The sequence below is a fragment of the Mycolicibacterium aurum genome (assembly GCF_900637195.1).
In the GTDB taxonomy this organism is placed as follows: Bacteria; Actinomycetota; Actinomycetes; order Mycobacteriales; family Mycobacteriaceae; genus Mycobacterium; species Mycobacterium aurum.
Genome location: NZ_LR134356.1, coordinates 1,428,617 through 1,543,959, shown reverse-complemented (window position 1 = coordinate 1,543,959; position 115,343 = coordinate 1,428,617). Strand labels below are relative to the sequence as shown.

Below are 115,343 nucleotides of genomic sequence, written 5' to 3'. Positions count from 1 at the left end.
AAGGCTGCGAGTACGTGCTCGGGTGGGCGCTCGGCGGTCACCGCCACAGCCTAAGCGCAGCGGTGGCCAACCCAGCGTTAGTACATGACCATGTCGGGTTCGAGTTGCTTTCCCCAGGCGACGATCCCGCCCTGAACGTGCAGCGCATCGGAGAAACCCGCCTTCTTGACGATGGCCAACACCTCGGCGGACCGCACACCGGTCTTGCAGTAGAAGACCGGAACGCGGTCGGTCTCCAGTTTGGCCAGTGCCTCGCCGGTTTCGAACGCGCCCTTGGGAATCAGCTCCGCACCCTCGATGTGGTTGATGTCCCACTCGACGGGTTCCCGCACGTCGATCAGCGCGTATTTCTTGCCGGAGTCCAGCATGTCGCGGAGTTCGCGCGGGGTCACGGTGGAATCGAGGGCCGCGTTGGCCGCGTCCTCGGACACGACGCCGCAGAACTCCTCGTAGTCGATGAGCTCGGTGATCTTCGGTGTCGCCGGATCCTTGCGAATCTTGATGGTGCGGTAGGTCATGTCGAGGGCGTCGTAGACCATCAGCCGGCCCAGCAGCGGATCGCCGATGCCGGTGAGCAGCTTGATGGCCTCGGTGCCCATCACCGACGCGATCGACGCGCACAGGATGCCCAGCACCCCGCCCTCGGCGCAGGACGGCACCATTCCCGGTGGTGGCGGCTCGGGGTAGAGGTCGCGGTAGTTCAACCCCAGTCCGTCGGGGGCGTCCTCCCAGAACACCGAGACCTGGCCCTCGAAGCGGTAGATCGAGCCCCACACGTACGGTTTGCCCGCCAGCACCGCGGCGTCGTTCACCAGATAACGCGTCGCGAAGTTGTCGGTGCCGTCGAGGATCAGGTCGTACTGCTCGAAGAGCTGGACGGCGTTGTCGGGCTCGAGGCGGACCTCGTGCAGCCGCACGTCGACCAGCGGGTTGATCTCGGCGATCGAGTCCTTGGCGCTCTGGGCCTTCGACCGGCCGATATCGGACTGGCCGTGGATGATCTGGCGTTGCAGGTTGGACTCGTCGACGACATCGAACTCGACGATGCCGATGGTTCCGACGCCGGCGGCGGCGAGGTAGAGCAGTGCGGGCGAACCCAACCCACCAGCCCCGATGACCAGCACGCGGGCGTTCTTCAGCCGTTTCTGACCGTCCAGGCCGAGGTCGGGAATGATGAGGTGGCGGCTGTAGCGCGCGACCTCTTCGCGGGTGAGTTCAGCCGCTGGCTCTACCAGCGGCGGCAACGGTGTCGACACCGAGTTTCTCCTTGGTTGGCTGTGTAACCCATCTCAGCAGGTCTACTGGTCAACAGCAACGAGGCCCCGACCCTTCCCGCCCGCTCTCGCGGCGCGAAGGCGGTGATCAGGCGATCGGATAGGGCCAGGGATTGAAGCGGCACGACAGGCCGTCGGGTGTCACCGTGCCGGGGTCGAACTTCGCGGCGTCGTTGTTGTCGGTCGAGAACGTCTGCTGCATCATGATCGGCGCCAGCTCGCCGTTGGCCGCGCACTGCTCGTGGCGCTGATAGCCGATGGCGTGCCCGACCTCATGGTTGATCACATACTGCCGATAAGAACCGATGTCGCCCTGGAACGGCACCGCGCCACGCACCCAGCGCGCCTCGTTGATGAAGACTCGCGGCTGACCTTCGAAAGCCGGGTTGTAGCAGGACGCTTCGAGTTGGATGTCGTAGCCGCAGCCGTCGCGGATCGTCATCGGCGAGGTCAGCGACACCCGGAAGTCCGGGACGACACCCGCTGCGGCGTCGACGCGGGTGAATGCGAACTCGGGGTTGTGTGTCCAGCTCTTCGGGTTGGTCAGCGTTTCATCGACCATGCGGGCGAACCCGTCATCGCCGCCGAAACTCGTGGTGTCGACGCCGTCCTCGACCTCGACGGTGTACGTGAAGACCTTGGTGGTGCCCTGCCCGATCTGCGGATAGCCACCTGGCACCACATGCCAGGTGCGTGCGCCGGCCTCGGTGAACGGTCCTCCCTGCGGCAGGATTCCGGTCGGCAGGTTGGCATCGAATGCCGTCAGGCCCTTGGGCGGAGCGCCGACGATCGCGGTGCTCGCCACGCCGATCGTCGGTGGACCCTGAACCGGCCCCTCCCCCTCGACTGCCTGGGGCACGCTGGTGCCGGTCACGGTCTGGTAGATGACGACGACGGTCAGCGCCACCAGCAGCGGCAGCGCATAGGCGCGCCAGCCGTATGTGGAGATGAAACGGCCCAGCCAGGTCTGCTTGCGCCAGCGTTTGCGGTCGTCCCGGTTGGAACGGGGCCGGCCCGGCTGCTCGGCCAGCGGGTCACGCTGAGCGCGCAGCGGCTCTCGCCATTCGTCGCGCAGCACCGGTACGCGACCGTCCCCGCGACGCTCCGGGTCGTAGGTCACCGCACCAGAATGGCACAGGTCAACGGACTTGCCGTTCCGGCGCGCCACCGCGCTGGACGTGTCACATCGCCTGTCGGCGCCCGCGTGGCGACGAGGCACCTTGCCTGACGCGTATGGTCGGCGAACGGTAGTACTGTCATTGCCTAGCGCATTCAAGACGCCGGATGGCCGGCTGTAGATCTCGAGGTTCTGATGAGCGAACTCGCCAAGGCGGCGCCACAGCGGCGAGGGGGTCAGCCTGCCAATGGCACCGCACCCCCCGTCACGGCCCGGCGTGGCAACCGCCTTCCGCGCGACGAACGGCGTGGCCAACTGCTGGCCGCGGCCAGTGAGGTTTTCGTCGACCGCGGCTATCACGCCGCAGGCATGGACGAGATCGCCGATCGCGCGGGTGTCAGCAAACCGGTGCTGTATCAACACTTCTCATCGAAGGTTGAGCTCTACCTGGCGGTTCTGCAGCGACACGTCGACAATCTCGTGTCCGGAGTCCGTCAGGCGTTGCGCACCACCACCGACAACCGCCAGCGCGTGCGCGCCGCCGTCCAGGCGTTCTTCGACTTCATCGAGCACGACAGCCAGGGCTACCGGCTGATCTTCGAGAACGACTACGTCACCGAGCCACAGGTCGCTGCCCAGGTGAAAGTCGCCACCGAGTCGTGCACCGACGCGGTGTTCGACCTCATCAGCCACGATTCCGGGCTGGAACCGCACCGGGCCAGGATGATCGCCGTCGGCCTGGTCAGCATCAGCGTCGACTCCGCGCGCTACTGGCTCAACAACGACCGCCCCGTGGCCAAGGACGACGCCGTGGAAGGCACCGTCCAGTTCATCTGGGGTGGCCTGTCCCACGTGCCGCTGACCCGGTCGTAGAACCTCAGCCGGTCTTGGTGACTTCCGAGCCGACCGTGCCGACGCCGAACCCGACCCTGCGCGAGTCGGCAGCGCCGATCTCGACGTAGGCGATACGCGCCGACTGGACGAGGAACCGTCGACCCTTCTCGTCGGTGAGTCCGAGAACGTTGGGCTCGCCACTCAGTGCATCGGTGACCAACTTCTCCACTTCGGCCGGCGTTTGCGCACTGCTGAAGATCAGCTCGCGCGGGCTGTCGGTGACACCGATCTTGACCTCCACGGTGAAAACCCTTCTATTCGAGTGCTCGACCTACTCCAAGGAGGCTAGTGGACGCCGGCGGATCGGGGCGGCGCCGGACCCCTGCGAACACCGACAACGGCGCATTTCCGCGGACAGCGAACGCGGCATAACAGGCCGGCGACCGAACCGAGTCCCGACCGTGATCGCCGTGAGTGCGCGTCAGCCTCATCCGTCACTTCTGTCTCAGTAGCATCGGCCACGGAACCGGACGAGACGACTGGGACAGCTGGGATGAACAGGCCTTACACCGCGCAATCGCCGTACTCTCTGACACCGACCGAGCGCATGCGCACCCCACGGGGCAGCGGACGCTACAGCGGCCGGTATGACCGTCAGGGTGACGATCCTGACCGCTACGGCGACCTGGACACCGACACGCTTGCGCCCTACCCGGACGACGCGTACGACACCCGCTACGGCGACGCCGACTACGAGGATGCCGAGAACTACGACGAGTACGTCGACGAAGCCCGGATCGACCGGCGCTGGATGTGGATCGCCGGTGTGGCGGGTGCGATCCTGTTCGTCGCCGTGATCACCGCGAGCATGATCCTCGGTGGCGGCGACAGCGGCTCGGTGTCGGCGACGGTCGCATCTCCGTTGCCCACCTCCAGCGCGGCGCCCGCTCCCAGCCAGGACGCCGCCGCACCGGCCCAACCGCCGCCGTCGCTGCCGGCCGAGACGGTGACCACGGTGACCCCCACGGCCGAAACGCCCGCCCCCGCCGCGGCCCCGGTCCCCACTCCCCTGCTGCCCGCGCCGCAGGCAGTGCCGCCGCCCGCAGCCGTCGTGCCGGGAACCGTCACCTACCGGATCACCGGTAATCGCAACCTCATCGACCTGGTGACGGTCATCTACACCGACGCCCAGGGCGCATTGCAGACCGACTTGAACGTCGCGCTGCCCTGGACGAAGACGATCGTGCTGAATCCGGGCGTATCGCTGAGCTCGGTCACCGCGACCAGCGTGTCCGGTCAGCTCAACTGCGCGATCCTCGACGCGAACGGTTCGCTGATCGCGGCGCAGAACAACAACTCGATCATCACCAACTGCACGCGATAGCGATCAGGCCAGTCCCAGCTCCTGCATCCGGCTGTTGTGCGTGTTCTGAAGCCGGTCGAAGAAGTCGGTCATCTGCGACAGACCGCCGCCCGCCATCACCAGCTCGACGAGTTCGTCGTGCTCGGCCAGCACGAACTGGGCCTGGGTGATCGCCTCGCCGAGCAGTCGACGCGACCACAGCGCCAGGCGATGCCGCTGGCGGTCACTGCCCGTCACCGCTGCCCGCACCTCGGAGACCACGAACTGGGAGTGCCCCGTCTCGGACAGCACCGACCGCACGACATCGGCGACCTCGGCGGGCATCACGTCGGCGATCTCGAGGTAGAAGTCGGCCGCCATCGCATCGCCGACAAAGGTCTTGACCAGCGCCTCCAGCCAGGTGCTCGGCGTGGTGAGGCGGTGGTAGTTCTCCAACGCCGAGGCGTACTTGGTCATCGACGGGACGATGTCGACACCGCGGCGGGCCAGCGCGTCGCGCAGGACCTCGTAGTGATTCATCTCCGCCGCGGCCATGGCCGCCATGTTGATCCGGCCGCTGAGATTCGGCGCCATCTTGGCCTCTTCGGTGAGGCGGTAGAACGCCGCGACCTCGCCGTACGCCAGCAGTGCGAACAGCTCGTTGATGCCGGGGTGGTCTGCTGACACCAGCGGCGCCACCGACGGGCCCGGCTCGCTTGCAGAAGCGGATGCAGCGGCCGCAGACGGCGTCGAAGTCATGCCCCAACTCTAAACTCCGCCGCCCGCGATGCCGCTTGAGCAGACCTCACCAGCTACCATGGACCTGGTGTCGGCGTGCGTGCCGACGGATCGACCCAGGTCACGCTGGCAAGTATTCGCCGCAGACACCGAAGAAATGTGCGTGCACGCGGCGGCCCGCCCCCTCAGCGCAGGGCCCGGCGAAGTTCTCTTCACAACTCGTGCGCGCGTTGAAACGCCATGAGGATCGACAGTGAAAGGCTTCGTCTACCAAGCATGACTCCCGTAACCCCGCACCCCACTCCCACTTTCGCCGAGCTCGGTGTCCGCGACGAGATCGTCCGCGCACTCGCCGAGGGCGGCATCGAACACGCCTTCGCCATCCAGGAGCTGACCCTGCCGCTGGCTCTGGCCGGCGATGACCTGATCGGCCAGGCCCGCACCGGCATGGGCAAGACGTTCGCCTTCGGCGTGCCGCTGCTGAACCGGATCACCACCGACACCGAACGCCCGCTCACCGGCATCCCGCGCGCGCTGATCGTCGTCCCCACCCGTGAGCTCTGCATCCAGGTGTACGAAGACCTCGTCGGCGCCTCGAAGTACCTGATGGCGGACGAAACCAGGAAGCTGACCGTGACCGCCATCTACGGCGGACGCCCCTACGAGCCCCAGATCGAGGCACTGCAGAAGGGCGTCGACGTCGTCGTCGGCACCCCGGGCCGCCTGCTCGACCTGGCCCAGCAGGGCCACCTGCAGCTCGGCGGGTTGAGCGTGCTGGTCCTCGACGAGGCCGACGAGATGCTGGACCTCGGATTCCTGCCCGACATCGAGCGGATCCTCAAGCAGATCCCCGCCAAGCGCCAGGCCATGCTGTTCTCGGCGACCATGCCGGACCCGATCATCACGCTGGCCCGTACGTTCATGAACCAGCCGACACACATCCGCGCCGAGGGTGTTCAAGGGTCGGCCACCCACGACACCACCGAGCAGTTCGCCTACCGCGCGCACGCGCTCGACAAGGTCGAGATGGTGTCCCGCATCCTGCAGGCCGAGGGCCGCGGAGCGACGATGATCTTCACCCGCACCAAGCGCACCGCCCAGAAGGTCGCCGACGAGCTCGGCGAGCGCGGGTTCAAGGTCGGCGCCGTACACGGCGACCTGGGGCAGGGCGCCCGCGAAAAGGCCCTCAAGTCGTTCCGCACCGGTGAGGTCGACGTGCTGGTGGCCACCGACGTCGCCGCGCGCGGCATCGACATCGACGACATCACCCACGTCATCAACTTCCAGATCCCCGAAGACGAGCAGGCCTATGTGCACCGCATCGGCCGTACCGGCCGCGCGGGCAAGACCGGCATCGCCGTCACCTTGGTCGACTGGGACGAGCTGCCCCGCTGGTCGATGATCGACAAAGCCCTCGGCCTGGATACCCCCGACCCCGCCGAGACGTACTCGAACTCGCCGCACTTCTACGAAGAGATGAAGATCCCGGCCGACGCCGGCGGCACCGTGGGCAAGCCGACGCGGACCACCGACAAGCCCAAGCGGGAGCCGCGCGAATCACGCGAAAGCAGCAGCGAGCGCACCGGTGACAAGCCGGCCCGCAACCGCAACCGGCGTCGTACCCGCGGCGGCCAGGCAGCCGGCGGCCATCCCGAGGCGGTGACCGAGTCGGCCAGTACGGAGCAGTCCGACAACGCCGGCGCCGAGGGAGCCGAGGGCGCCCGCCCCGGACGTCGGCGCCGTCGCCGCCGTCCCAGCAAGACCGCGGCCGCAGGCACCAACTAGTCGGTCCCGCGTGGTCAAACCCGAACGCCGCACTCGGGCGGACCTGGTGGCGGCCGCGTCGATCGCCGGCGTGATCGTCCTCGTCGCTGCCATCGTCTGGTGGACCAGCGACGCCAGGGCCACTGTGAGCCGCCCCGCCGCCGAGCCGGTCCCCAGCCTGGAACCCGCTGCGGCCGTTCCAGATTCACTGAAGCAGCTGTGGACTGCCCGCAGCTCCGCAACCACGCGGCCGCTGGTCGTCTCGGGTGCGGTGGTCACCGGCGACGGCACGGGCATCGAAGGTCGCGACCCGGCGACCGGCACCGCCCTGTGGAGCTACTCGCGCGATCTCGAACTGTGCGGGGTCTGGTGGGTCTACAACTACGCCGTGGCCGTCTACCCCGATGTGCGCGGCTGCGGCCAGGTCAGCACCGTCGACGCCAAGACCGGGCAGCGCGGGCCCGCGCGCACCAGCTACTCCGACCGCCACGTGACACTCTCCGGCGACGGCACCACGGTGCTCTCGGCCGGCGACACCCGGCTGGAGATGTGGCGCTCGGACATGGTGCGAATGCTCAGCTACGGCGCCCTCGACGCGCCCATCAAGCCTGACGTGCCGGCGGCACCGCTGTGCCGCTTCGTCTCCGCCGCGGCGAGCTCCAGTTCGGTGTCGGTGCTGGAGTCCTGCCAGAGTCAGGCCGACCTGCGTCTGACGTTGCTGCGGCCGTCGGATGAGGAAGACACCCCCGAGCTGAAGTACGTGCAGCAGAAGGGGGTTCCCGACGGTGCGGGCGCCCGGGTGGTGGCGGTGACGGACACCTACACGGCGCTGTACGTCCCGACGCCGAAGCCACGGCTCGACGTCATCGACGACACCGGCGTGGTGACCGCCAGCACTGTGGTCGCCACCGCGCCGTCGCCCGAGGCCACCATGTCGAACACCGGTGAGCTGATCACCTGGTGGACCGGTGACGCGCTGATGGTGTTCTCCGCCAACAACCTTCAATATCTGTACACGGTGACCGCCCAGGGCTCCGACGCCCCGGTCGGGCCCGGGATCGTCATGGCCGGCCAGCTTCTGGTCCCGGTCACCAGCGGCTACGACGTGTTCGATCCCGATACCGGTACCGGCGACAAGCACATCCCGCTGCAGCGGCCACCCGTGGAAGGTCCGGTGGTGCCCGCCGTCGCGGGCTCGACCCTGCTCGAGCAGCGCGGCGACGAGCTGGTCGCGCTCGGCTCCTAGACCTCGGGCGTGTAGGTCGCCAGGGCCTTGCCGTTCTTCCAGTGCTTCAGCAGTGCGGCCGCGAATTCCCGGTACGCCATCGCGCCCTTGTTCTTGCGGCCGTGGAGCACCGAGGAACCCGAGGCGCTGGCCTCGGCGAAACGGACGGTCCGCGGGATCGGCGGGGCCAGCACCGGCAGGTTGTAGCGGTCGACGACGTCGAAGAGCACGTCGCGACTGTGGGTGGTCCGGGCGTCGTACAGCGTGGGCAGCGCCCCCAGCATCTTGAGGTCGGGATTCGTGATCGCCTGGATGTCGGAGACGGTGCGCAGGAACTGTCCGACGCCGCGGTGGGCAAGGGTCTCGCACTGCAGGGGCACGATGACCTCACCGGCGGCGGTCAGACCGTTGAGTGTCAGGACCCCCAGCGACGGCGGGCAGTCGATGATCACCACGTCGAATCGATCACTGATCTTGTCGAGGGCGCGCCGCAGCGCATGCTCACGACCGGCGCGCATCAGCAGCATCGCCTCCGCGCCCGCGAGGTCGATGTTGGCGGGCAGCAACGTCATACCCTCCGGGGTCTGCACCAGCGCCGTGTCGGGTTCGACGTCTCCCAGCAGCACCTCGTGTACCGAGACCGGCAGCTTGTCGGGATCGTGTCCGAGCGAAAACGTCAGCGATCCCTGCGGATCCAGATCGACGAGCAACACCGTCTTGCCCTGTTCGACCATCGCCGCGCCCAACGACGCCACCGTCGTCGTCTTGGCTACTCCACCCTTTTGATTGGCGACCGCCAGTATCCGCGTCACGTTACTCATCTTGAACCCCATCCTGGCATTTCTCTGCCCTCCCCTGGTCAACTTCACCCGCAGGCGACCGACCGGTTGCCGCGTACGGCAGAATCAGACGGTGTGGGCCTCTTGCAGCACCGATTGATCCTGCTCCGCCACGGCGAAACCGAGTGGTCGAAATCGGGCAAGCATACGAGCCGCACCGAACTCGAGCTCACCGAGCATGGCCGCGAGCAGGCTGTCGCCGCGGCCGACACGCTCAAGCAGATGGGGCTCGACGACCCCTTCGTGATCAGCAGCCCACGTGTCCGTGCCAGGACCACGGCCGAGCTCGCGGGTCTGGAGGTCGCCGAGATCAGCCCGCTGATCAGCGAGTGGGATTACGGCGATTACGAGGGCACGACCACCGACGAGATCCGTCGAGCGGTGCCCAACTGGCTGGTGTGGACTCACGGTTGCCCGGGAGGTGAGACCTCGGCGCAGGTCTGCGAACGCGCCGACCGCGCCATCGACGAGGCATTGCAGCATCTGGAGTCGCGCGACGTCATCTTCGTCGGGCACGGCCATTTCTCGCGTGCGGTCATGACCCGGTGGATCGAGCAGCCGGTCTACGAGGGGATCCGATTCGCCATGCCTGCCGCCTCCATCGCGGTGTGCGGGTTCGAGCACGGGGTGCGTCAGCTCAGCGGGCTGGCACTGACGGGCAGGCCCAACCCGGCCGTATCGACGTGACACGCGAGCCGACGTTCGTCCTCGCCGGTCCCGACGATGTCGTCGTCGCCGACGGCGTGCATACCGCTTTCCCGCACATCGCTGATGCGCGAGCCGCGCTCGCCTCCCACAGTGCGCCAATCATTTTGGGCGCCTTGCCTTTCGACGTGAACCAACCGGCGGCGCTGATCCGGCCGCAATCGGTGCGGTTCAGCGACGTGCTGCCGCAGTGGCCGTTGCGAGAGCTGGCCCCGGCCCAGATCACCGAGACGACCCCGGACGCCGACGAGCACCGTCGACGCATCGGCTTAGCACTGGCCCGGCTGCGCGACCCGGCCGATGACCTGCACAAGGTGGTGCTGGCCCGCGCGCTGCAACTGTCCGCCGACGGACGCCTGGACGCCAGGACCGTGCTGCACCGGTTGGCCGCCGACGATGCGCAGGCCACGAAGTATCTGGTGGATCTGTCCGCGGCGGGCGACGGCTATTCGGGCACCGTCCTGGTGGGCGCGAGCCCTGAACTGCTGGTCGCGCGCCGCGGATCCCAGGTGATGTGCCGCCCGTTCGCCGGGTCTGCCCCGCGCCTGGCGGACCCCGACGCGGATGCGGCCAGCGGTGCGGCGCTCGCCGCGTCGGAGAAGAACCGCCACGAGCACCAACTCGTCGTCGACGCGCTACGGACCGCACTGGAGCCGCTGTGCACAGATCTGCAGTTCGCGGAACGACCGGAGTTGAGCAAGACTGCCGCCGTGTGGCATCTGGCCACCCCGATCTCGGGCCGACTGCGGGAAAAGTCCACCACTGCACTGGATCTCGCGGTCGCACTGCACCCCACTCCGGCGGTCGGCGGCTCCCCCACCGACCAGGCCGTCGCGCTCATCGGCGAGCTGGAGCGCGACCGCGGCTTCTACGCGGGCACGGTGGGGTGGTGCGATCAGCGCGGCGACGGACGCTGGGTGGTGTCGATCCGATGCGCGCAGCTCTCCGCTGACCGGCGCACCGCCACCGCTCACTCGGGCGGCGGCATCGTCGCCGAATCCGACCCGGACGACGAAGTCGACGAGACCACAACGAAATTCCGCACCATCCTGTCGGCCCTGGGAGTGAAGCAGTGAGTGAGGTCATCCGAAAGGTGCGGCCCGGCGACGAAGCCGAACTGACCGCCATGGTTCACGAGCTCGCGGAGTTCGAGCGCGCCTCCGACGAATGCACGGTGACCGAAACCCAGATGCGGGACGCCCTTTTCGGTGCCGAGCCGACGGTGTTCGGGCACGTCGTCGAGGTTGACGGTGAGGCGGCCGCGGTGGCGCTGTGGTTCCGGAACTTCTCGACGTGGGACGGCGTGGGCGGCATTTATCTGGAAGATCTGTTCGTGCGCCCGCAGTTCCGCAGGCGGGGGCTGGCCCGCAAGCTGTTGGCGACCCTGGCGCAGGAATGCGTGGAGCGCGGCTACACGCGGCTGAGCTGGGCAGTGCTGGACTGGAATGTGAACGCGATCGCCCTCTACGACAGCGTCGGCGGGAAACCACAGAGCGAGTGGATCACCTACCGGGTGTCGGGACCGGGCTTGTCGGAGCTGGCGGCCGAATCCGGTTCCTGAGTGAGCCAGTGCATTCCGGTGGGGCTGAACAGCAACCCGAGCACCGCGATCGCGGTGGCGGCCACCACCACCGCATACTGCAGTTGCCCTGAACTGAAGACGTACCAGGCGACCCCGAGCAGCACCAGGTTCGCGAACACCGCGATGCCGCGACCCCACCGCCGCCCAGTCCACAGGGCCCAGCCTGCAGCCGTCACACCGGAGCCCATGATCGCGAACCACGCTGCGGTGCCGTAACCGCTGATCCCGGTCTCGTGGTGTCCACCCGCTTCACGTACGACCAGCACGACGGCGGTCACCAACGCCAGCACACCTTCGAGCGCGGCGATCGCGCCCGCGGCGCGCACCGTGCGCGGGCTCACTGCGCGAGCCTGCCTGCCAGGTAGCGCACCGCCATCTCGTAGCCCAGCGGGCCGGCTCCCGCGACCACCATGTCCGCGACCGCCGACACGTACGAGTGGTGCCGGAACTCTTCGCGCGCGTGAATGTTGCTCAGGTGCACCTCGGCGACGGGCAGCCCAGCCGAGCGGAGCGCGTCGGCGATGGCGACCGACGTGTGGCTGTAGGCGGCGGGATTGATGACGATGCCTGCGCAGTCGGCGCGCGCCGCCTGGATCGCGTCGACGAGCACGCCCTCGTGATTGCTCTGCACGGCCCGCACCTGCAGGCCTGCGTCGGCGGCCACGTCGGCGACCCGCGACTCGATCTCGGCCAGCGTCGTCACACCGTAGACCTCGGGCTGCCTTGTCCCGAGCAGGTTCAGGTTCGGCCCGTTGAGCAGTAGCAGTCGGCGTTCGGTCACCGTTGTACGGTACCGGCGCGGCGTCCCCCGATGGGGCATGACCTGCGCGATGTCTCGGGTGCCGGCCGGCCCGTTAGGCTCAGGCCCCGTGCGCGCCGTGCTGATCGTTAATCCGAATGCGACCTCGACGACGCCCGCGGGGCGTGATCTGCTGGCGCATGCGCTGGAGAGCCGAGTCCGCCTGACCGTCGTCCACACCGATCATCGCGGACACGCCATCGAGATCGCCCAGCAGGCGACGCGTGACGGGGTCGACGTGCTGATCGTGCACGGCGGCGACGGCACGGTGAACGAGGTGGTCAACGGGATTCTCGGCGAGGGCGGCCCCGGCCATCGCGGACCCGCGGTCGGCGTGGTGCCCGGCGGGTCGGCCAATGTCTTCGCCCGCGCGCTGGGGATCAGCCCCGACCCGACCGAAGCCACGAACCAGCTGGTCGACCTGCTCGGCGACTTTCGCCGCGGCGGTACCTGGCGCCGCATCGGCCTGATGGACTGCGGCGAGCGCTGGGGCGTGTTCACCGCGGGCATGGGCGTCGACGGGGACGTGGTCGCCGCGGTGGAGGCGCAGCGCGAGAAGGGCCGCAAGGTCACGGCGTCGCGCTACATCCGGGTGGCGGTCCGGGAGGTGCTGGCGAGCGCACGCAGGGAGCCCCGGCTGACACTGCACATGCCAGGCCGGGAGCCCATCCCGGGCGTCCACTTCGCCTTCGTCTCCAACTCCAGCCCGTGGACGTATGCCAACTCACGTCCTGTGTGGACCAACCCGGGCACGACATTCGAGACCGGCCTCGGAGTTTTCGCGACCACCAGCATGAACATCTGGGCCAATCTGCGGCTGGTGCGGCAGATGAACTCGCGCAAGCCGCGTCTGGACGCGAAGCATCTGATCCGCGACGACGACCTGGCATGGCTCAAAGTGACCAGCGACACCCCGGTGGCGTGCCAGATCGACGGAGATTACGTCGGGATGCGCGAAATGATGCAGTTCACTGCCGTTGCCGACGCTCTGGCTGTCGTCGCGCCACTGCCGAAAATGGGGAAATAGGGCCTTTGATCTGCGCAAACCCGGGTTCACACGGGGTTCCCAGCGGGGAATTCGGGCGCAGGTGGATTGAGTGTAGTACAACGGAGTAAGGGCCTCGGTAACGGTCCTGGGCAGTGACATTGACCACGTGTTAACGGACTTCTATTGACATCTGTTCAGCCTGTGAAAGCATCTTATGCAACAGCGCAGAAACATTTGGAGCGCTTGCGTTAACAGCCGAAGTTAAGCTCGTGCGCCCTGCTGCGCGCACATGAAAAGGAGTTACACCATGGATTGGCGCCACAAGGCGGTCTGTCGCGACGAAGATCCGGAACTGTTCTTCCCGGTGGGAAACAGCGGCCCGGCTCTCGCGCAGATTGCCGACGCGAAGCTCGTCTGCAACCGCTGCCCGGTGACTGCAGATTGCCTGAGCTGGGCGTTGGAGTCCGGCCAGGATGCCGGCGTCTGGGGTGGCATGAGCGAGGACGAGCGCCGCGCACTCAAGCGTCGTAACGCTCGGACGAAGGCCCGCTCGGGAGTCTGAGACTCACACGATTCACGCAGGAAACGGCCCCGATGAAAGTCGGGGCCGTTTTCTTTGTCTTCTTTGTCGCATAAATTCGGCACAATTCGCCATTTTTCGGTAACCGTCAATTCTTAGCTGACGCGTACCCGCCGACCGATCGGCACGCGCAGGATCACATCGGTACCGCCCGATTCTGCGTTGTGCATCCCCAGCGAACCGTCGAGCTCGGCCGAGACCAACGTCCGAACGATCTGCAGGCCGAGCCGGTCCGACTTCTCCAGGCTGAATCCGTCCGGCAGCCCGCGTCCGTCGTCGTGGACCACCACGTCGAGCCAGCGGGCGGAACGTTGGGCGCGGATGGTCACGCAACCCTGCGGGGCGGTGGTGTCGAAGGCGTGCTCGATGGCGTTCTGCACCAGCTCGGTGACCACCATGATCAGCGCTGTCGCGCGGTCGGCGTCGAGCACCCCGAGATCGCCGTGCCGGTTGATCCGGATCGGTGAGTCCACGGTGGCCACGTCGTTCATGATCGGCAGGATGCGGTCGATGACCTCGTCGAGGTTGACCTCTTCGTCCACCGACATCGACAGCGCATCGTGCACCAGCGCGATCGAGGACACCCGTCGCACCGATTCCATCAGCGCCTCGCGACCCTCGGGATTGTTGGTCCGGCGCGCCTGCAGACGTAGCAGCGCCGCCACGGTCTGCAGGTTGTTCTTCACGCGGTGGTGGATCTCGCGGATGGTCGCGTCCTTGGACAACAGCGCGCGATCCCGGCGCTTCACCTCGGTGACATCGCGGATCAGCACGGCGGCGCCGACGGCCACTCCGTGCACCCCCAGGGGCAACGTGCGCAGCAGAACCGTGGCGCCGCCGGCGTCCACCTCCATCCGCATGCTGGAGCCGCCTGCGAGCGAATCACGGATGTGGTTGGCGAGTTCCTGCGCCTCGAACGGGTCCGAGATCAGCGGACGCGTCACACTGAGCAGATTGTGGCCCTCAAGTTCGGCCGACAATCCCATCCGGTGGTACGCCGAAATCGCGTTGGGGCTGGCGAAGGTGACCACGCCGGACTGGTCCAGCCGGATGAACCCGTCGCCGACGCGTGGACTCGACCGCGACATGGCCAGGTCGCCGACGTTGGGGAACGTGCCCTCGGACAGCATGTTGAGCAGGTCGCCCGCACAGTCGACGTAGGCCGCTTCCAGCGGGCTGGCCTGCCGCGGAGCGAGCGAGGTCTGATGCGTCAGCACCGCGACGACGGCGTTTCCGTGCCGCACCGGCACCGCCTCGACGTTGAGCCCTGGCGAGCCGGGCTCACCCTCGACGGTGGCGCGTCCGATGGTCCCGGAGCAGAACGCGGTCGCGACGATCGGGATGTCTTCGGCTTCGGCGAGTGATCCGACGGCGTCGGCCAGCAGCACCGTCGGCGCGGTGTTGGGCCGTACCTGAGCGACGCAGACCAGCGTCCCGTCGTCGCGCTGCACCCACATCAGGTAGTCGGCGAACGACAGATCTGCGAGCAGCTGCCATTCACCCACGACGGCGTGTAGATGATCGACCGCGGTGCCGGGCAGGACTGTGTGCTCGGCGAGCAGGTCACCGAGGGTGGACATGGCTTACGGCGACGGCAGTGTTGTGGAAGATCAGAGCGTCAGCTGATGACCGCAATGAGGTCGCCGGCCTGGATGACATCACCGACCGACACGCTGACCTTGCTGACGGTCCCGGCGACCTCTGCCAGGACCGGAATCTCCATCTTCATCGATTCGAGCAGCACCAGGGTGTCGCCTTCACCGATCTGATCGCCTTCGTGAACCACGACCTCGAGCACACTGGCCACGATTTCCGCGCGAACATCCTCGGCCATCTTCACCCCACTGACGTCACTACTGCTGGTTAACGCGTCCTATCGAACCACAACGCGGGGTCCCCGGCCCACAGGCTGCGCGGCCCGGGGGAAATTGCCCATCCGGAAGCATGCGAGAATGGACCCAACTCACCCCGTTGATCGGGGCGGTTCTACCCGATACCAGTCGACACAGTGGAGGTACACCATGGCCAAGCGTGGCCGTAAGAAGCGCGACCGCAAGCACTCCAAGGCCAATCACGGCAAGCGACCCAACGCGGGTTCGAAGTCCGTAGGACGCTGATCTTTCGGCTCTACAGAGCCAACCGCCCGGCACTCCAGTGGAGGCCGGGCGGTTTTGTGTTCTGGGTGGGTCAGCCGCGGATGATCGTGGTGCGGCTGATCTGAATACGCAGGCGCTCCCGCAGGCTGTCGGGGGCCCGCTCGCCGCTGCACTTGGTGGCGATCAGATTCTTGATCTTCTCCTCGATGCCGTAGTGCCGAAGGCACGTCGGACATTCCTCGAGGTGTACCCGCAGCTTGTCGCGAGTCTCCACGGTGCACTCGCCGTCGAGCAACGTCCACACTTCTGCGATGACGGCCGCGCACTCCGGATGCTCCGGGTCGATCGGGCCTACCGGTGGGGTCCAGCGCTCGTCGGAACCGGATTCGCCGGTGGCGTCGGTGCCACTCATGAGACGACCTCCTCCGCTGCGTCGACCTTCGCACCCCGGTTGAAGCCGCGCTCACGGGCCACGTCGGCCAACAATTCGCGCAACTGACGTCGGCCGCGGTGCAGCCGCGACATCACAGTGCCAATGGGTGTGTCCATGATCTCGGCGATCTCCTTGTACGGGAAGCCCTCGACGTCGGCGTAGTACACCGCCATCCGGAACTCTTCTGGCAGAGCCTGCAGCGCTTCCTTGATCTCGTTGTCGGGGAGCAGCTCCAGCGCTTCGACCTCGGCCGATCGCAACCCCGTCGAGGTGTGTTCGGCATTGGCCGCCAACTGCCAGTCGGTGATCTCCTCGGTCGGGTACTCGGCCGGCTGGCGCTGCTTCTTGCGGTAGCTGTTGATGTAGGTGTTGGTCAGGATCCGGTAGAGCCACGCCTTGAGGTTGGTGCCCTCGCGGAACGAGCGGAAGCCGGAATAGGCCTTCACCATGGTTTCCTGCAGTAGATCCTCGGCATCGGCGGGATTGCGCGTCATGCGCAGCGCGCCGCCGTAGAGCTGGTCGAGCATCGGAATGGCGTCCCGCTCGAAGCGGGCGGTCAGCTCGGCGTCCGTTTCGGCCGCCCTCGCCTCTGCCTCACGCGTCTCTGCGTCCAGGGTCGCCTCCGCGGCCAACCCACTGGTTTCGGTCATCGTGGGGAACACCGTCCCTTCTGTAGCGGCGCCACCGATCACATCCAGCACCACTACCGGACGTGACGGAGCCTCCATGGCCATCGCTGGCACAATCAATCCCCTCTCGACGATCCTAAAGGCTGACACCGACTACTGGCCCTGACCGGCCCTAGAGCCGACCACAGCTGCTCCCAATAACAGCGGCGACCGGCGTCGTTGTTCCCCGGGAGGCAGACGGCGTGCGAGGCGCCCCCGGGCCTACGCTGAGCCGGTGGCACGTGCAGCAACACCGGCGATCGCTGCCCTGGTGGCCGCGGGGGTGGCGCACGAGGTCGTGCAGTACCGGCACGATCCGCGCAGTGAATCGTTCGGTGAGGAGGCGGTCAACGAACTCGCCTATGCCGGCGATCTGTCGGCCGCGCAGATCTTCAAGACCCTGGTGATCGCGCTGCCCAGGGGCCTCGGTGTCGCGGTGCTGCCGGTGCCGTCGAAGCTGTCTCTCAAGGCTGCTGCCGGCGCCCTCGGCGCCCCGAAAGCCACGATGGCCGATCCCGCCGACGCGCAACGCTCGACGGGGTACGTCCTCGGCGGCATCTCCCCGCTGGGCCAGCGCAGGCCGGTGCCGACCGTCGTCGACGCCTCGGCCCTGCAGTGGGACCGGGTGTTGTGCAGCGCAGGCAAGCGCGGCTGGGACGTCGCGCTGGACCCGGGCGAGCTGATCCGCCTGACCAATGCCGTCACCGCCGATATCTGCGCCACCTAGGCTGGGCCCATGTCGCTCGCGGGAAAAACCATGTTCATCTCCGGTGCCAGCCGCGGTATCGGGCTGGCGATCGCCAAGCGCGCCGCTGCCGACGGTGCCAACATCGCGCTGGTCGCCAAGACCGCGGAACCGCATCCGAAGCTGCCGGGCACGGTCTACACGGCGGCGAAGGAGATCGAGGAGGTCGGCGGTCAAGCGCTGCCGATCGTCGGTGACGTGCGCGACGGTGACTCGGTGGCCGCGGCCGTCGCGAAGGCCGTCGAGCAGTTCGGCGGCATCGACATCTGCGTGAACAACGCCTCGGCCATCAACCTCGGCTCCATCGAAGAAGTGCCGCTCAAGCGGTTCGACCTGATGAACGGCATCCAGGTGCGCGGCACCTACGCGGTGTCGCAGGCCTGCATCCCGCACATGAAGGGCCGGGACAACCCGCACATCCTGACGCTCTCGCCACCGATCCTGCTGGAGTCGAAATGGTTGCGTCCCACCCCGTACATGATGGCGAAGTTCGGGATGACGCTGTGCGCGTTGGGTATTGCCGAGGAGATGCGCGACGCGGGCATCGCGTCGAACACGCTGTGGCCGCGCACCATGGTGGCCACCGCCGCCGTGCAGAACCTCCTCGGCGGCGAGGAGTCGATGGCACGCTCCCGCAAGCCCGAGGTGTATTCCGATGCGGCGTACGCGATTCTGACCAAGCCGTCGAGCTACACCGGTAACACGCTGCTGTGCGAGGACGTGCTGCTGGAGTCCGGGGTCACCGATCTGTCGGTGTACGACTGCGTGCCCGGCTCCGACCTGGGGGTGGACTTCTGGGTGGAGTCCGCCAATCCCCCGGGCTACACCGGCCCCTAGCTCTGGCGCGGCGTGCGGCCGATGCGGCGCCAGCCGCGGCCCGCGGCAGCCCTGATCACGCCGGTGAACACCTTGGTCTTCCGGCGCGAGTAGGGATACCAGTTGATCTCGCGCGACTGCGTCGGCAGCCGCGGCGACGTGATCGCCTGGGAGCGGCAATATTTCAGGATTCCGTCAGGACCGCCGTTGCGGGATCCGATCCCTGAGCTCTTCCATCCCGGCATGGGCAACGAGAAGCTGAAGCCGTTGGCGAGTGCATCGTTGATGTTCACCGCACCTGCTTCCAGGCGGCGCGCGACGCGCTCACCGCGTGCGAGGTCGCCCGTCCACACCGACGCCGACAGGCCGTAGACCGAGTCGTTGGCCAACCGGATCGCCTCGTCCTCGTCGGCGACCTTGACCACCGGCAGCGTGGGACCGAACGTCTCCTCGCTGATGCAGGACATCGACTGCTCGACATCGGCGAGGACGGTCGGCTCGAAGAAGGTGCCCACCCCGGTGGGCCGTCCGCCTGTGGTCACCCGGGCCCCCGCGGCGACCGCGGAGTCGACGTGACGTTGCACGATGTCACGCTGCGCGTGAGTGGCCATCGCGCCCACGTCGAATTCGAACTTGTTGCCGTCCTGGCCCTGCCGCAGCCGGGCGACCTCGTCGGTGAGCTTGGCGACGAACTCGTCATACACCGGCGCCTCCACGTAGACACGCTCGACGGAGACACACACCTGGCCGGCGTTGAACATGCCGCCCCAGGCGATTCCGGCCGCAGCCCGCTCGAGGTCGGCGTCGGCGAGCACGATCGCGGGGTCCTTGCCGCCGAGTTCCAGACTGCAGGGGATCAGGCGTTCGGCGCACGCCACGGCAACCTTGCGGCCGGTGGCAGTCGAGCCGGTGAAGTGCACACAATCAGACTCGGCGATCACCGCGGCACCCGTCTCGGCGTAGCCGGTGGTCAGCGAAAGCACGCGCGGCGCACCGATTTCGGACCATCCGCGGGCGAACTCCACGGCGCTCAACGGCGTCACCTCCGACGGCTTGAGCAGGACCGCCGCGCCGGCTGCGAGCGGCGCGACGCCGTCGAGGGCGACGTTGAGCAGCGGGAAGTTCCACGGGATGATGAGGCCGACCACCGGGTACGGCCGGTAGACGGTGGTCAGGCGCTTCACCTTGCCCAGCGGGCTGTGTGCCGACGGGTGCTGGTCGGCCAGGAAGCGTGCCGCATTGCCCGCCCAGTACTTGAGCAGGTCTGCGCACAGCGGGGCTTCCATGGCGGCTTCGGTTCTCGGCTTGCCGGTTTCGGACTGCAGCACGTCCGTCAGGTGTTCGGCATTGTCGAGGATCCAGTCCTGCATGGTCAGCAGCCAGGCCTTGCGCCCCTCGGCGCCGAGGGCCTCCCATTGCGGCTGGGCGTCGCGCAGGGCCCTCGCCTTCGCGGCGACGGTGTCCGGGTCGTCGACGGGGACGGTGCCGGCGACGGAGCCGTCGGCGGGGTTGCGCACGGTGATCGTGGTAAGGGTAGGCACCGGAGAGGACGCCCGCAGGTCGGTCATCACCGAAGTATCGACCCAGCCGGCCGTCGCGGGCAGGGTGTTGGACTATCTGGTCTTCGTCACTCGGGTGGGACGCCCGAACCGGGTGCGAACCCCGGGCGAGAACAGCCCGCGCAGGCGTGGTCCAGCCACCTCGATGCCTGCGGCGGCGACCAGTTCGTCGTCGAGTTCGTCCACCTGCGCCTCGTGCAGCGGCCACGTCACGTGTTCGTTCGGCAGCCACCACGTATGTCCGGCCTTGCGAGTGTGCGCACCCCACCGCGCGGTCAGCCACACCTCGGCATCGGTCGGTTCGACGCGATCCCCGACCGTCACGGTCACGCGGCTGCGCAGGCCCCTCCGCGGCCAGCGTCGGGCACTGACATAGGTACGGGTGTCGCCCGAGCGCGAGACGCGCATCGCGGCCCACGTGTACGGCACCCCCAGTCCGATGCGGGTCACCGGCACGACGGCCAGCCGCGCAGTCTCCAGCGAACAGAACAGCACTCCGTGCCTGCCGGCGTCGTCGACCGAGTAGAGCCGGACGTTGGTCTCGGCGAAGGACCCGAAGTACGGAAGCGGCAGCGCGGGGCCGATCTTCGTGTGCGCCATGACGAACGGCACCAGGCCGACGTAGGTGCGACCCTCGAAGACGTCCGGCCGGGTCCCCGGCGGGTAGAGGTGCGCGACGGCAGCGGGGTCCACCGGCCAGTGCAGGAACGTCAGGTCGGACCAGAACTGATCGAACAGCACCGGATGCGGCAGCGGCGGGGCGTCCACCGCGAAGCCGGCACCGAGCTCACCGTTCACACTGTCATCGTGGCACGCTGAGGTCATGGCTTCGTCGACTATCTGGTCATCCGGGCGTTACGACGCCGTCGGCGACCGGATCGCCCCCATCGCCGGCCGGGTGGTGGACGCCGCCGACCGGCGGCGCCCGCTGAGCGGTGCCGCCATGATCGATCTGGCCTGCGGCACCGGTAGCGCTGCCTTGGCGGCCACCGGTCGCGGCGCGCGGGTGACGGGGCTGGACATCACCCCGGAGTTGGTGGACATCGCCGCGGGACGGTCCGGTGCCGACGCGGTCGACTGGCGCACCGGGGACGCGGCCGACACCGGGCTGCCCGCGGCTTCGTTCGACGTCGCGGTGTCGAACATGGGCATCATCTTCGTCGACCCCGACCGGCAGGTCACCGAGATCACCCGGCTACTCAAACCTGGTGGCGTCCTTGCCTTCTCAGCCTGGACCCGTAGCGCTGCCAACCCGTTCTTCGATCCGGTGGTCACCGTGCTCGGACCGCCGGCACCGGCCGCCTTCTCCCCCGATCAGTGGGGTGACAGCGCGATCCTCTCCGAGCGACTGGCCCCGGGCTTCGACGACATCGACATCGCGAGCGATCTCCTGCGCTGGGAGTTCGAGTCCATGGCCGCCGCACTGCATTTCCTGCGCGGCGAGTCGCCCATGCACGTCGCGACGTTCCAGCGGGCCGATCCCGAGCAGCGGGAGCGGCTGGCGGCGGAGTTCGAGAAGGCGCTGCGGCCGCACGAGGACGGGTCTGGCCGGGTGGCGTTCACCGCCCCCTACGTCGTGGTCTGCGCCACGCTGCGGACCTGACCGGTCAGTCGGCCTGGTAGAGGATTCCCCGGCCGATCGCTTCACGGACCACGGGCATCGCCGCCGCCGCCAGCGCGTCGGCGTCGACGCCGTGATGGGCGGCCAGGAGGTCGATGAGCGCGCCGAGAGGGACCTCGCCACGGCACCCGGCCAACAGCGCCCGGGACACCTCATCCACGCCGATGACCGCGCCCGGCCCTCCCGGCCTGCGCACGGCGGCGCCGACGACCTCCCATCCCGTGGCACCCGGCAGGGAGTGCTCTTCGAGGAACACCGGTGCCGTCGACAAGCGGGTGCCGAGCAGCCCGTCGTCGCTGGTGTCGTGCAAGTACGCGCGACGCTTGAAGAACGCGTCCACCTCGGGCCCGGTGAGCGCCTCGTCGGCGCCGGTGATCTCTTCGAGGATCTGTTCGGGCGGGCGGCTTTCGCCGCGCCGCGGGGCGCGCAGCGTGATCATGCCCATGCCGACACCGGCGATCCCCTCCGCATCGAACCAGTCCAGCCACTGCCCACCGCGGCGGGCGGCCTCCTCTGGTGGCTCACCCGCATCGGAGGTCCACAGCGACACGTAGCTGATCGGATCGGCGAATTCACGCTGGACCACCCACGCGTGCAGACCGGAGCCGCGGAGCCAACCATGGACACGGTCGCGCCAATCCTCGCCGCGCACAATCCAATTGGCCATGATCTGGGCCGTACCGCCAGGCTCGAGGTGGTCGGCCGCCTGCTCGATCAGGTTCTGGCACAGCGCATCCCCGGCCATCCCGGAGTCGCGGTAGATGTAGTCCAGCGCACCGGCACCCACCACGAAGGGCGGGTTCGACACGATCAGGTCGAAGCGCTCACCGGCGACGGGCTCGAACATGCTGCCGCAGCGTAGATCCCAGGACATATTGTTGAGGCGCGCAGTGGCAGCGGCCAGCGCGAGCGCGCGGGGGTTCGTGTCGGTGGCCACGATCGACTCGCAGTGCGCGTTCAGGTGCAGCGCCTGGATCCCGCAGCCGGTGCCGAGGTCGAGGGCCCGCCCGACCGGTGTCCGGACGACCGCGGCCGCCAACGAGACCGACGCGCCACCGATGCCGAGGACGTGGTCGTGGCGCACAGGTCCGGCGCGCAGCGCGGCGTCCTGGTCGGACACGACGAGGAAGTCGCTGGCACCGTCGCTGTGCGGCCGGATGTCCAGTGCGGCCCGCACCGCGCCGTTCGGGCCGGGTTCGACGACGCCGTTGTCGGTCAGCGCGTCGATTCCGGCAGTGGGCAGTGCCGACTCCACGCGCTCGCGGGGTTCGTCGGCGCCGAGCAGGAACAGCCGCACCAGCACTGCGAGCCGCTGCTGCGCGGGCTCGGCCCGGTCGGTGGCGCGCAGTGCCGACCACCACAATCCCCTGCTGAACGCGGCGCCGGCGTCGGCACCGAGCAGTTCGCCCACCCCGTCGGTGGTGTAGCCGGCAGACCGCAGATCGGCGGCGAGGGCGTCGACGACGGACGCGGACTGCAGCGGAACATCCGTCAAAGCAGCGTGCCTTGTTCGGCCTGCGGCTCGACGGGCTCGATGAGCTCGGGCCCGTTGTTCTTGACGCTGTTGACCAACCGTGACACCTCACGGATCTCGATGCGGTCCAGGTCGCCGTGGCCGCGCAACAGTCCTTCGTCCATGGGCGCGTCGGGGTCCAGCCAGTGGTCCCAGTCGCGTTCGCTGATGGTCAGCGGCATCCGGTCGTGGATGTCGGCCAGCGGACCCGCCGAGTCGGTGGTGATGATCGTGCAGCTGAGCAAGGGCATGGACGACCGAGCGTCGTCGTCCTTGGTTTTAGGCCGCCACGTCGACCACAGCCCCGCCATGAACAGCGGCTCCCCGTCCCCGGCGAACATGTAGAACGGCGTCTTCGCACCCTTCTGTCCCTGCCACTCGTACCAGCCGTCCATCGGCACCAGGCAACGCTTGGCCTTGGCGGAACTGCGGAACGCGGGCGATGAGGTGACCTTCTCCGAGCGGGCGTTGATGAGCAAGGGACCTGAGGTGTCCGGCCCGCCCCCCTCGGTGGTCTTCGCCCACGGCGGGACCAGCCCCCACCGCATCAGCCGGACCCTCCTCGTGGACTCGTCGTCGGGTTCGGTGTGCCGTTTCACCACCGTGGCCACCGTTGTCGTCGGCGCCACGTTGTAGTTGGCCGACGGCACGTTCTTCTCCTCCGACGTTGCCTCGTCGATCGCCTTGATCTTCTCGGCGAGGAGCGCCGGATCGGTCGTCACTGCGAATCGCCCGCACATGTGCTCCATCGTGGCAGAAACTCCCGACAGGCCACATTCGTCGCCGCAACCGGGACAGGGGACAATAGGTGGTTGTGAGCACCTGGCCGGCCCCGTCGACCGCAACCCCAGTCCACGCCACCGTCACGGTGCCCGGGTCGAAGTCACAGACCAACCGGGCACTGGTTCTCGCCGCGCTGGCGGTGTCGCAGGGCACCTCAGTAGTCAGCGGCGCGCTGCGCAGCCGCGACACAGACCTGATGATCGCCGCGCTGCAGACGCTGGGTGTCAGCGTCGAGACGGCAGGCGGCGACGAGACCGAGCTGACGGTCAGCGGCACGCTTGCCCCCAAGGCGGACGCCCGCATCGACTGCGGCCTGGCCGGCACGGTGCTGCGGTTCCTGCCGCCGGTCGCGGCGTTGAGCACCGAAACCGTCACATTCGACGGCGACGAGCAGGCCCGCGCGCGGCCGATCGCCCCGCTGCTCGATGGGTTGCGCGGCCTGGGCGTGCACATCGACGGTGACAGCCTGCCGTTCACGGTGCGTGGCGAGGGCAAGGTCGCGGGCGGCACCGTCGAGATCGATGCGTCCGGCTCGTCGCAGTTCGTGTCGGGTCTGCTGCTGTCCGGCGCCACGTTCACCGACGGACTGACCGTGGTGCACACCGGCGCTGACGGCGCAGCGGTGCCATCCCTACCCCATGTGGCGATGACGGTGTCGATGCTGCGCGACGCCGGCGTGGACGTCGACGACACGGCGGCTGACCGCTGGCGCGTGGCACCCGGCCCCATCGCGGCGCGGCACTGGACCATCGAGCCCGACCTGTCCAACGCGGTGCCGTTCCTCGCCGCAGCAGTGGTCAGCGGCGGCACGGTCCGCATCATGGGTTGGCCGTCTGTGAGCACGCAACCGGCCGAGACCATCCTTTCCATCCTCACCAGCCTGGGATCACAGGTACGCCAAGGTGATACGTATCTCGAAGTGCAGGGCGCGACGAGCTACGACGGTATCGATGTCGATCTGCGCGATGTCGGCGAACTCGCCCCGTCCGTGGCGGCGATGGCCGCGCTGGCCGATCCCGGCTCGGTGTCGCAGTTGCGCGGCATCGCGCATCTGCGCGGCCACGAAACCGATCGGCTGGCCGCCCTGAGCGCGGAGATCAACCGCATCGGCGGGCAGTGCCAGGAGACCGACGACGGCCTCGTCATCACCGCGGGGCAGATGCACGGCGGAACATGGCGGTCCTACGCCGACCACCGGATGGCGACCGCAGGGGCGATCGTCGGCCTGCGGGTGCCCGGCATCGAGGTCGAGGACATCGGCACCACCGCCAAGACGCTGCCCGACTTTCCGCAGATGTGGGCCGACATGCTGGCCGGCCAGACCGACGATCTCCAGGCCGACGCTTGAGCCCACGCGAGTACGACGAGACCGATGTCCGGGTGCGTCCCGGGCGCGGCTCGCGGCCGCGGACCAAGATCCGCCCCGAGCACCTCGACGCTCAGCGGGGCATGGTCGTCACGGTCGACCGCGGCCGGTGGGGCTGCGTGCTGGGCCGCGACCCCGACCGCCCGGTCACCGCGATGCGCGCCCGCGAACTGGGCCGCACCCCGATCGTCGTCGGCGACGACGTCGACATCGTCGGTGACCTGTCCGGCCGGACCGACACCCTGGCACGCATCGTCCGGCGCGGTGAGCGCCGAACGGTGTTGCGCCGCACCGCTGATGACACCGACCCGGCGGAACGCGTCTTCGTCGCCAACGCCGACCAGTTGCTCATCGTCATCGCGCTGGCCGATCCCCCGCCGCGGTCCGGTCTGGTCGAGCGGGCGCTGATCGCGGCATACGCCGGAGGTCTGGTGCCGATCCTGTGCCTGACCAAGACGGACCTGGCCTCGGCGGAGGAGTTCACTGCTCAGTTCAGCGACCTCGACCTGACCATCGTCGTCGCCGGGCGCAACGATCCGCTGGACGAAGTGGAAGCTCTGCTGGCCAACAAGGTCACCGCGATGCTGGGGCACTCCGGGGTGGGGAAATCAACCCTGGTGAATCGCCTTGTCCCCGAGGCGCATCGGCCCACCGGCTCGGTGACCGATGTCGGCAGGGGTAGGCACACCTCCACGCAGTCACTGGCACTGCCGCTGAAGTTCGGTGGCTGGGTGATCGACACGCCCGGTATCCGGTCGTTCGGGCTGGCGCACATCGCGCCCGATGACGTGGTCGCGGCGTTCTCAGACCTCGCAGACGCGATCGAAGACTGTCCCCGGGGATGTGGTCACATGGGCCCTCCCGCGGATCCGGAGTGCGCACTGGACACGCTGTCCGGTGCGGCGCAGAGTCGTGTGCAGGCGGCCCGCCGACTTCTGGGTGCGCTGCGGGAAGCCTGACGACGGCGTCTGACGTTTTGTTCACGGGGTTTGCAGCCAACGCCCGCAGGGCACGCTGTCCGCGATAGAGGAGGAAGAAGTTGACACAAGTACCCGCCATCGAATTGAACGACGGCAGCACCATTCCACAGTTGGGCTTCGGTGTTTTCCAGATCGAACCCGACGAGACCGCCGATGCGGTCAAGACAGCCCTGGACATCGGATACCGCCATATCGACACGGCGGAGATGTATCAGAACGAGAAGGGTGTGGGGCAAGGCGTTCGTGACTCCGGCGTCGACCGCGCGCAGGTGTACGTGACGAGCAAGCTGAACAACGGCTTCCACAAGCCCGATGACGCCCGCCGGGCCTTCGACGACACCCTCACGGCCTTGAACTTCGACTATGTGGATCTTTTCCTGATCCACTGGCCGTTGCCCACGCTCTACGACGGCGACTACGTGTCGACGTGGAAGGTCCTGGAGGAGTTCAAGAAAGACGGCCGCGCCCGCAGCATCGGCGTGTCCAACTTTCAGGTGCCGCACCTGCAGCGGTTGGCCGATGAGACCGGCACGGTGCCTGCGGTGAACCAGATCGAGGTGCATCCGTACTTCAGCAATGACGAGGTGCGCGAGTACGGCCGCCAGCACGGCATCGCGACGGAGGCCTGGTCGCCGATCGCACAGGGCAAGGTGCTCGACGACCCCGTGATCACCCGCATCGCCGAGGCCGCCGGGAAGTCACCGGCACAGGTGGTGCTGCGCTGGCACATCCAGCGTGGCGACATCGTCTTCCCGAAATCGGTGACGCTGCAGCGCATCAAGGACAACTTCGCGCTGTTCGACTTCGAGCTCGGCGACGACGACGTAGCCGCGATCTCCGCCCTCGACAAGGGCGAGGACGGACGCACCGGGCCGAACCCGGACACGTTCGACTACATCCCCGACTGACGCACAGACGCCTGACGCACACTCGCACGGTTCCCGAAGGAACCGTGCGAGTGTGTCTTGTCAGAGTGGAAGCCGGTCAGGCAGCCAGGTCTTCGCGCCGGTCGGCCTTCTTGAGGGCCTTCTGGCTCTGCTTGGCGCGACGACGCGACCGCACCGCGGCGATGGCCGACTTGAGGCCACGCCGTTCGGACGGGTCCAACCCGTCGAACATCCGCTCGCTGCGCGTTTCGGGCGCATCGTCGCGGGTGTCGGTGAGGAAGCGGTCCGGCAGCGACAACTTGGCGATGGTCCGCCACGACTTGCCGTACTGCACAGCGAAATTGCCTGTGGTGTAGGGCAGGTCGTATTTGTCGCAGATCTCCCGGATCCGGAACGAGATCTCGTGATAGCGATTGCTGGGCAGATCCGGAAACAGGTGGTGCTCGATCTGGTAGCACAGGTTGCCGCTCATGAAGCGCAGCAGCGGACCGTTGTCGAAGTTGGCGCTGCCGAGCATCTGACGCAGGTACCACTGGCCCTTGCTCTCACCGACCATGTCGGTCTTGGTGAACTTCTCCGCGCCGTCCGGGAAGTGACCGCAGAAGATCACGGCGTTGGCCCACACGTTGCGGATGACGTTCGCGACCGCGTTGGCCTTCATCGTCGACGTGAACGAGGCGCCCGGGGACAACGCCGTCAGAGCCGGCCACGCCACGTAGTCCTTGGCCACCTGGTGCCCGGCCTTGATGCCGAACTCCTTGACGCGGCCCATCGTGGCCTTGCGGTCGTCGCGGCCCTTGGAGATCTTGCCGAGCTCCAGGTGCTGCAGTCCGACGCCCCACTCGAAGCCGACCGCCAGCAAGGTGTTGAAGAACAGATTGCTGAGGTTGAACGGCTTCCATTTCTGGTCGCGGGTGACGCGGATGACGCCGTAGCCCACGTCGTCGTCCATGCCGAGGATGTTGGTGTACTTGTGGTGCATGAAGTTGTGAGTGAACCGCCAGTGCTTGGACGCGCCGCTCATGTCCCATTCCCACGTCGAGGAATGAATCTCGGGGTCGTTCATCCAGTCCCACTGGCCGTGCATGACGTTGTGGCCGATCTCCATGTTTTCGATGATCTTGGCCACGCCCAGCGTCGCGGTGCCCGCCCACCAGAACTTGCGCTTCGAGCTGCCCGCCAGCAGGAGCCGACCGGCTACCTCCAGCGCGCGCTGCGCGGCAATGGTGCGGCGGATGTAGCGCGCGTCGCGCGCTCCGCGGGAGTCTTCGATGTCCTGGCGGATCGCATCCAGCTCGCGTCCCAGGTTCTCGATGTCCGCTTCGGTCAAATGCGTAAATTCGGGAACGTCAGTGATCGCCATGATTCAGCCTCCTCTCGTCCGTACCTACGCTACCGTAACCTACGACGTCGTAGGTTACTACCCAGTAAAGCTTAAACGTCCAGCACGCAGTCGCCCGACGCTGCCGAGACGCAGGTCTGCACCCTCGTTCCCGGCTCGTGTTCGACGCCGGTCCGAAGGTCGCGCACGTGTCCTTCCACCAAGCCGACCACGCACGACTGACAGATGCCCATCCGGCAGCCGAACGGCATCTGAATGCCCGCCGCCTCGCCCGCGTCCATCAACGGAGTGGCGCCGTCGACCTCGGCCACCTTGCCCGAGCGGGCGAATTTGACTGTGCCGCCGCTGCCGTGCACCGCAGCTCGCGACACGGCGAACCGTTCCAGGTGCAGTCGTTCGCCGAGCTTGGCGGCTGTCCACGTGTGCTCCGCGGCGTCCAGCATCGACTCCGGGCCGCAGGCCCAGGTCTGTCGCTCCCGCCAGTCCGGCACCGTCTCGTCGAGTGAATCGAGGTCCAGCCGGCCCTGAGTCCGGGTGGCCCGCAGCTGCAACCGGTACCCCTCGTGGCGATGCTCCAACTCGGCGAGTTCCGCGGCGAACATCACGTCGGCTTCCGTCGGCGCGGAGTGCACATGGACCACATCGCCGAGTTGCCCGCGCCGGACCAGCGTGCGGAGCATCGACATCACCGGCGTGATACCCGAACCTGCGGTGAGGAACAGCACCTTCGCCGGCGCCGGGTCGGGCATCACGAAGTTTCCTTGCGGCGCAGCCAGTCTGACGATCGTTCCGGGCTCGACGCCGCCGACCAGGTGCGTGGACAGGAACCCCTCCGCCATGGCTTTGACGGTGATGGTGATGGTCCGCGACCCCCTGTTGAGGGACCGGTGCTCGCTGGGAGGACTGGTCAGTGAGTACGACCGCCAGCGCCAGCGCCCCTCGACGAGCAGACCGATGCCGACGTACTGGCCCGCCTGATAGTCGAAGGAGAAGCCCCAGCCGGGCTTGATGACCAGCGTGGCCGAGTCGACGGTCTCGCGCCGCACCTCGAGGACGCGCCCGCGCAGTTCCCGCGCCGACCACAGTGGGTTGGCCAGTTTGAGGTAGTCGTCGGGCAGCAGCGGAGTGGTGATCCGGCCCGCGAGGGTGCGCAGCGCGTGCCAGCCCGGCCGCTCTTTGGCGCCGGCGATGGTCGGCCTGACGGTGTCGGCGACCTTGGCCGTGTTCTTGACGGTGTTCTTGGCCATTGACGGCTCCTGCCCTGGCTTCACCCCTGGAGGGTTACCCATTCCTGACCGCAGCGCTTACCTACGGTACCGTAACTTACGGTACCGTATCCAGCCTCAGAGCAGGTCGAGAAGAAATGGCAGCTCTTGTGGGGCGTACCACGCGAGGTCATGGTCCTGGGCGTCTCCGACCGTGAGTTCCGCGTCCTCGTCGCCCAGATCGGCGGCATCGATCACCTCGACCGCGGCCAGCACCGCGGACTCGGCGGCCGCATTGTCGACGTAAGCGGCGATCACCCGGTCCAGCGCGATGCCGCCTGCCACCCGCACCACGGCGTCATCGAGGTCGGGACGCAGCTTCACCCCGTCGGCTCCGTCGACTCCGTCACCTGCGTCGGCCTCCACCACGACCCGGCGCGGCGGCAGCCCTTCGGTGTCCTCGTTCCCGAGCAGCCGCAGCGACGCCATCGCCGCCTCCCGCAGTGCGACATCGGCGAGTTCGTCCTCGTCGCCCTCGGCGTAGGCCTCCCGCAGCGTGGGCGTCACCGCGAACGCCGTCCCGTTGACGGGACGCAGCGATCCGTCAGCGACCAACCGCTGCAGCATGGCCAGCGTTGCCGGGACGTAGACGCGCACCCCGTGGACAGTAGTCGGTCAGTCGGTGTCACCGATCAACGTCGCGACGTGATCGTCGACATAGGTGGACAGTTCCCGCGGCGGACGCACATAGTCACCGGATAGAACCGGCCGCTTGGGCAGCTTCACTTTCGGGGTGTCGACGTCGTAGTAGTCGATGGTCGACAGTAGGTGCGCGATCATGTTGAGCCGCGCATGCTTCTTGACGTCGGACTCCACGACGAACCAGGGACTCAACGGGGTGTCGGTGTGCACCATCATCTGATCCTTGGCCCGCGAGTAGTCCTCCCACCGGTACACCGATTCGAGGTCCATCGGAGAGAGCTTCCACTGCCGGACCGGATCCTTGAGCCGGGAGCGGAAGCGGCGCAACTGCTCGTCGTCGGACACCGAGAACCAGTACTTGCGCAGGATCACCCCGTCCTCGATCAGCATCTGCTCGAAGATCGGCGTCTGCCGCAGGAACAGCGCGTGTTCGGCCGGGGTGCAGAACCCCATCACCTTCTCCACGCCGGCCCGGTTGTACCAGGACCGGTCGAACAGCACGATCTCCCCTTTGGCAGGAAGGTGCTCGATGTAGCGCTGGTAATACCATTGTCCCCGTTCACGATCCGACGGGGCGGGCAACGCCGCGATCCGGGCGACCCGCGGGCTCAGGTACTGGGTGATCCGTTTGATGGTCCCGCCCTTGCCCGCGGCGTCACGACCTTCGAACACGATCACCACCCGCGCGCCGGTGACCCGGACCCACTCCTGAAGTTTCACCAGTTCCGTTTGCAGACGGAACAGTTCAGCGTCGTAGACGTCCCTGGCGAGCGCGCTCTTCGCCGCTTTCTTCTTGGCCACCCGCCTGTCCTCAGCGCGGCTGCGACGGCGATGCGTGGTGGTCGGCGTCGGGGTCCTTCTCGATCGAGAGGATGAAGTCGTCGCCGTGCTGGGTGACGCCCGAGATGACCGCGCTGTCGACCACCTCGGCGGCATACCGGCGGCGCACCACCTTCGGGTCGCGGCGTAGATCCTTCAGCAGAGACACCGCCAGTGCGACCATCACCAGAAGGAAAGGCAGCGCGGCGATGATCGTGATCGTCTGCAACCCGGTCAACGCGTCCGAGCCGCCCACCAGAAGCATGACCGCGGCCACCGAGCCGGTCGCCGCTCCCCAGAACACGACCGTGCCCCGGCTCGGTTCGATGGTGCCCCGCTGGGACAGCGATCCCATGACGATCGAGGCGGCGTCGGCGCCGGAGACGAAGAAGATCGCCACCAGGATCATCACGACCACGCTGGCGACCGTCGCGATCGGGTACTGGTCGAGCAGCGAAAACAGCTGCGCCTCGACGCCGCCCTCACCGGCGAGGTCGGTGCCGTTCTGCTGGACGTTGATGGCCGCGCCGCCGAACACCGCGAACCACACCAGCGACACGACGCTGGGGACCAGCAGCACTCCGCCGACGAACTGCCGGATGGTGCGCCCGCGCGAGATCCGCGCGATGAACATGCCGACGAACGGCGTCCACGACACCCACCACGCCCAGTAGAAGATCGTCCACGACTGCAGCCACGTGTTGACGTCGGCACCTTCGGCACCCGTTCGTGCCGACATCATGCTGAGGTCGGCGAAGTAGCTGCCCAGTGCGGTCGGGAGCAGGTTCAGGATGAAAACCGTTGGGCCGACGACGAACACGAACAGCGCAAGTGCCAAGGCCAGCACCATGTTGATGTTGGACAACCACTGGATGCCGCGCGCGATCCCGGACACCGCGGACAGCACGAAGGCCGCCGTCAGCACGGCGATGATGATCACCAGGATCGCGTTGCCCGTCTCGCCGATGCCTGCGACGATCTGCAACCCACTGCGGATCTGCAGAGCGCCCAGGCCGAGCGACGCCGCCGAACCGAACAGCGTGGCGAAGATCGCCAGCATGTCGATGACCTTGCCCAGCGGCCCGTGCGCGCGGGCACCGATGAGAGGTTCGAACGCCGCGCTGATCAGCTGCAGCCGGCCCTTCCGGTACACGCCGTACGCGATCGCCAGGCCCACCACGCAGTAGATCGCCCACGGGTGCAGAGTCCAGTGGAACAGCGTCGTGGCCAGCGCGGTCTGCACCGCTTCGGGGTTGCCCTCGGGGCCGGTGCCGGGCGGCGGGGTGGCGAAGTGCGACAGCGGTTCGGCGACGCCGTAGAACATCAGACCGATGCCCATGCCGGCACTGAACATCATGGCCACCCAGGACACGCCGTTGAACTCCGGCTCCTCGCCGTCGCGGCCCAACGGGATGGTGCCGTAGCGGCCGAGTGCCAGGTAGAGCACGAAGACGACGAACCCGGTGCTGGTGAGTGCGAACAGCCAGCCCGTCTTGTCCATCACCCAGGTGAGCGCGGCGCTGGAGGCGCTGGCCAGCGTCTCGGTGCTGCTGAAACCCCAGACCAGGAATGCGATGGCGATGACGGCGGTAACCCCGAACACCACCCAGTCCATGCCACGGGAGCGGCTGATCTTCTCCTCTTCGACCGGGATGTCGAGCACCGGGTGCGGCGGCGGCTCGCCCGCCGAATCTGCCGGTTCGGCGGCGGGGACAGCGGTCACTTTGCGCTCAGAGATGTCAGCCATTGCTGAACATTCGACCTCGGCACCGTCCGCAGGTCAATTCCGGGGGTGCTACAGACCGGTCACCGCGCGGCTTCCACCAGTTCATCGAGGGCCTCCCGCAGCAGGCTGGGCAGCATGTCGACGTCGCTCATCGCGTCACGGTCGGCGTTGATCCCGAAGTAGAGCATCCCGTTGTAGGACGTGACGCCGATCGCCAAAGTCTGGTTGTGCAGCAACGGCGGCACGGCGTAGGTCTCCAGCAATTTGGTGCCTGCGACATACATCTGGTGCTGCGGACCCGGAACGTTGGTGATGAGCAGATTGAACTGGCGGGCCGAGAAGCTGGTGGCCACCCGGATCCCCATGGCGTGCAGGGTGGGCGGAGCGAAACCCGACAGCGTGACGATGGTTCGGGCGTCGACCAGGCTGGAGGCCGTCGGATGGGTTTCGGTGGCATGCGAGATCTGCGACAGCCGGACCACCGGATTGGATTCTCCGACAGGCAGATCCACCAGGAACGGGGCCACCTCGCTGATCGCCTGACCCGGGCTCGACGAGTCGATCTCGGCGTCGGGATAGACCGACATCGGCGCCATCGCGCGCATCGACGTCGTCGTCGTCACCGGCTCGCCGCGCGACAACAGCCAGTTCCGCAGGGCGCCGGTGACCATGGCGAGCACCACGTCGTTGACGTCGCAGTCGTATCGGGCGCGCACGATGCGGAACTCGTCGAGGCTGCCGGTGGCCACCGAGAACCTGCGGTTGCGGGACACGGTCGTGTTCAGGGGGCTGCGCGGAGCCGTGCCGCGGGCGACCGTGCGGGCGACGTCGGCGACACGGCGGCCCAGATCGACGATGTGGGACGTGCTGGACACCGTGTCGGTGACCGCCGCGCGTACCGCGGCAGCCTGCGCGGTCGGGCGCATGATCCACTCGCCGAGCGCACCCACCAGCAGCTGACGGTCGCTGGGTTCGCGGCCGGGGATCCAGATGTCCTCGCCGAATTCCGGTGGCTTCTGGGTCCGGTCGGCGATCACGTGGCCGATCTCCAACGCCGTCATGCCGTTGACGAGAGCCTGATGGGACTTGGTGTAGATGGCGACCCGGTTCTTGGCCAACCCCTCGACCAGGTACATCTCCCACAGGGGCCGTGACTTGTCCAGCGGCCGGGACCCCAGCCGGGCAACGAGGTCGTGCAGTTGGGCATCGCTGCCCGGGGACGGCAACGCCGAACGCCTGATGTGGTAGGTGATGTCGAAGTCGCGGTCGTCTACCCAGACCGGCCTGGCCAGGCCGAGAGTCACCTCACGAACCTTCTGCCGGTACCGCGGGATCTGCGGGAGACGCTGTTCCACGGTGGCCAGCAGCGTCTCGTAGCTGAGCCCGTTGCGCGGCTTGCGCAGGATCTGCAGCGTCCCGACGTACATCGGCGTCGACGAATTCTCCAGCTGGTAGAAGGAGGCATCCGCCGCCGACAACCTGGTCACCATGGGCGGCCCTGCCTCCTTCGAGATCTGTCAGAGAACGTCAGACTGTGCCACGTTATCCGCAGATTCTGGGCGTCCGCAGAACGGGTGCTCTCCGGGGCCCAGAGTGCGTGGGATCATTGTGAGGTCTGTAACTCTCCGGCAGACGCCCGTCGACTGCTGGAGATTTCATGACCGCATCCCCAATTCCGCCGGAACACCTGGCGGCCCCGTCTTGTGGCACATGGGTCACCGCGCCGATCATCGATTACGAACCGGTCCCCCAGCCGTTTCCGCCGTCGCCGTGTCCGATGCCGTCGGGGGCGGCGCTACGCCGCCCCTCGCCGCGCCCGCTGCGCGCGCACCGGGCCCCGGTGCAGGAAGCGCCGCCGCCGCGTTCGGCTGCGGTGTTCGCCGAGACCGCACTGCGCCAGGTGATCGAGGTGATCGACCGGCGCAGGCCCGTCGCGCAACTTCGTCCGCTGATGACGCCGTTCCTCATCGACTGCGTCATCGCCTGTGCCTGCGCCCCGCGCACGGGCAGCGCCACGCTGCGCCGGGTCCGGCTGCGGTCGGTCGACACAGGAGCCGCCGGTGAGGTGACCGCCGCGGAGGTGTTCGCGTCCTTCAGCCGCAGCGGTCGTGTGCACGCCATTGCAGGCCGAATCGAACGGCATCGCGACAGCTGGCGGCTGGTCGCGCTGCAGATCGGTTGAGGTCAGCGGCGCCTGGCGTGCTTGCCGCCGGCCTTGCCCTGGCGGGCGGCCTCGCGACGTTCTTTCCGGGTGCCACCGGTCGATCGCCCTCCGCCGGCACGTTTGACCTCTACCGAGCCGTCCGCGTCCTCGGACGGGCCGGAGTAGGTCAGCGGCGGAGCACTGTCGTCAATCCCCTTGGCGCGCAGCCCGGTTGGAGCCGGTCGCTCCTTGGTGGCGACGGCGCCCGCCTGCTGCGCCGCCGCGGCGGCGAACTCGGCGAGTCCGGACGGGGCGGCCTGCGCGGCGACCGTGGGGCCGGCGGCACGCTCGACCTGGACATTGAACAGGAAGCCGACGCACTCCTCTTTCATGCCCTCGAGCATGGCGATGAACATGTCGTAGCCTTCGCGGGCGTACTCCACCTCGGGGCGCTGCTGGGCCAGACCACGCAGCCCGATGCCCTCCCGCAGATAGTCCATCTCGTAGAGGTGCTCGCGCCACTTGCGGTCCAGCACGTTGAGCAGCACGTTGCGTTCCAGCTGCCGCATGCCGCCCTCACCGGCGATCTCCTCGATCTCGGCTTCCCGCTCGGCGTAGGCACGCTCGGCGTCGGCGGTCAGTGCATCGAGGAGCTCGGAGCGCGTGAGCTCACCAGGCTCGCCGACGGCATCGGAGTCGATCAGATCGTTGTGATCGATGCCGACGGGGTAGAGCGTCCTGAGACCCTCCCACAGCTTCTCCAGATCCCAGTCCTCGGAGTACCCCTCGGCGGTGGCGCCGTCGACGTAGGCGGTGACGACGTCGATGAGCATTTTGTGGGCCTGCTCGGCGAGGTTCTCGCCTTCCAGGATCCGACGACGCTCGCCGTAGATGACCTTGCGCTGCTGGTTCATCACCTCGTCGTATTTCAGAACTTCCTTGCGGATGTCGAAGTTCTGCTGCTCGACCTGGGTCTGGGCGCTCTTGATGGCGCGAGAGACCATCTTGGCTTCGATCGGCACGTCGTCGGGCAGGTTCAGCCGGGTGAGCAGCGTCTCCAGCGTCGCGCCGTTGAACCGGCGCATCAGCTCGTCGGCCAGCGACAGGTAGAACCGCGACTCGCCGGGGTCACCCTGACGACCGGAGCGGCCACGCAGCTGGTTGTCGATGCGTCGCGATTCGTGACGCTCGGTGCCCAGCACGTACAGCCCGCCGGCGGCGATGACGTCCTTGGCCTCGGTGGCGACCTGTTCCTTGATGTGCGGCAGTTCCTCGTGCCAGCCCTGCTCGTACTCCTCGGGCGTCTCGATCGGGTCGAGCCCGCGCTGGCGCAGCCGGCGGTCCAGCAGATATTCGGGGTTACCGCCGAGCACGATGTCGGTGCCGCGGCCGGCCATGTTGGTGGCCACGGTGATCGCGCCGAGCCGGCCGGCCTCGGCGATGATGCCGGCCTCCTGCTCGTGGTACTTGGCGTTGAGCACATTGTGCGGGATGCGGCGCTTCTCGAACTGACGGGACAGGAACTCGGAGCGTTCGACGCTGGTGGTGCCGATGAGGACGGGCTGGCCCTTCTCGTACTTCTCGCTGACGTCGTCGACGACGGCGATGTACTTGGCCTCTTCAGTCTTGTAGATCAGGTCGGACTGGTCGGTCCGGATCATGGGCCGGTTGGTGGGGATGGGCACCACGCCGAGCTTGTAGATCTCGTGGAGCTCGGCGGCCTCGGTCTCGGCGGTACCCGTCATGCCGGCGAGCTTGTTGTACATGCGGAAGTAGTTCTGCAGCGTCACCGTGGCGACCGTCTGGTTCTCCGCCTTGATCTCGACATGCTCTTTGGCCTCGATGGCCTGGTGCAGGCCCTCGTTGTAGCGGCGACCCACGAGCATGCGGCCGGTGAACTCGTCGACGATGAACACTTCGCCGTCGCGGACGATGTAGTGCTTGTCGCGCTCGAACAGTTCTTTGGCCTTGATCGCGTTGTTGAGGTAGCTGATCAGCGGCGAGTTGGCGGCTTCGTAGAGGTTCTCGATGCCCAACTGGTCTTCGACGAACTCGACACCGAGCTCGTTGATGCCCACGACACGCTTCTTGATGTCGACCTCGTAGTGGACGTCGGCCTTCATCATCGGCGCCAGGCGGGCGAACTCGGTGTACCAGTTCGAGCCGCCGTCGGCGGGACCGGAGATGATCAGCGGGGTCCTGGCCTCGTCGATCAGGATGGAGTCGACCTCGTCGACGATGGCGTAGTAATGGCCGCGCTGGACGCAGTCCTCGAGGCGCAGGGCCATGTTGTCGCGCAGGTAGTCGAAGCCGAGCTCCCAGTTGGTGCCGTAGGTGATGTCGGCGTTGTAGGCCGCGCGCCGCTGGTCGGGCGTCAGCGAGCCCAGGATCACGTCGACGTCGAGACCCAGGAAGCGGTGCACGCGGCCCATCTGCTCGGCGTCGCGCTTGGCCAGGTATTCGTTGACCGTCACGATGTGCACGCCCTTGCCGGGCAGTGCGTTGAGGTAGGCGGGAAGCACCGAGGTCAGGGTCTTGCCCTCACCGGTTTTCATCTCGGCGACATTGCCGAAGTGCAGCGCGGCGCCGCCCATGATCTGGACGTCGAAGTGGCGCTGGTTGAGCACCCGCCAGGCCGCTTCCCGGACGACGGCGAACGCCTCCGGCATCAGGTCGTCGAGGTCCTCTTTGCCGCTCTCCAGGCGCCCGCGGAACTCCTCGGTCTTGCCACGCAGTTCGGCATCGGACAGCTTCTCGATGTCGTCGGACAGGGTGTTGACGTAGTCAGCCACCCCCTTGAGGCGCTTGACCATGCGGCCTTCGCCGATACGAAGCAACTTCGACAGCACGCTGTTTACCCTTTTTCTTCGTCTGCTCTTGTCGGATGCGGCATCGCGACAGACGCAGACCATCGTAGGCGACGCGGCGAAATCGCTGGTTAGGCGTCTCGGCCGTGCCGGTTGAAAAGAAGAATCCCCCGGAAGCAGCGGGGGCGGCTCCCGGGGGATTCTCAGCAGCGAGGTCTCAACCGAGCCTTGATCAGGCCGGCTTGATCAGGCCAGCTTGATCAGGCCGTAGTCGTAGGCGTGCCGCCGGTACACCACGCACGGCCGGTCGCTTTCCTTGTCATGGAAGAGGAAGAAATCGTGGCCGACGAGCTCCATCTCGTAGAGCGCATCGTCGACGGTCATCGGGGTGGCGGGGTGCTCCTTGGTGCGCACGATGCGACCGGGCTCATGGTCGTCGACGGCCACCTCGGTGGGGGCCGCGCCGATCTCCGTTCGCGCGAACGCGGCGTCGAGGCGGTCCAGCGCCGTCGCCTCGTGCAGCGATACGGGGGTCTTGTCGCCGTAATGGATCTTGCGGCGGTCCTTGCTCTTGCGCAGCCGGGCTTCGAGTTTGCCGACGGCCGACTCGAACGCGGCGTAGAAGCTGTCGGCGCAGGCTTCCCCTCGGACGACGGGGCCGCGGCCTTTCGCCGTGATCTCGACATGCTGGCAGTTCTTGCGTTGACGCCGGTTCTTCTCGTGATCGAGTTCGACGTCGAAGAGGTAGATGGTGCGGTCGAATCGCTCCAGGCGTGCCAGCTTCTCGGCGACGTAGAGGCGGAAGTGATCGGGCACTTCGACGTTGCGACCTTTGACCACCACCTCGGCGTTGAGCGCGTCGGACACTGCGGTGTCGTCGTCCATCACCATCGTGCTGTCGGAATCCACGGAATTACTTGACATACTTGGCAACTCGATTCTCTTTCGCGTTAGCACGACGATGCGTGCCCGGCTGATAAGAAATCGCGCCGACGGGGCAGTCATGGTCGCGCCACTCGCCGGTGCAAGGTGTCGACTACTCACCTCCTATCGCTGTCGCGATACCGGCTCACTCGCGTCTTGAGCGCCGCCGTGAGATGTTCACGGTTGGTTGGTGCCGACGGTAGTCGCTGTTCACCTGCAGTGCCACTAATTCAGCCGACCTGTTTTCAGTTCTTCATGTCCGTTTGATGTGGCAGTAATAGCCCCTGACGGGTCATGCGTGGGCCAGCGCGAGCACAGCAACGACGTCGACGCCTGCGGTTTGCAGGACGCGGACGGATTCGGTGACGGTGGCGCCGGTGGTCACCACGTCGTCCACGACCACGGCCGGTCCGGCGACTCCCCCGCGCAGCAGGACCCGGCCGGCGACGTTGCGCTGTCGGCCCGCGCTGGACAGCCCGACCGAATCACGGGTGAAGGCTTTGAAGCGCAGGGCGGGCGCGACCGAGACATCCGGACGGGCGGCGGCAGCTCCTTGGGCGATCTGGGTGACGGGGTCACCGCCACGGCGGCGCGCGGCGGAGCGTCGGGTGGGTGCCGGGACGAGGGCCAGCGGAGCGGCCAGGACGCCCCAGATCAGCAGCTTGTCGACGGCGTCACCGAGCGCGCCGGCGAGAGGGTGCCGCAGGTCAGCGCGGCCGTGCTCCTTCAGCGCGACGATCGCCTTGCGGCGCGCGCCGGCGTAGCGGCCGAGGGACAGGACGGGCACGCCCGGGTCGAGTCGCGGGGTCACCAGGTGCGGCTCGTCGTCCTTGACGCTCAGCTCGTTCTGGCAGGTTGCGCACCAGGCGGTGGCGGCGGCACCGCAGCCACCGCACTGCACGGGAAGAATGAGGTCGAGCACGGTCTCAGCGTGCCGTTAGCGACCGACAACCGCGCTCCCCTGCCCCGCCACCTGCCGCGAAATATCATTCCTGGCCGCGATTCGCCCGCCAGTCACAGCCGTGGCTTCACTCTCGCGGGGAACTTCGGGCAAGCCGCAACAAGCGAGCCCCTACTCCGCGACGATCGAGTCCCCTTGCACCCGAATCGCGACGGTTTCCAGCGGCTTGGTCGCCGGGCCGTTGACCACCGCGCCGTCGAGGCTGAACTTGCTGCCGTGGCACGGGCAGTTGATGGTCCCGTCGGCGATCTCGTTGAGCAGGCACCCGGTGTGCGTGCACACCGCGGAGAATCCCTTGAAGTCACCAGCCTCCGGCTGTGTCACCACCACCTCGCCGACGATGACCCCCGACCCGACGGGTACATCGGCCGTGGGCGCGAGCGCCTTGCCCGGCGCCGACGATACCGACGACTCCGCAGACCCTGAGGACCCAGAAGACTCGGAAGACCCAGAAGACCCGGACGACCCCGAATCTGAACCACTCGAACAGGCGGCCACCGCGACGGCCACCAGGCCGACTCCGGCTCCCGCGAGCACTGTCTTTCGTGGAACCTCAATCGACATCGCACTACCCTTCTGTCGGCTCGCTGCCAGAGGGCTGTTCTGGCAACACGTTTGGCGTCAGCCCGGTAACACCGGCACGGCGCCCGCCGCCATCAGCGGACGCACCTCGACCCATCCCGGGTTCTCGGCCGCCGAGCCGGACAGCTGGAGCACACCGCGGCCGTCGGCGACGTACACCGTCGACGGGTTGGCGGCCACCGTCTGCACGGGCATCAGCAGGTTGCGGCTGGGTCCGTCGGAGTTCACCCCGTCGAGGTTGACGTAGGACACCGGATGCTGCGGGTCGGTGCGGGTGACGACGATGTCGTCGCCGGTGCGCCACGACAGTGACACCACCGTCTCTCCCAGCCCGTAGCCCAGCCGGCGCGGATAGGTCAGCGCGTATCCGCCGCCGGGCGTCTGCTCGACCCCGGCCAGGATGATCTTGCCGTCGATCACCATCGCCGCCCTGGTGCCGTCGCGCGACAGCTGGAGGTCGGCGATGCCACCGGGGAAGCGGGTCAGCACCGCGGTGGCGTCGACGGGGATGCGGGCCGGCAGGCCGGAGGCGTCCTGGATCACGCGGACGACGTTGTTGCCGTCGACGACCACCCAGATGGCTTCGTCCAGTGACCAACTGGGTCTGCTCAGGCTGCGGCCGTCCATCGCCTGGGACGCCTCGCCGCCCAACGGGCCCACCCACAGCGACGACGCCATGTCGGGCGCCCCGGGGCGCAGCGTGACGATCGAGGCGACCTCCTGGCCGGTGCGCGACAGCGACGCCGCGGTCTGCCCCGGCATCCGCCCGAACGGACCCGCGACCTTCGGTGCTCGCTGACCGTCGAGCCGCACCAGCGACCCGCCGACGAGTGCGTGAAGTCCCGCCGCCGCACCGTCGGCGGCACCGGGGTCGGTCGCGGCGACAGCGCCGGTGTCCCACCCATCGGCGAACCGATCATCGAGCGCGGCGCCGTCGGCGTTGATGACGTACGGGCCGTTGATCCCGGATCGCGACAGCGTCCAGATGAGTTGCGCCGCAAGCAGCTGCCGGCTGTGCGGGTCGGTCGTCGACAGGTTCTCCAGGTCGATCCGGGCGCCGCCGTAACCCCGACCGATGCCGGTCTTGCCGCCGTCGGCACGCGTCACCGGGCCGCGCAGGCGCAGCGGCGGGCCCAGCAGGTTGCGCACCGTGTTCTCCATTTCGGGGCGCGGGCCGGCGATCAGCTTGCTCACCAGTTCGGTGGCCAGCTGGTCCGGCTCGGACACCGCGAGGTAGCGCGGGTCGGGTACCACGGTCTTGCCGGTGGGATCCGCGAAATAGAGGGTGTGCCGCTTGTAGGTGGACTGAAACTGCTGCCAGTCCAGGAAGACTCCATTGGGCAGGCTGTCGATGCGCCATCCACCCGGGGTCTTGATCAACTCGATCGGCCCGGGATCGGGCAACGCGCCCGCCCCCGTCTCGAAGACACCCATATCCGACAGTGAGCCCAGGATGTCGGCGCGCATGGTCACCGAAACCCGTTCGGTCGAGCGGGTTTCGACGAACACCACGTTGTCGATCAGCAGGGCGCTGCCCGCGTCGTCCCACGTGCTGGACGCGGACTCGGTGAGGAACTGACGCGCGGCCAGGTGGCGGTTTGCGGGATCGGCTGTGGCCTTGAGGAATTCCCGCAGGAGGACGTCGGGGTCCATGCCTGCGGTGGGCTTGGGCAGGCTCGGTGGCGCGGGCCGGTCGACGGTGCCGATCGCCTGCGGCGACGACGAGCTGGGCACCCCGGCGCATCCAGCCAGCATCAGCACGAGCACCGACAGCAGCGCGGCCAGCGGGCGCGTCACACGCTCTCCCCGGCCGGTTCGCGGTCCCGGACCTGCCGACGCTGGGACGGGCCGCCCGAGATGTCGATCGGTTTGACGGGCAGCGGGCTCGAGGTCACCTTGTGGCCACGCACCAGCGGCAGCGTCAGCCGGAAGCAGGCGCCCTTGCCGGGCTCGCCCCACGCCTCGAGGCGGCCCTGGTGCAGCCGCGCGTCTTCGATGCTGATCGCGAGTCCGAGACCGGTGCCGCCGGAGCGGCGCACCCGGGACGGGTCGGCGCGCCAGAAACGGCTGAACACCAGCTTCTCCTCGCCGGGACGCAGGCCCACCCCGTAGTCGCGGACGGTGACGGCGACGGTGTCGACGTCGGCGGCCATCCGGATCTGGACCGGCTTGCGTTCGGCGTGGTCGATGGCGTTGGCGATGAGGTTGCGCAGGATCCGTTCGGCGCGGCGCGGGTCGACCTCGGCGATGATCTCCTCGGCAGGCAGGTCGACGTCCATCTCGACGCCGGCATCCTCGGTGAGGTGTCCGACGTTGTCGAGCGCCTTCTGCACGATGGACCGCAGATCCACCGCCTCGACGGCCAGTTCGGCGACGCCGGCATCGTGGCGCGAGATCTCGAGCAGATCGTTGAGCAGCGATTCGAACCGGTCCAGTTCGTTGACCATCAGTTCGGTCGAGCGCCGCAGGGCCGGTTCCAGGTCCTCGGCGTGATCGTGGATCAGATCGGCGGCCATCCGCACAGTGGTCAGCGGGGTCCGCAGCTCGTGGCTGACGTCGGAGGTGAAGCGGCGCTGCAGGTTTCCAAATTCCTCCAGCTGGGTGATCTGGCGCTGCAGGCTTTCGGCCATGTCGTTGAACGACACCGCCAGCCGCGCCATGTCGTCCTCGCCGCGGACCGGCATGCGTTCACTGAGGTGTCCCTCGGCGAACCGTTCGGCGATCCGCGACGCCGAGCGGACCGGCAACACGATCTGGCGGGCCACCAGCAGCGCGATCGCGGCGAGCAGACCCAGCAGCACCACGCCTCCGGTGGCCATGGTGCCCCGGACCAACGCGATCGTGGAGTCCTCGTTGTTCAACGGGAAGATCAGGTACAGCTCAAGGCTGGTCACCGATGACGTCGACGACGTGGTCGGGCTGCCGACGATCAGCGCCGGGCCGGAGAAGCTCTCGGTGTGCACCGTGGCGTACTGGTAGCTGACCTGCCCGGCCTTGACGAAGTCGCGCAGCGCGGCGGGCACCTGGTCGATCGGTCCCGCCGCGGTGGCCGCGCGGGGTCCGTCGCCGGGGACGACGAGCACCGCGTCGAACGTCCCCGCCAGGCCCGCGCCGGCGTCGGCCTTGCGGTCGATCAGGGTGTTGCGGGCCAGTTGCAGGCTGCTGTCCAGCGACCGGGTCTCTTCGCCGCCGACGATGCCGCTGACGGTGGTGCGGGCGCGCTCGATCTCCTCGGTGGCGGCGCCCACCTTCACTTCGAGAATGCGGTCGGTGATTTGGCTGGTCAGCACGAACCCGAGAACCAGGATGACCACCAGCGACAGACCCAGTGTCAACGTGACCACGCGCAGCTGCAGAGAGCGTCGCCACGCCAGACTCAACGCCCGACCCAGCACACCCAATCCCCGGACCAGCGGCGCTGACCGGCGGTGGATGCGCCGCCTCGAGCCGAAGATCACGGAGGTCCGGCCTTGTATCCCACTCCTCGAACGGTCAGCACCACCTGCGGATTCTCCGGGTCCTTCTCAACCTTGGCCCGCAGACGCTGGACATGGACGTTCACCAAACGGGTGTCGGCGGGATGGCGGTAACCCCACACCTGTTCGAGCAGCACATCACGAGTAAACACCTGGCGCGGTTTGCGTGCCAGCGCCACCAGCAGGTCGAACTCCAGCGGTGTCAGCGAAATCTGCTCGCCCTGCCGGGTGACTTTATGGGCGGGGACGTCGATGTCGACGTCGGCGATGGACAGCAGTTCGGCGGGCTCGTCCTCGTTGCGCCGCAGCCGGGCGCGCACGCGGGCCACCAGCTCCTTGGGCTTGAACGGCTTCATCACGTAGTCGTCGGCGCCCGACTCCAGGCCGAGCACCACGTCCACGGTGTCGGTCTTGGCGGTGAGCATGACGATCGGCACGCCGGAGTCCGCCCGCAGTACGCGGCATACGTCGATGCCGTTCATGCCGGGCAGCATCAGGTCCAGCAGCACCAGGTCGGGCCGCAGCTCACGCACCGCGGTCAGCGCCTGGGTGCCGTCACCGATGACTGCGGTGTCGAAACCCTCGCCCCGCAGCACGATGGTCAGCATCTCGGCGAGCGAAGGGTCGTCGTCGACTACCAGGATCCTTTGCCTCATGGTGTCCATGGTGTCACCAGATAGCGATAAAACTCCGCTACCACGCTGGGCGATTTGCAGTCTTTAGCAGAGTTGGCCCCGCTTTGCCTCATCGGGGCGGCCATCTGCGCCCGCCGAGCGCGCTGTCGTCGACGCCGATGGGCCCCGATCGAGGCGAGCTCTCCGTCGGACTTCTGCAGCACTCGCTGAGGAACGCTGCAGCACTCGCGCCTGCGACCGCGTCGGCACGAACGCCTCCGGCAGAACTCCAGATCGATTTAGAGCGCTGCCGGCCCTTGGCCGGCGCACTCTTGTCTAGCAGGCGGGCTGAAGAAGGTCGCGCTGTTCTGAAATGGATTGCAACACTTCATATCCGATCTGGCGCACGCTGGCGATGACGGGGCTTGCGCACAGCGGCGTCGACGGGCCGTCTGCGGTCTCGGACATCACCCAGCCCAGCGACGCGCTGCCTGTGAGCGCTCGGCGGGCGGCCTGCGCCTCGCGATCGTCGACGTCGCCCAGCGCGAGGATCAACTGCTGTCGCGAAAACTGCGCTCCGTCGGTGTCCCGGATCACCGGGTTCGTCCACCAGTGCTCGAACGGGATCCGTGAGCCGCTGTAGATCTGCTCGCCGGCGCGGGTGCGGATCGGGGCGGGCGGATACATGGCCAGTTTGGGCACGTAGGTCTCGGCGCCGTGATGCCGGCCGCGGATCTTCATCAGGGTCAGGCCGGCTGTCGGGCAGGCGACCTTCGGGTTGGGCACACCGGCGGTGTCGACCCAGGTGAGCGCGTCGGGCAGAGCGAGGCGCTCGATCACCGCGGTGGCCGGATCCGTGTGATGGACCAGCGCGCCGATATGGCAGGCCAGCGTTCTCGCTTCGGCGTGCCTGCCTTGATCGAACCGCTCGTTCGCCGCCCTGACGCGGAGGAGCACCTCGTCCAGCGTCGTCGTGGCGGCCATCTGCTTACGCGTCGGAACCAGCATCAATTCCCCCTTGAAGTGACCTGCCGCCGTGGCGACTACCCCAAGGCGGAGCGTAATCGCTTCCGCGGGAGTTCGCGCTGTTTACGCGATGGTCAAGACTGCCCCAGTCGGCCCGCGAGTTCGGCCGGATCGACGTCGGGTGGCACGACCGCCCACGGCCCGCCCCACTGCGCCGCGGCGAGCGCCGCGTAGACGGCACTGGTGCGGCGCTGCAGGCCGTCGTCGCGCTCGTAGGCGTCCCGGGCGCGGTCGACCTCCTCAGCCGCCCGGTTCACTGCGCGCTGGGCCGCCAGTTCCGTCGGAACATCAAGTAGCACCTGCCAATTCGGGACCGGCAGGCCGAGCCGCCCGTACTCGAGGTCGCGCACCCAGGCGACGACGTCGCCGTCGACTCCCTGATGCAGACGTGCCGCGCTGTAGGCGGCGTTGGACGCGACGTAGCGGTCGAGGATGACCACGGAGTGGGCCGCCGTCAGGTGCTCGATCTCCTCGCGCGCACCGGCCCGGTCCATCGCGAACAACATCGCCATCGCGTACACCGATTCGGCGAGATCGCCGTGCTTGCCGTGCAGCGCTTCGGCGGCGACGTCCGCGGGAATCGACACCCCGTAGCGGGGGAATGCCAGTGTCGCGACGGAGCGACCGTCGGCCTCGAACGCGGCGCGCAGCCCCTCGGTCAGCGTCCGTTTCCCCGCGCCGTCCACTCCCTCGATCACGATGAGCACCGGGTGAGCCTAATCCAGCGCCACCGTGCCTAGCGCAGGCAAACATTGACTGCCACGAACCGACCCTCCATAGTTCTACAAGTGCGGGGCGGGGATGGAATCGGCAAAGGCGCGAATTTCGCTGTGGCAGCGGGGATCGGCGCGGCGGTGTTCGTGGGACTGGGGTGCGGGGTCGCGTCGGCCGACGACACCGGCAGCTCGTCGTCGGCGTCGGAGGCTCCGGCATCGCGCGACGACGGGGTGAAGACGCGGGGTTCCGAGAGCGACTCGCGGACTGCAGCGGACGTCGCCTCGGAGGACGTCGCCGCCGATGACCCCACCGGCGCCGACGACGATCCGGAGGAGGACGGCAACGGGGCCGACGTCACCGAGGACGACGGGGCCGACGGGGCCGACGCCGCAGTGACGGTCGACATCGAGATCGACATCGACGAGGACCCGGACAACGACCGAGATCCGGTCGACGACGACGATCCGGTGCCCGCCGCGGTCGGGCACCTGCTGACGACGACGGCCGCGTCGCGTCGCGACCTCGACCCGGTCGCTCCGGCACCAACGCCCGCCCCGGCGAGTCAGACCCTCGTCATGCCGGCGAACTCGCTCAGCTACACCGACGAGCCGACGCTCGTCGACCAGATCGTCGTCGCGGGCCTGCGGGTCCTGCGCAGCGTCTCCAGCGTCGTCGGCATCGACCTCTACGGCCAGATCGGCCGGTTCCTGGAGAGGGCCAGGCCGCCATGGTTCGTGAGGTCCGGGCTTGACGTGCGGCGCACCGAGTACGAGGTCGCGGGCGGCACGTGGGACGTGTGGGAGTTCCATCCGCCGAACCCGACGGGAAAGACGGTCATCGCCGTGCACGGCGGCGGCTTCATCCTGCGACCGTTGGTGACGCATTGGCTGGACTACGCCAATATGGCCCGCGACACCGGTGCGACGGTGATCGTGCCGATGTACCCGCGGGCGAGCACCCAGGCCGGCACGGCGCTCCAGGTCGTACCCGCGATGGCGCACTTCATCTCCGACCAGATCACCGCACGCGGCGCCGCGAACGTCAGCCTCTACGCCGACTCGGCAGGATCCACGCTGATACTGGCCGCGGTGCGCGAGCTCATCCTGGCCGGCACGCCGGTCCCGGCCGGCATGGTGCTGCTGTCTGTCCCCCCGGACGACGCAGCCGGCAGTCACTGGAACGACGGTGTCGAGCTCACCGATCCGATCGTGAGCCCGCTGTTCCTCTCCGACGAGGTCCTCGCCGCGCTCCCGCCGACCACAATCTACGTCGGCGAACTGGAGCCGGTGCTGCCGAACATCATTGCGCTGCAGGACAAGTGGTCCGCTGCTGGCGGTGTGGTGTCCACCGTCATCGGGCGAGGACAGTTTCACGACTGGGCGCTCGGCGGTCTGCCGTTCACCTCGGCGGGTCCGAAGGTGCGCCCGGACATCTACCGCCAACTCGGCCTCAACGACGTCGCCGCCGGGCCCAGGACCATCGTCACCGGGCCCCCGTCGTACAGCGACCAGCTGGTCGTCGGGATCCTGCGGACCCTGCGCTGGCTCAACGAGACCACCGGCATCAAGCTGCTGACCGGCCTCGCCGGGGCGTCCATCATCACCGACCCGCCGGCGCCGCTGATGCGCGGACTGGACGTCACCGAAGGTCAGTACAACGGCTGGAAGATCTGGGAGATCGCCTCCCCCAAGCCGTCGGGTGAGGTCGTCGTCGCGCTTCACGGCGGCGGCTTCGAATCCGAGGCCAACATCCTGCACTGGTCGGACTATGCGCAGATGGCCCGCGACACCGGCGCCACCGTCCTGGTACCCATCTACCCGCTCGCCCCGCCGAAGAGCACCGGCACCGCGACGACGCTGGTGCCACCGATGGCCGACTACCTGGCCGCGCTGATCGCCACCCACGGCGTCGACAACGTCAGCCTGTACGGAGATTCCTCAGGCGGCTCGTACGCCGTGCTGGTGGTGCGGGAATTGGTGCAGCGCTGCAGGATTGACGTGCAGTGCGTGGTGTCGCAAGCGCGGCCGTCACGGATGGTGCTCGTCTCCCCCGCTTTGCACCTGACGCTGCGCAGCCCGGCGATCGACGCCATCGACGACCCGATTCTGCCCCGGCACGCGGCGGGTGAGGGTCCACGGTTCAACGGCGAGCTCGACATGGACGACCCACGCGTGAACCCGTACTCGGCGGCCGACCTCACCGGCCTGCCCCCGACCACGGTGTACATCGGCACGTCGGAAAAGCTCTATCCCGGCGCACTGGCGTTCCGCGACAAGCTGTTGTCTCAAGATCCGGCGGCCGACCTCACGGTAGTCATCGGTGACGGGCAGATGCACGGGTGGGCGTTGGGCGGCATCGTGGTCAACTCCCAGGCGCCGATCTGGCGATCGAACGTGTACCGCCAACTCGGCCTACTGCCCACGGATTCGGCGCGGTACGTGACGCTGCAGGTGGCCTAGCGCGCCAGATCGGGCGTCATCCCGAGCCGGCGATGCTGGACTGCAGCACGACCGTGTCGCGCGGCGGGTCCAGGAACACCCGCGTGCTCCTGCGTACGGCGCCGAACCGCATGTTCAGTTCCACGCCGGTCAGGAACGGCCCGGGCGGCAAATCGGATTCGAGCATCTTCTGCACCGCGGGCTGGTGCCCGAGGTCTTCGGCATTGCCCTTCGCCACAAGCTCTTTCATGGTCTCGGGCGTCACCTGCGCGACGGCGTCGATCCACTCCAGCCGAAGCCTGGACGACTCGTCGCTGGAATTGTTCCAGATGATCCATGACGCGGACACCGGGGTGCCGAGCGCCGGGAACGTCCGGGCCAGCTCCTCGGTGTCGTGGCGCACCTCGGGCGCCGGCCGAGACGAGGTGACCACCTCCGGCTCCTCGGACGGCTGGCCCTGACATGACGTCAGGGCCAGCGCGAGTCCGAGCGTCGCCGCTCTCCAGCGTCTCGACACGTCAGTAGCGGTAGTGCTCCGGCTTGTACGGGCCGTCGACGTCGACGCCGATGTACTCGGCCTGCTCCTTGGTGAGCTTGGTCAGCGATCCGCCGAGGGCTTCGACGTGGATCTTGGCGACCTTCTCGTCGAGGTGCTTGGCCAGGCGGTAGACCTCGTTGTCGTACTCGTCGTTCTTGGTCCACAGCTCGATCTGCGCGATGACCTGGTTGGAGAAGCTGTTGCTCATCACGAACGACGGGTGCCCGGTCGCGTTGCCCAGGTTCAGCAGACGACCCTCGCTCAGCACGATGATCGAGTGGCCGTCGGGGAAGATGAACTCGTCGACCTGCGGCTTGATGTTGATCCGCCGAATGTCCTTGTCGCGCTCCAGGCGGGCCATCTCGATCTCGTCATCGAAGTGACCGATGTTGCCCAGGATCGCCTGGTGCTTCATCGACCGCATGTGGTCGAGGGTGATGATGCCCTGGTTGCCGGTGGCGGTGATGACGATGTCGGCCCAGCCGATGGCCTCTTCGACGGTCTTGACCTCGAAGCCGTCCATCAGCGCCTGCAGGGCGTTGATCGGGTCGATCTCGGTGACCGCGACGCGGGCGCCCTGCGCCTTGAGCGCCTCGGCGCAGCCCTTGCCGACGTCGCCGTAGCCACAGACGAGCGCGGCCTTGCCGCCGATCAGCACGTCGGTGCCGCGGTTGATGCCGTCGATCAGCGAGTGGCGGGTGCCGTACTTGTTGTCGAACTTGCTCTTGGTGACCGAGTCGTTGACGTTGATCGCGGGGAACGACAGCTCACCGGCGGCGGCGAACTGGTACAGGCGCAGCACGCCGGTGGTGGTCTCCTCGGTGACGCCCTTGACCGACTCGGCGATCTTCGTCCACTTGTCCTTGTCGGTTTCGAAGCGCTCGCGGATCAGGCTGAGGAACACCTTGTACTCGTCGGAGTGGTCGTCCTCGGCCGGCGGAACCACGCCGGCCTTCTCGAACTGCGCACCGCGCAGCACCAGCATGGTGGCGTCACCACCGTCGTCGAGGATCATGTTGGCGGGCTCGCCCGGCCACGTCAGCATCTGCTCGGCGGCCCACCAGTACTCCTCCAGCGTCTCGCCCTTCCACGCGAACACCGGGGTGCCCTTGGGCTCCTCCGGGGTGCCGTTGGGGCCGACGACGACGGCCGCGGCCGCGTGGTCCTGGGTGGAGAAGATGTTGCACGATGCCCAGCGCACCTCGGCGCCGAGCGAGACCAGGGTCTCGATCAGTACGGCGGTCTGGATGGTCATGTGCAGCGAGCCGGAGATACGCGCGCCCTTGAGCGGGGCGACATCGGCGTATTCGCGGCGGAGCGCCATCAGGCCGGGCATCTCGTGCTCGGCGAGGCGAATCTCCTTGCGCCCGAATTCGGCCAGCGACAGGTCAGCGACCTTGTAGTCGATGCCGTTGCGGACGTCAGCGGTCAATTGTGTTGCTGTCATGTAGAGCCCCTTGTCACGTGTCAGTCGCCGCGTGGCGGACTGTAGTTGCCGGTGAGTGCGCGGGCCGGGCGGCGGCGAATACATCTCGGCCGCGCACGGACTTCCGCGCCGACTCCCCCAGCCTGCGGGCTCGCGGGACAGGCGCGTATCGCGCTCTGCCGGCCAGAGGGTCCTGCACCACCGTAGCGAATGAGGATGTGACGTCACCATCCGGGCTGTTTGACGGCCGATTCGCCGGGGGTAAACCGCCACGCCAATTCGGGGAACAGGTGGTGTGCGGTGGCATCGGAGTCGACGGGCCTGACGAGGCGATCTCTGGTGGCCCTGGCGGCTCTGAACTTCTTCCTCGCCGACGCCAGGGACGGCCTCGGTCCCTTCCTGGACGCGTTCCTGGCGACCCGGGGGTGGTCGTCGATGGCGCTGGGTGCGATCGCGACGGTCGGCGGGCTCATCGGGCTGGTCGCGACGCCGATGTTCGGCGCCCTGGTGGACGGCACCCGCTACAAGCGGGCCCTGGTGGCCATACCGGTCGTCGTGGTCACGGCGGTCGCGCTGCTGACGCTGGCCGCGCCCACCCCGACGATCGTGTGGGTCGGTCAGATCGGCACCGCGGTGGTGGGCGCCGTCATCGGTCCCGCGCTGATGGGTCTCACGCTCGGGCTGGTCGGCCAGAAGCTGTTCAGCGGGCAGGTCTCCCGTAACGAGGTCTGGAACCACGCGGGCAACGTGGTGTCACTGGCCGCGGTGTTCATCACCGTGTCGCTGTACGGCGAGCAGGCGATCGTGTGGCTGATGCTGCTGACCGCCGTCGCCGCGGTGATCGCCGCCGGCTGTATCAACCCGAAGGGCATCGATCACCAGACTGCCCGTGGACTGTCCGAATCCGACACCGACGACACCGACGCGCCGTCGGGCTTGAAGGTGCTGATCTCCACGCCTGGCCTGGTGCTGCTGTCGGTCCTGCTGCTGATGTTCCACTTCGGCAATGCGCCGATGAGCAGGCTGGTGGCCCAGCAGTTCGCCATCGAGTTGGGCACACCGTTCCGCACGACGGCGATCATCACCGGCGTGGCACAGGTGACGATGGTCGCCGTCGCGCTGGCGACGCCGTATCTCATCGGCCGCTTCGGCCTGGCCGCGGTGATGCTGACGGCGTTGTGCGCGCTGCCAATTCGCGGCCTGATCGCCGGCACCCAGACCGGCTTCTGGTCGATCTTCCCGGTGCAGATGCTCGACGGCGTCGGCGCGGGTCTGATCGGGATCGTCACGCCGGTCGCCGTCGAACGCCTGCTGGCCGGGACAGGCCGGTTCAACGTGGGTTTCGCGGCGGTCATGACCATGCAGGGCATCCGCGCATCGCTGAGCAACGTGGTGGCGGGCACCATCGTGAGCGAATACGGCTACGCGGCCTCACATCTGGTCAGCGGCGCGATCGCAGTCGTCGCCGTCGCGATCTTCCTGCGGTGGCGCAGCGACATCGTGGTGCGCCGACATCGTGGTGCGCCGACCTCAGAGTCCGCGCGACGGCGACCTCGCTAGCTCGTCTCGATGACGCCGTAGCGTGCGGCGAACGGCTCCATCAGCCGGGCCAGATCCCGCGCCACATCGTGGTTGGCCTCCGGCGGCATCGAGATGTAGCTCATCGCCAGCCGGACGATCGCCCTGGCCAGCACACCGGCGTCCTCCTGGCTGCAGCGCACCCAGCTGCTCATGAACGACCCGGTGAGCCGATCCGAGCAGTGGGTGATGATCGGCGCGCTGTCGGTGGTGATGAGCTGCAGCAGGTCGGGCTTGGACGTTCCGGTCAGCAGTGAGATCACCAGCGGGTCGGCGGCGGACTCGGCGAAGAAGTCGCGGAAGCCCTGCAGGAACGCGGCGTAGACGTCGCCGATGTTGCCGTTGATCGCGTCGTTGATCTGGTCGACCAGATTGTCGGCCAGCCGCATCGCGTAGCCCTGTGCCAGGCCCTGCCGCGATCCGAACTCGTTGTAGATCGTCTGGCGGCTGATGCCCGCGGCCTTGGCGACGTCGGACAGCGTGATCTGGGCCCAGTCCCGGGTCAGCAGCAACTCGCGCATCCCGTCGAGGATGGAGTCGCGCAGCAGCACCCGCGACGCTTCGGCGTAGGTGATGCGCTTGTCGTGGGGCCCGGTCACACGCGCGACAATAACTGTTCTCGGCGTGAAGGTGCCGGTGGCGACGCTCACGGCCCCGCCTCATCTCCGCGAGCGTTGGGGGCACCACCCGCTTGCGGAGGAGTGTCTGCAGCCGACACGCCGCCGGTTTCGGGAACGTCACGCACGCTCGTGGCGGATGACTGTGCGCTCACGGCCGTGCGACCTCGACCATCTCGAAGTCCGTCTTGGCCGCTCCGCAGTCCGGGCAGCTCCAGTCCTCGGGGATGTCGTCCCAGCGGGTGCCGGGCGCGATGCCATCCTCGGGCCAGCCCTTGGCCTCGTCGTACTCGAAGCCGCACTGCACGCAGACGAACAGTTTGAAATCCTCGTCGCCACTCATTGCCTTACTCCAATCTCGTCGAAATCGACCTTCTCGCGTACCGCGCAGTCGGGGCAGCACCAGTCGTCGGGGACGTCACTCCAGGTGGTTCCGGCCGGAAACCCTTCGCGGGGTTCACCTTTGGCCTCGTCGTACACATAGTCGCAGCCGGGGCACCGGTAGGCGGTCATGCCTGGCCCGCCTCGGCTCCGTACTTGGCCAGCACCCTGTCACGCACCCGCGGGTGGATGTTGACGCGGGACATGTCGCCGCCGTAGTGGGCGAGCACCCGGTGGTCCATCACCTTGCGCCACAGGGGCGGGAAGTACGTGAGGCTGATCATCGACGCGTACCCGCTGGGCAGATTCGGGGCGCCCTCCATGCTGCGCAGCGTCTGGTAGCGCCGGGTCGGGTTCGCGTGGTGGTCGCTGTGCCGCTGCAGGTGGTAGAGGAACAGGTTGGTGACGATGTGGTCGGAGTTCCAGCTGTGCGACGGGGCGCAGCGCTCATAGCGGCCGCTGTCGAGTTTCTGCCGCATCAGGCCGTAATGCTCGAGGTAGTTGACCGTCTCCAGCAGCGTGAAGCCGAACACTGCCGAGATGACGATGTAGGGGATCAGCGCCCAGCCGAACACCGCGATCAGCGCGCCGTAGAGCACCACCGACATCGCCCACGCATTGAGCACGTCGTTGGACCAGTGCCACTTGCTCTTGCCGGCACGCTCCAGCCGGTTGGCCTCCAGCTCCCACGACGACTTCAGACTGCCGAACACGCTGCGCGGCAAGAACTCCCAGAACGTCTCACCGAATCGGGCCGACGCCGGGTCTTCCGGGGTGGCGACGCGGACGTGATGGCCGCGGTTGTGCTCGATGTAGAAATGGCCGTAGAGGGTCTGCGCCAGCGTGATCTTGGCCAGCCACCGCTCCAGCGAGTCCTTCTTGTGTCCCATCTCGTGGGCGGTGTTGATGCCCACGCCACCCAGCATGCCGACAGACAGCGCCAGACCGATCTTGGCCGGCCACGCCAGGCCGCCGTCGAACCCAAGCCAACTCAGATCCGACGCCGTGAACAGGTAGGCGCCGAAGATAACGCTGGCGTACTGGAACGGGATGTAGATGTAGGTGCAGTAGCGGTAGTACTTGTCGTTCTCCAGCCGCTCCATCACCTCGTCGGGCGGGTTCTGGCCGTCGGGCCCGAACTTGAGATCAAGGGCGGGCAGCAGGATGTAGAGCAGGATGGGGCCGATCCAGAGCGGCACCTGGGCGGCGCCGTGCCAGCCCCATTGGTTGAACGCCCACACCAGGGGCATCACGACGAACAGCGCCGTGGGGGCGATCAGGCCCATCAGCCACAGGTAGCGCTTCCTGTCGCGCCACTGCTCGATGTCGGCCTGCGACATTTCCGGAATTTCTCGCGTAGTCACTCGTGTGCCTCCTTGCTGTGAGTGCGGTCACCCGTTGCAGTTGACTATAGAACGCATTTTGTCGCCTGTCTAGACAGCAACTATTGTTTTGTAAAGCTCCCTTGCTCCGCGAGCGCGCGTGTCTGCCCGCCCTCCTGCGGTGTGTCGCGTGCGTCTACGTGCGCTCGTCGGCGCCGAAAGCGCGCAGCGTGCACGAACCCGACGCGCGGCGCGCGGTCAGCCGTCGGGCGTCATCGATCGACAAGACCGGCATCGAAAAGACCGGCACAGCAGAAGGCGCGCGCTCGTCAGCGACGAGCGCGCGCCCCGTGCCAGCTTTGCGCGGCGTGTCGCCGTACAGACACGCGCGCTCGCGGAGAAAAGGAGGAGGCCCTACTTGGCGCGCTGGGCCAGCAGCGAGTGCCTGCGGCCGTAGACGAAGTAGACGACGACGCCGAGCGCCATCCAGAGCCCGAACCGGATCCAGGTCAGCCCGGTCAGGTTCAGCATCAGCCAGACACACGCGATGATCGCGAGGATCGGCAGCACGGGGACAAACGGCGTGCGGAAGCCTCGCTTGAGGTCGGGACGGTTGCGCCGCAGCACGATCACACCCGCCGACACCAGGACGAACGCGAACAGCGTGCCGATGTTGACCATCTCTTCGAGCTTGTCGATCGGGAACACGGTGGCGGTGATCGCGACGACGACGCCGACGATCAGCGTGATGCGCACCGGGGTGCCCCGTCCGCCGGTCTTGGCCAGCTGCGTCGGCAGCAGCCCATCCCGCGACATCGCGAATAACACCCGCGTCTGCCCCAGCACCAGCACGATCACGACGGTGGTCAACCCGGCCAGCGCGCCGATGGAGATCACCTTCGCCGCCCAGTCGACCCCGTTCAGCGAGAACGCCGTCGCCAGGTTCTGCGTCTCGGCGTCCCGCAATTCCTTGTAGCTGACCATCCCAGTCAACACCACGGCCACCGCGACGTAGAGCACGGTGACGATGCCGAGCGACGCCAGGATGCCGCGCGGCACGTCCCGCTGCGGGTTCTTGGTCTCCTCAGCGGTGGTGGCGACGATGTCGAAGCCGATGAACGCGAAGAACACGATCGACGCGCCGGCCAGCAGTCCGTACCACCCGTAGCTGCTGCCCTCGGCGCCGGTGAGCAGTGAGAACAGCGACTGTTCCGCACCCGATCCGCCCTCACCGGGTTCCGGGGCCGGCACGAACGGCGAGAAGTTCTCGGTCTTGATGTAGAACGCGCCGACGGTGATCACCAGCAACACCACCGCCACCTTGAGCGCGGTGATGGCCAGGCTGACACCCGCCGAGAGTTTGGTCCCGAGGGCCAAGATCAGGGTGACGAACGCGATGATGATCAGCGCGCCCCAATCCACTTGCACCCCAGAGATTTCCGTTGTCCCGCCGGCAAACCCGAACACGGTGCCGAGGTAGCTGGACCAGCCCTTGGCCACCACGGCCGCCGCGACAGCGAACTCCAGGATCAGGTCCCACCCGATGATCCATGCGACGAACTCCCCGAACGTCGCATAGGAGAACGTGTAGGCACTGCCCGCCACCGGCACGGTGGAGGCGAATTCCGCGTAGCACAGCGCGGCGAGCCCGCACGCGATCGCGGCGAGGACGAATGAGATCGAGATGGCGGGCCCGGTGATGTTGGCGGCGGTGGACGCGGTGATGGTGAAGATGCCGGCACCGATCACCACCGACACCCCGAACACGGTCAGGTCCCACCAGTTCAGGTCCTTGCGCAGCCGAGTGTCCGGCTCGTCGGTGTCGGCGATCGACTGCTCCACCGACTTCACCCGCCGCGAATTGGCTGTCTGCGTGCCGGGCTCTTGAGCCATCAACCGTCCTCGTTTCGTCATCGTTTCAGCGGAATCTACCCACTACCGTGGACTCCAATGGGTCAAAAAATGACACCGCCCGAAAATCACGCGATCGTGATCGGCGGCAGCCTCGGGGGTCTGTGTGCCGCCCGGGTGTTGTCGAACTTCTACGAGCAGGTCACCGTCTACGAGCGCGACGAACTGCCCGACGGGCCGGCCAATCGCGCCGCGGTTCCTCAGGGCCGCCACGTGCATCTGCTGATGGCCCGCGGCGCGCAGGAGTTCGACGGGCTGTTCCCCGGCCTGCTCGACGAGATGGTCGCGTCCGGCGTGCCGATTCTGGAGAACCGCCCCGACTGCATCCACTTCGGCGCCGCGGGGCACGTGCTCGGCACCCAGCACCGCCTGCAGGACGAGTTCACCGCCTACGTGCCCAGCAGGCCGCACCTGGAGTGGCAGATCCGGCGCAGGGTCCTCGACATCGAGAACGTGACGCTGCTGCACGAGGACGTCGACGAACCGGTCTACGACGGGTCCCGGGTCACCGGTGTCCGGACCAGCGACGGCTCGACGGTCGACGCCGACCTCGTCGTCGACGCGACGGGACGCGGAACCCGGCTCCCAGTGTGGTTGGCGCAGTGGGGATTCGACCGTCCACGCGAGGACACCGTGGACGTCGGCATCGGGTACGCCACCCACCAGGTGCGGATTCCCGACGGACTGATCGACGAAAAGGTGGTGGTGGCGGGCGCGTCGCGGAGCCAACCGTGCGGCCTCGGCATGCTCTTCTACGAGGACGGCAACTGGGGGGTGACCACGTTCGGGACCGCGAAGGTGCCGCCGCCGGCCGATTTCGACGAGATGTGCGCGCTGGCGGACGAGATTCTGCCGGCACACGTCAGCGGCGCTCTGCGCCGTGGTACGCCGCTGGGTTCCATTGCGCTGCACAAGTATCCGGCCAGCCGGTGGCGCCGCTACGACCAGCTGGAGCGTTTCCCCCACGGCATCGTGCCGTTCGGCGACGCCGTCGTCAGCTTCAACCCGACGTACGGCCAGGGGATGACCATGACGTCGATTCAAGCCGGTCACCTCAGGCGTGCCCTGCTGGCTCCGCGCGAAGAGCTGGCCCGCACGCTCAATCGCGCCACCGCCAAGACCACCTATCCGGTGTGGACCATGAACGCGGTCGGCGACCTGACGCTGCACGGCGCCACCGGGCCCGCGCCCAGGTGGTACAAGCCCGTCGGCGCGCTGTTCGATCAGTTCCTGGGCGCCGCCGAGACCGATCCTGTTCTGGCGGAATGGTTTCTGCGTCGGTTCAGCCTGCTCGACAGCCTGTGGATGGTGCCGTCCGCCCAGCTGGTCGGCCGCACCGTGCGGCACAACATGAAGCTGTGGCTGGCCGAGAGACGGAACTAGATCCCGACGGTCACCCGGAACAGGCGCGTCGACTCCTGCGCGACCAGCCTGATCGGACCGTCGTCGGCGGCCACCCATGCTGCCGCACCGCGTTCCAGCACCACCGAGCCCGCCTTGGCGTGCACCGTCGCCGAGCCCTGGGTGCACAGCAGAACCTGCGGCCCGTCGTGACGGGTGGGTGCGTCGATCTCGTGGCCCAGCTGCTCACCGTCGATGTTGAGCACGGTCACCGCGAACTCCGGCGCGGGCGTCGGGTAGACGGTTTCCGCTCCGTCCCTGAGGGTTTCGGGAACGACGAGGACGTCCTCCGCCGGAGTGAAGTCGAGCACCCGCAGCAGCTCAGGCACGTCGACGTGCTTGGGGGTCAAGCCGCCGCGAAGCACGTTGTCGGAGTTGGCCATCACCTCCACGCCCACGCCGTGCAGGTACGAGTGCAGATTGCCGGCGGGCAGGTACAGCGCCTCCCCCGGCGCCAGCGACAGCCGGTTGAGCAACAGGGACGCCAGCACGCCGGCATCGCCGGGGTAACGCTCGCCGAGCTCGAGCACGGTGCGGGCCTCGCGGACGAATTCCTTGTGCCCCGAACGCACGTAGTTGATCGCGCCGTCGAGAACGGCGGGCACCAGCGAGTCGAGATCGGGCTGGGGGCAGGTGATCCAGGTGGTGAAGAGCGCCCGCAGCCCGTCCCCGTCGTGCTGGCCCGCGAGCAGATTGATGTACGGATCGAGCTCGGCGACTCCGAGTGCGCGCATCAGCTCGACGGTGCGGGCCGCCGGCCGGAAGCCGGCCAGCGCCTCGAATCTGCTGAGCGCCACGATGATTTCGGGTTTGTGACTGCGGTCGCGGTAGTTGCGGTTGGGCGCCGTGATCGGGATACCCATCCGCTCCTCGCGCGCGAAACCCTCGGTGGCCTGCTCGGTGCTCGGGTGGGCCTGCAGTGACAGCGGTTCGTCAGCGGCCAGTACCTTCACCAGGAAGGGCAGGGTGTCGCCGAATCGGCCGCGCACCGTGGCCCCGAGTTCCCCCTCGGGGTCGGCGCGGAGCGCGTCGAGCAGCGACCGTTCGCCGTCCTCGGTCTGCAGCCAGGCCGGGTCGCCCGGGTGGGCGCCGAACCACAGCTCAGCTTCGGGATGCGGGGTGGGGCTCGGCGCCCCGATGAAATCGGCAATCGCGGTTCTCGAACCCCACGCATAGGTCCGCACCGCGCCTTTGAGCAGATGCACTTCGCTTCAACCTCGAACCAGCCGCTGGTAGACCGCCGCCATTTCCAGACGGACGGCCAGCAGCGCCAATTGTTGTTCGGGACGTACGGATCCAGGCGTCGATGCTGAGCCCAGTTCGCCATCCCCCCCAGTCGCCAGGACGTCGGGGACGTCGTTGGCGTTGACGACGTGAACGTCGTCGAATCCTCGTAGCCGTGACGATACCTCTGGCCGGTCGGCGTCGGACGTCAACACGATGGTGCGCGTCCGTCGAGCCAACGGTCCGTCGATCTCTTCGTCGTGGAAGATCGACGCTTCCCGCTGCACGCTGCGGCCCCACCCCGACGCGATGGCCACCAGCGCGTCGGCCAGCCCGACCGCCGCCACGCTCTGGTGGGCGACCCGCAGCATCACCGCGCAGGCGTGCCTGGCCAGCACGATGGTGGCGGCGCTGTCGCCGGCGAACACCACCTCCCGGTCGAGCATGCGCTCGGCCAGGCTCTTGGCGGGATTGGTGAAAAGGTCACGGCCGGCACTGTTTCGGAGCGCCTCGGCGTCCAGCTCGTCGGCCAGTGCGGCCAGTTCGACGGAGTATCCGGGGGCGATGGCCTGCAGTGCGGCCATCCCGGCGGCCAGGTAGCGCACCAGGGTGAACTCGTCGGGGACGTGCAGACGCGGCGGCAGCACCACCGATCGGCCCGCGGTGGCGTCGCGCAGCGGACCTTCGTGCGGTGCCACCACGATGACGCGCGCTCCCCGGCGCACTGCCATGGCCGCGGCCGACACCAGCGTCGGATCACCGGCGTCGTCGCCGGCGATGATCACGACGTCGAGCGCGCCGATCCACGGCGGCGCCGCGGTGGCGACGACGATGGGCGCTCCGACCGAGCTGCCGAGCTGGGTGGCCAGCATCGTGCCCGCGTTCTCGGCGTTGCCGGGGCCCGCGATCCACACGACGGTGCGTGGCGGCGAGTCCGACCGGACCGGATCGAGGTCACCTTCGTCGAACGCAGAGGCGGTGGCGCGCACCTGCGCACCGGCCATCGACGCTGCGCGCAGCAAACCGAGACGGTCGGCGGCAAGCAGGCCGTCCGCATCGTCGAGGTCGACGTCGGCCGCCGACAGCGGGCTGGGATTCACGGCGGTCCCTCGGCGCCCGAGGTGATGTAGCCCCCGATCTCGTCGACGAGGTTCTTGACCTCGTCGGCGGTGCGGGCTTCGACGTTGAGCCGTAGCAAAGGTTCGGTGTTCGACATCCTGATGTTGAACCAGGCGCCTTCTCCGAGGTCGACCGTCACCCCGTCGAGGTGGTCGATGGCCTGCACGCGCGACCCGAACGCCTGCAGCACCGCGTCGACGATCGCGGGTGCATTGCTGACGGTGTAGTTGATCTCACCGGACGCTTCGTAGCGCTGGTAGTCGGCCATCATGTCCGACAGCGGACGGTCCTGTTCGCCGAGCGCGGCCAGGACGTGCAGGGCGGCGAGCATGCCGGAGTCGGCGCCCCAGAAGTCGCGGAAGTAGTAGTGCGCCGAGTGTTCGCCGCCGAAGATCGCGCCGGTCTCGGCCATCAGGCCCTTGATGTAGGAGTGTCCGACGCGCGAACGCAGCGGTGTGCCGCCGCGCTCGGTGACGAGTTCGGGTACGGCCCGCGAGGTGATCAGGTTGTGGATGATCGTGGCGCCGATCTCGCGGCCGAGTTCACGCGCAGCGACCAGCGCGGTGACCGCCGACGGCGAGACCGCTTGCCCGCGTTCGTCGACGACGAAGCAGCGGTCGGCGTCGCCGTCGAAGGCCAGCCCGATGTCGGCGCCGGTTTCCAGGACGTAGGCCTGCAGGTCGACGAGGTTGGCCGGATCCAGCGGGTTGGCCTCGTGGTTGGGAAAGTTGCCGTCGAGCTCGAAGAACAGGGGCAACAATGTCATCGACGGGATCAGCCCGAGGACCGCGGGGGTGGTGTGGCCGGCCATGCCGTTGCCGGCGTCCACCGCGACGCGCAGCGGTCGCAGCTCGCTGACGTCGACCAGCGAGTAGAGGAACTGTCCGTAGTCGACGAGCACGTCGCGGTCGGAGATGGAGCCGCGTGGGCCGTCGTAGGCGGGGACGCCCGCGATCACCTCGTCGCTGATGGTGGTCAGCCCGGTGTCCTTGCCGACGGGCTTCGCTCCGGCGCGGCACAACTTGATGCCGTTGTAGGCCGCCGGGTTGTGACTGGCGGTGAACATCGCCCCCGGACAGTCGAGCAGCCCCGACGCGAAGTACAGCTGATCGGTGGACGCGAGGCCGATCCGCACCACGTCGAGACCCTGGGCGGTGACGCCGTCGGCGAAGGCGTTGGCCAACGCCGGCGAACTGTCGCGCATGTCGTGGCCGATGACCACCTGCGTCGCGCCGTCGCGGACCAGCCGCGCGAATGCCGCGCCCACCTCGCAGACGAAGGTCTCGTCGATTTCCTCACCGACCAGTCCACGTACGTCATAGGCCTTGATGACGCGATGTACCGCCTCGGCGGGACGTGACATGGAGCTCCTTGGACGATGAGACTGTTGGTGATCAGCCTAGCCGTCGGGGACGGTCCGTACCGCGAGTCACCCCGACCGTCATCGCACCGAAACAGCGCCTCAGCAGGAACTGCTGCGTAGAGGCACTGGCGTCCGTCGAGGTGGTCAGTCGGCGGGGTCGGGCAGCACGCGCAGGTGCCCGCGACGGCGGCCGTTGGTCTCGGGGCGCCGCGCCGGCGGCGCCATCAACGCGCCACCGTGCGCTCCGGTGACCGGGTCGGAGAACCCCGTGGTGAAGCCTGCAGTGACACCGGAGGGCGCGGCGTTCTCGCGGCCTTCTCGAACCGCGTCGGCCAACGCCACCAAGTCATCGTCGTCGGGATGCGATGGCAGCGGTCCGGCATGCCGGACCAGCTCCCATCCGCGCGGGGCCGTGATCCGGCCTGCGTGCATGACGCACAGATCCCACGAGTGGGGTTCGGACACGGTGGCCAGCGGGCCAACGACAGCCGTCGAATCTGAGTAGACAAAGGTGAGCGTCGCGACCGCGTAGTGCGGGCACCCTGGCCGGCAGCAGCGACGGGGAACATTCACACGGCGAGGTTATCGTGCACAAACGTCCGCGACGCGGCGGACACGCGCAGTGGCGGGCCCCCCGAAGCCCAACCGTTACGATCTTTTTCGTGAACAGGCGCCACCACCGGGGGTCGCGGCGCGGCCGGGAGATGCGTGGACCGCTGCTCCCGCCCTCGGTTCCGGGATGGCGCAGCCGCGGCGAGCGCTTCGATATGGCGGTGTTGGAGGCCTACGAGCCGATCGAGCGGCGCTGGCATGAGAGGGTCGCGACGCTGGATGTCGCGGTCGACGAGATACCACGCATCGCCCCGAAGGATCCGGAGAGTGTGCAGTGGCCCCCGGAGGTGGTCGCCGACGGCCCGATCGCGTTGGCGCGGCTGATCCCTGCCGGGGTGGATGTCCGCGGCAATTCCACCCGCGCGCGGATTGTGTTGTTTCGCAAGCCGATCGAGCGTCGAGCCAAAGACACCGACGAGCTGACCGAACTCTTACACGAATTGCTGGTGGCTCAGGTGGCCACCTATCTGGGTGTGGAACCGTCAGTCATCGACCCGACCCTGGACGACGACTGACTTCGTTTACTGGAGGAGTCGTTTGAGAGTGCGCTGAGCGTCTGTGCGCGGAGCGTCAGATGATTCCGCGCTTGAGGCGCCGGCGCTCACGCTCGGACAGTCCGCCCCAGATGCCGAAGCGCTCGTCGTTGGCCAGCGCGTATTCGAGGCACATGTCCTTGACCTCGCAGCCCTGGCAGATTCGCTTCGCCTCGCGGGTGGAGCCGCCCTTTTCCGGAAAGAATGCTTCCGGATCGGTCTGAGCGCACAATGCGCGCTCCTGCCACTGGTCTTCTTCGGAAAGGCCGGAATCGTCGCCAAAAGAATCAATTTGCTCGGGCACCAAACTCAATTGAGGACGCCCGTTTGCTCCGCTCGGAATCGGTCCGGTCTGGATGTGCGGCGCACTCCCCACCGAACCGAGGAGCCTGTTGTCGAACCGAATCGAGTCGCCGAAATCGGCCTGTTCAAATGCCATGTTCCCCTCCTCCACAGGTCTCGTAGATCCGTATAAGCCAGCCGCACTCTGGTCGTGTGGCCATCCCAATTCGAACAAGTGATCGAATCTTGGTCTGCGACACCAAAACCGCCGAAGAACCGCGAAATGACACTGGTGTGATTACACACGCGTTAGCTGCATCGGTCAAGCGCAAGAACAGAAATTCATACCATTCCGTGACTTGGATTCGGCGCGTCGCGCTTTGGCGTGTCTCTCACGTTCCCGCTCGCCGCCCGACCACGTTCCCGCCCGCCACCCGACCGCGTTCCCGCCCGCCACCCAGACCGGCCGTCCCCTGACGCATCCACACGGCCTAGTCTCGGTCGTTGTGAAGGTCACGGTTCTTGTCGGCGGCGTCGGTGGTGCGCGATTCCTGCTCGGCGTCCAACACCTGTTGGGCTTGGGGCAGTTCAAAACTCACGATACCGGTGAGAATGAAGTGCATGAAGTGACTGCTGTTGTCAACGTGGGCGACGACGCGTGGATGTTCGGTGTGCGCATCTGCCCCGATCTCGATACGTGCATGTACACCCTCGGCGGCGGCATCGATCCCGACCGCGGGTGGGGCCATCGCAACGAAACCTGGCATGCCAAGGAAGAACTCGCCGCCTACGGCGTACAGCCCGACTGGTTCGGCCTGGGCGACCGCGATCTGGCCACCCACCTGGTGCGCAGCCAGATGCTGCGGGCCGGTTATCCGCTGTCGGACGTCACAGAGGCGCTGTGCAAGCGGTGGTCCCCCGGCGCGAGGCTGCTGCCGGCCAGCGACGACCGCAGCGAAACCCACGTCGTCATCATCGATCCGGACGACGGCGAGAAGCGCGCCGTCCACTTCCAGGAGTGGTGGGTGCGCCATCGAGCCCAGGTCCCCACGGAGAGCTTCGCGTTCGTCGGCACCGACAAAGCCACGGCCGCACCCGGTGTCGTCGACGCGATCGAAGGCGCCGACGTCGTCTTGATCGCGCCGTCCAACCCGGTGGTCAGCGTCGGGGCGATCCTCGGAATCGGCGGCATCCGCGGCGCGCTGCGCGCCACGAAGGCGCCGGTGATCGGCTACTCCCCCATCATCGCCGGAAAGCCGTTGCGCGGCATGGCCGACGCCTGCCTCACGGTGATCGGTGTGCCCAGCACCTCGGACGCGGTGGGCAACCACTACGGCGCGCGCTCGGCCACCGGCATCCTCGACGGCTGGTTGGTGCACGAGGGTGACCATGCCGACATCGACGGTGTCACGGTGCGGGCGGTGCCGCTGCTGATGACCGACCCCGCGACCACCGCCGAGATGGTGCGCGCCGGTTTGGAGTTGGCCGGGGTGGCACCGTGAACGACCACGGCACGTCGGCTCGGGTCGAGATCCTGCCGGTGCCCGGGTTGCCAGAGTTCCGGCCGGGTGATGACCTGGCCGCAGCGATCGCCGACGCTGCGCCGTGGCTGCGCGACCACGATGTGCTCGTCGTCACGTCGAAGGTGCTGTCGAAGACCGAGGGACGGATGGTCGCGGCTCCCTCGGATCCCGATGAGCGGGATGCGTTGCGACGCAAGTTGATCGATGGTGAAGCAGTGCGGGTGTTGGCCCGAAAGGGTCGCACCCTGATCACCGAGAACGCTCTCGGCCTGGTGCAGGCCGCCGCCGGCGTGGACGGCTCCAATGTCGACTCCCATGAATTGGCGCTGCTGCCGGTCGACCCCGACGGCAGCGCCGCCGCTCTGGTTGCGGCTCTGCGGGAGCGCCTCGGTGTGACGGTCGGCGTTGTCGTCACCGACACGATGGGACGGGCGTGGCGGACCGGGCAGACCGACGTCGCGATCGGCGCGGCCGGGTTGTCGGTGCTGCACGCGTATGCGGGAGAACACGACCAACACGGCAATGAGTTGATCGTCACCGAGATTGCTGTGGCCGACGAGATCGCCGCCGCCGCCGATCTGGTGAAGGGCAAGCTGACCGCGGTTCCGGTGGCCGTGGTACGCGGGCTCCAGGTACATGACGACGGATCGTCGGCGCGCAATCTGGTGCGCGCCGGCGAGGAGGACCTGTTCTGGCTCGGCACCGAGGAGGCGTTGGCGCTGGGACGCTCGCAGGCGCAGTTGCTGCGGCGATCGGTGCGCTCCTTCAGCGACGATCCCGTCGCCGGCGAGCTGATCGAGGCGGCGGTTGGTGAGGCCCTCACCGCGCCGGCGCCACACCACACGCGCCCGGTGCGCTTCGTGTGGGTGCAGGACTCTGCGTTGCGGGTGGGCCTGCTCGACAAGATGAAAGACCGGTGGCGGGCCGACCTCAGCGCCGACGGACGCGACCCCGATTCGGTCGAGCGCCGTGTCGGCCGCGGGCAGATCCTCTACGACGCACCGGAGCTGATCATCCCGTTCATGGTTCCCGACGGGGCGCATACCTATCCCGACGAGCAGCGGACCGCCGCAGAGCACACGATGTTCACAGTGGCGGCCGGCGCCGCGGTGCAGGGATTGCTGGTGGCGCTGGCGGTGCGCGGGGTGGGCAGCTGTTGGATCGGGTCGACGATCTTCGCCCCCGACCTGGTGCGCGCCGAACTGGACCTGCCGCCCGACTGGGAGCCGTTGGGCGCCATCGCGATCGGCTACGCCGCCGAGCCGTCGGGTCCCCGCGACCCGGTGCCCACCGACGACCTGCTGGTGACGCGTTGAGCTTGCACCAGGCGACGGTGGATGTGCTCACCGCCTGGGCTCCCGCCGACCCCGCGCAGGATTCGATGCGTTACGCGTTGCTGTCATTCCTGGCGGCGCGTGAGGATGGTTGTCTGCGCTCGTGCGTGCCAGGCCACATCACGGGTTCGGCGTTGGTGCTCGACCACAGCGGGCGGAATGCACTGCTGACGTTGCATCCTCGGTTCGGGCGCTGGTTGCAGCTGGGCGGGCACTGCGAGCCTGACGACGACAGCGTGGTCGCGGCGGCCCTGCGGGAAGCGACCGAAGAGTCGGGCATCGACGGCCTCACCATCGCGCCGGAACCCGCGGCGCTGCATGTGCATCCGGTGACGTGTTCACTCGGCGTGCCGACGCGCCACCTCGATGTGCAGTTTGTGGTGCGCGCTCCCGAGGGTGCCGAGATCGAGCGCAGTGACGAGTCGCTGGATCTGCGGTGGTGGCCGCTGGACGAGCTGCCGCGAGACGTCGACTTCGGCCTCGCCCAATTGGCGGCCGCCGCCGCTGGTCTCTAACGCCGCGAGCGTGCACTCCCGGTAGTCACGACGCGAGATCAGCGACAGAGGAAGCACTTTCGCGGAGCACCCACGCTCGCTTCACCCGCGCGATGATCTCGCGTGGATCGTCTTCGTTGATGACCTTGATGTGAAGCCAGTCGCGCGCCCGCACCAGTCTCAGCCGTTGCTCGTCCCAGATGTACTGGGCCCTGTCCGTTTGATGGTGCGCGCCGTCGTACTCGACAGCGATCCTCACGTCTTCCCATCCCATATCGAGGTAGGCGAAGGGAATCCCGCGGTCGTTCAAGACAGGGATCTGGGTTCTCGGTCGCGGCAACCCGTTCTTGACGAGCCACAGCCGCAGCCAAGTCTCGCGAGGTGACTGCGCCCCGCCATCCATCAACTCCACTGCGGCACGCAATGTCTTCATGCCGCGAGCGCCGCGATAACGGTCCATGAGTGGGCGTACTCGATCAGCCGTCAGGCCAGTGGCGTTCGCGAGGGCATCGAGGTGGGCCACAGCGCGATCGAGCGGCAGGTACCTGCCGAGATCGAAGGCTGTGCGGGGCACCGACGCGACCAGCACACTGCCGATCTTGATGACCTCATCGTCGCCGATGCGATCGTTGCGGGCGATGATGCCGACAGGCGGCCGCTTGCAGTCGTACGCCAATTCGATGGGCACCTTCTCGCTGATCCACCTCGCCCCGTGAAGCGCCGCCGCGGCCCGCCCGGTGATGATCGCGCGTCGGCCCGACCAGAGCCAGGCTGCGACAGCGCTATCGATCGGCGACAGCTCGAAATCACGCGGCACATACACATTCGGATACACGCGCCGGTACCCGTATCGCAGTTGACCGGGTGTCAGGTGTCCGGCGGCGATGGCCTCAGTGCCGAGGATCACGGTGCCCATACGCAGAGCTTGCGGCGGCCTGCCGACAAACCGACCGCCGCTGCATCGGGTTATCCACAGTCGGCGCGTCGCGAGGGTGCACGTACGGTAGCTCGACCGCGTCGGCAGCTACGGTGACTGCACTTTCGCGGGGAAAAGCCACCGCGGCCCAAGCCGCTAGATGTCGGTGGAGAACCGAATCCCGCCGTCGGGGATCGTGATGCCGGGCCACACCCGCGCGCCACGCAGCAGCTCGCAGCGGGCCCCGATGTCGGCGCCGTCGCCGATCACGCCGTCGCGGATCAGCGCCCGCGGGCCGATGTGCGCGCCGAAGCCGATGATCGACCGCTCGATCACCGCGCCCGCACCGATTTTCACGCCGTCGAAGATCACGGCGCCGTCCAGCCGAGCCCCGCCGGCGACCTCCGCGCCACGCCCCACCACGGTGCCGCCGATCAGCAGGGCGCCGGGGGCGACGGACGCGCCGTCGTGCACCAGCTTCTCGCCACGCTGATGGGTCAGGGCCGGCGACGGCGCGATGCCACGCACCAGATCCGCCGAGCCGCGCACGAAGTCCTCGGGCGTGCCCATGTCGCGCCAGTACGACGCGTCGACGTAGCCGCACACCCGCCGCCCGTCGGCCAGTAGGCCCGGGAACACCTCGCGTTCCACCGACAGTGCACGGCCGGTGGGGATCTCGTCGATCACCGACCGCTTGAAGACGTAGCAGCCTGCGTTGATCTGGTCGGTCGGCGGATCCTGCGTCTTCTCCAGGAAGGCCGTCACGACACCGTCGGAATCTGTTGGGACGCAACCGAAGGCGCGAGGATCACCGACGCGCACCAGATGCAGCGTCACATCGGCGTCGCGCGACTCGTGCGAATCCAGCAGGGCGCCAAGATCGCAACCGGACAGCACGTCACCGTTGAACACCACTGCCGTGTCGAACCGCAGCTTCGACTTCACGTTTGCGATGCCGCCGCCGGTGCCCAGCGGCTCGTCCTCCACGACGTAGTCGATCTGCAGCCCGAGCTTGGAGCCGTCACCGAACTCCGACTCGAACACGCCCGCCTTGTACGACGTGCCCATGACCACGTGCTCGATACCCGCGTCGGCGATCCGCGACAGCAGGTGGGTCAGGAAGGGCAGGCCCGCGGTGGGCAGCATCGGCTTGGGCGCCGACAGCGTCAGCGGTCGCAGCCGCGTGCCCATGCCTCCGACCAGAACGACCGCATCGACCTTGGCTGGATTCACCATCAGCGGAGTCCTTTCGCCTGTTTACGCCGCGCCCGCACCGAACCGCGCACGACCAGACGTGACCGTGCCCCCAATGCCCCCCGGAAGGCCCACCGTAACGGCGCCTGCCACACCTTGGGGTATCTATCAGCGAGAAAAGTGTAGGTGCTGGTGTGGTGGGCCGCCAGGTTGCGCGCGGGATCGCGGCCGGTCGAGTGGCCCTTGGCGTGCAACACCTCCGCCGACGGCACATAGACGTTCTGCCAGCCGGCCTTGCCCAGCCGATCGCCCAGGTCGACGTCCTCCATGTACATGAAGTAGCGCTCGTCGAAGCCGGCGATCTCCGTCCAGGCCGCGCTGCGCAGCAACAGGCAGGATCCGGACAGCCACCCGACCGCGCGTTCGCTCGGGTCTTCGCGTTCCTGGCGGTACATCGCAGTCCACGGGTTCGACTTCCACACCGGCCCGACGACGGCGTGCATACCGCCGCGGATGATCGACGGGAGGTGCCGCGCCGACGGATACACGGTGCCGTCGGGATCGTGGATCAGCGGGCCGAGCGACCCGGCCCGTGGCCACCGCTCCGCCGCTTCCAACAGAAGGTCGATGCTGCCGGGCCCCCATTGCACGTCCGGGTTGGCGACCACGAACAGCTCGGAAGAGGTCAGCCCGTACTCGCTGACCGCGCGGTTGACGGCACTGCCGTAGCCGAGGTTGCCGCCGGTACGTAACAGCCGCACGTTCGGATAGCGCTCCACGGCCTCTTCGGGCGCGCCGTCGGTGGACCCGTTGTCGGCCATGATGACGGTGACCGGGCGGTCGGTGGCGTGTCCCAGCGTGGCGAGAAACCGGTCCAGGTGTGGACCCGGCGAGTACGTCACCGTCACGACAAACAGTTCGTCGCTCACTCAGGCATCACCACGGCGAACAGAGTAACTACCCGCCCGCTGTGGCGAGCGCCTCAGCCAGCGCGTCCCGCCACGGACGTAACGGGGTCAACCCAGCTGCAGCGGACATCGCCGACGACAACACCGAGTACGACGGTCGCGGCGCCGGACGTGGATGGCGGTCGGATCCGACGGGCCGCACCCGGTCGGGGTCTGCGCCGAGTTCGGTGAAGATGCCCTGCGCCTGCTCGAATCGGCTGGCCCCGCCGCTGTTGGCGGCGTGCAACACCGGTTCGCTGATCCCGCCGTCGGCGATCTGCAGCAGTGCACCGCACAGGTCCCCGACGTAGGTCGGCGTGCCGATCTGGTCGGCCACCACGTCCACCGTCTCAGAACCGGCGGCGGCGCGCCGGATCCCCGCCGCGAAGTCGGACCCGTCCGCCCCTTCGTAAATCCATGCGGTCCGCACGATGTGCGCGTCGGGCATCGCGGACAGCACCGCGAATTCGCCGGCGAGCTTGGTGCGCCCGTACACCGACAGCGGCCCGGTGGTGTCGTCGATGTCATAGGGCCGCGGCTCCCCGTCGAAGATGCCGCTGAAGACGTAGTCGGTGGACAGATGGATCAGCGATGCCCCGGCGCGGGCGCAGGCGTGCGCGACGTTCTCGGCGCCTCCGACGTTGACAGCGTGGGCGCGGTCGGGTTCGGCTTCGGCGGCGTCGACCTGGGTGAACGCGGCGCAGTTGACGACGACGTCGTCGGCAGTGATGTAGCGCTCGGCCGCTGCCGCGTCGGTGATATCCCACTCCGATGACGTCAGTGCCACCACCTCGCGGCCAGTCTTTCGGGCCTGACCAGCCAACACGCGCCCGACCAGGCCCCCCGCCCCGGTTATCACCATTCGGCTCGTCACATCACGAGTTTGGCACGCCGATCGCGGCTCCTCGGATTGCGGCCTGCTCGCCAGTAGCCTGGGCCAATGCCTGCTCCTCATATGGTCCGTGCCATTTCTGTGGCCATGGCGCTGGCCATCGTCATCGGGACCGGGGTTGCGTGGGGCAAGATCCGCTCGTTCGAATCCGGCATCAACCACATCAATCCGATCGCCCTGGGTGAGGGTGGTGAGGACGGCGCGATCGACATTCTGCTGGTGGGCGCTGACAGTCGCACCGACGCGCACGGCAACCCGCTGACCGATGAGGAACGCGCAATGTTGCGCGCCGGCGACGAGGTATCCACCAACACCGACACGATCATCTTGATCCGCATCCCGAACAACGGGCAGTCGGCGACGGCCATCTCGATCCCCCGCGACTCCTATGTGGAGGCGCCCGGCATCGGGAAGATGAAGATCAACGGCGTGTACGGCTCGGTGCACCTGGAGAAGCTGAAGGAACTGGTCGAACAGCAGGGTGTGGACCCGGCCATCGCCGAACCGGAGGCTCAGGCGGCCGGTCGCGAAGAACTGATCAAGACCGTCGCCAACCTGACCGACGTCACGGTCGACCACTACGCCGAGATCGGCCTGCTCGGCTTCGCGTTGATCACCGACGCGCTGGGCGGGGTCAACGTGTGCCTCAATGCCCCTGTGTACGAGCCGCTTTCCGGGGCCGACTTCCCCGCGGGTTGGCAGAAGCTCAACGGCACACAGGCTCTGAGTTTCGTACGCCAGCGCCACGACCTGCCGCGTGGCGACTTGGACCGGGTGGTCCGTCAGCAGGCGGTGATGGCCTCGATGGCGCATGAAGTGATCTCCAGCAAGACGCTGTCCAGCCCGGCCACGCTCAACCGGCTCGAGGCCGCGGTGCAGCGGTCGGTGGTGCTCTCCGACGGTTGGGACATCATGGATTTCGTGGATCAGCTGCAGAAGCTGGCCGCGGGCAACGTCGCATTCGCCACCATCCCGATCGTCGAGGAGGCGGGCTGGAGCGACGATGGGATGCAGAGCGTGGTGCGCGTCGACCCGACCGAGGTCAAGGACTGGGTGACCAGCCTGCTGCACGATCAGGACGAGGGTAAGACCGAAGAGCTGACCTACAGCAACGACAAGACCACGGTCGAGGTGGTCAACGACACCGACATCAACGGCCTGGCCGCCGCGGTCGCACATGTGTTATCCAGCAAGGGTTTCGGCGAGGGTAACGTCGGCAACAACGAGGGCACCAAGGTCACCAACAGTCAGGTGCAGGCCGCCAAGGTCGACGACCTGGGCGCACAGGCGGTGGCGCTGGAGCTCGGCGGGCTGCCGGTGGTCGAGGACACCTCGATTCCGGAGGGCTCGGTGCGGGTGGTGCTGTCGTCGGATTACACCGGTCCCGGAGCGGGGCTCGACGGCACCGATGTGACGCTGATGGGCGCGGACCCGAGCACCTCGAGTGACGTGTCCGGGGACGGCGACATGATTCCGCCGCCGTCGCCGATCATCACGGCGGGCTCCAACGATCCTCAGTGCGTCAACTGACGTGACCAACCTCAGCTCGGCCATCCTCGATCCGCTGATGGCCTCCAACCCGGCGGGTCCGCGCATCACCTACTACGACGACGCCACCGGTGAGCGCATCGAGTTGTCGACGGCGACGCTGGCCAACTGGGCGGCCAAGACCGGCAATCTGTTGCGCGACGAGCTGGGCGCCACCCCTGGCAGCCGGGTCGCGGTGCTGCTGCCCGCGCACTGGCAGACCGCGGCGGTGTTGTTCGGGATCTGGTGGATCGGGGCCGAAGCGGTTTACGACGGGGACGCGGCCATCGCGCTGTGCACGGCCGACCGAATCGACTCGGCGGACATGGCCGTCGGGATGGGCGAGATCGCGGTGCTGTCGCTGGATCCCTTCGGTAAGCCCGTGCCCGATCTGGCCGTGGGGCTTACGGACTATGCGACGGCGGTGCGGGTGCACGGTGATCAGATCGTGCCGGAACGCGCGCCCGGGCCGGCGCTGGACGGCCGCTCGCCGGATGACGTACTCGCCGCGGCGCAGGCGTCGGCGGCCGCGCAGGGCATCACGGGTACCGACCGCGTGCTGTCGACGGCGCGCTGGGATACCGCCGACGACGTCATCGACCGTCTGCTCGCGTCATACGTGGTCGGCGCGTCTCTGGTACAGGTGGCAAACTCCGATCCGGGTGCGGCGAAGCGACGCAGCGAGGCGGAGAAAATCACCCGTTCGACACCATGACCATTCCGTAATTGCGGGTAGCTGAATAGCCTCGTGCGCCTCATGGGCCACACACGTTGTCACACCTGTAACACGAGCCCGTCGCATCGCAATATGCCGAGCATCGTCCGTTTCAGCGAACTTCTGAACACCGACGCGTGGACACAGCCACGTTTCCATACGTTGACGAAAATTTAACTTTGACCTTATTGTTTAAATCGCCAGACCACTCCTCGACTGACGCGAATGACAATTTTTGCTTCACGCGATGGATGTCTGGCAAAGCAGCGCCCTTGGCAACCCAGGCACCGAGGGCCTGTCGTTAGGGGCCGTCGATGGTGTCGTCCGTCATTGCAGCAGCGGTCGTCCTCGCGCTTGCGATCTGGCATCTGCTCAACAGCCGCCACCCGGGGTGGGATGCCTGTAGCGAAGGCAGGTCCTACCTCCTGAGCGGCTATTCAGTTGTCGCAAGCTCCATGTACTGGCTGTTCACCCCACCACGAGATGCGTGGGAGTGGATATTTGCAGCCGGTTGGCTGGTGGCGGGGATTGTGGCCTTTGTTCTCGGCTTCAATGCCCTCAACCGGGCAGCCGGAGCGCGCGTCGCCACTCGGAAGTCAGTGGAGGCCAACCCCGCTTCCGAGAAACCTCGACAGACCTCAGGCATTTAGACCGCTCATCGCGGACCCTGGCACAGACCGGGCGGCCACTGCTCTCGTCATGTCCCTACACCGCCCGCCTATCTCGGAATGCCGACGGGTGGACGGCTCTCCCTCGAACGGACAGCACCACGCTGGGACCTTTGGGCGTCACAGCAAATGCACAATAGCGCAGTGGGGCGCTTATCTTCCGGGGCCTGATCGCGCTGCGGTTATCGCTTTTCCGTAGTGCACCTAAGCTCGCTGACGTGCACCGCAGCCTCGCCGGGCGGGCCAGCGGCCGCAACGCCGATTACCAGATTCATTCGCTAACTGGATATTTGCCACTTCCACCGCGCAACATTGGATTGACGCCTCACCAACCTGAGGCCGTCCCGCGGACATGCAGTTGTTATCAGGTTCTTTAGGTTAAATCTTGACGACATCGCTCAAAAATACTGGCAGTAGGTGCCAGGGCTGATCTACTAACGGCTGTGAAAATAAGTAACTGGGCAGCAACTGCCCTCGCGACCCCCGCTATCGCCACGGGTGTGTGCATGTGGAGTGCCGCCACGGCACAAGCGGCGCCTGATGACACCACCGCCAGCGTGAGCGCTGGCTCGACCAGTGACCGTGAGACCTCCAAGACTGCGGGCCCATCAAGTACGCGCAGCGAAGTTGCTTCCGAGTCGAAGGCCACGACGAGGGACGATGACGACGACGCAGCTGACAGTGACGCCGAGTCCGAGGATGCCAAAGGCGTCAAGAGCCGCACCCACGCCGACGATGATGTGGATCGCGACGAGTCCGACACCGATGTGGAGGTCGACGACTCAGACTCCGGCCCCAACGTCGACGCCGAGGCCGAGGCCGAGGCCGAGGCCGACGCAGAAGACGCCGACCCGGCAGACCCCGCCGCGGCACCTGCGAGCACCCATGCCAAGTACACCCAGAGTCTCGTCACCCTCGACGCAACCGTCGATGACGATGACGACGACGATGTCGCTCCCTCAATCGACACTGTCAGCCTGGCACTGGAGCAGATCACCGACGCCCGTGACGACCTCAAGGAAGCCACGTGGGACAGCGGCAACTTCCTGGCCGGCCTGGCTGCGATGCTTCCCCAGATGTGGCTGGGCGGTGCCCACACGTCCCTTGAGCGGTGGCAGTTGAATCATGCTCTGCTGCAGGAGCAATACGCGGCCACAGTCGACAACGCGTTCGCGCACTGGGTCGCCGGACAGCGGATCGAAGCCAGCATCCAACGGACGATTCGGGTTCAGGACCAGCTGGAGGCAGCCGAGAAGTTCCTCAAGGTGGTCGGGCTGTTCGGCCCGCGCGAGGAAATGGCCGCTATCGCCTCGCTGGTCGACCGGGCGTCGGAAAACGGGCTGGTCTATCAGATCTTGGACGTCTACATGGAGAACGCCAGCGGCATTCCCAGGATCAACCCGATCATTCAGATGTCCATCAACGGCGGCGAAGTTGTCAACGTTCTGCTGGACACCGGCTCGTACGGGCTGGTCATCAACCCGCAGGTGATCGGATTGGAGCAACTCGGCCCGGTCATCGCCCGCGATTGGGCCTGCTTCGCCGACTGTTCGGTTCCGTATTTCTACGATGTCTACAACATCCCGGTCACGGTCAATGACGACGTCACGAGCGCACCGTCACCTATCAAGGTCGTGACCTTGAACACCTGGTATGCGCTGTCGCAGACCAACAGTGACTACCAGGGCATCCTCGGCATCGGCCCCAACTCCGGGAGACCGAGTGCCGCCGGCAGGTCCAATCCGCTCGCGTTCCTGCCGGGGCTTCTCGGCCAGGGGGTACTGATGGATCCGCGGCGCAACCGCGCGATCTTGGGGCCAAATCCCTACGCCGCGCGCGTCACACTTGACGGAGCCCCGAGCAACCCGTTGAGGGTCAAGATCGGCGACTATGACGAGCAGCTCCTCGACACGTGGGTTGACTCCGGGGGCATCGAAGGGTCCATCCCGGCGTCACTGGTGGACGGTGCCACAAGTCTGCCCAACGGCACGCTGATTACGGTGTCGACCCCCGACGGAGTGGAGCTGTTCTCCTACCGCACGTCGGGCAAAGACACGCCGGCCATCGACCCAGAGGCCACGGACGCGATCCTGGGGTTCACCCCGTTCGCGGTGACACCTATCTACACCGATTTCACCAATGGCGGAAGGCTCGTCTTCAACTACAAATAAGAGACCAGTAGGCGCGGCGCCGAGCCCCCCTCGGCGCTGCGCCTACCCCAATCCTGTGGGCGTCGGGCATTACCGCCGCGGAATCACCTCAGTTCAACTGGCGGCCGGTGTCGGGGTCAGCGGTTGGTCTTAATCGCTCTGACTTGCGCATTTTCGCAATGCGGATAGAGTGCGGCCCGCAAAGCGCCACTACTCTCTAGAACGTGGTAAACGAGTTTGCCGCTGAACGCTGGGTTACCAGCAGGCCTCTCCTGCGGTAATTCTTAGACAGTACAAATGTCAAGACAAATGCTGTCACTATTGCTGTTTGAAGCCGTTTCTACCGATGATTTTCCGATCTGATTGCACTCAGATAGAGGATTCAACAAAAATTACGGTTGCGTCATCTCGCGAGAATGAATTCATGATCTACTGTGGCGCATGAAATTGAGTAGCTGGACAGCGGCCGCCCTGGCCACCCCCGCAATCGCCACAGGCGTCTGCCTGTGGACCGCTTCCACTGCCCAGGCAGCGCCGGACGACACGGGCAGCAGCTCCGCCTCTGCGTCGAGCGACAGCGCCGCGTCGACCTCCTCATCAGACGACACATCGACCGATTCCAAGCAGCGATCCGGGCGCGATACCAAGAGGGACGACGACAAGGGCGACAAGGCCGACACCGACGTCAAGGGCGGCAAGACCGACGACGCCGATGCAGACGACGCTGATGACGACAGCGACGAGAAGAGCGCCAGCGGTGCGCACTTCGTCCCTCCCAGCACCCGAGAGACCAGCTCCGAAAGCCTGGTCACCATTGATACCGCCGCCCTGGTCGAGGACGACGACGAACCCGTCGCTGACGACGACCCCGACGTTCCCGTCGACGACGACGATGATCCGGCAGACCCGGACGATGACGATGACGACACCGACACCGTCCAACTGGCGATCGACCAGCTGGACCAGGCCCGCGAGGACCTGTACGCCGCCACCTGGGGTGACGGCAACTTCCTGGCAGGCCTGGCCGCGATCCTCCCGCAGATGATGCTCGGCGGCGCCCAGACGAACCTGGAACGGTGGATGGACAACCACGCGCGGCTGCAGCAGGAGTTCGTCGAAACGCTCAACAACCCGTTCGCCAACGCCATCATTCGGATGCGGATCGAGAACAGCATCAATCGGACCATGCGGGCACAAGACCAGATGGATCTCGCCGAGAAACTCGTCCCTGTCGTCGGGTGGTTCGGGCCGAGCACGGCTGCGGCACAGATCGCTGCGCTGATCGATGAGGCCAGCGACAACGGTCTCGTCTACGAGATCCTCGACATGGACCTGCAATACCGAGCGGACGGCTATCGCGTCCGCACCGAGACGGTTGTCTACATTTCGATCAACGGCGGCGACCCCGTCCCGGTGCTCCTCGACAGCGGCTCCCTCGGACTCGTGATCGATCCTCAGTACGTGGGCACAGAGAACATCGGAAGCCCGACGGGACCGCGTGGCGAAGCCAGCTACGGCGACGGCTCGGTCGTGACGTACTACCACCCCTACGGCACGACGGTCACGGTCGGTGACGACATCACGTCGGGCGAAACCACGGTTCTGATCGTCGATTTGGAGTCGACATACAGCTTCGAAGAGACGAACGGCGGCTATCGCGGCGTCCTCGGGGTCGGCCCGAATGCGGGCGGGCCGGGAGCGGTGAATCCCTTCGCGGCGCTGCCCGGTCTGCTGGGCCGGGGCGTGCTGATCGACGAGCGTCGTCGCCGGGTCATTCTGGGCCCGAACCCGTACGCAGCCCGCGTGGAACTTGACGGAGCGCCGTCGACGCCGCTGCTCGTCAAGGTCGGAGACTACGACCCCAAGTACGTGAACGGGTTCGTCGACACCGGAGGGATCTTCGGCTCGATCCCGGACTACGTCGTCGACGGTGCGCCGAACGTGCCGGTGGGCACTCTCATCTCGGTCTACACCGAGGATGGCGAGACGTTGCTGTACTCGTACCGCACCACGTCGAGGAACAGTCCCGACGTCCTCGACACCGAGGCGGACGACAGGTTCAACACCGGGTACATGCCGTTCAGCCAGACGACGGTCTACTTCGACTACAGCGGCGACGGGAAGACCGTCTTCAACTACCGGTAACCCTTGTAGGTGCGGGCACGGCGCTGACCTCGGCGACGTGCCCGCGCCTCACCGTCCAGAACTCAACCTCGACATCCTGCGCGCCGCCGTCTCGGGCACCGAGTGGCGGCGCGCAGATGTTGTCGATGAGACTGGATCGACGCCGCTGGTCGGCTCCCCCGCGTTTGCAGATCTCAACGTTGGTCGACGTCGACACGGACCGAACTGAGTTCAGCCGCCAACGGGAATTGCCGTCAGGGGTTGGTCTTGTTCGACGGCCCATAACACGTCGACGCAGAACTTCGCACCGATCGGGATTTCCGCAGGGTCAGAGTAGTGCTGCCAATATGCGCGGTCACCCAGCAAGCCGATCGTTCCGAGCTTTGCCTTCTTCTCAGCTCCCGGCACCCGAATAGTCACCGTTCCGTCCGCGGCGTCCAACTCGAATCGGTACGTGCGGTTCAACTCCAGAGGAGGGCTGAAACTGCCCTTGACGACGACACGGGGATCGGCGTTGTCTCGACGCGTCGATACCACCCATCCTGCTGGAGTCACAGTGAAGTTCACGTAGTTGCTTTCCAGGTTCTCGTCCGCCGATATCCCCATGATCAGCGTCTCGTCGCCGCCTTCGCCGATGCGGGTCCAGCGTCCCTCGACACCCACTCGACGAACGGTGTCGCGGAAGGTGCGGACCGCATAGACGCCGCTGTCGTCGGAAGAGACGTAGTGGCCATTTCGAAGAAAAGCACCCGTCTCTGCTGGAAGAACGGAACCGTCTTCGCGGGCTTCCCGCATGCTCCACCCCTCGCCCAGTCCCCGTGTGGTGTCCGGACGCCCGAAGTCATCGACGAAGGATGCGCCTGGCGGTAGTGGTGGCGGTGGTGGAGCAGCGGGCGGCGGGGTGGTGTAGCGAGATTCATACGGCGGCGGTTCTCGAGTGCACCCGGCGAGCGCGATCAAAAGCGCTGCAGCAGCAACGAATCGAGTCCACCTCATGAGGGCAACGCGCGGCCGGACCGAGCCAGTGCTCTGTCCGGATGTCCTCGTTTCACAGTTCGCCCCCTCAGCTCCGAGACTAGAGGAGACCACCTGTTCGCAGCGTCCGTTCCAGCGGAATGTCCTGCGGCAAACGCCATTGCGCGTAGCCCGTGCGCGACAGCTGTCCCCACCCGTCCACGCAGGCAGCCGGACGCACGGCGTTGCCGACGGAGCCGCCGCGCTGGGATACCGCACCACAGTGCGTACGACTTGCTCGCAAAGTCAGTTGCCGCTTCCGTTTGTTATCTGCGCATTCGCCTAATTTGACCACCGCTTGCCCCCATACCCCCATGAGGGCGGAACCAAGTTGCGCCGGCGAGTGGCGCTGGGCCATCTGTTGATCCTGGCGAGATCGAACGAAAGCGGCCGCGGGATGCGCTGGAAATGCTGTACTGACGTGCGTGAAAATTAGTTGCTGGGCAGCAACGGCCCTTGCCGCCCCCGCTATCGTCACGGGCGTATGCATCGCGAGCGCCGCCACGGCACACGCAGCGCCTGACGAGACCGCCGCCAGCGCCGGGGTCGACTCGGCAAAGAGTCGCGACACCGCGGAGTCGACCAACTCGTCATCGCCCCAAGCCGACGACACGACGTCCGAGTCAGCACAGTCCGACGCCGACGCCGATGTCTCCGATATCGACGCCGAAAGCGCTGTCTCCAACGCCGATGACGATGAGCCCGTTCCCGACGTCGATGAGTCTGACGCGGACGAAGATGTCGACGACACCGACGACGCAGCACCCACCACGGTTCCAGCAAGCGCCCGCGCCAACAGCGCCCAGGATCTCGTCACGGTCGAGACCCAAGCCGTCGACGATTCCGAGGGCACCGACACCGTCGACCTTGCGCTGGAGCAGATCACCGAAGCGCGGACAGATCTGAACGAGGCCACCTGGGACAGCGGCAATATTCTGGCCGGATTGGCCGCCATCCTCCCCCAGATGTGGTTGGGCGGCGCCCACACATCGCTGGAGCGTTGGCAGGACAATTACGCGCTGCTGCAACAGCAATTCGCGGCCACGGTCGACAACCCGTTCGCCCACTGGATCGCCGGGCAGCGCATCGAGGCCAGCATCATGCGCACCGTTCGCGTCCAGGATCAGCTTGAGGCCGCCGAGAAGTGGCTCGGCCTGGTCGGACTGTTCGGCCCGCGGGAATCCATGGCCGAGATCGCCAAACTGATCGATGAGGCCTCCGACAACGGACTCGTCTACCAGATCCTCGACCTCGACATGCAGGAGGTCGACGGTGTGCGCAGGGTCAACCCGGTGTTCAAGCTGTCGGTCAACGGCGGGAAGTTCGTCAACGTCCTTCTCGACACCGGGTCGTTGGGGTTGGTGATCAACCCCCAGGTGATCGGCCTCGAGAACCTCGGCAAACCGGTCGCGCACGGCTCCAGCTGCTACGGCAACTGTTCGTTGAAGTACGAGTACGACACGTACAACATCCCCATCGCTGTGGACGACGACGTCGTCACCGCGCCCACCGGAATCAACGTCGTCACGCTGGACACCTGGTACGCCCTGTCCACGACCAACGGCGATTACCAGGGCATCCTCGGCATCGGAGCGAAAGCCGGTGGGGGCCCGAGCAATCCGTTGTTGGCGCTTCCGGGCCTGCTCGGCATGGGGGCACTCATCGAGGAACGGCGCGGACGGGCGATCCTCGGCCCCAACCCGTACGCGGCACGCGTCACCCTCGACGGCGCACCGAGCAACAACCTGACGGTGAAGGTCGGAGACAACGACGCCAAGGTCCTCCAGACATGGATCGACTCGGGCGGGATCTTCGGTTGGGTTCCGAGGTCCCTGACGAACGGCGCGGACAGTGTGCCCGCGGGAACCAAGATCTCCGTCTACACCGAGGACGGTGAAACCCTCCTCTTCGACTACACGACCACCCGAACCAACACTCCGAGTGTCGTCGAGGACGCGGCGGTCCCGGTTCTGATGGGATTCCCGGCATTCGCGGCCGCGTCGATCTACGTCGCCTTCATCGGCGAGGGACAGACGATCTTCAACTACGCGTGATCGGCCAACCCTGACCACGCCGACGTTCAGGGCCGTCGACGCCTCGCCTCGGGTTACTACGGGCGACGGCGCTACCCTCGGCACGTGTCCGCACCTCACCGTCCCCGCCTGAACATCGACATCCTGCGCGGCGCCATCTCGGGCACCGAGTGGCGACGCGTCGACGTGGTCGACGAGACCGGCTCGACCAACGCCGACCTGATCGCGCGTGCGGCCGCCGGTGAGGACATCGCCGGCGCCGTGCTTCTCGCCGAACATCAGAGCGCGGGCCGGGGCCGTCACGGCCGCGCCTGGTCGGCGCCGCCGCGTTCGCAGATCTCGATGTCGGTGGGCGTCGACACGCACGGGGTACCGCCTGCGGCGTGGGGGTGGCTGCCACTGTTGACGGGTCTGGCCGTTGCGCACACCGTTGGGGAGACCTACGGCGTGGACGCTGGAGTGAAGTGGCCCAACGATGTTCTGGTCGGGGCCGGCAAGCTGGCGGGAATCCTGGCCGAAGTGTCCGCCCCGGTGATCGTCGTGGGGCTCGGTCTGAACGTGAGCCTGACCGCCGACGAACTGCCCGACCCGAAAGCGGTGTCGTTGAGCATGCTGGGCTACGAGGCTGATCGCACCGTCTTGGCGTGCTCGCTGCTGCAGGAGCTCAGCTCTCGACTGCGGGACTGGCGCGCCACCGGCGGCGCTGATGCTGCGCTGGCCGCTGACTATCGCAGCGTCAGCGCGACCATCGGCACCCGGGTCCGGGCCATCCTGCCCAACGACACCGAAATCGTCGGCGTGGCAACAGATATTGACGATGCCGGGCGGCTGTTGATCGACACTGACGGGACGACGGTGACGGTGTCCGCCGGCGACATCACGCACCTGAGGCCGGCCGACTGAGTCTCCGCGAGCGTGCCCTCACGGTAGTTGACACGCGTGTCGCACTACCGCAGAGGCACTCTCGCGAAGGCTCCGCGAGCGCAGGCCCTACTTCAGCAGGGCCCGGCTCATCACGACGCGCTGAATCTGGTTGGTGCCCTCGTAGATCTGGGTGATCTTGGCATCACGCATCATGCGCTCCACGGGGAAGTCGATGGTGTACCCGGCGCCGCCGAACAGCTGCACAGCATCGGTGGTGACCTCCATAGCGACATCGGAAGCCAGACACTTCGACGCCGCGGAGATGAAGCCGAGGTTGCCTTCACCACGCTCGGCGCGGGCCGCTGCGGTGTAGACCATCAGCCGTGCGGCTTCGACCTTCATCGCCATGTCGGCGAGCATGAACTGCACCGCCTGGAATTCGCTGATCGACTTGCCGAACTGCTTGCGGTCCTTGGTGTATTCGATCGCCGCGTCCAGGGCGCCCTGCGCGATGCCGACGGCCTGAGCGCCGATGGTCGGGCGGGTGTGGTCCAGCGTCGCGAGTGCGGTCTTGAAGCCGGTGCCGGGATCGCCGATCATCCGGTCGCCGGGGATGCGGCAGTTCTCGAAGTACAACTCGGTGGTGGGCGAGCCCTTGATGCCGAGCTTGCGCTCCTTGGGCCCGACAGTGAAGCCCTCGTCATCGATGTGGACCATGAACGCCGAGATACCGTTGGCGCCCTTGTCGGGGTCGGTGACCGCCATGACCGTGTACCAGCTGGACTTGCCGCCGTTCGTGATCCAGGCCTTGGCGCCGTTGAGGATGTAGTCGTCACCGTCTGCCTTGGCACGCGTCTTCATGCCGGCGGCATCGCTGCCGGCCTCGCGCTCCGACAACGCGTAGGACGCCATCGCCTCACCCGAGGCGATCGACGGCAGCACCTTCTTCTTCAGCTCATCGGAGCCGCGCAGGATCAGGCCCATGGTGCCGAGCTTGTTGACCGCCGGGATCAAGGACGCCGACGCGTCGACGCGAGCGACTTCCTCGATGACGATGCAGGCCGCGACGGAGTCCGCACCCTGGCCACCGAATTCCTCCGGTACGTGCACCGCATTGAAGCCCGACGCATTCAGTGCATCGAGGGCCTCCTGCGGGAAGCGCGAATTCTCGTCGACGTCCGCGGCGTGCGGAGCGATCTCCTTCTCCGACAGCGCTCGGATCGCTGCCCGCAGCTCCTGGTGCTCTTCGGGTAACTGAAACAGATCGAACGACGGATTCCCGGCCCAACTAGCCATCTTCATCTCCTTGCTACTCGTCGGTAACTTTAGCGCGCTCGCGGCGGGACGCGAATTTCGGGGCTGCACCATCTCAGTGAAAATTCAGCAGCGGTAGTGGTCTGTCCTCAGGCTCTATGCCTAGTTTCGACTGTATGCACACGTACATCGTCGGCGACGCCTTCCGCAGAACGGCATCTTGCGACTGCGGCTGGACGGGCCCTAAGCGCTGGTCGCGCGGCTCCGCCGAAGTCGATGCGGCGATCCACGAGGTGCAGGCGAACCACCTTCAGCCGGAGATTCCGGTGACGACCCCGCAGCCTGTCCTCGCTCTCTTCGCCTCCTGACGTCGGGCATTTCCCGAGGGAAGCACTTTTGTGTGGGAGACATCACACCGGCAAATTCGAGCCTTACGTGAGCGTCAATCCCGTGCTCGGACAACACCCGCGAGAACTTAGCTAGGCAAACACGCAGCCGTCCATTTTTCGCTCTGCGACCACGCATTGGCGGCCTCGGACCGAGCACGTCTCAACCCCCACGCGGACTCGCCGCGCGCACCCCGGACCTAAGACGCCCTGGGCAGATGCGCATCCAGTCGAATACCTCGCCGGACACCGCACTTCAGCGCGATGACGCTCGCCTGCTACGTCGCCGATGATCTACGGCGGCGGTGGCGCCGATCCGAAAAAGAAACGCCCGTTCGCAATTTCAGCACTCGCCAAGATAGGCCATCATTTCTGGGAAATCACCGCTGAATTCCTGGAGTAATTCACAGAAAAATCCCTCTGAACTGCGGTTATACCACCATAATAATGCCGCGCTATTTCATGTGGACAATTTCACGATGGGCCGCTTTCTGAAACCATTTCGAGGCGATCTCTCGTTTGATCGCGCATGACTGATACAACATTTCACACCCCTCCCCAATCGCCGACGGTGCGCTTTCCGGCGGCTCCGCACATTGCCGGAACCGCGGTGGCGTTCACGCCACACCGGTACACCCAGGACGACGTGACGCGCGAGCTCAGCGCATTCACCGACCCCGCGTTCACACGCTTCGCCCAGACCAGCGGCGTGGAACACCGCAACCTGGCGCTCCCGCTGAACCGCTACCCCCTCAGCGGGTTCACCGAAGCCAACACTGCATACCTCGAGGTGGCCGCGGATCTCGGCGAGCAGGCGGTGCGTTCGGCGCTGGCCGCAGCACATCTCGATGCAGACCACATCGACGCGATCATCACCGTGTCGAGCACTGGGGTCGCAGTACCCACCCTGGACGCTCGGATGGCCACCCGGCTGGGACTGCGACGCGACGTCAAGCGCATCCCGCTCTTCGGTCTCGGATGTGTCGCCGGCGCGGCGGGCCTGGCCCGAGTCAACGACTACCTTCGCGGTTTCCCCGACCATGTGGCCGTGCTGCTCTCGGTTGAGCTGTGCTCGTTGACGTTGCAGCGAGACGACACCTCGATCCCCGCCCTCATCGGCCTGTGCCTGTTCGGCGACGGCGCCGCAGCCGTCGTTGCCGCTGGGGCACAACGCAGTCCGTCGACACCGCACCAGGGACCACGCGTCGTCGCCACCCACAGCACGCTGTTCCCCGACACCGTGGACGTCATGGGCTGGAACGTCGGCTCGACCGGCTTCCAACTGGTGATGTCGAAGGAGGTCCCGTTCATGGCACAGAACCATCTGGCCGCTGAGGTGGACACCTTCCTCGCCGACCATGGACTCACCAGACAGGACATTTCCACGTGGGTCTGTCACCCGGGTGGGCCCAAAGTGCTCGAAGCCATCGACTCCGCGGTCGGACTACCCGAAGGCGCGCTCAGGCACAGCTGGGACTCGATGCGCGAACACGGCAACATCTCGTCGGCGTCGGTGCTCGACGTTCTGGCGCGGACGGCGGCGCAGCCTCCTGCGCCGGGCTCGTTCGGCGTGATGTTGGCAATGGGGCCGGGTTTCAGCTTCGAGCTACTGCTGCTGAGCTGGTAGGCGAGACGATGGTGTACTACGTCTTCATTCTGCTCATCGGCGTCGAGCGGCTGGTGGAACTGGTCGTGTCACGACGCAACGCACGATGGTCGTTCGACCACGGCGGGCGCGAGTTCGGCCGCGGGCACTATCCCGCCATGGTGAGTATGCATGTGCTGCTTCTGGTTTCGTGCGTCGTGGAGGTGGCGACCATGCACCGGCCCTTCATCCCGTGGCTCGGCTGGCCGATGGTGGCGCTGGTGGCGGCGAGCACCGCCGTGCGTTGGTGGTGTGTGGCGACGCTGGGCAAGCACTGGAACCCGCGCCTCATCGTGATTCCCGATGCGCCGCTGGTTCAAGGCGGACCCTACCGGTGGCTGCACCACCCCAACTACACGGCAGTCGCCGTCGAGGTGGCGGCGCTGCCTCTGGTCCACTCGGCGTGGTTGACCGCAATCGTGTTCAGCGTGGCCAACGCCGTGGTGCTAGGCGTCCGCATCCGCAGTGAGAACGCGGCGCTGGGCTACGCCTGAGGCGCCGTGTCATCCGATCGGATGCTTTTTGGGCGGCGCGCGAGAAGTTTCCAGCGCAAATTGACGCTCATGATGATGTAATCGCTGCGGTCTCACAGCAACAGGTGCGAGACACAGATCAACGTGGCGAGACCATCTTGACGTGGCGCAACACTCAAGAACGTGACGCTGGGAAATGTTTTGGCAATGCGCGAGGGCGGGGGCAGCGTGGATCACGGACGGTACGTAGGCAGAGTTGGTGCCCTGGCGGTGGCGCTGGGAATCGGCATCGCACTCGGATCATCGCCGGGCACGGCGTGGGCCGAGCCCGACGCATCGTCCTCGTCCAGTGCCGACAGCGAAACGTCGTCATCTGTCGACGCCGGCACCGTCAAGACGCGTTCAGGCCGCGGGACCTCCGACAGTGCTGAGAGCCAGACGACCTCCGCATCGTCTGACGACGACGATGAAATCGCCGCATCTCAGGAGGCCTCACCCTCGCCGTCCAGTCGCCACAAGAAGGCTGACGACGTCGAAGACCTGCCGACGGAGGTGCAGTCCGAGGTTGACGAGCCCGAGGAGATGGCAGCACCCGAGCAGGATGCATCTGAGATCACTGTCGACACCGAACCTGCGGCCACACCGGTCACTACGGCCGAGCCCGCCGCGGACGTCGCCGTGACCACGGACGCCGCGCCGAAGGTGACCCAGCGCGTGTTGACCACTGCCGTCGACACCTCCCCGGCCGCGCCTCCGCAGCACCCCGGCGACGCAACACTGCTGTGGTCGCTGCTAGGCGCGGCGCGTCGTCCCGTCGACTCGGAGCAATCGTCCTTCGTAGCAGCAGTACCCAACACCGCACCGACGTTGACATCCACTTACGCCGGCAAGCCAAGCTCTTCGACGTCGAGGATCACCGGGCGCGTCCGCGTCACCGACAGCGACGGCGACAAGCTGACCTTCACCGTGTTAGCCCCGGAGAAGGGCGCCGCCACCGTGGATTCGCGTGGCAACTTCACCTACACCCCGACGGTGGCATTCCGTCATTCCATCGCAGGCATCCCGAACACCGTCTTCTTCGACAGGGTCACGATCATCGCCAGCGACGGCAACGGCGGCTCCGTCACGGCCTACTTCGACCTGCCCGTCCGACCGTTGAATGCCCGCCCCTCCGCGAAAGCCACCATAGGCAAAGCCAATCCGGCCACCGGCGCCGTGACCGGGAAGATCACCGCCAGCGATCGTGACGGCGACGTCGTCACCTACTCCACGCCGGCTACCACCGCACGCGGCAGCGTCGTCGTCGGCTCCGACGGCAGCTTCGTCTACACGCCCACCCCGGAGGCGCGCGCTGCGGCGACCAGTCTGTCCAAGCGCAGCGACCGCTTCACTGTCACCGTCAACGACGGGCACGGTGGCATCGCCACCATCACCGTAAGCGTGAAGATCGCCCCACCAGGCTCCAATAAGGCGCCGGTAGCGCGCACGCCGGGATTCGTCCTCAACGGCTTCAGAGACAGCGACGGATTGGTCGAAGGCTACGTCGAGGTCAGTGACCCCGAGGGCTTTGCGCTCACGTACGGCATCGGCGCCGGCGTCAACCCCGGTGTAGGGTCGCTGGCCGTCGACGCCACCACAGGCCGGTTCGTGTTCGTACCGACGCAGAGCGCACGGGAAGCCGCACACGGGACCTCCGGCGAGGACACCGTGCGTTTCACCGTGACGGCAAGCGACGGATCAGCCTCTGCCACAGTCGAAGTCACTGTTCCCATCAGCCCCAAAGCGCCCGCCGCAACCAACACGCTGGAATCCGGCCAGTGGCTCGAGGTGGGCAAGTATCTGCAGTCGAACAACGGACGCTTCCGCCTCTACATGCAGGGTGACGGCAACCTGGTGCTGTATGACGAAGCGCAGAACCACAAGGCGCTATGGGCTTCCGGCACCAACGGCAAGCCCGGTGCGCGCGCCGCGATGCAGGGCGACGGCAACCTCGTGGTGTACAGCGGCAGCACCGGGGTGTGGAGCACGAAGACCAACGGCTGGAACAGCGCCCGAGTGGTCATTCAGGACGACGGCAACATGGTTGTCTACGCCGGCTCGACCGCGGTGTGGGACCGGCACGCCGGGGTGCTGCGCAATCCCCCGACCAGCGGCGGAAACTTCGCGCAGAAGGTCGCGTCGTTCGTGTCCAACACGTACGGCAAGACGGTGGCCAACGCCGCGGGAACTTTCGCAGGCGAATGTGTTTCGCTTGTCAGCCAATTCCTGCTGCAGGTGCACGGAATCACGTCCGGCGCGTGGGGCAACGCGGTCGATTACCGTTCCGGCGGAAGTGGCGGCGCGCAGCTGGCCGCGCGCGGATTCGTGTGGCGCAACGACCAAAGTTTCCAGAACGGCGACATCCTCGTCTGGGGAGCCGGGACGTACACGTCGGGCTACGGCCACATCGGAATCTGGTACAACGGAAAGTCGTTCGATCAGAACAGCGGCTGGCACCGCGACGTAGGAGTGCGCCAGTCCGGTTACTCGCAGTTCTGGTCGCAGGGTTATCTGGGCTACTGGCGCAAACCCTGATCAGCCGTCCAAGTACGTGGAATCGCTAGGTGTCGAACGACGTCGCCTCTTCCTCAAGATCAGCGACGATCAACCGGTGCAACGTGGCCTGCGCGTCGGCCACTCCGTGCAGCTGCACCAAGGAGGTGGCGGCCAGTTCGGCAACGTCGGCCAAGACCGCCATCGCGATATCGACACCCTCGTCGCGGATCTCGGCCAGCGCCGAGCCGGGCGCCTCTGACTCGTCAACCAGCTCCAGCAGCAACTTCACCACGAGCCGGCGGACGGCAGCTGATTGGGCATCAATACCTGGCATGACATTCAGAGTAACGAGGAATCTGGTTCGCTACTCCCCCAGCAGCTTCTGACGCAGCGCCTCGTCCTTCTGCAGCACCATCTGCTCCAGGGAGTCCTGGAACGCCGCCATCCGGTCGCGCAAGGACGGGTCCGACGCGCCCAGAATCCGCACGGCCAGCAGGCCGGCGTTGCGGGCGCCGCCGATCGACACCGTCGCCACCGGCACCCCGGCAGGCATCTGCACGATCGACAACAACGAGTCGAGGCCGTCCAGACGCGCCAACGGCACCGGCACCCCGATGACGGGCAGCGGCGTCGCCGACGCGACCATGCCCGGCAGATGCGCCGCTCCGCCGGCACCGGCGATGATCACGTCGATGCCGCGGCCCGCGGCGTCCTGGGCGTAGGTGAGCATGCGGGCCGGGGTGCGGTGCGCGGAGACCACGCCCACCTCGAACGGGACGTCGAACTCGGCCAAGGCTTCTGCGGCTTCTGACATCACCGGCCAGTCGCTGTCACTGCCCATGATGAGGCCTACCCGAGGAGCGCTCATGCGTGTTCGTCCCATCCGTCGGTCCACTGCGCGTGCGACAACCAGTGTGCCGCCCGCTCGGCGCGCTCCCGCAGGGACGCCACCGACTCGGCGCCGCCGACGATGTTGACGTGGCCGATCTTGCGGCCGGCGCGCTCCTCCTTGCCGTAGAGGTGCACCTTGGCATCGGGCATGCGCGCACAGAGGTGGTGCACACGTTCATCCATCGACATCGCGGGCGTCTCCGGTGCACCCAGCACATTGCCCATCACCGTCGGCGCCAACGCCGAGGTGTCGCCCAGCGGGTAGTCCAGCACCGCCCGTAGATGCTGTTCGAACTGGCTGGTGCGGGCGCCGTCCATGGTCCAGTGGCCCGAGTTGTGGGGCCGCATCGCGAGCTCGTTGACCAGCAGCGTGCCGTCGACGGTTTCGAACAGCTCGACCGCGAGCACCCCGACGACGCCGAGCTCTGAGGCGATCCGCAGCGCCAATTGCGAAGCAGCGGAACCGAGTTCGTCGGACAGGTCTTGGGCGGGGGCGATCACGGTGACGCAGATGCCGTCGCGCTGCACGGTTTCCACCACCGGCCAGGCGGCGCCCTGCCCGAATGGTGAACGGGCCACCAGCGCAGCCAATTCGCGGCGCATCGCGACGCGCTCCTCGATCATGACGGCCACCCCGTCGGCGAGGTAGCGCTCGACCACGGTGCGCGCCTCGTCGGCGTCGGCGGCCATGACGACGCCGCGGCCGTCGTAGCCGCCGCGAACGGTCTTGATCACGACGGGCCCGCCGATGTCGCGGGCGAACGCCTCCGCGTCCTCAGCCGATGACACTGCCGCGAACCGCGGCACCGGGGCGCCCAGCGCCGACAGCCGCCGGCGCATGACGAGCTTGTCCTGCGCATGCACCAGGGCTTCGGGTGGCGGCGAGACGCTGACACCGTCGGCCACCAGGGCGTCCAGATGCTCGGTCGGGACGTGCTCGTGGTCGAACGTCACCGCGGTCGCACCGGCGGCGGCGCGGCGCAGCGCGTCGAGGTCGGTGTGGGAGCCGAGGACGACGTCGGGCGTCACCTGGGCGGCTGATTCATCGCTGCGCAGCGCCAGCACACGTAGCGTCTGGCCCAGCGCGATCGCGGCTTGAGCTGTCATCCGGGCAAGTTGTCCGCCGCCGATCATTGCTACGACCGGCGGCGTGGCAGGGCTTCTCGACACGCCACATATCGTGTCATGCCGTCCACCACGTCGTTGACCTGCGGTAACCGAGCGATGGGGCAACTGAGCGGTTGGTTCCGTAAACTGGCTCCTTGTGTCCTTTGCCGATGAGACGATCCGCCGCCTTCCGGGGCCGATCCGTCCCTATGCCGAACGGCACCATGAGCTGATCAAATTTGCCATCGTGGGTGCCACGACGTTCGTCATCGACTTCGCGGTGTTCTTCACGCTGAAGCTGACGATCCTGGAGCCCAAGCCGGTGACTGCGAAGATCATCGCGGGCATCGTGGCCGTCATCGCCTCCTACATCCTCAATCGGGAATGGAGCTTCCGCGACCGCGGTGGGCGTGAGCGTCATCACGAGGCCTTGCTGTTCTTCGGGGTCAGCGGGGTGGGCGTGCTGCTGAGCATGGCCCCGCTGTGGGTGTCGAGCTATGTGCTGATGCTCCGGGTCCCGATGGTCACGTTGATGACCGAGAACATCGCCGACTTCATCTCGGCGTACATCATCGGCAACCTGCTGCAGATGGCGTTCCGGTTCTGGGCGTTCCGCCGCTTCGTCTTTCCCGACGAGTTCGCTCGCAATCCGGAGAAGGCGCTGGAGTCCACGCTCACCGGCGGCGGTATCGCCGAGGCGCTGGAAGACGAGTACGAGCTGCGGCACCCTCAGACCTCCGCAGACGCTGCGGACGACAACGTGACCCCGATGCGGCAGAGCCGCCGGCGCGCGCAGCGTCGCGTCGATCCGGACGAGCCTCGGGTGTCGAAGACCTCCTGACTGCCCCGGAGGCTAGGTTCCGCTCTCGGCCACGCTGACGCAGAAGTGCGCGAGCACCTGCAGCGAGTCGAGCACCGTCTCCAGATCGGCATGTCCGGTGTCCGAATACACTTCGACCAGGTAGCTCCGAGCCGCACCTTTGACGCCGGCGAGGCCGACAGCACGGTGCCCCAGGCGCACCAGAACCGTGTTCTCGGCGGAGTCGGAGTCCGGGAGGTCCAGTGAGGCGATGTGGGCCGAACCGGTGGCCATCGCGTGCGCGGTCAGCGGAAACTCGACGAGCTCGTGCGGGCCGGTGACGACGTCGGCCTTGACCACGCACAGCCCTGAATCCAGGTCGTGGATGTGGTCCGCGCCGCGGTGGATGTTCAGCACGGTGTCGCCGAGGTCGCGGTAGGACACCGCCCAGCCGGATCCGTCGATCTGTGCGCAGATCTCGGTGGCGGCGATCTCCAGCGCGGTGAGCACCGGCAGCGGGCGGTGCTGATTGACGATGGTGGCCACCCGCGAGATCAGCGTGTCGGCGGCGCCGTCGTCGTCTCGTCGGCGTCTGATCGCCGGCACCGGCGCGAGGCGGGCATCAGAGGTGAAGCGGCCGCGGCCCTGAGATTTGGCGCGGATCAGCGCGGCGTCGGCGGCCGCAACCAGCTCCGCCCCCGAGCGGATGGTGGGACCTGCTTCGGCGGCGCCCCAGGTGATCGACACCCCGGCCTCGTGGACGACCGCGGCCTCCCGGTTGATGCAGCGCGCGAGGTCTTCGGCGGCCGCCAAGTCGCCGGCCTCCAGGAACACGCAGAATTCGTCGCCCCCGAGACGGGCTGCGATGACGTCGTCGCTGTCACCCGCGCAGCGGCGGAACGCGTCAGCCACCGCGATCAACAGCGCGTCGCCCGCCGGGTGGCCGTCGCGATCGTTGACCTCTTTGAAGCCGTCCAGGTCACCCAGCAGCAGCACGGGAGTGCAAGAGTCCCAGTCCGTTTCGGTGAACCGCTCTTGCAGGGCACGCCGGTTCGGCAGCTCGGTCAGGGGGTCCAAGTGGGCGTCGCGCCACACCGAGGTGAAAAGTTCCCCGCGGCCCAGCGCCACGGAGGTGTACGCAGCGATAGCCTGCAGCATCTGGACGTCGTCGAAACCGAAGCGCCGACCGTCGGTGCCGGTTGCCCACAGCTCGCCCCACATGTCGTTGTTAAACATGATGGGCACGGCGATGTCGCTTTCCTTGCCGAGCCCGCGCAGGTAATCAGCGGCGGCGGGGTCGCAGTCAGGGTCGTCGACGGCGTGGACGTACGGCTGTCCGTGTTGGAGCAACCCGGTCAACAGCGGGTCGGAAGCCACCGGGTAGGTCTCGGAATCAGGCCACCTCTGATCGCCGGGCTGAGTCTCACCGACGTTGACGAGGGTGCGCAGGATGTCGGCGTCACGCTCCCACCGGCTGATCGCCAGCGAGGACGCGCCGAGGGCGGCGAGTGTCTGCTCGGCCACCACTTCGAGGAGCTCGTCGAAGTAGTTGGCGGTGAGCACCGCGTTGGAGATCTGCAGCAGGGTGCGCAGCACGGTCTGGTCCTGAGGGACGACGACATCGCCGATGTCGACCGTCGGCATGTCCTCGCGGCGGCGACGCCTCATGAACCACTCGGGCAAATGCACCTCCCCCGTTGCGGCATAGCAGGTTAACCAAAGTTACTACTGGGGGCTGTGCGCTGCCGTCACCGTGGTCGCGACATAGGTTGGGCGGGTGCCTGGTCAATGTCGCCCCCTGGTCGCCTCAGGTGGCGCACCCTCAGCAGCGCCCTTGCAGTTCGGCCTTCACCCATCCCCCGTACTGGTACAGGAAGATGTACTGCCACTTGACCATTGAGAACGGATACTCGCGCGGGACATCGCGCATGATGACACTGCGCCCCGGCGTCACGAAGCACTGGTCGAAGATCCGCCGGGCTCGCGGCAGGTGGTAGCGCCAACTGACCACGATGATGGTGTGCCAACCGCGAGCCTCGGCGAGTTCGCGTGCCATCAAGGCCTCGCCGCGGGTGGTCGACGGCACTGGCGCCCGGCAGATCACGTCGATGTCGCTGCGGGGCCGACACGCTGTTGCCATCACCTTGTCTTGTGAGTGGTACGGATTCGAGAGCAGCACGGTCTTCGCGAAACCTTGCTCGGCGAGTCCCAGCCCGTAGGCCTCGCGGCCGTCGTGCTCACCGCCGAGGACCACGATGGCGTCGGCCTTCGCCAATGGGTCCGCCTTCGCACGCGCGAACAACAAGGTGCCACTCACACCGTTGACAAGGAGGGCAGACAAGACGACCAGAGCCATCACGACGGGAACGAGAACGCGACGGCGAGTCATCGGAACCCGCCATCCCCCATCATCCGATCGACGTTAGGGCAATGAGTCGGCGTGCGCCGCTTCAGCTCGGCGACTCTTCGGAGCCCAGCGTGTCGAACACCTCGTGGTAGAGCAGCGAGTGGACGTGTTCCACCCTCGGGATGTCCTGGAACTCCAGCGGATCCTGCGACGCCGATTCGATGATGAGCGTGCCGGTGCGGAACATTCGGTCAACCAAGCCGTGCCGGAACTCCACGCTGTTGATCCGCGCCAGTGGAATGTCGATGCCCGAGCGGGTCAGCAGGCCGTGCCGGTACATCACCCGACGGTCGGTGATGACGAAGTGGGTGGTCCACCAGTTCAGGAACGGCCACACCGTCAGCCAACCGACCAGGATCAGCCAGATGGCTGCGATGACGGCGAACACGATGTGCTTGGCGGTCTGCTCCCAGTTCAGCGTGTTCACGTAGGCGGCGACGAACGCGGCGGCTGCCGAGGCGATGATCAGCACCAGCGCCGGGACGGTCAGCCTGCCCCAGTGTGGATGGCGGTGCAGGACCACGTGTTCGTCCCTGGCCAGGACATTCTCCGGGTAGCCCACGGCAGCACTGTACTGGGCTTTCGCGGAGTCGTCTCGTGGTTCAACGCCTTACGCGGGATCGCCCTAGTTCTTGAGCAGGCCCGCTTCGTGATAGCCGAGTTCGGTGTTGACTCGCCACGGGTCGATGTTCTCCCCGAAGTACTGGGCGACGCTGTGCATCGCGCTCAACATGGCATGGTCCTGGTTGTCGTACCGGTGCATGCCGTTGCGCCCGATCGGGTGCATCGTGGGGTGGTTCTGCTTGAGGTAGTCGCGGATTCGGGCGACGTTCCTTTCCCGGCCGGGATCGTAGATCGGGTAGGCAAACTGTGAGCGAACGATCATGACGTGTTCCAGTGCGGAGTCGTCGACGCCGAGTGTGCGCAGGTCCTGCTCGACGATGGCGCCCAGACTTTCTTCGCTGGCGATCCACATGTCGTCGTTGGGCAGGGTGAAGTATTCGAGGCCGAGGTGGGTGCCGCCCCAATCCTGCGGGGCGAGCGCACTCGACCACCGGCCATAGTTCTGGATCCGCCCGACGCGGAACTCTCGGCCCGGGGTGTACACCCAGTTGAACGGGATGTCGTAGTGCTTCTCCAACGCTACGGCGACGGTGATCACCGAGCGGTGCCGCAACGTGTCGGCGATGGCCCGAATGTATTTGGGCGGTTCGGGTTCCAGGCTGTTGATCAGCAACCGCAGCGGCATGCTGGAGAACACGGCGTCGCCGGCCACGGTGTCGCCGTTCTGCAGCTCGACCGTCCAGTGCCGGCCGTCGGGACGGATTGCGACGACGGTCGAGTTGAGGGTGGGGGTGACGCCGGCGCCGGTCAGCGCGGCCGACGCCGCTTCCCAGAGCTGGCCGGGACCCAGCCGGGGATAACGGAAGACGTCCCGGTCGGCCAGACGGACGTCGGCGCGGCGCCAATCGATCGGCTTGATCCGCTGGTTGGCCCAGTCGCTGGTCAGATGGTTGGGGTCGGCCAGCCACGTCTTGCGGACGTAGCCGTCGAAGAACAGGTCGTACCAGTGGCGTCCGAACTCGTCGATGCCCCACTCGCGAAATGTGTCGGTCCTGTCGAAGAGCCGCATGCTGCGCCGGAAGCGGGACCACGCCAGGCTGCCGGCACCGCGCATCCCGCTGCGCAGGCCCATCCGTTTCACCAGATCACGCCCTGCCAGGGGGTAGGGCACATACCTACCCGCGACGAGCATCGCCGAGCGCCGGGGAACCGAGATCCATTCCTCGGGCGGCAGCAGCGAGTTCCAGAGGTCCAGAATCTGTTCGTTTCTGGTGAAGAACCGGTGGCCGCCGGGGTCGACCCGCCAGTCGCCGTCCCGTGGGGTGCGCGCGAGACCACCGACGTGGGAGGTCGCCTCGTAGAGTCTCGGGGTCACTCCGCGCTTCGTCAGTTCGAGGGCGGCGGTGAGACCGGCGGGGCCGGCGCCGATGATCAGCGGGTTCCTGGTCGCGTTCATGGTGGCGCCTACCGACCGCGCCGCTGCGGGAAGCGCCGGTAATCGTCGATGAGCTGCTCGATGTGGTGCGGCGTCAGCTCGTTGAGCGGTGTGTCCAGGAAGATCAGCTGGGCGTACTGGCTCTGCAGAGGCAGGAAGCCGCTCAGCAGGGGTTCGGGGGTGGTCCGGATGACGAGGTCCACGTCGCCGATGTCGAAGGCCTCGGTGATGTCGCAGCCTTCGCGCTGCGCGCGTTGACAGGCCCCGCGCAGCTCGTCGCCGGCGTCGTAGGCCGACAGAATGTTGATCCGGAAGCCGCCGGTGGGCGTCGCCGTTTCGATGTCCTGAGCCGCGGACAGGTAGGTCTGCGGCAATGCTTGCCGATCGCCGTGCAGCCGGACGCTGCACAGGTCAAGGTCAAAATGGGACGGGATCAGGGTGGTGAAGAAATAGGTCGAGGCGGCGTAGACAGCGTCAAGCTCTTCGTGGGTGCGTCCCAGGTTGGCTCGGCTGAGGTTGTAGACCGATACCGTCTGCACGTCGTTGCGCTGTAGCACCTGCAGGATCTCGATGACCTTGTCGGCGCCACGGCGGTACGCGTCGGCCAGGGTGGCGCCGTTGGCGTCGGCCCAACGCCGCAACCCGTCAGGGATCAGTCCTACGTGAGATGGCTTCAACCCGCACTGAACCCCCCGCCTGTCGCCTCGCCCCGCAGCAAATGTAGTGCACGGAAGCGTTCCCCACGGGTCAATAAGGCAAACACCTGGAAATCCAGCATTTCTTCTTACACCGGTGGGATTTGCGTATATTCACCCCGCTAACCCGGATGCCATCCGACCGTGCGGTTGCAGCGAGACCATCGGGCATAGCTCTGCCTCAGAGTCACCAAACGCCTTAAGCGTGCGGGATGAGGTCCGAGCCAGATAGCGGGATCACCGCACCGACGAGCCTGCGCAGATCTGCGGGAATTGCCGAATCAAGAGCACGACCGAGTCACTGCGCTCCCCAAAGCCGATCATCGGGCAGACTCAACGCCGTAAATGTCCACCCGGCTCCGACAGGAGCTGACCATGACGGCTGAGGAGTTACGCTGCACATCTTATTCGTTTGTACTGGGAACATATGCCGGTCGCCGACGGCTGAGCGCCTCGCAGCGGCGTACGCCGCGGAAATGGGACTAGCTGACTTCCGCTCGTCCAGCGCCGGCACCAGAGCAGTTATCGATCATCCCATGCATGCGGACGCCGCCATCGTTCTTGAACAGCTCGGCGGAGACTCATCAGGTTTCGCGGCAAGGCAATTGACGCCAAAAGTCGCGTCGGATGCCGACCTGATTCTCACGATGACGGCGGCGCATCGTGATCGGGTTCTGGAAATGTGCCCGCAGAAACTCAATAAGACGTTCACACTCGGCGAAGCGTCACGGCTTGCCTCAGATTTCAACGCGGAAAGCATTGCCGATCTCGCGGTCTTGCGGCCGAGGCTCGACGCGAAACAGCGTGAAGAGGTACTCGACCCGATTGGTCAGAGTTTTGATGTATTCGAGTCCGTGGGTCGTCGCGTTGCAGAACTACTTCCGCCGATCATCAAACTCGCCAATTCGACGTAATCAGAGATCCCTTGCGAGCGCCGGCGTCGCAGCGGCCTCAATGGCGAAATCAGTAGGCGCCACTTCGCGCGAACACGACTCGTGGCGTCTTGGCCATAATCCGCACGTCCCACATAAGGGACCAAGACCGGACATAGACCGAGTCGAGATGTTGCAGATCAGCGTAGGAGAGGTCACTACGTCCGCACACCTGCCAGAGACCAGTGATACCAGGCTTGGCATCTAGGCGTGCAAGCCCGGCGGCGCCATCGATACGATCTGCCTCTTCCGTCGGAAGGGGCCGCGGACCGACCAACGACATCTCGCCTCGCACCACATTGATCAGCTGCGGCAACTCGTCGAGACTGGTCTTCCGGATGAATGCCCCGACACGGGTGACCCGTGGATCGTTCTCCATCTTGAACAGTGGACCGTCTGACTCGTTGAGTTGTGCGACGGTGTTGCGCTTCTGCCACGCGTCGGCCGTCATCGAACGGAACTTGAAGATCCGGAATGGCACGCCGCCCTGCCCGCCCCGTTCTTGGCGGAAGAAGACCGGACCACGGGTGTCCAGCTTGATCGCCAGCGCGATCGCGAGCAGGACCGGAGATGCCGCCACCAACGCGCAGGTGGCCAGTGTTACGTCCATTACGCGCTTCATGATTCGCGCACTGGGCCCCAACGAGGCAGTTGGCAGGTGCATCAGCGTGAGGCCGTGCAACTCCTCGGCTTCACTTCGCCAGTTATGCAGCTCGAAGTAGCGCGGGATCTCCGATATGGGCACCCGCCCCTGCAGCTGACGTAGCGCCTCCAACACGATGGCGTCGCTCGTGTTGGGGAACCCGACGATGACGCGGTCGATCTTGTAGGCGGCGCAGACGGCGGGCAGGTCGCTGAGATTGCCGAGCACAGGAGAGCTGGTGCCCGGTGCGACGTCGTCGTCGACGTGTCCGACTACGAATGTGTCAGGGCATCGTTGCAGCCTCGACGTCAGCCGATCCGAGATCGGGCCTGTCCCGATAACCAGGATGCGGCTGACCGTAGGGTCCATCGTCCGGGCTATCAGGCGGCGACCGAGGGGAACGAGCAGGATTGCAGGCAGCGTCATTGCGACAGCGGCTGTCAACGTCATTCCACGCCCATCGCGGAGGACGAACGCGTCGATGAAGAGGGCCAGCAGAGCGCCGGTGGGCACGCACCGCGCGATCACTCCGGGGCGCCACCACTCGCTGGGCCTCAGGCGCGCGGCGGGCCGCCGGTAGAGCCCATGAAGATGCAGTGCCATGGCCATCGCTGCGATCGCGACGACAATATCGACTGAGGCGTTGACAAAGTCGATGTAGTTGGCGCGGGCGGGGCTGACCAGATTTAGCGCCACCGCGCCGAGCACCGCCGAGACGGCCAGAGTCGCGATGTCGGCAAACTGAAGATAGTAGCGGTGCCGCAAACCGAGTTTCATCGCCTGGTGGGTGTCGTTCGGCCTCTGGTCCAACGCCGCCTCACTGGCCGGCCCGTCGCCGGTTGGTGCCGATCTCGTCGACGTTGCCTCTACAGTCATGATCTCCCCCTAAAAGTACTTCTGCGTCCCCTACCAGCCGAAACCCGTAAGCCGGAGACCCGATCCGGCAAAGCTAGCTTCTGGCAGGATATTGCGTCCGTCGACGACGAGGTCGCCACGCATCACCCTACGCAATCCGGCAGGGTCCAGCAGCCTGAATTCAGGCCACTCTGTAGTCAAGACGACGGCATCAACCCTGTTCGCCGCTTCATAGGCGTCATTGGCCATGCGCACCGAAGCATATTCGTCCGGCAACGTTTTGACCACTGGATCGTAGGCGGAGACGATTGCTCCCGCGGCAATCAGCCGCTTGGCAATGTCCAAGGCTGGGGCGTCGCGAAGATCATCGGTCCCGGGTTTGAAGGTCAAGCCAAGCAGCGCGATGCGGCGACCTTTAAGCATGTGCAACTCGCGCTGCAGCTTGCGCACAACACTCGTGCGTTGCCCGTTGTTGATCGCAACTGTCGCCTGGAGCATAGAAGGCGTGTAGCCATACTCCTGTCCCGAAGAAATGAGGGCAGCCACGTCTTTGCCAAAGCATGATCCACCCCATCCCACACCGGGATTCAGGAATGCACTGCCCACGCGGTGATCAGCGCCGATCGCGGGGATGACTTCGCGGACGTCGGCGCCGAACACCTCGCACAACTGAGCGATCTCGTTAGCGAAGCTGATCTTGGTCGCCAAGAAGGCGTTCGCGGCGTACTTAATCATTTCGGCCGATGCGAGTTCGGTCGTGATCAACGACGGGCTGATGTCACGCCGGCCACCCTCAAAGGATTGATCAAGGACGGGTTGGTAGAGCTCGGCGACGCGGCTGACATCTGACGCGGGACCGCCGAGCACGATCCGATCCGGGTAGAGGAAGTCGTCGAGGGCGCAGCCTTCCCGCAGGAACTCTGGATTGGACACTACGTGAAAGGACAACTGCCGGTTACCTTCAAGCGCATCCTCGAGGATGGTGCGAGTCCAGTTACCCGAACCAACCGGCACGGTTGACTTGTTGACGATCACTGCGCCCGCACGCAGGTAGGGCGCAAGCGACTGGATCGCACTTTCGAGCTGTGCCAGGTCCGGCGATCCGTCCGGACCGGGCGGCGTGCCTACGCAGAGAAACACGAAGTCGGCGTCGGACAGGGCCTCAGCCGGCTGATCCGTGAAACGCAAACGCCCGGTGGCCAGCGACGCTTCGAGCATTTCCGGCAGACCTGGCTCATGGAACGGTGCCTGACCTTTATTCAATTGACCGGCGCGCGAGGAATCGCTGTCCAGGCCACACACCGTATGCCCCAGGTACGCCAAGCACGTCGAAGTGACGGCACCCACGTAACCGGTGCCGATCACAGCCACCTTGTGCCGGGGCTGCGAGTGGGCCGGCTGAAGCGGCGTCGGAGCGGAGACATGCGGAGTTCCGCTGGCGAGGTCGCGGAACCACGCGATCGTCTTCAAGAGCCCGTCCCGCGGCGCAACTTGCGGTTCCCATCCAAGCTCGGCGCGAGCCAGGGTGATGTCCGGCTGGCGCTGCGACGGATCGTCCTGAGGGCGGGCAATGAACTCGACAGGCGACTCGCTGCCGGCCAGCTCGCGGATGAACTCTGCCAATTCCAAGATCGTCAGTTCATGCGGATTGCCGATGTTGACCGGTCCGGCGAGGTCGGAGAACAGCAAGTTCAACGCACCCTCGACGAGATCGTCCACATAGCACACCGACCGCGTATGGGTGCCGTCGCCGTGGACGGTGATGGGTTCGCCTGCCAGGGCTTGGGTAATGAAGTTCGGGATTGCACGCCCGTCGTTGGGGCGCATCCGAGGGCCGTAGGTGTTGAAGATCCGCATGATCGCGGTGTTGACCCCATGCGCCTTGCGGTACGACACCGTGAGCGCCTCGGCGAATCGCTTGGCCTCGTCGTAGCAAGCACGCGGCCCGACGGGGTTGACGTTGCCCCAGTATGTCTCGGGTTGAGGGTGCACCAGAGGGTCGCCGTAGGTCTCTGATGTCGATGCGAGGAGGTAGCGAGCGCCTTTTTCCTTTGCTAAGCCCAAGGTATGAAGCGTTCCGAGCGAGCCAGCTTTCATTGTCTGAATCGGAAGTTCGGCGTAATCGACAGGCGAGGCTGGCGACGCGAAATGCAGCACATAATCAACCGGCCCAGGGACGGAAATGAAGTTGCTGACGTCGGCCTTCACCAAACGGAAACCGTCATGCACCTGCAAATGCGCAACGTTGTCGGGCGTTCCCGTTACAAAGTTGTCGACGCACACCACGTCGATGTCACGCTCCAGAAGACGCTCAGCAAGATGCGATCCAACGAACCCAGCACCGCCGGTCAGTACCGCCCGCTGTCGCATAAGCCCCCTTAGTCGACCGCACCGCATAACCTTGCCGTGCCGGGCGGTCGCCCTGACACCCGGCACCCCGCTAGAGAGCTACGGTTCGCAATAACTTCCAATTGATCTGAAGGCTATCATTGGGGTATCGAGGCAACAACCGGAACGGGGCGGCTCACCCGCTGCGTTTGCAACGTCGCAGTAAACCGTCGAGTGCCTGCCCGCTCGCATTTAAACCGAAAGCAGAAACTGCGGCTGCGATATTGGGCCGCTTCGCTTCGCTGACGACCGAGTTTCTGAGGCTTCGCGTCTAAACAGTTAACCCGCCGCACAGACATGTACCGCCTACACCAACCCACAACGTAAAGCACACCGCACCATCGGAGATCTGCGACCGCGAACTGTGAACGAGTGCCTCCAAAGTTCCTCAGGTTCTGCGCGCTCATCCCACCTAACTGCACTGACCACAGTAGTTAGGTAAGGCAGGCTTGGCATCGTGAAACGATGAAGACCGCCCAGCGGAGCGCGCGCTGCCTAGGAACGCTAACCAAACTCTATTACTGAACAACCGCAATGCCGCTCCGTTGGGAAACCGGCCGTCTGCGCTTGGCCCGGTGCATCTTCGAAGACAGTTGATCGCTGCGACGAGCCGCCGAGCGGTTGCAGATCGCGGTGACCACCGCCGCGTGGTGCACCCGGCGCTACCGCCAGGAAGGGCCGGCTGCATGGTCGACCGCAGCTCACGGCCACACCACGGCTCCAGCAGGCCTCGGCCAAGACCGAACGCAGGATCATCAAAGTCCGCGTGCGGCGCCGCTGGCGCTCGCCTATCTGCTGAGTCTGAATGCGCTCGACGGTGCACCGGGTCCTCGGCTAGTACAAGCTCGCCCAGACTGCGGCGGCTAAACCGCCTCACCGGCTGCGTTATCCGCAGGATGGAATCGGCAGCCCCCGGCAATCTGGTGCATGTCGATGTAAAGAAGCTAAGCAAGATCCCCGACGAGCGCAGAGACACCGCCGCCGCTTTCTGGAAACGCGCCAACTTCTGGCTCCTCCAGTGCCGTTTTGCTCTTCGAAATATGTTGACCGGCAAAGGCTCCGACTAAAAGTCACATACGTCTCGCGACGCGCTCGGGGACACCAAACATCGCAGAACCCTACTGTGCGGGCCGCAGACCAACGGCAAGGTGGAGCGATTTCACTACACACTCGCCGATGGGTGGGCCTACGCACGGCTCTAACACCAGCGACGCCGAACGCTGCGCCGAGTTCTCCGGCTGGGTGCATCACTACGATCACGGCCCGCGGCCACAACTCAATTAAAGGTCAACCAGGCCAGCCGCACACCTAACCTCTCAGGTCAGTACACCTGATCTAAAGGGAAAGGCATGGGGCAGGGTGAGGCCGCAAGGGAGCGACCCCGACGGCGCCTCGTTGCTTCCTCGTCGAGCCTGTGTTTGCGTGTTCCCGGTCTTGGTGATCGCCGCCTGTGCCCGCGAGGAACCCGATGGGCGCTCCGAAGGCACCAACCCGACGAAGGGTCCAATCGTGTTGCCAGTAAATCGATTACAATCACCGACTCTACTTAATGCATGTCGCGCGGAGTCCGCCTGACACGCATGAGCGTACGAAACACACAGCACTCTTCGCCATTAGATCATCCCTTGTGACGTCGCAGATGGCAGACGTCAGATCGGCCGATCCAAAGCTCTTAGAGATACCGATCAGGCTGATCGAGATCGTTGGGCACGTACCTGAACCCGAGCCATAGCAGCAAGGCAGCCAAAAAGGACGAAACTTAGTATAGTGATCCGCCATAACCAGCAGACGAAGAAGCAGTTCCTATCAACAAGAGGATCCTAGATCGAATGGCAGCGAGGGCAAGAGGGTTTGTTAAGTCATCGCCGATGCTGACCGCGCATGTGAAGCGAGCCGTTAAGTCTTCGCCAGCGCTTATCCGCATAGCTGTCCCCTTGTTCCGCATCAAATCTATTGCTCTGGCCCATATCCCCGTAACCGGCACTTTCCCCCGCTTTCCAGAACGGTCCCGAATTGACGTAATCGAGTTCAGCTCACTCTCCGATTTCGAAGCCTGGCGGGTCGCCAACGACGAACTAATAATCAGTTGGAAAGCCGAGGACGAGGCAGCCGCGCCACCTGATCGTTTCGCCTTCGAAGTCGATGGCCACTGCGCACTCTGCAATGAATCCGTCGACTTTGTCGCCACCACTGAATATATCGATACGGATTCTTCCGGAAGGCCGCAACCGAAGTGGCGCGAGCATTTGATCTGCCCGAACTGCAACATGCGTAATCGCGTGCGCGCCGCTTTGCACTTCGCGATTCAGGAGTGTGGCATGACACCTGATAAACGAATTTACTTAACCGAACAATTCGGGAATACCTATCGGTGGCTGCGCGGTCGCTTCAACCATGTGACAGGCAGCGAGTTTTTATCTCCAGGCAAGGCGTCAGGTGCACAACATTTGGGCATCAACCACCAAGACCTCCACGCACTGTCGTATCCGACTGCCAGCTTCGATTACGTGCTGAGTTTCGACGTGTTAGAGCATGTGCCAGATTATCTGGCCGCCTTCTCAGAAATTGCCCGAGTGTTAGCACCGAGCGGGAAGCTGGTAATGACGGTGCCATTTATAACGAGCCAATACGATACCGTCGTCCGCGCATCGATGAACTCACGCGGTCAAATTGAGCATTTTCTGCCAATCGAGGTCCACGGTAATCCCACCGACCCCATCAACGGCGCACTTTGCTACCGCAACTTCGGCTGGGACGTGCTAGACCGCCTGACTGATTGTGGGTTCGTGGAGGCCCGAGTGCACGTCTACCACAACCGCGACTTGGGCTATCTCGGTGGCACACAGACACTAATCTCAGCGACCAAGGCCGGTCAATGAAATGTGCACTACGACAAACAACTTTGCAGCGCCACGATTCAGGATCACCACAAAGTCGAGATGCGGAATTGATAGTCCGACTACGGCCCGCTAATGGCGGTTCAGGCAGCCCAAAGCAGGAAGGCGCTCAAGGACCCAAAACCAGTAGGACACAAGCCACTATGCTTATTGGCATCTGCCGCTAAGGTGGCTGAGTGAGAGTTTTAGGCGTCATTCCCGCGCGTATGGCCTCCTCCAGATTCCCTGGGAAGCCTCTAGCCGATATTGCCGGACGGCCGATGGTGTGGTGGGTATATCAGCAGGCCCTGAAAGCGAATTTCCTCAGCGATGTGGTGATTGCCACTGACGACCGCCGCATCCTAGAGGTATGTACTCGGCTCGACATGAAGGCCGTAATGACTTCGCCCGAGCATCGGACAAGTACCGAGCGGGTGCTTGAAGTCGCACGTTCAGACTCGGCCGACCTGTACGTCTGCATCAACGGAGACGAACCTCTTATATCCCCCCTCTGTATAGACGCGGTCATTCCCAACAAAGTTTCGACGGAGGTCGAGGTTCTCAACATAATGGCCCCTATAAGATCTACCGCAGAGCTCATTGACCCGACGAATATCAAAGTGGTCGTTGACACCAATGGCAATGCCATGTACTTTTCGCGCAGTGTAATCCCGCACCACAAAACGGGCACACTCGAGAACTCGCTCTCCGAGTTCACGTACTTTAAACATGTGGGCGTGCTTGCCTACACGCGCGGGGCGCTCGAATTATTTGCCGCCGAGCCGCGTCGCAGTGCCGAAGAAGTTGAGGACATCAACGAACTGCGATTCCTAGAAGCCGGAGTCGCCATTCGGATGGTCCCCTTCGAAAGTGGGGGTTCGATATCGGTCGATGTACCTGCCGATCTTGAATTCGCAAGAACGGTGCTGGAGCGAAAACTTCGGAACCAGCTATGAGCCTTAAAGCGGCGCTCGCTCGCGCTCCTCGGGTGTCAGTGCATCAACAGTTGCGGAATGGGCCGGATTCGACCCTAGGCGCAGCATTGTAAGGACCCATCCCCCGGTTTTCTCTTAGCAAGAGCAAAAACCGGAGAGACCAGCTGCGCTCCACAGGAACGTTGAAGCGGGATTGGCGACCATGCCGTCGCAGAAATCGCCTATCAGCGGGATACTGCGTACTTGTGATGCTCGCTCGCTGTAACCCGCTTCACCGATGAGCCGACGATGGTCTGTGCGCGTCGGACGTCTTGTACATAATCTTTGAACGCTGAGGTGGTGAGGTCGACCGCCACAGCATCGAAATGGGCCCATTCGGTGTTTCCGAGTTTGACGTGCTTCTCAACCATGCGCGCACCAGCCGCTACCGCGAGTACAGATGCCAACGAACCGAAGTCGTGGCTTGAGTAGCCCGGGATGATGTGCGGATACTTCTCGGCGAGGAGGCTGTAGTGTCGTACCACGCCGATGTTGCAGTCGTGCCCCGGCGTCGGATATGCCGAGTTGGCGTGCATCAAGTAGAGCGTCTGCTGGTCGCTGAACGTCTCCAGCACCCAGCGCTCGAATGCCTGATTGGTCATTCCTGTGGAGAGCACCAGCGGACCCTGGTAGGAGCGTGCGACCAGACTGAGATAATCCGTATGTTCCGAGATAGTGCTGGGCAGCTTCACCATCGGCATGTCAAACTGAGACATGAACCGGAACGACGGCTCATCAAGTACCGACGCATACCAGCTGATTCCGAGTTCTGCGGTCAGTCCCCCGATAAATCGGAAGTCGTCCTCATCGAGTTCGAGCGCGCGTCGATAGTCGCCGAAAGTCGAGCCGAACGGCGAAACGTAGGGTGCGGCCAACTGCTCCGGGGAATAGAAGGTGTCAACGTCGCGCTTCTGGACCTTGACGTAATCTGCACCGGCAGCGTGCGCTTCCCGAATTAACCGCTCCAGCCGTTCCCGGTCGCCGAAGTGATTGGTGGTCACCTCGGCGATGACAAGGACTTCCTGCTCGTCCCGCTCTACGGTCGAGGGACGCACAACAGGCGCCGGCGCGAACCGTGCGTTTAGGCCGGACACTGAGAGCGCAGAGAAATCGTGCTCACCGACGTGAACGACCTCTAGTACAGAGCCCTTGAGCATATAGAGCGCGTTGCGAAGGAAATGCTGCTGGATTGATACGTTCGCGGCGCGGTCTCGGTCGAGCCCCGGCTCGAAGCCAGCGCTCGCGCCCTTGGAGAAACCCAGTTCTGGGCTGAAGTCGAAGCCGAGCAGGTACACGGTCTGCTTCCGCTCTCGCTGCTCCCCGACGATCCGTGCGATCTCCAGAGCACTGAGCAGCATGACCTCCTCGATCACGAAGTCGCGGGCGTCCAGCACGCGGCTCATCATCAGGTCGGCCTCGTCGTTAGTCAGCGGCTGGTACGGAGCGTGGAACACCTCGCCGTGTGCGGGATCGAAGTCGAGTGGTGTCACGTAGATTTTTGAACGGTATCCGGCTTCCGCAATACCGTCCTTAGCCCACTCCTCATGGAAGATCGCGACATCGGCAGGCATGAAGCGCTCGGCGTCATTCAGCGCAACAACGAAATTTCCGCGCAAGGATTCGCGATCAATCGAATCAACAGATGGACCCTTACCCAGGATCAGCACGACGTCCGTGTCGTATGTCGACGCGATATCGCCGACCCGCCTCGAGAAGCTCTCCAGCGTAGGGCCGTCCATCAAGCGTCACCTCACATCCATACTCAGTCGCCAGTGCGACACCGGCCAACAGATCCCAAGAATAGGCACCGACCGGGTTCACGAACCGCGCGTAGGCGCCCCGAATCACGTTCACCATGTTGTAGACAGCGCAGCCCATGATCCGAGCCTCCCCCGCCTTCGACAGCTGCGCTGCGAGCTCGTCGTTGATCGACGACGAGAACCCCACGATCCGCGATCGTACCCGCTCAATCTGGTCGCCGCTCAGGATGCGCATACCCAGCTCAGGCAACAGAAGCAGACTCGCCGAATGTTTGTGGTCGTGCCAGAGACTTAGCGAGACGCCCCATTCCTTGAAGCCGGAGCAGAAGTTCTCGGTACCGTCAATCGGATCCAGCACCGCGAGCCAGCCGCTGCCGGGCGCAAATCCCGGACGGTAGCTCTCCTCCCCGACGAACGACAAATCGGGAAGACGCTCCCGCAACAGCGACTCGATCTCACCTTCCAAGAACACGTCAGCCGCCGTAACCGGGCTATCGTCTGCCTTCCAGGTGATTTCGTACCGCAGGGACTGAACTGTCGGGAGCACCCGGCTGACGTGCGTCACCACTTCTTCAAGAACGTCACGCGTAAAGTCGGCACTGGATTCTGGAAGTTTCATCTCAACCTCACTTCGCGGACCTCTCGGACGTGGGTACGGCCGGCGGGACCTCGTTTTCAATACCTGATCTTCCGAGGCCGGAGCCTCCAAACTTGATGAAACGCTTAACGTAACCCGCGGGCCGGCCGGGGCGCCGCCGGAAGCCGACGGACATCTCGCAGTGTATGCGAGCGCGCGCGAAGTCCCGTCGGCCATGGTTGCAACCGGATTGCCAAGGCCAGGGCGACTTTTCGTAAAACCTCCCTTTGGATCTGAAAGCGCTACACACGGCGCGGGGAGACTTTGGAGCGGATACGTTGAGACTCGTGTACTAGATCCGCGACCGCGTCGGTGCGGTCCGCCCAGACAGCTCGCGCGTACTCTCGTCCCACGCACCTCAGAGGCAACCTGCGCGGCCACGACCTGCCACACGCGCGGACCCGCCATATGCTTTGCTACAAGGCGGAAGTGTGTGGCTAGAAGTCCTGCGACTGCCGGCAGTGGATTCGATGTGAAGCTAGATCATCGATCTGGACTGACACGAACGACTCAGGAGAGAGATGGACGCCAAACCCGCGGCGCAGGTTCGACCAAAGAAACGCTGGCCTGCTTCGCTCTGGCTGTTCATCGGAGCTCTGGGACTTCTGCAACTCAGTCAGATCCTCCAGTTCCCTCCGGGCTCGGATGTCAGCCCCTTCACCATTCAAACTGTGGGCCTTTGGCCGAATACGCTTGCTGGGATAACGGTAATTACGTGGGCTTTTATAATTCTAACCGCTGTATCACTACCGGGGGCCATTTCTAGAACAAATGATTCCGTGGAAGGTGGGCTTGCGATCTGGTTCGCTTTAGTCACGTTATCCCTAATTTCATTACTCACCACAAGCTCTGCGAACAACTTAGTCGACGGTGTCGGCGCACTTGCCATTCCTGTCATCGCTTACATGTTCCTGGTGGCAAGGATTCGCGACGCCGGGTCCGATATCGGCACCAAAATTATCTTCTGGGTCAATATCTTCACGGTCGGTCAGGTCGGGGTTGCATACTTCATAACTGGGAGCTTCGGACCCAACAGGTACTATCGCGAACTCGACCAAGAATTTTTTGGCCTTTTTTATCACCCCTTTGCCTTCGCCGGGATCCTTGGGATCTGCACGGTTGTCGCTTTCCGACATGTCCTCGGCCGACGTCAGATCGCTCTCAATGCAACCCTGGTAGCGCTTAATGTGGGCTTCATTGTATTAAGTGATGTCAGAACTTACATTCTTGCCACTGCCGTCGGACTAGCGATATCGGTGCTGGTTCTCACCATTCGGCGGCGCCACCTAGCCTTGGCTTTGGCAATTCCGTCACTAGTGATTGCGGCAGCGGTGATCGGAGCGGGCGATTTGATCTTAAGCGGCGAACGCGTCACCGGAGCTTTCGACTCTGGCCGTTTTGCTCGCTGGCAGCTAGACCTGGAGACTGTGTGGGAGGAAGCAGGCATCGTTCAACTCTATTTCGGCGGCGGTCCACAGTATATTCTCGAATTAAATCAATCGCTGTTCGGGAGTAACATCAATTCACTCAATCTTGCTATCGATCTGCTGGTCGATTTCGGTATAGTTGGTTCGATATTATATATTTTTATTTGGATCTTGATCATTAGGGACGCCGCTCGGTTTGGTGACGCGCAGGTCGTCTGGCCGCTTGTAGGCTTCGTCGTAGTTGCCACGATGATCTCAAATATCATCGCTTTTCCTGCCGTCGCTGTACTATTCGCCGTGGCGCTTACGTCATGTTGTCAGTCGAGTTCAAGGGAGTCAAATGCGCATTCTGGCGCTTCATCTACCGCAGTTCCACGAGGTTCCGGAGAACAACGAATGGTGGGGCGAGGGATTCACTGAATGGACGAATGTTCGGCGGGCCGTGCCCCTTTATCCCGGCCATGAGCAACCGTTGCATCCATTGGATGACAACTATTACGACCTGACAGATCCGGAGGCGCTTATCTGGCAGGCAAACATTGCGAACCAGTACGGGGTCGGAGGGTTTGTGTTCTTCCACTATTGGTTCTCCGGGAAGCTCCTGCTAGAGCGTCCTGTCGAGCTCTGGCGCAATACGCCAGACGCCGACCTCGGGTACTGCCTCTGCTGGGCGAACCACGACTGGACTCGCACCTGGGACGGCAAGGGAAACCAGATGCTTCAGGCGCAGACCTACGGCGGACGTGACGACTGGGACCGCCACCTTGACTACCTACTACCCTTTTTCGAAGATCCCCGGTACATCCAGCAGGACGGCAAGCCGGTTCTCTTCCTCTATAACGCCAGCGATGTCCCCGACGTCAATTCGATGGTCAGGCACTGGCAGGACCGTCTCGTCGAGGCCGGATTCGCCGGGATTCACATCGTGGAGTACGTCAGCTCGAAAAACCCTAGACCTCATTGCTCGCTGTCTGCCGCAGTATACGAGGACGAGCCGCTGTACTCACTGCGATTTGAGATACCTCTGCGCGCTAAGGCAAAACGATTTGTAGTAAAGCGACTTCTCAAGCCCGATTACCAGGACTACAACGACGTGTGGCGCCGTATGCTGCGAAAGCGGCGTCGATACGACGGTCGCGAAATCATTCAGGGCGCGTTTGTGGGCTGGGACAACTCTCCGAGGCGGGGCGCAAAGGGGCCGGTAATCGTCCGCGGGAGCTCCCCGGTCAGCTTCGAGAAGCACTTGCGCGCCTTAGTCGCATCCGGTCGACCTGACGCTTCCCAAAACTTCCTTGTAGTCAATTCCTGGAACGAGTGGGGTGAGGGTGCAATTCTCGAACCTTCGAAGGAGAAGGGATTTGGCTACCTCGAAGCCGTCCGGCGGGTTCTTGGCGCTGTTCATGATCCAGCTTGAGGAAAACCATGGCGAGGGAGCTCTTCGGGCAATGATTCGGTCTCGCCCGCCGCAATCAGCATGAGGCGGGCGGCGGTTGCCTACACCGCGCTGGGAATGCTGCAACGCGGGCTTGCTCTGTTGCTATTGCCGTTCCTTGCCCGAGCGATGTCTGTCGAGCAATTCGGCACCGCGTCGCTGCTACTGGTCGGCAATCTCTTGCTCGTTGTGGTGTTTGGCGCAGGCACCGACCAGGCGGTGTTGCATGCAACAGCGAGGGAGTCGGAGGACCCCAGCCGACGCGGAGTCCTGCGGGCAGCACGGATCTGGCTGCTCTGTGTCGTCCCGTCTGGCGCCCTGGTTCTCGCTGCTTTGGTCTGGTTCACCAACCCATCGTTTCTCGGGGTGGATGGCAGGCTATGGGCTATCGAAGTAGCGGCCGCCGGCCTGGGGGCGTTCGCAATCGCCTACGCCGCGCCTAGGCTTCGGGTGCAACGGCGCATTCAAGCGTACGCGGTCCTTACCGGCGTTACCGTTGTCGCCACTGTCGGGTCACGAATTTTGCTGGTAGTCGGACTTCATCTCGGACCGACCGGCTGGGCGCTCTCCGACCTCATAACGGCATGCGTAACCATCTTTACCGCCGCCGCGATATTAGGCCGCCGTGACCTTACCGAAGCGAGAGCAACGGTCAGATCGCTGGCACGCTTTGCGCTTCCACTGCTCCCCAGCGCGCTGTCACTATGGGCGATGACGTCATTGAACCGGCCTCTTGCAGCGCTGGTGCTGTCGCTAGAGGCTGTCGGCCTTCTGTCTGCCGCCGCAAGTGCAGCTGGCGCCGCAATATTGCTTTGCGTTGAGCTGAACCGCGCCTTGCAGCCGGAATACGCTCGTGAGGGTTTCCCAGCGCCGATGCCGAACAGCGCCGCCGCAATGCGGATACAACTTTGGGCCGGAGTCGTAGCCGCAGTGCTCACCTGTCTACTCACCCCGTTGTTCGTACAGGTCGTGTTACCTGCTCCCTTTGCATCGATCATGCCGACGCTGGCCATACTCAGCCTTTCAACAGTTGCCTGGACATTATGGGCGATCGCGAACAACATCACCATCCTTACTGCCCGCAATACGCGGTGGAGTTGGCTCGGAACATTCTCCGGCGCAGCCGTTCTCGCCGCTGGCACGCTTCCGCTTGGTTCAGCGCTTGGTATCGAAGGCGTCGCGATCGCCAGCGTGGCCGCCTATGGCACCATGGCCGCAGTTGCTCTAGTTACCTTGCGCGCGCTGCGTCTGGATGTTTCGCTACCCAAGGGCGGATTGAATATCACCTGGGCCGTGCCGGCCGGCTTAGCCCTGAGTCTTGCCGTGCTCCCGCTCGTGTTTCGGGCACACTTTCCACTCTGGATCGCAGCTACGGGAGCAGCAGTTCTCATCTGCATTTTCCAGGGCCTGCAATTGCGCCACGACCGGGCGGACCCGGAAGGCAGTCGAATCGCTTGTCCCAACTCGAAGCCGTAGGGATGGCAAGATTGTCTACGGGCCCCCTATGGTGTCCCGCCCTCGAATGTAGCGGGATCTGGTGCGACCCGAGTCGCATGTCCCGACTCCGAACTGTTCGCGGCACTGTTGTCGGGTACGATCTGCACGCAGCTACATCGTTGGCGATGCAACAGCCGTCGTGTGGTCAACTTGCGGACACGATAGTCTCGGGAGTGATGGGGTGACGTTGTCCGGCGTCGGAACTCGGCCCCATATAGGTGGATTCGCGCTGTGCACGCGCCACCTCGGATGCAGAGCAAGTGGCGTGCATGTCAGGACCGGGGGTTAGTTTTGAGCAACAATCCGCATCGGCTCACCTGGTGCCTGCTCCCAATGCTCAACTACTTGCTGTCGATCGAGCCGCTAAACCCCAGCAGCCTCATTCGCAAACTCGAGGCCGGAGCCAAGTGGGCGCCGCTGCCGTATAAGACACCCACATTGGTCCGAGTTGACGATGGCATCGCGATATGGACCCAAACCAATGATGAGCGAGCGATTCATCCGGTGATAGAGGGTTCCAGGCTGAGCCCGTTGCCCTTTGGGAGATCGTTCCACGTACCGTCGCTGAGCCTCGTGCACTCGGATGGCGTTCGGAGCGCGCGAGACGAGCTGCAGTCCCTAATAGCTTCGCCGACCGGCGCTCCATCACTGGATGACACCACCAAAGCGGTACTGTTCGGATGGATCAATCGAATGACACCAGGGGTCCTCGACTTGATCAGACGGTACGAGGATCTGGACTGGTCTTCGATCCGCTACGTGTTGACGGCCAGCCACGCTTCGTACATGGTGCGACCCCTTTTGCTTGTGGCCGAATCGCACGATGTTCCAATCATTTCCATTCCGCATGCACCGCACAGCAATTGGGATCTCGACCTTCCGGTCGCCTACCCCGCACTTCGCGGCCCCGCCGAAGCTGCCGAGTTCGTTCAGCGCTTCGCATTGAACCGCGACGACCTCACGGTCATTGGCAATCCCAGTTCCGATGTGCTGAGGAACCCAACACCCCGAATCACCTCCGATGCCCCAGGCGTCGTCGCACTCTCGATGCTGCCTACGGAGGTCATCGCGGCATCGCTGCGACTCCTTTCGGACGCGGGGCTGTCAGATGTTTGCGTAGCTCCGCATCCCAGAACCAATTTGCGGACCCTGCAACGATATTTGCCCGCAGGTTGGAGAGTCCACGAGGGCGGTAGAACGCTCGAGCTGTTGAAGACCGGGCCGCGTTTTGTCATCCAGTTCTCCAGCGGCGTCGCGTGGGAGTCTACCGCGCTGGGGCTGCCAACCGCCGAATTCGTGACCTCCATGAGCGCACGGTCTGGGCAATTTTCATTCCTGGAAGATCACTCTATCTACCCCCGGATCAGGTCTGTTGACGATGCTCGGGCCTTTCTCGACTCTGTGACGCGCAACGAGGTCGACCGCGAAAAGCTAAGAGCGCACGCGCTTCGCTGGTGTCCGGTGGACGGTGCCGATGCCGTTGCCAAGACCCGCAACCTACTCACGCTCGCCACCCGCGGTAAGCGACCCAAGCGAGTGCTAGATGGATGGGCCGGGGAAGGTCCGTCCTGGACTGTCTCCGGCTTCCCACCAACTGGCTGACCGGGTGGCGTCGACCCGTCCGATGCTCAGCCAGCGTCTACCCGGTTTATCAAATGTCTTCTGCGAAGGCGGTTCTCGGTCACTGGCACGCAAAGTGCCGCACTAGGCTTGGCGCCGCCGCTGCGAAACCGGTGGCAATGAGGATTTTCGCGGTCCCAGCGCTCTCTATGAAACGCTGAGGTGAACCTCAATCTTGATCCGACCGCTTGCCAGCTATAGTTTCCAGCTGCCCCAGAGGCCTTCCAGATTGGCGGCCGGGAACCGCCATCCTCAGCAGACTTCTCATCATCCTCGACCGCACCCGTCCGATCTGGAGCATCACATTTGACGTGATAGCAGTCAGATCGAGCGCGGCAGGGAGTCACTTGAGGACGCCCAGGTCACTTCATCCCTCGATCCGCATTGACTCTTGCTGTGCCCAGTAGAAGCTTTGCATAGCAAGCTTCTTCTTTTGTTTCGGGCTGAAAAGGTGTTCCTTCAATCCCAGCTTGTAGCCCAAAAATTTCGCCAGCGAACGCAACGCTGCAAGCGGCATCGCTGAAGGGTCGTGACGGGCCAAGTATCGCATCTCCGATTGAACGAACCGAACGCCCTCGCCCTCCGCCTCGCCGAACTCGTCGAGCAACCAGCGGTCACGCCGATGCCATACTCCACAGTCAAAATATCGGCGAAAATCGTCCGTCAGCGAATATGGATGACTATGAATAACGCACGCATCCGCCGAGTACGCGAGATCTTTACCGGCGAGAAGCATTTTGCCGGCAATGAATTGGTCCTCCGCGAAGTAAGAATCCTTTGGGAAGCCGCCGACGGCACTCAACGCGTCGGCCCGGTACGCGGCGAAGCTGTTAGAGCAAAAGGTTGCCTTCACGCCGAGTCGTGCTCGATCGCGGTAGCCTCGCACCTCGCTATTTGGCGGGTAGTTATACAGACGAGCATGGCGTTCAACGCCTTTCGCATCGGGACGGGGCAGTTGCCTACCGTAAGCCATGCCTACGTCGGGATTCTCGAAAGCAGCCAGGATCCGAGCGATTGCGTCAGGCGTCGCCGGAATAGCATCATGCGTGAGCAAGACGTAGAACTTGGCCTTCGGTCGCAATTCAGTCCCGTAGCGTCGTGTACCGCCGTGGTTGTACGGACGGCCACCGAGGCCAACGACTTCCGCCCCAAATTCGCGGAATTGCTCTATGGTTCCGTCGCGTGATCCGCTGTCAACCACCAGCACAGATCGGGGCTGGATTGATTCCTGCTCCTTGAGCGCTCGTATCACGCTTTCAAGATGTCGTCCCGCATTCAGCGTCGGAATGATGACGGCCACCTCGTCAGGGTCGCCACTCCACCCCGGGTTCATCGACTCGACCGCGCGGCAATAAGCAGACGACTTGAACCGTCGAAGATAAGCATCTCATCCTGTCCTAATTGCGAAACGCGGAGGCTGATACAAGATTGAACCGTGTAGTAAACGTGCAGCAGTAGCCGATTCTTCACAGTCTAATCGAAACGAAAACGTCGTCAGCAAGATTCCGTCAACGCTGATTCGATATATGCTTTCAGCCTCGCATCGACATTACCTGCGACAAATCCTACCGCTTCTATCTTCTTCAACTCAAGGGCGCTGTTGCACGGGCGCGGGGCTATCGGCCCCGCGGCATTCGCGTAGTATTTCGACGTAGTCACCGGGGTAACTCGGTCTGAATCATGACCGGAAAAGCGAAAGACCCGCTTCGCGATGTCTGCCCAGGACATGACCGGACCCGACCCAGTGACATTGTAGGTCCCATAAGGCGCGCCCGAATCCAACAGGTGTCGGACTGCGCCGGCGATGTCTACGGTGAAAGTCAATCGGCCACGCTGATCGTCGACCACCCCTGGGTCCACGCCGCGTTCGGCAAGCGACACCATCGTTCGGACGAAATTGTGGCCCGCACCGATAACCCAAGACGTGCGCACGACATAATGTCTGGGTACTGTAGTGACTATCTGATCGCCCGCTGCCTTCGTCTGGCCGTAAACACCAAGCGGAGCCATCGGATCATCCTCCCGATACGGCCGATCACTGGTGCCGTCAAAGACATAATCGCTCGATATGTGAATTAAGGTGATCCCGTTCTGTGCTGCGACCTTTGCTAGGTCGCTGACGCCCTTGACGTTAGCCGCCCAAGCCGCCATTCGCCCCTCAGAAGTCTCGGCCCTGTCCACGGCCGTGTAGGCAGCAGCGTTGATAACCGCATCGTATTCGCGCCAGCGGCGGGCAGAACAGAGATCGGTCACGCCCAGCGTGATATCTGATCTGGTAGCGAAATCGACATGCGATACGAATCGGTAGGTCTCACGCAGCGCCTGCCCCAACTGGCCATCTGCGCCGAGCACCAAGATCTTCCGTGGCCGCACCGGCACAACGTCTTCCAAAGGCGGATGAGCGCGGTCCTTATCAGACAGCTCAGCATTCACCAAAGGTATAGGCCATTGGATCCCGACCTTTTCGTCGCCGAGATTCAACGCCGCGTACTCGCCGGCGGCGGTCCAATGGTCATTCACTAGATAGCTATAGACCGTACCCGGCTCTAATGTCTGAAAGCCATTACCAACACCACGCGGAACAAAGACAGCACGAGATGGATCGATCTCCGCGGTGAATACGGCACCAAATGTTGCCCCCTCTCGCAGATCGACCCAGGCTCCAAAAATTCT

General features: G+C 65.7%; 106 protein-coding genes and 2 pseudogenes (2 of these 108 running past the window's edge). 44 read left to right on the top strand and 64 right to left on the bottom strand.

The window, feature by feature from the left end:
- From EL337_RS07460 to EL337_RS07450, 3 genes are all read right to left on the bottom strand, one after another.
- Window positions 1–41 carry the 5' portion of a TIGR02569 family protein gene (locus EL337_RS07460; RefSeq protein ID WP_048630872.1) on the bottom strand. The gene continues 814 nt to the left of window position 1, outside the view, so 41 of the gene's 855 nt are visible here — the first part of the coding sequence; its start codon is at window positions 39–41; its stop codon lies beyond the left edge, outside the window.
- Window positions 42–77: 36 nt separating this feature from the next.
- On the bottom strand, window positions 78–1,256 hold the full coding sequence (gene moeZ, locus EL337_RS07455) for an adenylyltransferase/sulfurtransferase MoeZ (RefSeq protein WP_048630378.1): 1,179 nt from the start codon (window positions 1,254–1,256) through the stop codon (window positions 78–80).
- Window positions 1,257–1,362: 106 nt separating this feature from the next.
- The gene (locus EL337_RS07450) at window positions 1,363–2,394 is read right to left on the bottom strand and encodes a DUF3152 domain-containing protein (RefSeq protein WP_048630377.1); all 1,032 of its coding nucleotides are present in this window, start codon (window positions 2,392–2,394) and stop codon (window positions 1,363–1,365) included.
- A 192-nt stretch (window positions 2,395–2,586) separates the two neighbouring features.
- On the opposite strand from EL337_RS07450, the gene EL337_RS07445 reads away from it, so the two are divergent.
- Entirely contained in the window at window positions 2,587–3,264 is a 678-nt protein-coding gene (locus tag EL337_RS07445) for an HTH-type transcriptional activator FasR (RefSeq protein ID WP_048630376.1), read from the top strand.
- 4 nt (window positions 3,265–3,268) lie between these two features.
- Here EL337_RS07445 and EL337_RS07440 read toward each other — a convergent pair whose 3' ends face one another.
- Window positions 3,269–3,526 (bottom strand): DUF3107 domain-containing protein, encoded by a 258-nt coding sequence (locus EL337_RS07440; RefSeq protein ID WP_048630375.1) that lies wholly within the window; start codon window positions 3,524–3,526, stop codon window positions 3,269–3,271.
- 252 nt (window positions 3,527–3,778) lie between these two features.
- Here EL337_RS07440 and EL337_RS07435 point away from each other — a divergent pair, with 252 nt between their 5' ends.
- Complete coding sequence (locus EL337_RS07435; RefSeq protein WP_048630374.1) at window positions 3,779–4,609, top strand: hypothetical protein; 831 nt, start codon at window positions 3,779–3,781, stop codon at window positions 4,607–4,609.
- 3 nt (window positions 4,610–4,612) lie between these two features.
- Here the strand turns inward: EL337_RS07435 and EL337_RS07430 are convergent, their stop codons facing one another.
- Window positions 4,613–5,326: a ferritin-like fold-containing protein gene (locus tag EL337_RS07430; RefSeq protein ID WP_048630373.1), complete on the bottom strand. Its 714-nt coding sequence runs from the start codon at window positions 5,324–5,326 to the stop codon at window positions 4,613–4,615.
- Window positions 5,327–5,581: 255 nt separating this feature from the next.
- On the opposite strand from EL337_RS07430, the gene EL337_RS07425 reads away from it, so the two are divergent.
- Both EL337_RS07425 and EL337_RS07420 read left to right on the top strand, forming a co-directional pair.
- On the top strand, window positions 5,582–7,090 hold the full coding sequence (locus EL337_RS07425) for a DEAD/DEAH box helicase (protein WP_048630372.1): 1,509 nt from the start codon (window positions 5,582–5,584) through the stop codon (window positions 7,088–7,090).
- Window positions 7,091–7,100: 10 nt separating this feature from the next.
- Window positions 7,101–8,315 carry an Rv3212 family protein gene (locus tag EL337_RS07420; protein WP_048630371.1) on the top strand — a complete coding sequence of 405 codons (1,215 nt, stop codon included), beginning with the start codon at window positions 7,101–7,103 and terminating at the stop codon, window positions 8,313–8,315.
- Here EL337_RS07420 and EL337_RS07415 read toward each other — a convergent pair.
- Window positions 8,312–9,115: a ParA family protein gene (locus tag EL337_RS07415; RefSeq protein ID WP_197724197.1), complete on the bottom strand. Its 804-nt coding sequence runs from the start codon at window positions 9,113–9,115 to the stop codon at window positions 8,312–8,314. The genes EL337_RS07420 and EL337_RS07415 overlap by 4 nt on opposite strands.
- A 93-nt stretch (window positions 9,116–9,208) precedes the next feature.
- Between EL337_RS07415 and EL337_RS07410 the strand changes: the two genes are divergently transcribed.
- The 3 genes from EL337_RS07410 to EL337_RS07400 are packed head-to-tail and all read left to right on the top strand — an operon-like array spanning window position 9,209 to window position 11,399.
- Window positions 9,209–9,820 (top strand): acid phosphatase, encoded by a 612-nt coding sequence (locus EL337_RS07410; RefSeq protein WP_048630370.1) that lies wholly within the window; start codon window positions 9,209–9,211, stop codon window positions 9,818–9,820.
- Window positions 9,817–10,914: an isochorismate synthase gene (locus EL337_RS07405; protein WP_048630369.1), complete on the top strand. Its 1,098-nt coding sequence runs from the start codon at window positions 9,817–9,819 to the stop codon at window positions 10,912–10,914. Before EL337_RS07410 ends, EL337_RS07405 begins: the two co-directional genes overlap by 4 nt.
- A complete protein-coding gene (locus EL337_RS07400) occupies window positions 10,911–11,399 on the top strand; it encodes a GNAT family N-acetyltransferase (protein WP_048630368.1) in 489 nt (162 codons plus the stop codon). The genes EL337_RS07405 and EL337_RS07400 overlap by 4 nt, the downstream gene beginning before the upstream one ends.
- Here the strand turns inward: EL337_RS07400 and EL337_RS07395 are convergent.
- Both EL337_RS07395 and aroQ read right to left on the bottom strand, forming a co-directional pair.
- Window positions 11,345–11,761, bottom strand: coding sequence for a hypothetical protein (locus tag EL337_RS07395; RefSeq protein WP_048630367.1), 417 nt, complete (start codon window positions 11,759–11,761; stop codon window positions 11,345–11,347). The two genes, EL337_RS07400 and EL337_RS07395, sit on opposite strands and share 55 nt — an antisense overlap.
- Window positions 11,758–12,201: a type II 3-dehydroquinate dehydratase gene (aroQ, locus tag EL337_RS07390; protein WP_048630366.1), complete on the bottom strand. Its 444-nt coding sequence runs from the start codon at window positions 12,199–12,201 to the stop codon at window positions 11,758–11,760. The genes EL337_RS07395 and aroQ overlap by 4 nt, the downstream gene beginning before the upstream one ends.
- A gap of 88 nt (window positions 12,202–12,289) precedes the next feature.
- Here aroQ and EL337_RS07385 point away from each other — a divergent pair, with 88 nt between their 5' ends.
- Together EL337_RS07385 and EL337_RS07380 are read left to right on the top strand one after the other, a co-directional pair.
- The gene (locus EL337_RS07385; protein WP_048630365.1) at window positions 12,290–13,246 is read left to right on the top strand and encodes a diacylglycerol/lipid kinase family protein; all 957 of its coding nucleotides are present in this window, start codon (window positions 12,290–12,292) and stop codon (window positions 13,244–13,246) included.
- Window positions 13,247–13,514: 268 nt separating this feature from the next.
- The gene (locus EL337_RS07380; RefSeq protein ID WP_048630364.1) at window positions 13,515–13,769 is read left to right on the top strand and encodes a WhiB family transcriptional regulator; all 255 of its coding nucleotides are present in this window, start codon (window positions 13,515–13,517) and stop codon (window positions 13,767–13,769) included.
- 113 nt (window positions 13,770–13,882) lie between these two features.
- On the opposite strand, the gene EL337_RS07375 is transcribed toward EL337_RS07380, so the two are convergent.
- Both EL337_RS07375 and EL337_RS07370 read right to left on the bottom strand, forming a co-directional pair.
- Window positions 13,883–15,367, bottom strand: coding sequence for a two-component system sensor histidine kinase PdtaS (locus tag EL337_RS07375; RefSeq protein ID WP_048630363.1), 1,485 nt, complete (start codon window positions 15,365–15,367; stop codon window positions 13,883–13,885).
- A gap of 38 nt (window positions 15,368–15,405) precedes the next feature.
- Entirely contained in the window at window positions 15,406–15,621 is a 216-nt protein-coding gene (locus tag EL337_RS07370) for a biotin/lipoyl-binding carrier protein (protein ID WP_006245864.1), read from the bottom strand.
- A gap of 187 nt (window positions 15,622–15,808) precedes the next feature.
- Between EL337_RS07370 and EL337_RS29265 the strand changes: the two genes are divergently transcribed.
- Complete coding sequence (locus tag EL337_RS29265; RefSeq protein ID WP_006245863.1) at window positions 15,809–15,904, top strand: 50S ribosomal protein bL37; 96 nt, start codon at window positions 15,809–15,811, stop codon at window positions 15,902–15,904.
- Between the two features lie 70 nt (window positions 15,905–15,974).
- Here the strand turns inward: EL337_RS29265 and rsrA are convergent, their stop codons facing one another.
- Together rsrA and EL337_RS07355 are read right to left on the bottom strand one after the other, a co-directional pair.
- Window positions 15,975–16,295: a mycothiol system anti-sigma-R factor gene (gene rsrA / locus EL337_RS07360; RefSeq protein ID WP_048630362.1), complete on the bottom strand. Its 321-nt coding sequence runs from the start codon at window positions 16,293–16,295 to the stop codon at window positions 15,975–15,977.
- Window positions 16,292–17,050: a sigma-70 family RNA polymerase sigma factor gene (locus EL337_RS07355; protein WP_048630361.1), complete on the bottom strand. Its 759-nt coding sequence runs from the start codon at window positions 17,048–17,050 to the stop codon at window positions 16,292–16,294. The genes rsrA and EL337_RS07355 overlap by 4 nt, the downstream gene beginning before the upstream one ends.
- Before the next feature lie 169 nt (window positions 17,051–17,219).
- On the opposite strand from EL337_RS07355, the gene EL337_RS07350 reads away from it, so the two are divergent.
- Both EL337_RS07350 and EL337_RS07345 read left to right on the top strand, forming a co-directional pair.
- Window positions 17,220–17,711, top strand: coding sequence for an aminoacyl-tRNA deacylase (locus EL337_RS07350; RefSeq protein WP_048630360.1), 492 nt, complete (start codon window positions 17,220–17,222; stop codon window positions 17,709–17,711).
- Between the two features lie 9 nt (window positions 17,712–17,720).
- Window positions 17,721–18,566 carry an SDR family oxidoreductase gene (locus EL337_RS07345; protein WP_048630359.1) on the top strand — a complete coding sequence of 282 codons (846 nt, stop codon included), beginning with the start codon at window positions 17,721–17,723 and terminating at the stop codon, window positions 18,564–18,566.
- Here the strand turns inward: EL337_RS07345 and EL337_RS07340 are convergent.
- Together EL337_RS07340 and EL337_RS07335 are read right to left on the bottom strand one after the other, a co-directional pair.
- Entirely contained in the window at window positions 18,563–20,113 is a 1,551-nt protein-coding gene (locus EL337_RS07340) for an aldehyde dehydrogenase family protein (RefSeq protein WP_048630358.1), read from the bottom strand. The two genes, EL337_RS07345 and EL337_RS07340, sit on opposite strands and share 4 nt — an antisense overlap.
- Window positions 20,114–20,158: 45 nt before the next feature.
- Window positions 20,159–20,902: a YqjF family protein gene (locus tag EL337_RS07335; protein ID WP_370737113.1), complete on the bottom strand. Its 744-nt coding sequence runs from the start codon at window positions 20,900–20,902 to the stop codon at window positions 20,159–20,161.
- Window positions 20,903–20,927: 25 nt separating this feature from the next.
- Here EL337_RS07335 and EL337_RS07330 point away from each other — a divergent pair, with 25 nt between their 5' ends.
- Complete coding sequence (locus EL337_RS07330; RefSeq protein ID WP_048630357.1) at window positions 20,928–21,707, top strand: class I SAM-dependent methyltransferase; 780 nt, start codon at window positions 20,928–20,930, stop codon at window positions 21,705–21,707.
- Window positions 21,708–21,711: 4 nt separating this feature from the next.
- Here EL337_RS07330 and EL337_RS07325 read toward each other — a convergent pair whose 3' ends face one another.
- Both EL337_RS07325 and EL337_RS07320 read right to left on the bottom strand, forming a co-directional pair.
- Window positions 21,712–23,220, bottom strand: coding sequence for a DUF7782 domain-containing protein (locus EL337_RS07325; RefSeq protein WP_048630356.1), 1,509 nt, complete (start codon window positions 23,218–23,220; stop codon window positions 21,712–21,714).
- Entirely contained in the window at window positions 23,217–23,978 is a 762-nt protein-coding gene (locus tag EL337_RS07320) for an SOS response-associated peptidase (protein WP_197724196.1), read from the bottom strand. Before EL337_RS07320 ends, EL337_RS07325 begins: the two co-directional genes overlap by 4 nt.
- A 68-nt stretch (window positions 23,979–24,046) precedes the next feature.
- On the opposite strand from EL337_RS07320, the gene aroA reads away from it, so the two are divergent.
- From aroA to EL337_RS07305, 3 genes are all read left to right on the top strand, one after another.
- Entirely contained in the window at window positions 24,047–25,369 is a 1,323-nt protein-coding gene (gene aroA / locus EL337_RS07315; protein WP_048630354.1) for a 3-phosphoshikimate 1-carboxyvinyltransferase, read from the top strand.
- Window positions 25,366–26,346 (top strand): ribosome small subunit-dependent GTPase A, encoded by a 981-nt coding sequence (gene rsgA, locus EL337_RS07310; RefSeq protein ID WP_048630353.1) that lies wholly within the window; start codon window positions 25,366–25,368, stop codon window positions 26,344–26,346. Before aroA ends, rsgA begins: the two co-directional genes overlap by 4 nt.
- A gap of 80 nt (window positions 26,347–26,426) precedes the next feature.
- Window positions 26,427–27,275 (top strand): aldo/keto reductase, encoded by an 849-nt coding sequence (locus EL337_RS07305; protein ID WP_048630352.1) that lies wholly within the window; start codon window positions 26,427–26,429, stop codon window positions 27,273–27,275.
- 76 nt (window positions 27,276–27,351) lie between these two features.
- On the opposite strand, the gene EL337_RS07300 is transcribed toward EL337_RS07305, so the two are convergent.
- From EL337_RS07300 to EL337_RS07275, 6 genes are all read right to left on the bottom strand, one after another.
- The gene (locus EL337_RS07300) at window positions 27,352–28,617 is read right to left on the bottom strand and encodes a fatty acid desaturase family protein (RefSeq protein ID WP_048630351.1); all 1,266 of its coding nucleotides are present in this window, start codon (window positions 28,615–28,617) and stop codon (window positions 27,352–27,354) included.
- Between the two features lie 71 nt (window positions 28,618–28,688).
- The gene (locus EL337_RS07295; protein ID WP_048630350.1) at window positions 28,689–29,843 is read right to left on the bottom strand and encodes a ferredoxin reductase; all 1,155 of its coding nucleotides are present in this window, start codon (window positions 29,841–29,843) and stop codon (window positions 28,689–28,691) included.
- Window positions 29,844–29,939: 96 nt separating this feature from the next.
- Complete coding sequence (locus EL337_RS07290; RefSeq protein ID WP_048630869.1) at window positions 29,940–30,428, bottom strand: DUF6912 family protein; 489 nt, start codon at window positions 30,426–30,428, stop codon at window positions 29,940–29,942.
- A 48-nt stretch (window positions 30,429–30,476) separates the two neighbouring features.
- Window positions 30,477–31,304, bottom strand: coding sequence for a polyphosphate kinase 2 (gene ppk2 / locus EL337_RS07285; RefSeq protein WP_048630349.1), 828 nt, complete (start codon window positions 31,302–31,304; stop codon window positions 30,477–30,479).
- 10 nt (window positions 31,305–31,314) lie between these two features.
- Entirely contained in the window at window positions 31,315–33,069 is a 1,755-nt protein-coding gene (locus EL337_RS07280; protein WP_048630348.1) for a BCCT family transporter, read from the bottom strand.
- A 59-nt stretch (window positions 33,070–33,128) separates the two neighbouring features.
- The gene (locus EL337_RS07275; RefSeq protein WP_048630347.1) at window positions 33,129–34,538 is read right to left on the bottom strand and encodes a WS/DGAT/MGAT family O-acyltransferase; all 1,410 of its coding nucleotides are present in this window, start codon (window positions 34,536–34,538) and stop codon (window positions 33,129–33,131) included.
- Between the two features lie 167 nt (window positions 34,539–34,705).
- On the opposite strand from EL337_RS07275, the gene EL337_RS07270 reads away from it, so the two are divergent.
- Entirely contained in the window at window positions 34,706–35,230 is a 525-nt protein-coding gene (locus EL337_RS07270; RefSeq protein ID WP_048630346.1) for an Rv3235 family protein, read from the top strand.
- 2 nt (window positions 35,231–35,232) lie between these two features.
- Here the strand turns inward: EL337_RS07270 and secA are convergent, their stop codons facing one another.
- The 9 genes from secA to EL337_RS07225 form a co-directional block, all read right to left on the bottom strand.
- On the bottom strand, window positions 35,233–38,040 hold the full coding sequence (gene secA / locus EL337_RS07265) for a preprotein translocase subunit SecA (protein ID WP_048630345.1): 2,808 nt from the start codon (window positions 38,038–38,040) through the stop codon (window positions 35,233–35,235).
- A 204-nt stretch (window positions 38,041–38,244) separates the two neighbouring features.
- A complete protein-coding gene (hpf, locus tag EL337_RS07260; RefSeq protein WP_048630344.1) occupies window positions 38,245–38,922 on the bottom strand; it encodes a ribosome hibernation-promoting factor, HPF/YfiA family in 678 nt (225 codons plus the stop codon).
- Window positions 38,923–39,214: 292 nt separating this feature from the next.
- Window positions 39,215–39,844, bottom strand: a complete 630-nt coding sequence (locus EL337_RS07255) for a ComF family protein (RefSeq protein WP_048630343.1) — start codon at window positions 39,842–39,844, stop codon at window positions 39,215–39,217.
- A gap of 150 nt (window positions 39,845–39,994) precedes the next feature.
- Window positions 39,995–40,447, bottom strand: coding sequence for a QcrA and Rieske domain-containing protein (locus EL337_RS07250; protein WP_048630342.1), 453 nt, complete (start codon window positions 40,445–40,447; stop codon window positions 39,995–39,997).
- Window positions 40,448–40,504: 57 nt separating this feature from the next.
- Window positions 40,505–42,220, bottom strand: a complete 1,716-nt coding sequence (gene lpqB, locus EL337_RS07245) for an MtrAB system accessory lipoprotein LpqB (protein WP_232786716.1) — start codon at window positions 42,218–42,220, stop codon at window positions 40,505–40,507.
- Window positions 42,221–42,258: 38 nt separating this feature from the next.
- Window positions 42,259–43,923 (bottom strand): MtrAB system histidine kinase MtrB, encoded by a 1,665-nt coding sequence (mtrB, locus tag EL337_RS07240; RefSeq protein WP_048630340.1) that lies wholly within the window; start codon window positions 43,921–43,923, stop codon window positions 42,259–42,261.
- Window positions 43,920–44,606 carry a two-component system response regulator MtrA gene (mtrA, locus tag EL337_RS07235; protein ID WP_024448556.1) on the bottom strand — a complete coding sequence of 229 codons (687 nt, stop codon included), beginning with the start codon at window positions 44,604–44,606 and terminating at the stop codon, window positions 43,920–43,922. The genes mtrB and mtrA overlap by 4 nt, the downstream gene beginning before the upstream one ends.
- Window positions 44,607–44,891: 285 nt before the next feature.
- Window positions 44,892–45,563: a hypothetical protein gene (locus EL337_RS07230; RefSeq protein ID WP_048630339.1), complete on the bottom strand. Its 672-nt coding sequence runs from the start codon at window positions 45,561–45,563 to the stop codon at window positions 44,892–44,894.
- A 92-nt stretch (window positions 45,564–45,655) separates the two neighbouring features.
- Window positions 45,656–46,288: a dTMP kinase gene (locus EL337_RS07225; RefSeq protein WP_048630338.1), complete on the bottom strand. Its 633-nt coding sequence runs from the start codon at window positions 46,286–46,288 to the stop codon at window positions 45,656–45,658.
- A gap of 81 nt (window positions 46,289–46,369) precedes the next feature.
- On the opposite strand from EL337_RS07225, the gene EL337_RS07220 reads away from it, so the two are divergent.
- Entirely contained in the window at window positions 46,370–48,757 is a 2,388-nt protein-coding gene (locus EL337_RS07220; protein WP_235666615.1) for an alpha/beta hydrolase, read from the top strand.
- Window positions 48,758–48,773: 16 nt separating this feature from the next.
- On the opposite strand, the gene EL337_RS07215 is transcribed toward EL337_RS07220, so the two are convergent.
- Together EL337_RS07215 and ahcY are read right to left on the bottom strand one after the other, a co-directional pair.
- Window positions 48,774–49,253 (bottom strand): hypothetical protein, encoded by a 480-nt coding sequence (locus tag EL337_RS07215; protein ID WP_048630337.1) that lies wholly within the window; start codon window positions 49,251–49,253, stop codon window positions 48,774–48,776.
- Between the two features lies 1 nt (window position 49,254).
- A complete protein-coding gene (gene ahcY / locus EL337_RS07210) occupies window positions 49,255–50,721 on the bottom strand; it encodes an adenosylhomocysteinase (RefSeq protein ID WP_048630336.1) in 1,467 nt (488 codons plus the stop codon).
- Window positions 50,722–51,000: 279 nt separating this feature from the next.
- On the opposite strand from ahcY, the gene EL337_RS07205 reads away from it, so the two are divergent.
- A complete protein-coding gene (locus tag EL337_RS07205) occupies window positions 51,001–52,260 on the top strand; it encodes an MFS transporter (RefSeq protein WP_048630335.1) in 1,260 nt (419 codons plus the stop codon).
- Here EL337_RS07205 and EL337_RS07200 read toward each other — a convergent pair.
- From EL337_RS07200 to EL337_RS07180, 5 genes are all read right to left on the bottom strand, one after another.
- Complete coding sequence (locus tag EL337_RS07200) at window positions 52,257–52,928, bottom strand: TetR/AcrR family transcriptional regulator (protein WP_109519747.1); 672 nt, start codon at window positions 52,926–52,928, stop codon at window positions 52,257–52,259. The genes EL337_RS07205 and EL337_RS07200 overlap by 4 nt on opposite strands.
- Before the next feature lie 118 nt (window positions 52,929–53,046).
- Window positions 53,047–53,238 (bottom strand): rubredoxin, encoded by a 192-nt coding sequence (locus tag EL337_RS07195; RefSeq protein ID WP_048630333.1) that lies wholly within the window; start codon window positions 53,236–53,238, stop codon window positions 53,047–53,049.
- Entirely contained in the window at window positions 53,235–53,408 is a 174-nt protein-coding gene (locus EL337_RS07190) for a rubredoxin (RefSeq protein WP_083442921.1), read from the bottom strand. The genes EL337_RS07195 and EL337_RS07190 overlap by 4 nt, the downstream gene beginning before the upstream one ends.
- Complete coding sequence (locus EL337_RS07185; protein WP_048630332.1) at window positions 53,405–54,616, bottom strand: alkane 1-monooxygenase; 1,212 nt, start codon at window positions 54,614–54,616, stop codon at window positions 53,405–53,407. The genes EL337_RS07190 and EL337_RS07185 overlap by 4 nt, the downstream gene beginning before the upstream one ends.
- A gap of 396 nt (window positions 54,617–55,012) precedes the next feature.
- A complete protein-coding gene (locus EL337_RS07180; RefSeq protein WP_048630331.1) occupies window positions 55,013–56,491 on the bottom strand; it encodes an APC family permease in 1,479 nt (492 codons plus the stop codon).
- A 69-nt stretch (window positions 56,492–56,560) separates the two neighbouring features.
- On the opposite strand from EL337_RS07180, the gene EL337_RS07175 reads away from it, so the two are divergent.
- Window positions 56,561–57,892, top strand: coding sequence for an FAD-dependent oxidoreductase (locus tag EL337_RS07175; protein WP_048630867.1), 1,332 nt, complete (start codon window positions 56,561–56,563; stop codon window positions 57,890–57,892).
- Here EL337_RS07175 and manA read toward each other — a convergent pair.
- The 4 genes from manA to EL337_RS07155 form a co-directional block, all read right to left on the bottom strand.
- Entirely contained in the window at window positions 57,889–59,115 is a 1,227-nt protein-coding gene (gene manA, locus EL337_RS07170) for a mannose-6-phosphate isomerase, class I (RefSeq protein ID WP_048630330.1), read from the bottom strand. The genes EL337_RS07175 and manA overlap by 4 nt on opposite strands.
- Window positions 59,116–59,121: 6 nt before the next feature.
- Complete coding sequence (locus EL337_RS07165) at window positions 59,122–60,234, bottom strand: TobH protein (protein WP_048630329.1); 1,113 nt, start codon at window positions 60,232–60,234, stop codon at window positions 59,122–59,124.
- Window positions 60,231–61,616 (bottom strand): phosphomannomutase/phosphoglucomutase, encoded by a 1,386-nt coding sequence (locus EL337_RS07160; protein ID WP_048630328.1) that lies wholly within the window; start codon window positions 61,614–61,616, stop codon window positions 60,231–60,233. Before EL337_RS07160 ends, EL337_RS07165 begins: the two co-directional genes overlap by 4 nt.
- 144 nt (window positions 61,617–61,760) lie before the next feature.
- A complete protein-coding gene (locus EL337_RS07155; RefSeq protein ID WP_048630327.1) occupies window positions 61,761–62,189 on the bottom strand; it encodes a DUF3499 domain-containing protein in 429 nt (142 codons plus the stop codon).
- A 131-nt stretch (window positions 62,190–62,320) separates the two neighbouring features.
- Here EL337_RS07155 and EL337_RS07150 point away from each other — a divergent pair, with 131 nt between their 5' ends.
- Window positions 62,321–62,743: a metallopeptidase family protein gene (locus EL337_RS07150; protein ID WP_048630866.1), complete on the top strand. Its 423-nt coding sequence runs from the start codon at window positions 62,321–62,323 to the stop codon at window positions 62,741–62,743.
- Between the two features lie 55 nt (window positions 62,744–62,798).
- Here the strand turns inward: EL337_RS07150 and EL337_RS07145 are convergent, their stop codons facing one another.
- Window positions 62,799–63,068: a WhiB family transcriptional regulator gene (locus tag EL337_RS07145; protein WP_197724259.1), complete on the bottom strand. Its 270-nt coding sequence runs from the start codon at window positions 63,066–63,068 to the stop codon at window positions 62,799–62,801.
- Window positions 63,069–63,549: 481 nt separating this feature from the next.
- Here EL337_RS07145 and cofD point away from each other — a divergent pair, with 481 nt between their 5' ends.
- From cofD to EL337_RS07130, 3 genes are read left to right on the top strand one after another with little or no spacing between them, the layout of a single operon-like run.
- Window positions 63,550–64,545: a 2-phospho-L-lactate transferase gene (cofD, locus tag EL337_RS07140; protein WP_048630326.1), complete on the top strand. Its 996-nt coding sequence runs from the start codon at window positions 63,550–63,552 to the stop codon at window positions 64,543–64,545.
- The gene (locus tag EL337_RS07135) at window positions 64,542–65,882 is read left to right on the top strand and encodes a coenzyme F420-0:L-glutamate ligase (RefSeq protein ID WP_048630325.1); all 1,341 of its coding nucleotides are present in this window, start codon (window positions 64,542–64,544) and stop codon (window positions 65,880–65,882) included. Before cofD ends, EL337_RS07135 begins: the two co-directional genes overlap by 4 nt.
- Window positions 65,879–66,415, top strand: coding sequence for an NUDIX hydrolase (locus EL337_RS07130; RefSeq protein ID WP_048630324.1), 537 nt, complete (start codon window positions 65,879–65,881; stop codon window positions 66,413–66,415). Before EL337_RS07135 ends, EL337_RS07130 begins: the two co-directional genes overlap by 4 nt.
- A gap of 25 nt (window positions 66,416–66,440) precedes the next feature.
- On the opposite strand, the gene EL337_RS07125 is transcribed toward EL337_RS07130, so the two are convergent.
- The 4 genes from EL337_RS07125 to rfbD all read right to left on the bottom strand — a co-directional run bounded on the left by EL337_RS07125 (window position 66,441) and on the right by rfbD (window position 70,325).
- Window positions 66,441–67,310 (bottom strand): hypothetical protein, encoded by an 870-nt coding sequence (locus tag EL337_RS07125; protein WP_048630323.1) that lies wholly within the window; start codon window positions 67,308–67,310, stop codon window positions 66,441–66,443.
- Window positions 67,311–67,466: 156 nt separating this feature from the next.
- Window positions 67,467–68,546, bottom strand: coding sequence for a mannose-1-phosphate guanylyltransferase ManB (manB, locus tag EL337_RS07120; protein WP_048630322.1), 1,080 nt, complete (start codon window positions 68,544–68,546; stop codon window positions 67,467–67,469).
- Entirely contained in the window at window positions 68,546–69,433 is an 888-nt protein-coding gene (locus EL337_RS07115; protein WP_048630321.1) for a glycosyltransferase family 2 protein, read from the bottom strand. Before EL337_RS07115 ends, manB begins: the two co-directional genes overlap by 1 nt.
- A gap of 28 nt (window positions 69,434–69,461) precedes the next feature.
- Window positions 69,462–70,325 (bottom strand): dTDP-4-dehydrorhamnose reductase, encoded by an 864-nt coding sequence (gene rfbD / locus EL337_RS07110; protein WP_048630320.1) that lies wholly within the window; start codon window positions 70,323–70,325, stop codon window positions 69,462–69,464.
- A gap of 66 nt (window positions 70,326–70,391) precedes the next feature.
- On the opposite strand from rfbD, the gene EL337_RS07105 reads away from it, so the two are divergent.
- The 5 genes from EL337_RS07105 to EL337_RS07090 all read left to right on the top strand — a co-directional run bounded on the left by EL337_RS07105 (window position 70,392) and on the right by EL337_RS07090 (window position 77,548).
- On the top strand, window positions 70,392–71,873 hold the full coding sequence (locus EL337_RS07105) for an LCP family protein (RefSeq protein ID WP_048630319.1): 1,482 nt from the start codon (window positions 70,392–70,394) through the stop codon (window positions 71,871–71,873).
- A gap of 1 nt (window position 71,874) precedes the next feature.
- The gene (locus EL337_RS07100; protein ID WP_197724194.1) at window positions 71,875–72,585 is read left to right on the top strand and encodes a TIGR03089 family protein; all 711 of its coding nucleotides are present in this window, start codon (window positions 71,875–71,877) and stop codon (window positions 72,583–72,585) included.
- A 314-nt stretch (window positions 72,586–72,899) separates the two neighbouring features.
- On the top strand, window positions 72,900–73,235 hold the full coding sequence (locus EL337_RS28935; RefSeq protein ID WP_220096914.1) for a hypothetical protein: 336 nt from the start codon (window positions 72,900–72,902) through the stop codon (window positions 73,233–73,235).
- A gap of 575 nt (window positions 73,236–73,810) precedes the next feature.
- Window positions 73,811–75,424 (top strand): PecA family PE domain-processing aspartic protease, encoded by a 1,614-nt coding sequence (locus EL337_RS07095; RefSeq protein WP_126316517.1) that lies wholly within the window; start codon window positions 73,811–73,813, stop codon window positions 75,422–75,424.
- A 420-nt stretch (window positions 75,425–75,844) separates the two neighbouring features.
- Window positions 75,845–77,548, top strand: a complete 1,704-nt coding sequence (locus EL337_RS07090; RefSeq protein WP_048630317.1) for a PecA family PE domain-processing aspartic protease — start codon at window positions 75,845–75,847, stop codon at window positions 77,546–77,548.
- A 210-nt stretch (window positions 77,549–77,758) separates the two neighbouring features.
- Here the strand turns inward: EL337_RS07090 and EL337_RS07080 are convergent, their stop codons facing one another.
- Window positions 77,759–78,322 carry a hypothetical protein gene (locus tag EL337_RS07080; RefSeq protein ID WP_126316515.1) on the bottom strand — a complete coding sequence of 188 codons (564 nt, stop codon included), beginning with the start codon at window positions 78,320–78,322 and terminating at the stop codon, window positions 77,759–77,761.
- A gap of 644 nt (window positions 78,323–78,966) precedes the next feature.
- Here EL337_RS07080 and EL337_RS07075 point away from each other — a divergent pair.
- Window positions 78,967–80,595, top strand: coding sequence for a PecA family PE domain-processing aspartic protease (locus EL337_RS07075; RefSeq protein ID WP_048630315.1), 1,629 nt, complete (start codon window positions 78,967–78,969; stop codon window positions 80,593–80,595).
- 84 nt (window positions 80,596–80,679) lie between these two features.
- On the top strand, window positions 80,680–81,477 hold the full coding sequence (locus tag EL337_RS07070) for a biotin--[acetyl-CoA-carboxylase] ligase (protein WP_048630314.1): 798 nt from the start codon (window positions 80,680–80,682) through the stop codon (window positions 81,475–81,477).
- Between the two features lie 87 nt (window positions 81,478–81,564).
- On the opposite strand, the gene EL337_RS07065 is transcribed toward EL337_RS07070, so the two are convergent.
- Window positions 81,565–82,734 carry an acyl-CoA dehydrogenase gene (locus tag EL337_RS07065; protein ID WP_048630863.1) on the bottom strand — a complete coding sequence of 390 codons (1,170 nt, stop codon included), beginning with the start codon at window positions 82,732–82,734 and terminating at the stop codon, window positions 81,565–81,567.
- A 134-nt stretch (window positions 82,735–82,868) separates the two neighbouring features.
- Between EL337_RS07065 and EL337_RS07060 the strand changes: the two genes are divergently transcribed.
- The 4 genes from EL337_RS07060 (at window position 82,869) to EL337_RS07045 (ending at window position 87,770) form a co-directional block, all read left to right on the top strand.
- Window positions 82,869–83,060 carry a hypothetical protein gene (locus EL337_RS07060; protein WP_048630313.1) on the top strand — a complete coding sequence of 64 codons (192 nt, stop codon included), beginning with the start codon at window positions 82,869–82,871 and terminating at the stop codon, window positions 83,058–83,060.
- 547 nt (window positions 83,061–83,607) lie between these two features.
- Complete coding sequence (locus EL337_RS07055; RefSeq protein ID WP_197724193.1) at window positions 83,608–84,705, top strand: type III polyketide synthase; 1,098 nt, start codon at window positions 83,608–83,610, stop codon at window positions 84,703–84,705.
- An 8-nt stretch (window positions 84,706–84,713) separates the two neighbouring features.
- Window positions 84,714–85,217, top strand: coding sequence for an isoprenylcysteine carboxyl methyltransferase family protein (locus EL337_RS07050; RefSeq protein ID WP_275992853.1), 504 nt, complete (start codon window positions 84,714–84,716; stop codon window positions 85,215–85,217).
- Between the two features lie 162 nt (window positions 85,218–85,379).
- Window positions 85,380–87,770, top strand: a complete 2,391-nt coding sequence (locus EL337_RS07045; protein WP_126316513.1) for a cadherin-like domain-containing protein — start codon at window positions 85,380–85,382, stop codon at window positions 87,768–87,770.
- Window positions 87,771–87,795: 25 nt separating this feature from the next.
- Here EL337_RS07045 and EL337_RS07040 read toward each other — a convergent pair whose 3' ends face one another.
- From EL337_RS07040 to EL337_RS07030, 3 genes are read right to left on the bottom strand one after another with little or no spacing between them, the layout of a single operon-like run.
- Window positions 87,796–88,065, bottom strand: coding sequence for a hypothetical protein (locus tag EL337_RS07040; RefSeq protein ID WP_126316511.1), 270 nt, complete (start codon window positions 88,063–88,065; stop codon window positions 87,796–87,798).
- 30 nt (window positions 88,066–88,095) lie between these two features.
- On the bottom strand, window positions 88,096–88,599 hold the full coding sequence (purE, locus tag EL337_RS07035; RefSeq protein ID WP_048630310.1) for a 5-(carboxyamino)imidazole ribonucleotide mutase: 504 nt from the start codon (window positions 88,597–88,599) through the stop codon (window positions 88,096–88,098).
- Window positions 88,596–89,756 carry a 5-(carboxyamino)imidazole ribonucleotide synthase gene (locus EL337_RS07030; RefSeq protein ID WP_048630309.1) on the bottom strand — a complete coding sequence of 387 codons (1,161 nt, stop codon included), beginning with the start codon at window positions 89,754–89,756 and terminating at the stop codon, window positions 88,596–88,598. Before EL337_RS07030 ends, purE begins: the two co-directional genes overlap by 4 nt.
- Before the next feature lie 130 nt (window positions 89,757–89,886).
- Here EL337_RS07030 and EL337_RS07025 point away from each other — a divergent pair, with 130 nt between their 5' ends.
- Complete coding sequence (locus tag EL337_RS07025; protein ID WP_048630308.1) at window positions 89,887–90,570, top strand: GtrA family protein; 684 nt, start codon at window positions 89,887–89,889, stop codon at window positions 90,568–90,570.
- Between the two features lie 12 nt (window positions 90,571–90,582).
- On the opposite strand, the gene EL337_RS07020 is transcribed toward EL337_RS07025, so the two are convergent.
- From EL337_RS07020 to EL337_RS07000, 5 genes are all read right to left on the bottom strand, one after another.
- The gene (locus EL337_RS07020) at window positions 90,583–92,196 is read right to left on the bottom strand and encodes a GGDEF domain-containing protein (protein WP_126316510.1); all 1,614 of its coding nucleotides are present in this window, start codon (window positions 92,194–92,196) and stop codon (window positions 90,583–90,585) included.
- Between the two features lie 154 nt (window positions 92,197–92,350).
- Window positions 92,351–92,917: a YdcF family protein gene (locus EL337_RS07015; RefSeq protein WP_048630306.1), complete on the bottom strand. Its 567-nt coding sequence runs from the start codon at window positions 92,915–92,917 to the stop codon at window positions 92,351–92,353.
- Between the two features lie 61 nt (window positions 92,918–92,978).
- Window positions 92,979–93,497, bottom strand: coding sequence for a PH domain-containing protein (locus EL337_RS07010; RefSeq protein WP_048630305.1), 519 nt, complete (start codon window positions 93,495–93,497; stop codon window positions 92,979–92,981).
- 63 nt (window positions 93,498–93,560) lie between these two features.
- Window positions 93,561–94,955, bottom strand: a complete 1,395-nt coding sequence (locus tag EL337_RS07005) for an NAD(P)/FAD-dependent oxidoreductase (protein WP_048630304.1) — start codon at window positions 94,953–94,955, stop codon at window positions 93,561–93,563.
- An 8-nt stretch (window positions 94,956–94,963) separates the two neighbouring features.
- The gene (locus EL337_RS07000) at window positions 94,964–95,611 is read right to left on the bottom strand and encodes an undecaprenyl diphosphate synthase family protein (RefSeq protein WP_048630303.1); all 648 of its coding nucleotides are present in this window, start codon (window positions 95,609–95,611) and stop codon (window positions 94,964–94,966) included.
- Window positions 95,612–96,024: 413 nt separating this feature from the next.
- On the opposite strand from EL337_RS07000, the gene EL337_RS06995 reads away from it, so the two are divergent.
- Entirely contained in the window at window positions 96,025–96,543 is a 519-nt protein-coding gene (locus EL337_RS06995) for an arsenate reductase/protein-tyrosine-phosphatase family protein (protein WP_048630302.1), read from the top strand.
- 49 nt (window positions 96,544–96,592) lie between these two features.
- Here EL337_RS06995 and EL337_RS06990 read toward each other — a convergent pair whose 3' ends face one another.
- Both EL337_RS06990 and EL337_RS06985 read right to left on the bottom strand, forming a co-directional pair.
- On the bottom strand, window positions 96,593–98,080 hold the full coding sequence (locus EL337_RS06990; protein WP_048630301.1) for a sugar transferase: 1,488 nt from the start codon (window positions 98,078–98,080) through the stop codon (window positions 96,593–96,595).
- Between the two features lie 30 nt (window positions 98,081–98,110).
- Window positions 98,111–100,429 carry a UDP-glucuronate decarboxylase gene (locus EL337_RS06985; protein WP_053086802.1) on the bottom strand — a complete coding sequence of 773 codons (2,319 nt, stop codon included), beginning with the start codon at window positions 100,427–100,429 and terminating at the stop codon, window positions 98,111–98,113.
- 552 nt (window positions 100,430–100,981) lie between these two features.
- Between EL337_RS06985 and EL337_RS06980 the strand changes: the two are divergent.
- A pseudogene (locus tag EL337_RS06980) lies at window positions 100,982–101,781 on the top strand (integrase core domain-containing protein).
- Between the two features lie 78 nt (window positions 101,782–101,859).
- Here EL337_RS06980 and EL337_RS06975 read toward each other — a convergent pair.
- A pseudogene (locus tag EL337_RS06975) lies at window positions 101,860–101,988 on the bottom strand (transposase); the annotation flags it as partial.
- A 327-nt stretch (window positions 101,989–102,315) separates the two neighbouring features.
- On the opposite strand from EL337_RS06975, the gene EL337_RS06970 reads away from it, so the two are divergent.
- Both EL337_RS06970 and kdsB read left to right on the top strand, forming a co-directional pair.
- The gene (locus EL337_RS06970; RefSeq protein ID WP_157866272.1) at window positions 102,316–103,326 is read left to right on the top strand and encodes a class I SAM-dependent methyltransferase; all 1,011 of its coding nucleotides are present in this window, start codon (window positions 102,316–102,318) and stop codon (window positions 103,324–103,326) included.
- 194 nt (window positions 103,327–103,520) lie between these two features.
- Window positions 103,521–104,279, top strand: a complete 759-nt coding sequence (kdsB, locus tag EL337_RS06965; protein ID WP_048630298.1) for a 3-deoxy-manno-octulosonate cytidylyltransferase — start codon at window positions 103,521–103,523, stop codon at window positions 104,277–104,279.
- Between the two features lie 203 nt (window positions 104,280–104,482).
- Here the strand turns inward: kdsB and EL337_RS06960 are convergent, their stop codons facing one another.
- Window positions 104,483–106,036: an N-acetylneuraminate synthase family protein gene (locus tag EL337_RS06960; RefSeq protein WP_083442915.1), complete on the bottom strand. Its 1,554-nt coding sequence runs from the start codon at window positions 106,034–106,036 to the stop codon at window positions 104,483–104,485.
- On the bottom strand, window positions 105,948–106,676 hold the full coding sequence (locus EL337_RS28710; RefSeq protein ID WP_157866271.1) for an inositol monophosphatase family protein: 729 nt from the start codon (window positions 106,674–106,676) through the stop codon (window positions 105,948–105,950). The genes EL337_RS06960 and EL337_RS28710 overlap by 89 nt, the downstream gene beginning before the upstream one ends.
- Window positions 106,677–107,215: 539 nt before the next feature.
- Here EL337_RS28710 and EL337_RS06950 point away from each other — a divergent pair.
- The 4 genes from EL337_RS06950 to EL337_RS06935 all read left to right on the top strand — a co-directional run bounded on the left by EL337_RS06950 (window position 107,216) and on the right by EL337_RS06935 (window position 112,652).
- Entirely contained in the window at window positions 107,216–108,541 is a 1,326-nt protein-coding gene (locus EL337_RS06950; protein WP_126316508.1) for an O-antigen ligase family protein, read from the top strand.
- Entirely contained in the window at window positions 108,462–109,535 is a 1,074-nt protein-coding gene (locus EL337_RS06945; RefSeq protein ID WP_048630295.1) for a glycosyltransferase WbsX family protein, read from the top strand. Before EL337_RS06950 ends, EL337_RS06945 begins: the two co-directional genes overlap by 80 nt.
- A gap of 60 nt (window positions 109,536–109,595) precedes the next feature.
- Window positions 109,596–111,029 carry a lipopolysaccharide biosynthesis protein gene (locus EL337_RS06940; protein WP_048630294.1) on the top strand — a complete coding sequence of 478 codons (1,434 nt, stop codon included), beginning with the start codon at window positions 109,596–109,598 and terminating at the stop codon, window positions 111,027–111,029.
- A gap of 312 nt (window positions 111,030–111,341) precedes the next feature.
- The gene (locus EL337_RS06935) at window positions 111,342–112,652 is read left to right on the top strand and encodes a hypothetical protein (protein WP_126316506.1); all 1,311 of its coding nucleotides are present in this window, start codon (window positions 111,342–111,344) and stop codon (window positions 112,650–112,652) included.
- Window positions 112,653–113,037: 385 nt separating this feature from the next.
- Here EL337_RS06935 and EL337_RS06930 read toward each other — a convergent pair whose 3' ends face one another.
- Both EL337_RS06930 and EL337_RS06925 read right to left on the bottom strand, forming a co-directional pair.
- On the bottom strand, window positions 113,038–113,970 hold the full coding sequence (locus EL337_RS06930; RefSeq protein WP_197724191.1) for a glycosyltransferase family 2 protein: 933 nt from the start codon (window positions 113,968–113,970) through the stop codon (window positions 113,038–113,040).
- A gap of 194 nt (window positions 113,971–114,164) precedes the next feature.
- Window positions 114,165–115,343, bottom strand: partial view of a sugar nucleotide-binding protein gene (locus EL337_RS06925; RefSeq protein WP_197724190.1) — the 3' portion only. The gene runs 249 nt beyond the window's last position; only the last 1,179 of its 1,428 coding nucleotides appear in the window; its start codon lies off the right edge, out of view — the gene reads right to left on this strand; it ends in the stop codon at window positions 114,165–114,167.

What these genes read in the sequence shown, in the direction of transcription:
- EL337_RS07345 (WP_048630359.1), top strand. Translation starts at nt 17,721, where the DNA reads ATGTCGCTCGCGGGAAAAACCATGTTCATCTCCGGTGCCAGCCGCGGT.
- lpqB (WP_232786716.1), bottom strand. Translation starts at nt 42,220, where the DNA reads ATGCTGGCTGGATGCGCCGGGGTGCCCAGCTCGTCGTCGCCGCAGGCG.
- EL337_RS07030 (WP_048630309.1), bottom strand. Translation starts at nt 89,756, where the DNA reads ATGATCGGCGGCGGACAACTTGCCCGGATGACAGCTCAAGCCGCGATC.
- EL337_RS07355 (WP_048630361.1), bottom strand. Translation starts at nt 17,050, where the DNA reads ATGGCCATGGAGGCTCCGTCACGTCCGGTAGTGGTGCTGGATGTGATC.
- EL337_RS06990 (WP_048630301.1), bottom strand. Translation starts at nt 98,080, where the DNA reads ATGACTGTAGAGGCAACGTCGACGAGATCGGCACCAACCGGCGACGGG.
- EL337_RS07370 (WP_006245864.1), bottom strand. Translation starts at nt 15,621, where the DNA reads ATGGCCGAGGATGTTCGCGCGGAAATCGTGGCCAGTGTGCTCGAGGTC.
- EL337_RS07425 (WP_048630372.1), top strand. Translation starts at nt 5,582, where the DNA reads ATGACTCCCGTAACCCCGCACCCCACTCCCACTTTCGCCGAGCTCGGT.
- EL337_RS07005 (WP_048630304.1), bottom strand. Translation starts at nt 94,955, where the DNA reads ATGAACGCGACCAGGAACCCGCTGATCATCGGCGCCGGCCCCGCCGGT.
- EL337_RS07445 (WP_048630376.1), top strand. Translation starts at nt 2,587, where the DNA reads ATGAGCGAACTCGCCAAGGCGGCGCCACAGCGGCGAGGGGGTCAGCCT.
- EL337_RS07015 (WP_048630306.1), bottom strand. Translation starts at nt 92,917, where the DNA reads ATGACTCGCCGTCGCGTTCTCGTTCCCGTCGTGATGGCTCTGGTCGTC.
- EL337_RS07160 (WP_048630328.1), bottom strand. Translation starts at nt 61,616, where the DNA reads ATGTCACGTCCCGCCGAGGCGGTACATCGCGTCATCAAGGCCTATGAC.
- EL337_RS07300 (WP_048630351.1), bottom strand. Translation starts at nt 28,617, where the DNA reads ATGGCGATCACTGACGTTCCCGAATTTACGCATTTGACCGAAGCGGAC.
- EL337_RS07415 (WP_197724197.1), bottom strand. Translation starts at nt 9,115, where the DNA reads ATGAGTAACGTGACGCGGATACTGGCGGTCGCCAATCAAAAGGGTGGA.
- EL337_RS07295 (WP_048630350.1), bottom strand. Translation starts at nt 29,843, where the DNA reads ATGGCCAAGAACACCGTCAAGAACACGGCCAAGGTCGCCGACACCGTC.
- rsrA (WP_048630362.1), bottom strand. Translation starts at nt 16,295, where the DNA reads ATGAGTGGCACCGACGCCACCGGCGAATCCGGTTCCGACGAGCGCTGG.
- EL337_RS07280 (WP_048630348.1), bottom strand. Translation starts at nt 33,069, where the DNA reads ATGGCTGACATCTCTGAGCGCAAAGTGACCGCTGTCCCCGCCGCCGAA.
- EL337_RS07375 (WP_048630363.1), bottom strand. Translation starts at nt 15,367, where the DNA reads ATGTCCACCCTCGGTGACCTGCTCGCCGAGCACACAGTCCTGCCCGGC.
- EL337_RS06940 (WP_048630294.1), top strand. Translation starts at nt 109,596, where the DNA reads ATGAGGCGGGCGGCGGTTGCCTACACCGCGCTGGGAATGCTGCAACGC.
- EL337_RS07050 (WP_275992853.1), top strand. Translation starts at nt 84,714, where the DNA reads ATGGTGTACTACGTCTTCATTCTGCTCATCGGCGTCGAGCGGCTGGTG.
- EL337_RS07290 (WP_048630869.1), bottom strand. Translation starts at nt 30,428, where the DNA reads ATGCTGCAGCGGTTGGTCGCTGACGGATCGCTGCGTCCCGTCAACGGG.
- EL337_RS07430 (WP_048630373.1), bottom strand. Translation starts at nt 5,326, where the DNA reads ATGACTTCGACGCCGTCTGCGGCCGCTGCATCCGCTTCTGCAAGCGAG.
- EL337_RS07270 (WP_048630346.1), top strand. Translation starts at nt 34,706, where the DNA reads ATGACCGCATCCCCAATTCCGCCGGAACACCTGGCGGCCCCGTCTTGT.
- EL337_RS07250 (WP_048630342.1), bottom strand. Translation starts at nt 40,447, where the DNA reads ATGTCGATTGAGGTTCCACGAAAGACAGTGCTCGCGGGAGCCGGAGTC.
- EL337_RS07175 (WP_048630867.1), top strand. Translation starts at nt 56,561, where the DNA reads ATGACACCGCCCGAAAATCACGCGATCGTGATCGGCGGCAGCCTCGGG.
- EL337_RS07190 (WP_083442921.1), bottom strand. Translation starts at nt 53,408, where the DNA reads ATGACCGCCTACCGGTGCCCCGGCTGCGACTATGTGTACGACGAGGCC.
- EL337_RS06985 (WP_053086802.1), bottom strand. Translation starts at nt 100,429, where the DNA reads ATGCGACAGCGGGCGGTACTGACCGGCGGTGCTGGGTTCGTTGGATCG.
- EL337_RS07020 (WP_126316510.1), bottom strand. Translation starts at nt 92,196, where the DNA reads ATGAGGCGTCGCCGCCGCGAGGACATGCCGACGGTCGACATCGGCGAT.
- EL337_RS07055 (WP_197724193.1), top strand. Translation starts at nt 83,608, where the DNA reads ATGACTGATACAACATTTCACACCCCTCCCCAATCGCCGACGGTGCGC.
- EL337_RS28710 (WP_157866271.1), bottom strand. Translation starts at nt 106,676, where the DNA reads ATGAAACTTCCAGAATCCAGTGCCGACTTTACGCGTGACGTTCTTGAA.
- EL337_RS07060 (WP_048630313.1), top strand. Translation starts at nt 82,869, where the DNA reads ATGCACACGTACATCGTCGGCGACGCCTTCCGCAGAACGGCATCTTGC.
- EL337_RS07230 (WP_048630339.1), bottom strand. Translation starts at nt 45,563, where the DNA reads ATGCTGGTTCCGACGCGTAAGCAGATGGCCGCCACGACGACGCTGGAC.
- EL337_RS07150 (WP_048630866.1), top strand. Translation starts at nt 62,321, where the DNA reads ATGCGTGGACCGCTGCTCCCGCCCTCGGTTCCGGGATGGCGCAGCCGC.
- EL337_RS07180 (WP_048630331.1), bottom strand. Translation starts at nt 56,491, where the DNA reads ATGGCTCAAGAGCCCGGCACGCAGACAGCCAATTCGCGGCGGGTGAAG.
- EL337_RS07380 (WP_048630364.1), top strand. Translation starts at nt 13,515, where the DNA reads ATGGATTGGCGCCACAAGGCGGTCTGTCGCGACGAAGATCCGGAACTG.
- EL337_RS07040 (WP_126316511.1), bottom strand. Translation starts at nt 88,065, where the DNA reads ATGCCAGGTATTGATGCCCAATCAGCTGCCGTCCGCCGGCTCGTGGTG.
- EL337_RS07090 (WP_048630317.1), top strand. Translation starts at nt 75,845, where the DNA reads ATGAAATTGAGTAGCTGGACAGCGGCCGCCCTGGCCACCCCCGCAATC.
- EL337_RS07435 (WP_048630374.1), top strand. Translation starts at nt 3,779, where the DNA reads ATGAACAGGCCTTACACCGCGCAATCGCCGTACTCTCTGACACCGACC.
- EL337_RS28935 (WP_220096914.1), top strand. Translation starts at nt 72,900, where the DNA reads ATGGTGTCGTCCGTCATTGCAGCAGCGGTCGTCCTCGCGCTTGCGATC.
- mtrA (WP_024448556.1), bottom strand. Translation starts at nt 44,606, where the DNA reads ATGGACACCATGAGGCAAAGGATCCTGGTAGTCGACGACGACCCTTCG.
- EL337_RS07340 (WP_048630358.1), bottom strand. Translation starts at nt 20,113, where the DNA reads ATGACCGACCTGCGGGCGTCCTCTCCGGTGCCTACCCTTACCACGATC.
- hpf (WP_048630344.1), bottom strand. Translation starts at nt 38,922, where the DNA reads ATGTCAAGTAATTCCGTGGATTCCGACAGCACGATGGTGATGGACGAC.
- EL337_RS06945 (WP_048630295.1), top strand. Translation starts at nt 108,462, where the DNA reads ATGCGCATTCTGGCGCTTCATCTACCGCAGTTCCACGAGGTTCCGGAG.
- EL337_RS07125 (WP_048630323.1), bottom strand. Translation starts at nt 67,310, where the DNA reads ATGGGCACCGTGATCCTCGGCACTGAGGCCATCGCCGCCGGACACCTG.
- ahcY (WP_048630336.1), bottom strand. Translation starts at nt 50,721, where the DNA reads ATGACAGCAACACAATTGACCGCTGACGTCCGCAACGGCATCGACTAC.
- EL337_RS07275 (WP_048630347.1), bottom strand. Translation starts at nt 34,538, where the DNA reads ATGGTGACCAGGTTGTCGGCGGCGGATGCCTCCTTCTACCAGCTGGAG.
- EL337_RS07080 (WP_126316515.1), bottom strand. Translation starts at nt 78,322, where the DNA reads ATGCGGGAAGCCCGCGAAGACGGTTCCGTTCTTCCAGCAGAGACGGGT.
- manB (WP_048630322.1), bottom strand. Translation starts at nt 68,546, where the DNA reads ATGGTGAATCCAGCCAAGGTCGATGCGGTCGTTCTGGTCGGAGGCATG.
- EL337_RS07105 (WP_048630319.1), top strand. Translation starts at nt 70,392, where the DNA reads ATGCCTGCTCCTCATATGGTCCGTGCCATTTCTGTGGCCATGGCGCTG.
- EL337_RS29265 (WP_006245863.1), top strand. Translation starts at nt 15,809, where the DNA reads ATGGCCAAGCGTGGCCGTAAGAAGCGCGACCGCAAGCACTCCAAGGCC.
- EL337_RS07065 (WP_048630863.1), bottom strand. Translation starts at nt 82,734, where the DNA reads ATGGCTAGTTGGGCCGGGAATCCGTCGTTCGATCTGTTTCAGTTACCC.
- EL337_RS07330 (WP_048630357.1), top strand. Translation starts at nt 20,928, where the DNA reads ATGGCTTCGTCGACTATCTGGTCATCCGGGCGTTACGACGCCGTCGGC.
- EL337_RS06950 (WP_126316508.1), top strand. Translation starts at nt 107,216, where the DNA reads ATGGACGCCAAACCCGCGGCGCAGGTTCGACCAAAGAAACGCTGGCCT.
- EL337_RS06960 (WP_083442915.1), bottom strand. Translation starts at nt 106,036, where the DNA reads ATGGACGGCCCTACGCTGGAGAGCTTCTCGAGGCGGGTCGGCGATATC.
- EL337_RS07185 (WP_048630332.1), bottom strand. Translation starts at nt 54,616, where the DNA reads ATGTCGCAGGCCGACATCGAGCAGTGGCGCGACAGGAAGCGCTACCTG.
- purE (WP_048630310.1), bottom strand. Translation starts at nt 88,599, where the DNA reads ATGAGCGCTCCTCGGGTAGGCCTCATCATGGGCAGTGACAGCGACTGG.
- EL337_RS07320 (WP_197724196.1), bottom strand. Translation starts at nt 23,978, where the DNA reads ATGTGCGGGCGATTCGCAGTGACGACCGATCCGGCGCTCCTCGCCGAG.
- EL337_RS06970 (WP_157866272.1), top strand. Translation starts at nt 102,316, where the DNA reads ATGCTGACCGCGCATGTGAAGCGAGCCGTTAAGTCTTCGCCAGCGCTT.
- EL337_RS07195 (WP_048630333.1), bottom strand. Translation starts at nt 53,238, where the DNA reads ATGAGTGGCGACGAGGATTTCAAACTGTTCGTCTGCGTGCAGTGCGGC.